The sequence below is a fragment of the Pseudomonas gingeri genome (assembly GCF_013386115.1).
Taxonomy (GTDB): Bacteria; Pseudomonadota; Gammaproteobacteria; order Pseudomonadales; family Pseudomonadaceae; genus Aquipseudomonas; species Aquipseudomonas gingeri.
This window is the reverse complement of the sequence record NZ_JACAOR010000008.1, coordinates 314,740-430,082: the sequence shown is the minus strand read 5'-3', so window position 1 is coordinate 430,082 and position 115,343 is coordinate 314,740. Positions and strand designations below refer to the sequence as shown.

Here is a 115,343-nt window from a genome sequence, read left to right as displayed (position 1 = left end):
CACCAGGGAGCATGACCCGCATGTGGCAGAGTTATGTGAACGGCCTGCTGGTCGCGGCCGGACTGATCATGGCCATCGGTACGCAGAATGCCTTTGTCCTGGCCCAGAGCCTGCGCCGTGAACACCACGTGCCGGTCGCGGCCCTGTGTGTGGCCTGCGATGCGCTGCTGGTGGCAGCGGGTGTGTTCGGCCTCGCCACGGTGCTGGCCCACAACCCGACGCTGCTGGCGATCGCCCGCTGGGGCGGTGCCGCCTTCCTGCTCTGGTACGGCAGCCTGGCCCTGCGCCGCGCCTGCTCGCGGCAAAGCCTGCAACAGGGCCAGGGCCAGACCGCGCGCTCGTTGCGTGCCGTGCTGCTCAGCGCCCTGGCGGTGACCTTGCTCAACCCCCACGTCTACCTCGACACCGTGCTGCTGATCGGCTCCCTCGGCGCCCAGCAGACCGAACCCGGAGCCTATGTGGTCGGTGCCGCCAGTGCGTCGCTGCTGTGGTTTTTCACCCTGGCCCTGGGCGCGGCCTGGCTGGCTCCATGGCTGGCGCGCCCGGCGACCTGGCGCATCCTCGACCTGCTGGTGGCGGTGATGATGTTCAGCGTGGCGGGCCAACTGATCGGCAGCGCCTGATATCGCCAGGGGCTTTTATTCCAAAAGGCTCTGGAACCTCTATCCCACACAGTTGTTGCGTGGTTAAGCCGCAACCCCGGTGCTATGATCGGAAACCTGCGCCGCAAGGGGTACAAACTCCACGGCGCATAGTTTGGCCGCCCGTGATCGGCCTTGCGCTCACCGCAACTGACCTGATTAGGAGAATAACCATGGCTTTCGAATTGCCACCGCTGCCCTACGCACACGATGCCCTGCAGCCGCACATCTCCAAGGAAACCCTGGAGTTCCACCACGACAAGCACCACAACACCTATGTCGTGAACCTGAACAACCTGGTGCCAGGCACTGAGTTCGAAGGCAAGACCCTGGAAGAAATCGTCAAGTCTTCCTCGGGTGGCATCTTCAATAACGCCGCTCAAGTCTGGAACCACACTTTCTACTGGAACTGCCTGGCGCCAAACGCCGGCGGCCAACCTACCGGCGCACTGGCCGAAGCGATCAACGCTGCGTTCGGTTCGTTCGACAAGTTCAAGGAAGAATTCACCAAGACTTCCGTCGGCACCTTCGGTTCCGGCTGGGGCTGGCTGGTGAAGAAGGCTGACGGTTCCCTGGCCCTGGCCAGCACCATCGGCGCCGGCAACCCGCTGACCAGCGGCGACACCCCGCTGCTGACCTGCGACGTCTGGGAACACGCCTACTACATCGACTACCGCAACGTGCGTCCGAAGTATGTCGAAGCGTTCTGGAACCTGGTGAACTGGAAATTCGTCGCCGAGCAGTTCGAAGGCAAGACCTTCACCGCTTGAGACTGAATCACGCTTGAGAAAGAACCCGGCCTGGCCGGGTTTTTTTATGCCCCGCGGACGCCCCCGTGACCACGGGCGCCCACGACCGATTGTCCCTTGCCGCAACGCCGCCAGGGACTACGCTGAATAATCCGCTAAATTGAATGACACCGCCTCAAGTTACACGGCGCTGCTACGACACAGTACCTATGGCCTGAAAAGGTTCGAGAAGCACATTTCGGCCAAGCCCTAGCATGGATCATCCCCGGTCGCATTGTCCCTTTGACTGCCGGGGCCGGATTGCCAATACTCATGGCAACTTGATGCTACCCGCACGGAACAAGGAATAGCCCTTTGAAGCTGGAACTCAAGAACAGCTTGTCGGTGAAGTTGCTCCGGGTCGTGCTGCTGTCGGCACTGATTGTCGGCGTGGTACTGAGCTGTGCGCAGATCGTCTTCGACGCCTACAAGACCCGCCAGGCGGTCGCCGGTGACGCCCAGCGAATTCTCGACATGTTCCGCGACCCCTCGACCCAGGCCGTCTACAGCCTCGACCGGGAGATGGGCATGCAGGTGATCGAAGGCCTGTTCCAGGACCGCTCCGTGCGCATGGCCTCCATCGGCCACCCCAACGAAGCCATGCTCGCGGAAAAATCCCGCGACCTGCAGACCTCCTCCAGCCGCTGGCTCACCGACCTGATCCTCGGCCAGGAACGCACCTTTACCACGCAACTGGTCGGTCGCGGCCCCTACAGCGAGTATTACGGCGACCTGAGCATCACCCTCGACACCGCCACCTACGGCCAGGGCTTTATCATCAGTTCGGTGATCATCTTCATCTCCGGCGTGCTCCGGGCCCTGCTCATGGGCCTGGTGCTGTACCTGGTCTATCACTGGTTGTTGACCAAGCCGCTGTCGCGAATCATCGAGCACCTGACCAATATCAACCCGGATCGTCCGGCCGCGCACCAGTTGCCCTTGCTCAAGGGCCACGAAAAGAACGAACTGGGTATCTGGATCAACACCGCCAACCAGTTGCTGGCCTCGATCGAACGCAATACCCATTTGCGCCATGAAGCGGAAAACAGCCTGCTGCGCATGGCCCAGTACGACTTTCTCACCGGCCTGCCCAACCGCCAGCAGTTGCAGCAGCAACTGGACAAGATCCTCACCGACGGCGGGCGCCTGCAACGCCGGGTCGCGGTGCTGGTGGTCGGCCTCGATGACTTCAAGGGCATCAACGAACAATTCAGCTACCAGGCCGGCGATCAACTGCTGCTGGCCCTGGCCGATCGCCTGCGCGCCCACAGCGGTCGCCTCGGCGCCCTGGCGCGCCTGGGTGGCGATCAGTTCGCCCTGGTCCAGGCGGATATCGAACAGCCCTACGAGGCCGCCGAACTGGCGCAAAGCATCCTCGATGACCTGGAGGCGCCGTTCGCCCTCGACCACCAGGAAATCCGCCTGCGCGCCACCATCGGCATCACCCTGTTCCCGGAAGATGGCGACAGCACCGAAAAGCTGCTGCAGAAAGCCGAACAGACCATGACCCTGGCCAAGACCCGCTCGCGCAACCGCTACCAGTTCTATATCGCCAGCGTCGACAGCGAAATGCGCCGCCGCCGGGAACTGGAAAAGGACCTGCGCGACGCCCTCAACCGCAACCAGTTCTACCTGGTCTACCAGCCGCAGATCAGCTACCGCGACCACCGCGTGGTCGGCGTCGAGGCATTGATCCGCTGGCAGCACCCGGAACACGGCCTGGTGCCGCCGGACCTGTTCATCCCGCTGGCCGAGCAGAACGGCACCATCATCGCCATCGGCGAGTGGGTGCTGGACCAGGCCTGCCGGCAATTGCGCGAATGGCACGACCAGGGCTTCAGCGACCTGCGCATGGCGGTCAACCTGTCCACCGTGCAGTTGCACCACGCCGAGCTGCCGCGGGTGGTCAACAACCTGCTGCAGATGTACCGCCTGCCGCCGCGCAGCCTGGAACTGGAGGTCACCGAGACCGGCCTGATGGAAGACATCAGCACCGCCGCCCAGCATCTGCTGAGCCTGCGTCGTTCCGGCGCGCTGATCGCCATCGATGACTTCGGCACCGGTTATTCGTCGCTGAGCTATCTCAAGAGCCTGCCGCTGGACAAGATCAAGATCGACAAGAGCTTCGTCCAGGACCTGCTGGACGACGATGACGACGCGACCATCGTGCGGGCGATCATCCAGCTGGGCAAAAGCCTGGGCATGCAGGTCATCGCCGAAGGGGTGGAAACCGTCGAGCAGGAGGCCTACATCATTTCCGAGGGTTGCCATGAAGGCCAGGGCTATCACTACAGCAAGCCGCTGCCGGCGCGCGAGCTGAGTGCCTATCTCAAGCAGGCACAACGCAGCAACGCGGCGATCCTGTGATCCGGATCGTTCCCACGCTCTGCGTGGGAATACCTGACTGGACGCTCTGCGTCCGCTTCAGATCTGTGACGCAGAGCGTCACGGGCTGCATTCCCACGCCGGGCGTGGGAACGATCAGTAAACATTACTAAATATTTCAATAACTAAATCTTTACTCAAATGCAACTCTTTCGCATCATGTGCCGGTTTTGCGTGTCCCCGCGCGCGCCCGTCCAACCTCTCGAAGCAGGATATTCGCCATGATTCGTATGCCTCTGGCCACCGCCAGTCTGTTGGCCATTGCCATTGCCCTCGCCGGCTGCGGCGACAAGGACAAGGAAAAAACCGCCGCCGCCACGCCGACACCCGCCACCACCACCGCCGCGGCCACACCGGCCAGCGACGCCGCCGGCAAGGTTGACGAAGCCGCCGGCAAGGCCGTGGTCGCGCATTACGCCGACATGGTCTTCGCCGTCTACAGCGATGCCGAATCCACCGCGAAAACCCTGCAGAGCGCTGTCGACGCGTTCCTCGCCAAGCCGGACGCCGACACCTTGAAGGCCGCCAAGGCCGCCTGGGTCGCCGCTCGCGTGCCGTACCTGCAGAGCGAAGTGTTCCGCTTCGGCAACACCATCATCGACGACTGGGAAGGCCAGGTGAACGCCTGGCCACTGGACGAAGGCCTGATCGACTACGTCGACGCCTCGTACGAGCACGCGCTGGGCAATCCGGGGGCCACCGCCAATATCATCGCCAACAAGCAGATCCAGATCGGCGAAGACAAGGTCGATGTGAGCGAGATCACCCCGGAAAAACTCGCCGGCCTGAACGAACTGGGCGGTTCCGAAGCCAACGTCGCCACCGGCTACCACGCCATCGAATTCCTGCTCTGGGGCCAGGACCTGAACGGCACCGGCCCGGGCGCCGGCAACCGTCCGGCGTCGGACTACCTGGAAGGCGCCGGTGCCACCGGTGGCCATAACGATCGCCGTCGGGCCTACCTCAAGGCCGTGACCCAGCTGCTGGTCAACGACCTGGAAGAAATGGTCGGCAACTGGAAGCCGAACGTGGCCGACAACTACCGCGCCAGCCTGGAAGCCGAGCCGGCGGAAAGTGGCCTGCGCAAGATGCTGTTCGGCATGGGCAGCCTGTCCCTCGGCGAACTGGCGGGCGAGCGCATGAAGGTATCCCTGGAAGCCAACTCGCCGGAAGACGAGCAGGACTGCTTCAGCGACAACACCCATAACTCGCACTTCTACGACGCCAAGGGCATCCGCAACGTCTACCTGGGCGAATACACCCGCACCGACGGCACCAAGCTGACCGGCCCGAGCCTGTCGTCGCTGGTGGCAAAAGCCGATCCGGCCGCCGATACAGCGCTCAAGGGCGACCTGGAAGCGACCGAAGCGAAGATCCAGATCATGGTCGACCACGCCAACAAGGGTGAGCATTACGACCAGTTGATCGCCGCCGGCAACGACGCGGGCAACAAGATCGTCCGCGACGCCATCGCCGCGCTGGTCAAGCAGACCGGTTCGATCGAACAGGCCGCCGCCAAGCTGGGCATCAGCGACCTGAACCCGGACAACGCCGATCACGAGTTCTGATCTGCACTCGGCGCAAGACTTGTGGGAGCCGGCTTGCCGGCGATGAGGCCGGCAAGTCTTGCATAGATCTTGCGGACGCCATCGCCGGCAAGCCGGCTCCCACAGGGGTCGGTTTGCAACGAAGAACCTGCTGCAGATCAGGCAAATGCCGATTGCGCTGATTCCATACACCCTGGCCTGATAAACTTCGCGCCCTGTCTTGAAGCCTGCTCCGGATGCCGATGCCCTCGCTGCCCCTCCGCCTGTCGTCGTTGCTCCTGGTCCTGGGCCTGAGCGCCTGCGATGACGCGCCGCGCTTTACCAAGCCCGAGCCCGGCGAGGCACGTTCAGGTGGCAGCACCACCGTGCGCAAGACCGATCGCAATGCCTTTTCCCTGCCGGCGGCCAACCTGTCGCCAACCCGCCGCCTGGAATTCAGTGTCGGCAACAGTTTCTTCCGCAGCCCCTGGGTGATCGCCCCTTCGACCACCACCGCACGCGACGGCCTGGGCCCGCTGTTCAACACCAACGCTTGCCAGAACTGCCATATCAAGGACGGCCGCGGCCACCCGCCGGAACCCGGCTCGGACAATGCCGTGTCGATGCTGGTACGCCTGTCGATCCCCGATACACCGGCCTATGCGCGCCTGATCGAGCAACAGGGCGTGGTCCCCGAACCGGTCTATGGAGGCCAGTTGCAGGACATGGCGATTCCCGGCGTCACCCCGGAAGGCAAGGTGCGGGTCGAATACGATCCCGTGCCGGTACGGTTCAAGGACGGCAGCGAAGTCGAACTGCGCAAGCCGCGCCTGCTGATCACCCAGCTGGGCTACGGCCCGATGCATCCGGACACGCGTTTTTCCGCCCGTGTCGCCCCACCGATGATCGGCCTGGGCTTGCTGGAAGCCATTCCCGAGGAAGCCATCCTCGCCAATGCCAGGGAGCAGCAAGGCTACGGCGTCGCCGGGCGGCCGAACCGGGTCTGGGACGATGCCCTGCAAAAGACCGTGCTGGGACGTTTTGGCTGGAAAGCCGGGCAACCGAACCTCAATCAACAGAATGTTCACGCGTTTTCTGGTGATATGGGCCTGACCACGACCCTGAGACCCTTCGATGACTGTACTGCGAGCCAGACCGCCTGCCGCACAGCTCCTAATGGCAACGGCGCGGACGGCGAACAGGAAGTCAGCGACAATATCCTGCGCCTGGTGCTGTTCTACACCCGCAACCTGGCGGTGCCGGCCCGACGGGACGTCGGTGCGCCGCAAGTGCTGGCCGGCAAGAACCTGTTCTACCAGGCCGGCTGCCAGGCCTGTCATACGCCCCAGTTCACCACGGCGACCACGGCGGTCGAGCCCGAGCTGGCCGGCCAGGTGATCCGCCCCTACAGCGATCTGCTGCTGCATGACATGGGCCCTGGGTTGGCGGACAACCGCAGCGAGTTCCAGGCCGGTGGCCGCGACTGGCGCACCCCGCCGTTGTGGGGGATCGGCCTGACCGCCACCGTCAGCGGCCATACCCAGTTCCTGCATGACGGCCGCGCCCGCAACCTCATGGAAGCGGTGCTCTGGCATGGCGGCGAAGCCTTGCCGGCCCAGCAACGCGTGTTGTCGTTCAATGCCGAGCAGCGTGCCGCGCTGCTGGCTTTCCTGAATTCCTTATAAGATTTCTCTAAAAGAGAGGACACGGACATGTTCCGCCCCAAACTGTTGTTCACCAGCCTCGCCGCCCTCGCCCTCGGTGCCTGTTCGCCGCAGGACCCACAGGCCGTGACCTCGGCCGCCATCGCCAAGCAGGTGATCCTGCCGACCTACAGCCGCTGGGTCGAGGCCGACCGCCAACTGGCGATCAGCGCCCTGGCCTTCTGCCAGGGCAAGGAGAGCCTGGACACCGCCCGCGCCGATTTCCTCCATGCGCAGAAAGCCTGGGCCGAGTTGCAGCCCCTGCTGATCGGCCCGCTGGCCGAAGGCAATCGTTCCTGGCAGGTGCAGTTCTGGCCGGACAAGAAAAACCTCGTGGGACGCCAGGTCGAGCAACTGGTCACCGCCCAGCCGCAGGTCGATGCCGCCGCCCTGGCCAAATCCAGCGTGGTGGTCCAGGGCCTGTCGGCCTATGAATACATCCTGTTCGACAGCAAGATCGACATGGCCGACAGCGCCCAGAAAGCCCGTTACTGCCCATTGCTGACAGCCATCGGCGAGCGCCAGAAAACCCTCGCCGAAGAGATCCTGTCGAGCTGGAACAGCAACGACGGCATGCTCGCGCAGATGAGCAAGTTCCCGAACCAGCGCTATGCCGATTCCCACGAAGCCATCGCCGATCTGCTGCGGGTCCAGGTGACCGCGCTGGATACCCTGAAGAAGAAGCTCGGCACACCGATGGGCCGCCAGACCAAGGGCATTCCGCAGCCGTTCCAGGCCGACGCCTGGCGCAGCCAGTCGTCGCTGCAAGGCCTGGAGGCCAGCCTGGCCGCTGCCCGCACCGTCTGGGTCGGGGTCGACAACAAGGGCCTGCGCGGCCTGCTGCCGGCCGAGCAGAAGCCGCTGGCCGACAAGATCGACGCCGCCTATGCCGCGTCCCTGAAGCTGTTCGCCAGCAACCAGCGCTCGCTGACCGACATGCTCGGCGACGACGCCGGGCGCCAGCAGCTCAACGACCTCTATGACAGCCTCAACGTCGTCCACCGCCTGCACGAAGGCGAACTGGCCAAGGCGCTGGGCATCCAACTGGGCTTCAATGCCAACGACGGTGACTGATGATGTTGCGACGCCAGGCCCTGACCCTCGGTAGCCTCCTGCTCAGCGCGATCACCCTGGGTGGCTGGACGCTGTTCCGACAAAAAGGCAAAAGCCCGCTGCTGCTTTCCGCCCGCGATGACAGCGAGGGCGGGCACTACGCCGTGGGCTATCGACTGGATGGCAAGCAGGTCTTCGCGACCCGGGTCGGCCAGCGTTGCCACGACATCATCAATCATCCGACCCTGCCCCTGGCGCTGTTCGTCGCGCGTCGCCCCGGTACCGAGAGCTACCTGGTCGACCTGCGCGACGGGCGCCTGCTGCAGACGATCGTCTCGCAGCCTAACCGGCACTTCTACGGCCATGCGGTGATCCACAAGAGTGGCGACTGGCTGTATGCGACCGAGAACGACACCCGCGATCCGGGCCGTGGCCTGCTCGGCGTGTACAGGTTCGAAGGTGAGCGGCTGGTGCACAGCGGGGAAATCTCCACCCATGGCATCGGTCCGCACCAGGTGTCGTGGATGCCCGACGGCGAGACCCTGATCGTCGCCAACGGCGGCATCCGCACCGAGGCCGAAAGCCGGGTCGAGATGAACCTCGACGCCATGGAGCCGAGCCTGGTGCTGATGCAGCGCGACGGCACCCTGCTGAGCAAGGAAACCCTGGCCCAGCAGATGAACAGCGTGCGCCATCTCGGCGTGGCCAGCGACGGCACCATCGTCGCCGGCCAGCAATTCATGGGACCGTCCCACGAATCGTCGGAACTGCTGGCGATCAAGCGCCCCGGCCAGCCCTTTGTCGCTTTTCCGGTGGCCGAGCAGCAGTTGCAGGCCATGGGGCACTACACCGCCAGCGTCGCCGTGCACAGCGAGCTGCGCCTGGTGGCGCTGACCGCGCCGCGGGGCAACCGGTTCTTTATCTGGGACCTGGACAGCGCCGCGCTGCGCCTGGATGCGCCGCTGCCGGATTGTGCCGGGGTCGGCGCGGTCGCCGATGGTTTTGTCGTCACGTCAGGACAGGGTCGCTGCCGTTTCTACGATTGCCGCCGACAAGAACTGAGTGCGCAACCGCTGGATCTGCCCGCGGGGCTCTGGGACAACCATCTGCACCTGGCGTAGACCTCACGGGCCTCTTCGTCGCAACGCCGCCCAGGCCAAACCCACTCCCACAAGTGTCATGTCGTACGCAAAGTGTGCATACGACGCTACCCCTGTGGGAGTGGGCTTGCCCACGAAGACGTCGGCACAGCCCCCCTTCTCAAGCCACGGTATTGGCGTAATATCTGACGGTATAGTTGCATGGCGACGCCTGGGTGCGGGCAGTATCGTGCTGGGCGGTTGTTCGACCTCCCTCTAGCCTCGTCTTCCAAGGAACCGGAATATGCTGCGTCGCCGCATGCTGATCATGTTGGGTATCGTCCTCCTGGTCGTACTGGCACTCGCCGGTTACAAGGCCTTCTCGATCTACAGGCAGATCCAGGTATTCGCCGCGCCCAAGCCACCGATCAATGTCGCGGCCGTCACCGCGAGCGCGCAGCCCTGGCAGAACCGCCTGCCCTCGGTGGGCACGCTCAAGGCCCTGCAAGGGGTCAACCTCAGCCTGGAGATCGCCGGGACGGTCAAGGCCGTGCAGTTCGAGTCGGGGCAGAAGGTCAAGGCCGGGCAACCCATCGTCCAGCTCGACAGCGATGTCGAAAGCGCCCTGCTGGAAACCGCCCAGGCCGACCTCGGGCTGGCGCAACTGGACTACGGCCGCGGCGCCCAGCTGGTCGGCAGCCAGGCAATTTCCCGGGGCGAGTTCGACCGGCTCTCGGCGGTGCTGCAAAAGAACAAGGCCACGGTCAATCAGCTCAAGGCGGCCCTGGCGAAGAAAAAGATCGTCGCGCCCTTCAGCGGCACCATCGGTATCCGCCAGGTGGATGTCGGCGACTACCTCGCCAGCGGCACGGTGATCGCCACGCTGCAGGACCTGAGCAGCCTGTATGTCGATTTCTATGTCCCCGAGCAGTTCGTGCCCAAGCTGGCGGTCGGCCAGCCACTGCAATTGAGCGTGGGCGCCTACGCCGGGGAAAACTTCCCCGGCAGCCTCAGCGCCATCAATCCCAAGGTCGATGAAACCACCCGCAACGTGCTGGTGCGCGCCACCCTGGCCAACCCCGACGGCAAGCTGTTGCCCGGCATGTTCGCCAATCTCCAGGTGCTGCTGCCCGACCCGCAGTCCTATGTGGTGATCCCGGAAAGCGCGGTCGCCTACACGCTCTACGGCAACTCGGTGTATGTCGTGACACAGAAGAAGGCCGAGGACGGCAGCCTCGAAAAAGCCTCCGACGGCCAGCCGGTGCTGATTGCCGAGCGGCGCTTCATCGAAACCGCCGAACGCCGTGACGGCCTGGTGAAAGTCATCAAGGGGCTCAAGGACGGTGAGCAGGTGGTCAGCGGCGGCCAGCTGAAACTGGACAATGGCGCGCACATCGCCATCAGCGCGGACAAGACGGCACCGGCGGCGAACCCGCCCGCTCCGGCGAACTGATCAGGGAGTCGAGCATGGCCTTTACCGATCCGTTCATTCGTCGCCCGGTGCTTGCCAGTGTGGTCAGCCTGCTGATCATCCTGCTGGGGTTCCAGGCCTACAGCAAACTGCCGCTGCGCCAGTACCCGCAGATGGAAAACGCCCTGATCACGGTGACCACCGCCTACCCCGGGGCCAATGCCGAGACCATCCAGGGCTATATCACCCAGCCGTTGCAACAGAGCCTGGCGAGTGCCGAGGGCATCGACTACATGACGTCGGTCAGTCGGCAGAACTTCTCGGTGATCTCGATCTACGCCCGGATCGGCTCCAACAGCGACCGGCTATTCACCGAGTTGCTGGCCAAGGCCAACGAGGTCAAGAACCAGTTGCCGCAGGACGCCGAGGACCCGGTGCTGAGCAAGGAAGCCGCCGATGCCTCGGCGCTGATGTACATCAGTTTCTTCAGCGACCAGTTGAGCAATCCGCAGATCACCGACTACCTGTCGCGGGTGATCCAGCCCAAGCTGGCGACCCTGCCGGGCATGGCCGAGGCGGAAATTCTCGGCAACCAGGTGTTCGCCATGCGCCTGTGGCTGGACCCGGTGAAGCTGGCCGGGTTCGGCCTGAGCGCCGCGGACGTGACCAACGCCGTGCGCCGGTACAACTTCCTGTCCGCCGCCGGCGAGGTCAAGGGCGAGTACGTGGTGACCAGCATCAACGCCAGCACCGAGCTGAAATCCGCCGAGGCCTTCGCGGCGATTCCACTCAAGACTTCCGGTGACAGCCGGGTCCTGCTCAGCGACGTGGCGCGGGTGGAGATGGGCGCGGAAAACTACGACACCGTCAGTTCCTTCGGCGGCACGCCATCGGTGTATATCGGCATCAAGGCCACCCCCGGCGCCAACCCGCTGGATGTGATCAAGGAAGTGCGCAAGATCATGCCGGAGCTGGAAGCGCAGCTACCGACCAACCTCAAGGCGGAAATCGCCTATGACGCCACCCTGTTCATCCAGGCGTCGATCAACGAAGTGGTGAAGACCCTCTTCGAAGCCGTGCTGATCGTGATAGTGGTGGTGTTCCTGTTCCTCGGCGCCCTGCGCTCGGTGGTGATCCCGGTGATCACCATTCCGCTGTCGATGGTCGGCGTGCTGTTCTTCATGCAACTGATGGGCTATTCGATCAACCTGCTGACCCTGCTGGCGATGGTGCTGGCCATCGGCCTGGTGGTGGACGATGCGATCGTCGTGGTGGAGAACATCCACCGCCATATCGAGGAAGGCAAGACACCGCTGGACGCCGCCCTCGAAGGCGCGCGGGAGATCGCAGTGCCGGTGGTGTCGATGACCATCACCCTGGCGGCGGTCTACGCCCCCATCGGCTTCCTGCAGGGCCTGACAGGGGCGCTGTTCAAGGAGTTCGCCCTGACCCTGGCGGGGGCGGTGGTGATCTCCGGGGTGGTCGCCCTGACGCTGTCGCCGATGATGTGCGCCCTGCTGCTGCGCCACGATGAAAACCCGTCGGGCCTGTCGCACCGCCTCGACCAGTTGTTCGAGCGCCTGAAGCGGCGCTACCAGAAGATCCTCCACGGCACCCTCAACACGCGGCCGGTGGTGGTGGTCTTCGCGGTCATCATCCTGTGCCTGATTCCGCTGTTGTTGAAGTTCACCCAATCGGAACTGGCGCCCAACGAGGACCAGGGCATCATCTTCATGATGGCCACCGCACCGCAGCCGACCAACCTGAACTACCTGAACACCTACACCGACGAGTTCATCACGATCTTCAAGGAGTTCCCGGAGTACTACTCATCGTTCCAGATCAATGGTTTCAACGGCGTGCAGTCGGGGATCGGCGGCTTCCTGCTCAAGCCCTGGAACGAGCGCAAACGCACGCAGATGCAGATCCTCCCCGAGGTCCAGGGCAAGCTGGCGGGCATCACCGGGCTGCAGATCTTCGGCTTCAACCTGCCGTCGCTGCCGGGTACCGGCGAGGGCCTGCCCTTCCAGTATGTGCTCAATACACCGAACGACTACAGCGCCCTGCTGGACGTCGCCGGCCGGATCAAGAAACGCGCGCTGGAGTCCGGCAAGTTCGCCTTTCTCGATATCGACCTGGCCTTCGACAAGCCGGAAGTCGTGGTCGATATCGACCGGGCCAAGGCGGCGCAGATGGGCGTCTCGATGCAGGACCTGGGCGGCACCCTGGCGACCCTGCTCGGTGAGGCGGAGATCAACCGCTTTACCCTGGAGGGTCGCAGCTACAAGGTGATCGCCCAGGTCGAACGCGCCTATCGGGACAATCCCGACTGGCTGAACAACTATTACGTGAAGAACAGCGAAGGCAAGCTGCTGCCGCTGTCGACCCTGATCAAGGTCTCGGACCGCGCCCGTCCCCGCCAGCTGAACCAGTTCCAGCAACTGAACTCGGCGATTATCTCCGGGGTGCCCATCGTCAGCATGGGCGAAGCCATCGCAACCATTCGCCAGATCGCCGCCGAAGAGGCACCCGTGGGGTTTGCCAGCGACTATGCCGGCGCCACGCGTCAGTTCGTCCAGGAAGGCAGCGCCCTGTGGGTCACCTTCGGCCTGGCCCTGGCGATCATCTTCCTGGTGCTGGCCGCGCAGTTCGAGAGTTTCCGCGACCCGCTGGTGATCCTGGTGACGGTGCCCCTGTCGATCTGCGGCGCACTGATCCCGCTGTTCCTCGGCTGGTCGAGCATGAACATCTACACCCAGGTGGGCCTGGTGACCCTGATCGGGCTGATCAGCAAGCACGGGATCCTGATCGTCGAGTTCGCCAACCAGTTGCGCAAGGACAAGGGGTTGTCAGCCCGCGAAGCCGTCGAGGAGGCCGCGGCGATCCGCCTGCGTCCGGTGCTGATGACCACGGCGGCGATGGTGTTCGGGATGGTGCCACTGATCCTCGCCAGCGGCGCCGGGGCAGTCAGTCGCTTTGATATCGGCACGGTGATCGCCACCGGGATGTCGGTGGGGACGTTGTTCACGCTGTTCGTGCTGCCATGCGTGTACAGCCTGCTGGCGAAGAAGGACTTGTAGGAAGCCGGCTTGCTGGCGATGGCGTCCGGATGGACGCAGCAAGCCCCAAGGGCCTCATCGCCGGCAAGCCGGCTCCCACAGTTTTTTGGGCAAGGCGATATTTTGCCGTGAGGCACCTATTGTAGGAGCCGGCTTGCTGACGATGGCGTCCGGATGGACGCAGCAAGGCTCAAGAGCCCTATCGCCGGCAAGCCGGCTCCCACAGTTTTTTGGCAGGACGATATTTTGCCGTGAGGCACCTATTGTAGGAGCCGGCTTGCTGGCGATGGCGTCCGGGTGGACGCAGCAAGGCTCAAGGGCCTCATCGCCGGCAAGCCGGCTCCCACAGTTTTTTGGGCAAGGCGATATTTTGCCGTGAGGCACCTATTGTAGGAGCCGGCTTGCTGGCGATGGCGCCCGGATGGACGCAGCAAGGCTCAAGGGCCTCATCGCCGGCAAGCCGGCTCCCACAAGGTCCGTGCAGGTATTGGTCGCCGCTCCGTTACTGGAACAACGACTCGCTGGACAGGCCGTTCTTCTCGAGGATCTCGCGCAGGCGCTTGAGACCTTCGACCTGGATCTGCCGCACCCGCTCACGGGTCAGGCCGATCTCCAGGCCAACGTCCTCCAGCGTGCTGCTCTCGTGGCCGCGCAGGCCGAAGCGGCGTACCACCACCTCACGCTGCTTGTCGGTCAGCTCGGACAGCCACTGGTCGATACTCTGGGACAGGTCGTCGTCCTGCAACAGCTCGCAGGGATCGGTCGGCCGGTCATCCGTCAGGGTATCGAGCAACGTCTTGTCCGAGTCCGGGCCGAGGGAGACGTCCACCGAGGAGACCCGCTCGTTCAGGCCCAGCATGCGCTTGACCTCCCCGACCGGTTTTTCCAGCAGGTTGGCGATCTCTTCGGGGGACGGTTCGTGATCGAGCTTCTGGGTCAGCTCGCGGGCCGCCCGCAGATAGACGTTGAGTTCCTTGACCACATGAATCGGCAGGCGGATGGTCCGGGTCTGATTCATGATCGCCCGTTCAATCGTCTGTCGGATCCACCAGGTGGCATAGGTTGAAAAGCGGAAGCCGCGTTCCGGGTCGAATTTCTCGACCGCCCGGATCAGTCCGAGGTTGCCCTCTTCGATCAGATCCAGCAGGGAAAGCCCACGATTGACATAACGTCGGGCGATTTTCACCACCAGGCGCAGGTTGCTTTCGATCATGCGCTTGCGTCCGGCCGGATCGCCGCTTTGCGACAGACGCGCAAAATGGACTTCTTCTTCCGGGGACAACAAAGGGGAGAAACCGATTTCATTGAGGTACAACTGGGTCGCGTCCAGGGCCCGGGTGTAGTCAATGTACTTGTGCTGTTTGAGCGCAGCAGCGTTTTTGGTCTTGGCACGAACTGGGGGTGGAGAACTGTCGTCCTCCGGCATCATATCCATGACAATGTCGGAGTCCATAAGGAGCACCTCATCGTCGATGTCAAACCCCGGCGCTTCTTTACTGAGAGCCATTGTTATAGTCCTTTGGTGAGTTCGACCTCAAGCTCAAGCGGCGCCTTTATCCTTGGCAACGCTGGAGCCTGTTCCCTCTACGTCATGAGAACAGGCTGGTAAACGGATCAACGACGCGGCAGGAATTGCAATGGATCTACGGGCTTGCCCTGGCGGCGAATCTCAAAGTGCAGTTTCACCCGGTCTGTACCAGTTGATCCCATCTCGGCAATTGTCTGTCCGACTTTGACCTGCTGCCCCTCCCGAACCAACAGCCGACGGTTGTGACCGTAGGCACTGACGTAAGTATCGCTGTGTTTGATGATGACCAGCTCGCCGTAGCCCCGCAACCCACTCCCGGCGTAAACCACTGACCCATCAGACGCAGCTAAAACAGGCTGTCCCAAATCCCCGGCGATATCAATACCTTTATTCAAACTACCGTTTGAAGAGAATTTTCCAATCAAAACGCCGTTCGAAGGCCATGCCCAGCCCTTCGGCGCGGGCCCTGGCGGTGGTGTCGGCGTGGCCGCGGCGGTCGGTGCCGGGGCCGCCGCGGGCGTCCCGGCAGCCGTCGCCGGACGCCGGGTAACCGTGGTTTTGCTGAAGGATGAACTCGACGATGTGGTGGTCGTCGACGTCGCCACCGCCGGCGTTGAATTTGAACGGCTGTCGAAGCGAATCGCCTGACCGACGTGAATGGTGTAGGGCTCGGGAATATTGTTGCGCGCGGCCAGGGCTTTCCAGTCCCAGCCGTAGCGAAAGGCGATCGAGAACAAGGTATCGCCCCGAACCACCACGTGCTGGCCGGTGGTGGTCATCGGTCGTTGCGGTGCGGCACTGGCAGGGCTGCTCGCGTTGCCATTGCGATCCACGACGCGCACGCCGTTCTTCGAAGCACTGGAGCAACCAGCCAGTAAAGCACTGAGGGCAAGACCGATCATCAGGCGCTGAACGCTTGTTTTACCCATACGCTGCCGAATGACTGTGAGACTCACCCGCCGCTCCCTTTGTGTTGGCTGAAATGAATATAGAGTGCCCGTACAGGCGGTCGTGTGCGCAAGTATAACTGGCCGTTGGAATTTTACGGACAGCAAAGCCCGATAAGCGACTCTCTTGTACGGTTCGACAGTGAAACTCGACACACTTTTAAACACATACTGTCTGCAAGGTCCGGCCCTATGACCGACAACGTTCAACAGAATTCAGCGTGCCGCTTAAACAAATGCAACAAATGCAATCAATGCTCAGGCCAGGGGCCCGTTGAGCAACGGCACGAAACGTACCGCCCCCAGTACATGCCGGGAAAATCCATGTTCCTCGCGCACGATCAGCATCAGTTGCTGGACTTCACCCGCCCCGACCGGAATCACCAGGCGCCCGCCCGGAGCCAGCTGATCGAGCAGCGCCTGGGGAACATCGGTGGCCACGGCGGTGACGATGATGCCGTTGTACGGAGCCAATGCCGGCCAGCCTTCCCAGCCGTCGCCCCAGCGGAATACCACGTTGCGCAGGTTGAGTTCGACCAGGCGCTCTTTGGCACGGTCCTGCAGGACCTTGATCCGCTCGACCGAAAATACCCGCTCGACCAGTTGCGAAAGGACGGCGGTCTGGTAGCCGGAGCCGGTGCCGATCTCCAGCACCTTGTCCAGCGGCCCCGCCTCCAGCAGCAGCTCGCTCATGCGCGCCACCATGTAAGGCTGGGAGATGGTCTGGTTGTGGCCGATCGGTAGCGCGGTGTCTTCGTACGCACGGTGGGCCAGCGCTTCGTCGACGAACAGATGGCGCGGGGTCCGGCGGATCACTTCCAGCACCTGGGCGTTGGACAGGCCTTCTTCGTAAAGCCGCTGGATCAGGCGCTCGCGGGTTCTCTGCGACGTCATGCCGATTCCGCCGCGCAGCAAATCGTTTTCACGCGCCATCAGGCAAGCCCCTCCAGCCAACCGTCGAGGCTACTGAAGGCATCGTTGAACGTGCGGTCCAGTTGCAGCGGTGTCACCGAAACGAAGCCTTGCATCAGCGCGTGGAAATCCGTGCCCGGACCACCGTCCTCCACATCGCCGGCCGCGGCGATCCAGTAGCCGGCCTTGCCCCGTGGGTTGACTTCGAGGATCGGCTTCGCCGCCCGGGCCCGGTGGCCCAGGCGGGTCAGCTGGATACCACGGATATGCTCCAGCGGCAGGTTCGGTACGTTGACGTTGAGCACCGTGCGCGGTGGCAGGCGCAATCCTTCATGAGCCTCTACCAGCAAGCGCGCGAAATGCGCGGCGGTCGCCAGGTTATCGAGCTGGCGCGAGGCCAGCGAGAAGGCAAACGAGGTCCGCGCGAGGAAACGCCCTTCGAGCGCCGCGGCGACCGTGCCGGAGTACAGCACGTCATCGCCCAGGTTGGCGCCCAGGTTGATACCCGATACCACCATGTCCGGCTCCTGCTCCAGCAGGCCGTTGAGCCCCAGGTGCACGCAGTCGGTAGGCGTCCCGTTGAGGCTGATGAAGCCATTGGGCAAGGTGTGTGGATGCAGCGGACGATCGAGGGTCAGCGAACTGCTGGCACCGCTTTTGTCCTGGTCCGGGGCAATCACCCGGCACTCGGCATAATCCGCCAGCGCAGCATGAAGCGCGGCGAGACCGGGTGCAAAAACCCCATCGTCGTTGGAAATCAGAATACGCATGAGCTGTCCGTCTGCCCTACCGGCACCAGATCAACGAGCTCGCGCACCAGAACAGTGGCGAAGCATCCGGCCGGCAGGACGAATTCCAGTTGCAGAATGTCAGGCTCGGGATAATGCCACGTCAGCCCGCCAATGGGCAGCCGCAGGATGCGACGTTCGTGCTCCATTCCCGCCTTCACCAGCCATTGGCACAGGTCGGCTTCACGGGCGGCGACGGCCTGCTCCAGTTCGAAGGTCGCGCCGGTCGCCGGCGACGGCCCTTCGCCCCACTGCGGACCGGTCGGGTGCAGGTCGAGAATCGCCAGGCGCGGATCGCCGCACTCGGCTTCGCCGGCCGGGAAAAAACTGCGGCTGTCGGTGAAGGCCAGCAGGTCGCCGACCTGGGCACGATTCCAGCTGCCATCGGCGACCCGCGCCGCCAGCACCTGGTTGAACAGGTAGCTGCGGGCGGTGGACAGCAGCCGCGAACGCACATTGCGTTGCTCGGGCAGAGCCTGGCGGGCGGCGTAGGTGCGCGCCTCGCCGAGGTTGCCGCCCTGGTGGCCGAAGCGCTGGGCGCCGAAATAGTTGGGGATACCCTGCCGGCTGATCTGCTCGAGACGTTGCTGCAGGCCGTCCTTGTCCGCCGCCAATTGGCTCAGGCGCAAGGTGAAACCGTTGGCCGCATGGGCTCCGCGGTGCAACTTGCGCTTGTGGCGCACGCTCTTGAGGATCTGCAGGGTATCGTTCTGCGCCGCGCCCATGTCCGGGTCGGCCTTGCCCGGCAGCTGGATGCTGAACCATTGCCGGGTGAGCGCCTGGCGGTCCTTCAGGCCCGCGTAGCTGACGGTACGCAAGGGGACGCCGGCCGCCTTGGCCAGGCGCCGGGCGGCTTCCTCGGTGTTCAGGCCCCGTTTTTCGACCCACAACCACAGGTGCTCGCCGTCGCCGGACAAGGGGATGTCGAGGACTTCATCAACCTGGAAATCCTCCGCGGTGGCCTTGAGCACCGCACGGCCCAGGGCATCACCATGGGCACGGGGGCCCAGCAGTTCCAGTTCCGTCATGCGCGCAGCAACAAGGCAACGGAATGCACCGCGATGCCTTCTTCCCGCCCGGTGAAGCCGAGCTTTTCAGTGGTGGTGGCTTTTACGTTCACTTGATCCAACTCAACTTCAAGATCCGCGGCGATCAGCGCGCGCATCGATTCAATATGCGGGGCCATTTTCGGCGCCTGGGCAACGATGGTGTTGTCGACATTGCCGACCTTCCAGCCCTTGGCCTTGAGCAGCGATACCACGTGGCGCAGCAGCACGCGGCTGTCGGCACCTTTATAGGTGGGATCGGTGTCCGGGAAATGTTTGCCGATGTCCCCCAGTGCCGCCGCACCCAGCAGCGCGTCACTCAGGGCATGCAGCAACACGTCGCCGTCGGAGTGAGCCAGCAATCCGTGGTGGTGTGCGATCCGCACGCCGCCCAGAGTGATGAAGTCGCCTTCGGCGAAACGGTGCACATCATAGCCGTGGCCAATACGCATAAAAAAACGCCCCGATTTAGTCAGGGCGTGATTCTACCTATTTTGTCCGACATTAGGTTCTCGTACGAGAATTAGCCTGAGCGAGCGCCGACAATTATCGTGCAGAACCTGCGCCAAGCGCTTCGCTGTGATGCACCAGATGGTCTTCGATGAAGCTGGCGATGAAGAAATAGCTGTGGTCGTAGCCCGGCTGCATGCGCAGGATCAGCGGATGCTGCGCCAGGCGGGCGGCCTGTTGCAGGGCTTCGGGCTTGAGCTGGTTGGCCAGGAAATCATCCCGGTCACCCTGATCCACCAGGATCGGCAGCTTTTCACCCGCCTCGCTGATCAGCGCACAGGCATCCCACTCACGCCAGCGCGAGCGCTCTTCTCCCAGGTAGCGCGAGAAGGCCTTCTGTCCCCACGGGCAATCCATCGGATTGCTGATCGGGGAGAATGCCGACAGCGACTGGTAACGCCCTGGATTGCGCAGCGCACAGACCAACGCCCCATGGCCGCCCATGGAATGACCGCTGATACCGCGCTTGTCGGAAGCCGGGAAATGCGCCTCGACCAGGGCTGGCAGCTCATGCACCACATAGTCGTGCATCCGGTAGTTGCGCGCCCAGGGCTCCTGCGTGGCATTGAGGTAGAAGCCGGCGCCGAGACCGAAGTCCCAGGCATTCTCGGGATCGCCCGGGACACCCGGGCCACGCGGGCTGGTGTCCGGCGCGACGATGATCAGCCCCAGTTGCGCGGCCATGCGCTGGGCGCCGGCCTTGTGCATGAAGTTTTCATCGGTGCAGGTCAGCCCGGACAACCAGTACAGCACCGGCAGCTTGACGCCCTGCTCCGCCTGCGGTGGCAGATAGACGGCGAATACCATGTCGCAACCGAGGACTTCGGAATGATGCTTGTAGCGTTTATGCCAGCCGCCGAAGCTTTTCTGGCAGGAAAGGTTTTCCAGGCTCATGAGCAACCTCAGAAATGGATGACGGTGCGGATGCTCTTGCCTTCATGCATCAGGTCGAATGCCTTGTTGATATCTTCCAGGCCCATGGTGTGGGTGATGAAGGTATCCAGCGGGATCTCGCCCTTCTGCGCCATCTCGACATAGCTCGGCAACTCGCTGCGCCCACGCACGCCGCCGAAGGCCGAACCGCGCCAGACGCGACCGGTCACCAGCTGGAACGGACGGGTGGCGATTTCCTGGCCCGCACCGGCCACGCCGATGATCACCGACTCGCCCCAGCCCTTGTGGCAGCACTCCAGTGCCGCGCGCATCAGTTGCACATTGCCGATGCACTCGAAGGAGAAATCCACGCCGCCGTCGGTCATGTCGACGATGACTTCCTGGATCGGCCGGTCGAAGTCCTTGGGATTCACGCAATCGGTAGCGCCCAGCTGCCGGGCGATCTCGAACTTGGCCGGGTTGATGTCGATGGCGATGATGCGTGCCGCCTTGGCCTTGACCGCGCCGATCACCGCCGACAGGCCGATGCCGCCGAGGCCGAAGATCGCCACGGTGTCACCCGGCTTGACCTTGGCGGTATTGATCACCGCGCCGATCCCGGTGGTGACGCCGCAACCCAGCAGGCAGACCTTTTCCAGCGGCGCTTCCTTGGCGATCTTGGCCACGGAGATTTCCGGCAGGACGGTGTACTCGGAGAAGGTCGAGGTGCCCATGTAGTGGAAAATGGTCTCGCCTTTGTAGGAGAAGCGCGAAGTGCCGTCCGGCATCAGGCCCTTGCCCTGGGTGGCACGAATCGCCTGGCAGAGGTTGGTCTTGCCCGACAGGCAGAATTTGCACTTGCCGCACTCCGGGGTGTACAGCGGAATGACGTGGTCGCCGACGGCCACCGAGGTCACGCCCTCGCCAATGGCTTCGACAATCGCCCCGCCTTCGTGGCCGAGGATCGCCGGGAAGATGCCTTCCGGGTCGGCACCGGACAGGGTGTAGGCGTCGGTGTGGCAGACGCCGGAGGCCACGACACGCAACAGCACCTCGCCGGCCTTGGGCAGGGCGACATCGACTTCGACGATTTCCAGAGGCTTTTTCGCCTCGAAGGCAACGGCAGCACGTGACTTGATCATCCAGCAACTCCTGAAAAGTGAATGCGAAAGACTGGAGTGTAAATCATCGTCCATTGATGAATAATCCGAGCAAAAGCAAAACATTATTGCCATACAGGGATAATCAGATGAGCGAGAACCGCTGGGAAGGCATCGACGAGTTTGTCGCCGTGGCCGAGTGCAGCCAGTTCACCGCCGCCGCGGAACGCCTGGGAGTGTCCTCGTCGCATATCAGCCGGCAGATCGCCCGGCTGGAGGAGCGCTTGCAGACCCGCCTGCTGTATCGCAGCACCCGCCGCGTGACGCTGACCGAAGCCGGCCAGACCTTCCTGCAACATTGCCAGCGCCTGCAGGACGGTCGCGAAGAAGCCCTGCGGGCGGTGGGCGACCTCAACAGCGAACCCAAGGGCATGTTGCGCATGACCTGTGCCGTGGCCTACGGCGAACGCTTTATCGTGCCGCTGGTGACCGCTTTCATGGGCCTGTATCCGCAGCTGCGAGTGGACATCGAGTTGAGCAACCGCACCCTGGACCTGGTCCATGAGGGGCTGGATCTGGCGATCCGCCTGGGTCGCCTGCAGGATTCGCGGCTGGTGGCGACCCGGCTGGCGCCACGACGGATGTACCTATGCGCATCGCCCTCCTACCTGGAGCGTTATGGTCGCCCCCACAGCCTCTCGGAACTGAGCCGGCACAACTGCCTGATCGGCAGTTCGGATATCTGGCAACTGGCCCAGGACGGGCGCGAGTTTTCCCAGCGGGTACAGGGCAACTGGCGCTGCAACAGCGGGCAGGCGGTGCTGGATGCGGCATTGCAGGGGGTCGGTCTGTGCCAGTTGCCCGACTATTACGTGCTCGAGCACTTGCAGAACGGTCACCTGGTTTCCCTGCTGGAGGCCCACCAGCCACCCAATACCGCGGTGTGGGCGCTGTACCCGCAACAACGGCACCTGTCACCGAAGGTGCGCAAGCTGGTGGATTATCTCAAGGAGGGGTTGGCCAAACGGCCCGAGTACGCCGTTTGATCGACGCCTGTAAATACCCTCTTGAGATCAACGCAGTCTCTGTAGGAGCTGGCTTGCTGGCGATGAGGGCAGAGCGTCTTGCATCGATCTTGCGGACGCCATCGCTGGCAAGCCAGCTCCTACAAGGTCCCAGGCCTGGCGATAGTCCGGGGTGAGACACCGTCCCGTGGGAGCCGGCTTGCCGATGATGAGGGCAGAGAGTCCTGCATCGATCTTCCGGACGCCATCGCCGGCAAGCCAGCTCCTACAAGGTCCCCAGCCTGGCGATAGTCCGGGGTGAGACGCCGTACTGTGGGAGCCGGCTTGCTGGCGATGAGGGCAGAGCGTCCTGCATCGGTCTTGCGGACGCCATCGCCGGCAAGCCAGCTCCTACAAGGTCCCAGCGATAGTCCAGGGTGAGACACCATCCTGTGGGAGCCGGCTTGCTGGCGATAGCGGCAGTGCGGCCTGGATTGTCAGCGCCGGTTGGCCCAGCGCAGGCGCAGCCACTCCAGGTCTTCGGGACGGGTGACCTTGATATTGTCCGAACGCCCCTCCACCAGACGCGGCGCCTGCCCCGCCCATTCCATCGCCGAGGCTTCGTCGGTGATGGTGACATCCGCCACCAGGCTGTCGGCCAGCGCCCGGTGCAAGGCACCGAGACGGAACATCTGTGGCGTGTAGGCCTGCCAGATCAGGCTGCGATCGACGGTTTCCACCACCCGGCCATGCTGGTCGACACGCTTGAGGGTGTCCCGGGCCGGCACGGACAGCAAGCCGCCCACCGGATCGTCGGCGAGCTCGGCCAACAGCTTGTCGAGATCGTCGCGGGACAGGTTCGGCCGCGCCGCATCATGAACCAGTACCCAATCCTCATCCGCCGCCCCCCGGGCATGCAGGTGCAGCAAGGCATTGAGGACCGAGTCGGCACGTTCGGCGCCACCGTCGACGCGCTGGATGCGCGGGTCGCCGGCACAGGCCAGGCCAGGCCAATAGGGATCGTCGGGCGCCAGGCTGAGCACCAGCCCCTTGAGTCCCGGATGATCGAGAAAACAGCCGAGGCTGTGTTCGAGAATGGTTCGTCCGCCCAGTTGCAGGTACTGCTTGGGACGGTCGGCCGCCATACGGGCACCCACGCCCGCGGCAGGAATCACGGCCCAGAAGGCCGGTAGCGATGAGTCAGTCATTGTGCCAACTGATAGAGGGTTTCGCCGTCCTTGACCATGCCCAGTTCATGGCGAGCACGTTCTTCAACGGTCTCCATGCCTTTCTTCAGCTCAAGAACTTCCGCATCGAGGACACGGTTACGCTCCAGCAGACGCTCGTTCTCGGCATGCTGGTCGGCAATCTGTTGTGTCAGGTCGGCTACCTGCGCCAGGCTCCCGTTACCCACCCAAAGGCGGTACTGCAGGCCAGCCAGCAGCAAGAGCAAGACAAGGAACAACCAATTGGGACTGCGCATCGAATTTCGTTTACCCAGTGAAAAAGACAGCCAAGCCGACTTCCGTATACCCAACAGCACGAAGCCTGGAAAGACCAGGCTTGTGCTTGTCAGCCATCAGATTAGTTGCGAAAAAGCCGCTATAGCGACTTTTCCGACACAATCCGGTGTCTTTTTACCATCTACTGCTTAACCGCGAAACTCGGAACGACCGTTGTACTTCGCCTTGGCGCCCAATTGCTCTTCGATACGCAGCAGTTGGTTGTACTTGGAAACGCGGTCGGAACGGCACAGCGAGCCGGTCTTGATCTGGCCGGCAGCGGTGCCCACGGCCAGGTCGGCAATGGTCGAATCTTCGGTTTCACCGGAACGGTGCGAGATCACCGCGGTGTAGCCGGCGGCCTTGGCCATCTGGATGGCTTCCAGGGTTTCGGTCAGGGTGCCGATCTGGTTGAACTTGATCAGGATGGAGTTGGCGATCTTCTTGTCGATGCCTTCCTTCAGGATCTTGGTGTTGGTCACGAACAGGTCGTCGCCCACCAGTTGGGTCTTCTCGCCGATCTTGTCGGTAAGAATTTTCCAGCCAGCCCAGTCGGACTCGTCCAGGCCATCTTCGATGGAGATGATCGGGTAGCGTTCGGTCAGGCCTTTCAGGTAGTCGGCGAAACCTTCGGCGGTGAACACCTGGCCTTCGCCGGACAGGTTGTACTTGCCGTCTTCGAAGAACTCGCTGGCCGCGCAGTCCAGGGCCAGGGTCACGTCGGTGCCCAGTTTGTAACCGGCATTGGCGACCGCTTCGGAGATGACTTTCAGGGCATCTTCGTTGGAGGCCAGGTTCGGCGCGAAACCACCTTCGTCACCGACAGCGGTGCTCAGGCCACGGGCTTTGAGCACGGCCTTGAGGTGATGGAAAATCTCGGTGCCCATGCGCAGGCCTTCGGAGAAGGACTTGGCGCCGACCGGCTGGACCATGAACTCCTGGATGTCGACGTTGTTGTCGGCATGCTCGCCGCCGTTGATGATGTTCATCATCGGTACCGGCATGGAGTAGACACCCGGGGTGCCGTTCAGGTTGGCAATGTGCGCGTACAGAGGCAGGTCCTGATCCTGCGCAGCCGCCTTGGCCGCAGCCAGGGACACGGCGAGGATGGCGTTGGCGCCCAGGGTCGCCTTGTTCTCGGTGCCATCCAGCGCGATCATCGCGTGGTCCAGGGCCTTCTGGTCGGAAGGATCCTTGCCCAGCAACAGTTCGCGGATCGGACCGTTGATGTTGCCGACAGCCTTCAGCACGCCCTTGCCCAGGTAACGGCTCTTGTCGCCATCACGCAGCTCAAGCGCCTCACGCGAGCCGGTGGAAGCACCGGACGGAGCGCAGGCGCTGCCGATGATGCCGTTGTCCAGAAGGACGTCCGCTTCCACGGTGGGGTTGCCACGGGAGTCGAGAACTTCACGACCTTTGATGTCGACGATTTTTGCCATTGTTGTAAACACTCCAAAGTTGACGAAAACCTTGCAGGAGCCGGCTTGCCGGCGATGGCGTCCGTAAGATCGCTATCGCCGGCAAGCCCGCTCCCACAAAAGTTGTACGGCCGGCAGGCCAGAGCGAAAATTGTGGGGCAGTCTACCGAATAAACGAGGATTACGCGGTTTCTATCGTCGGAAAACTCTTCACCAGTTCGTCCAACGCCTTGAGCTGGGCCAGGAACGGCTCCAGTTTGTCCAGGCGCAGGGCACAAGGACCGTCGCACTTGGCGTTGTCCGGATCCGGATGCGCCTCGAGGAACAACCCCGCCAGGCCCTGGCTCATGCCGGCCTTGGCCAGGTCGGTGACCTGGGCCCGACGACCGCCGGCGGAGTCCGAACGGCTGCCCGGCATCTGCAGGGCGTGGGTCACGTCGAAGAACACCGGGTATTCGAACTGCTTCATGATGCCGAAGCCGAGCATGTCGACCACCAGGTTGTTGTAGCCGAAGCTCGAACCGCGCTCGCAGAGGATCAACTGGTCGTTACCGGCTTCCACGCACTTGCTCAGGATGTGTTTCATTTCCTGGGGCGCGAGGAACTGGGCCTTCTTGATGTTGATCACCGCGCCGGTCCTGGCCATGGCGACCACCAGGTCGGTCTGGCGCGACAGGAAGGCCGGCAACTGGATGATGTCGCAGACCTCGACGGCCACGGCGGCCTGGGCCGGCTCGTGGACGTCGGTGATGATCGGCACGCCGAACGCTTGCTTGATGTCCTGGAAGATCCGCATGCCCTCTTCCAGGCCGGGGCCACGGTAGGAGGTCACGGAGGAACGGTTGGCCTTGTCGAAGCTGGCCTTGAACACGTAGGGGATACCGAGCTTTTCGGTGACCTTGACGTACTCTTCGCAGACCTGCATCGCCATGTCACGGCTTTCCAGCACGTTCATGCCACCGAACAGCACCATCGGCTTGTCGTTGGCGATCTCGATGTCGCCGACGCGAATGATCTTCTGGGCCATCAGCTTTACGCCTTCTTCTGGTGTTGGGCCAAAGCGGCTTTGACGAAACCGCTGAACAGCGGGTGGCCGTCACGCGGGGTCGAAGTGAACTCGGGGTGGAACTGGCAGGCGACGAACCATGGATGATCCGGGGCCTCGACCACTTCGACCAGCGCGCCGTCACCGGAACGACCGGAAATCTTCAGGCCGGCTTCCATGATCTGCGGCAGCAGGTTGTTGTTCACTTCGTAGCGGTGACGGTGACGCTCGACGATCACGTCCTTGGCGTAGCAATCGTGAACCAGCGAACCCGGCTCCAGCAGGCAGTCCTGGGCGCCCAGGCGCATGGTGCCGCCCAGGTCCGACGTCTCGGTGCGGGTTTCCACCGCGCCGGTGGCATCTTCCCACTCGGTGATCAGGCCGACGACCGGGTGAGCGCTGGTGCGGTCGAACTCGGTGGAGTTGGCGTCCTTCCAGCCCAGCACGTTACGGGCGAACTCGATCACGGCCACTTGCATGCCCAGGCAGATACCCAGGTACGGCACCTTGTTCTCGCGAGCGTATTGCACGGCGGTGATCTTGCCTTCCACTCCACGCAGGCCGAAACCGCCCGGTACGAGGATCGCATCGACGCCTTCGAGCAGGCCGGTGCCCTGGTTCTCGATGTCTTCGGAATCGATATAGCGCAGGTTGACCTTGGTGCGGTTGGTGATGCCGGCGTGACTCATCGCTTCGATCAGCGACTTGTAGGCATCCAGCAGCTCCATGTACTTGCCGACCATGGCGATGGTGACTTCGTGCTCGGGGTTGAGCTTGGCGTCGACCACTTTTTCCCACTCGGACAGGTCGGCACCATTGCATTGCAGACCGAAACGCTCGACGACGAAGTCATCCAGGCCCTGGGCGTGCAGGACGGCCGGGATCTTGTAGATGGTGTCGACGTCTTCCAGGGAAATCACCGCACGCTCTTCGACGTTGGTGAACAGCGCGATCTTGCGACGCGAGGACACGTCCACCGGGTGGTCGGAACGGCAGATCAGCACGTCCGGCTGCAGGCCGATGGAGCGCAGCTCCTTGACCGAGTGCTGGGTCGGCTTGGTCTTGGTCTCGCCGGCGGTGGCGATGTACGGGACCAGGGTCAGGTGCATCAGCATCGCGCGCTTGGAGCCGACTTCGACCCGCAACTGGCGGATGGCTTCGAGGAACGGTTGCGACTCGATGTCACCCACGGTGCCGCCGATCTCCACCAGGGCCACGTCGGCATCGCCGGCGCCCTTGATGATGCGACGCTTGATTTCGTCGGTGATGTGCGGAATCACCTGGATGGTCGCGCCCAGGTAATCACCACGGCGCTCCTTGCGCAGCACGTGCTCGTAGACACGGCCGGTGGTGAAGTTGTTGTTCTGGGTCATGGTCGTGCGGATGAACCGCTCGTAGTGGCCCAGGTCCAGGTCGGTCTCGGCGCCGTCGTGGGTGACGAACACTTCACCGTGCTGGAACGGGCTCATGGTGCCCGGGTCGACGTTGATGTACGGGTCCAGTTTGAGCATGGTGACTTTCAGTCCCCGCGCCTCCAGGATGGCCGCCAATGAAGCCGAGGCAATGCCTTTCCCCAATGAAGAAACAACACCGCCCGTGACGAATATGTAGCGCGTCATGAAAAACCCTAGAAGTCTGCGTTAAAGCGGTCCGAGCCGCCGGGGAAAGCGAAGGAAGGCCGAAGCCCCCGATCACCTGCATTAATCACAGTGCATCTTTCAAAAAAACCGCCGCGTTGGGACAGACCGGAAGTGACGACACCGGTACGTTGCTCGCTACACATTTTTTGGAATCGCCCAGCAAAGACTGCTTGGTAATCGGCAACTCCTGCAATTCAGGCGAATCCACAGAAGTTGTATCAAGAAGGGAGCGTAGTCTACCGGAAAGCGGCTTTCAGCTCAAACCTTGATCGCTCGAAGGTGGCTGCCATTGCAAATGCCAGTCTCCGAACGCGCTGCCATCGAGCCCCGCCAGGTTGGCCACGGCCAGTAATTGCTCGCCCCGGTAGACCAGCGGCAATCGGCCGCGGACAAACCAGGGCACCCCGCTTTCATTAAGCAGACGCTTCAGATCCCGATGCCCGCGGTCCGGCAGGTGCAACACCTCGCCGCCCTGACGATAGCGCACCCGCAACGGACCCGGCGGCGCATCGCCGATGATCAGCAGTTCGCCGTTGTCCGGCAATTCCAGGGTCTGCCCGGGTCTGGTCCACTCGATATCCGCCACCGGCTGGCGCAACCAGGAACCGCTCAGCCACCACAGGTGCTCATCGGCGCGGTGCAACTCGCCTTCGGCCAGGCGCCACTTGGGCCGGGCATCGTGCCCGGCGTCGCGCAGGTCATCCCAGCCGGCCCAGTGGTCGCTGTCCGGCAAGCGCGTCAGCGGTGCCAGCCAGTGACGCAGCAGGTTGCGCTGGCGAGCCGGCGACAGCTCGATCACCGCATCCAGCGCCAGGGACGGCATGCCCAGCCAGTCATAGCGGGAATGGGCCTGGGCCTCGTCGAGATCGACGTCGGCCAGCTCGTCCAGCAGTTCCTGGGCCTCGCGCAGGTGCGCGGCGCTGCGCACCATGCTGCTGACCGCCTGCGGCCAGCGCTCGGTGAGATCGGGGAAAACCCGATGACGCAGGTAGTTGCGGGAAAACTGCTGGTCGGCGTTGGACGGGTCTTCGATCCAGTTCAGGCCGTGCTCGCGGGCGTACTGCTCCAGTTCCGCACGCGAGACATCGAGCAGCGGCCGCACCAGGTAGCCGCCGCCCACCTCGCGTTCGCCCGGCATGGCCGCCAGGCCACGTACCCCGGCACCGCGCAACAGCCGGAACAACAGCGTCTCGGCCTGGTCATCGCGATGCTGGGCCGTCAGCAGGACTTCGTTCAACTGGGTCACCCCGGCAAAGGCCAGGTAGCGCGCATCCCGGGCGGCGCGCTCGAGACTGGCACCGAGCTGGACGCTGACCCGCACCACCTGCAAGGGCACGCCCAGGGTGTCGCAGAATGCCTGGCAATGTTCCGGCCAGCTATCGGCGGCAATCTGCAAGCCGTGATGGATATGCAGGGCCGTCAGTTCGGGCAGGGATTCGGTCTTGCCCAGGCGGGCGAGAAGATGCAGGAGGACGGTGGAGTCGAGGCCGCCCGAGAACGCTACGCGCCAGGCCGAGGCGTTACGCCAGGGGGCCAGGGCATGCAGCAGTCGGTCTGCCAGAGGAAGGGTACGCAGAGTCATGAGTTCGGTCGCTTTTCGCCTCAATGCGGTCAGCCTGACTGAAACACAAACCTGTAGGAGCCGGCTTGCCGGCGATGAGGCCGGCAAGTCTTGCATCGACGGCTCGAATCGCCGGCAAGCCGGCTCCTACAGGGGTGAGCGCCGCCTTGGAATTCAGGGGCGCTCCATCAGGTCACTTAGAGACCGTAGCTCATCAATCGCTCATAGCGACGGGCCAGCAGCGCATCGTTGTCGAATTTCTTCAACATCGCCAGCTGCGAGCTCAGTTCGGCACGGATCAGGGCCGCCGCGGCCACCGGATCACGGTGGGCACCGCCCAGGGGCTCGGCGATCACCTTGTCGACGATGCCCAGGCCTTTCAGGCGCTCGGCGGTAATACCCATGGCTTCCGCGGCATCCGGAGCCTTCTCGGCGGTTTTCCAGAGGATCGACGCGCAACCTTCCGGAGAAATCACCGCGTAGGTCGAGTACTGCAGCATGTTCAACTGGTCGCAGACACCAATCGCCAGTGCACCGCCGGAACCACCCTCACCGATAACGGTGGCGATGATCGGCGTCTTCAGGCGCGCCATGACCCGCAGGTTCCAGGCGATGGCCTCGCTCTGGTTGCGCTCCTCGGCATCGATTCCCGGGTAGGCGCCCGGCGTGTCGATGAAGGTCAGGATCGGCATCTTGAAGCGTTCGGCCATTTCCATCAGGCGGCAGGCCTTGCGATAGCCTTCCGGACGCGGCATGCCGAAGTTGCGGCGAACCTTCTCGCGCACTTCACGGCCTTTCTGGTGACCGATCACCATCACTGGCTGGTCTTCCAGGCGGGCAATACCGCCGACGATCGCGGCATCGTCGGAGAAATGACGGTCGCCGTGCAGCTCATCGAACTCGGTGAAGATGTGCTCGATGTAGTCCAGGGTGTACGGACGACGCGGATGACGCGCCAGGCGCGCGATCTGCCAGCTGGTCAGCTTGCCGAAAATGTCTTCGGTCAGCGTGCTGCTCTTGTCTTGCAGGCGAGAGATTTCATCGCCGATGTTCAGCGAATTGTCATTACCGACCAAGCGCAGTTCTTCGATCTTGGCTTGCAGGTCAGCGATCGGCTGTTCGAAATCAAGAAAATTCGGGTTCATAAGCATCCGTCTTGGGTCGAGCACAGTAGTTTTTACACAGCCTGGCCGGCCGATTGATCTGTATCGCGCCCTACCTTAAGGGATATGGCGCGCTCAGGTCGAGATTAAAAGTAAGTTCAAGGTCGGGGCGCATTCATGGCACCACCACCTCAACGGTATTGGAGAAAGACGTTGTCTCGCCCGAACTGGTCACGCAATGCCTGAATCAGACTGTCCGCCGGGTCGATCTTCCAGCCGTCACCGAGCTGCAGCAGGGCCTTGGCATCCTGGCCGGTGTACTCCATGGTGATCGGGCAGGCGCCCCGGTGCTTCTTGAACAACTCGCCCAGCCAGCGTAGCTCATCGCCCTTGAGCGCGGCGCTCTGCACCTTCAGGCGCAGGCTTTCGGCCAGGTTGGTCCGGGCATCTTCCATGCTCATCACCCGCTTGACCCGCAGGCGCAGGCCCCCGGAGAAGTCATCGTTGCTGACCTCGCCCTCGACCACCACCATCGCGTCGGTCTGCAACAGCGACTGGGCCGACATGAAGGCATCGGCGAACAATGACGCCTCGATTCGCGCCGAGCGGTCGTCGAGGGTTATAAAGCCCATTTTGTCGCCTTTTTTGTTTTTCATCACCCGCAGGTTGATGATCATCCCCGCCACGGTCTGGGTATCCCGGGCCGGCTTCAGGTCGATGATGCGCTGGCGGGCAAAACGACGGATCTCGCCTTCGTACTCGTCGATCGGGTGACCGGTCAGGTACAGGCCGAGGGTGTCCTTCTCGCCTTTCAGGCGCTCCTTGAGGGTCAGCTCCTTGGCCTTGCGGTGATTGCCGTAGACATCCGCGTCCTCCTCGACGAACAAGCCGCCAAACAGGTCGGCGTGGCCGCTGTCGTGGGTACGCGCGGTCTGTTCGGCGGCCTTGATCGCTTCTTCCATCGCCGCCAGCAGGACGGCGCGGTTACGGTCGATATTGGCCTGGTACGGCTTGGGTTCGTCGTAGAAATACGGTCCGAGACGATCCAGCGCACCGCTGCGGATCAGGCCGTCGAGGGTGCGCTTGTTGATGCGCTTGAGGTCGACCCGGGCGCAGAAATCGAACAGGTCCTCGAACGGTCCCGCCTGGCGCGCTTCGGTAATCGCTTCCACCGGGCCTTCGCCAACGCCCTTGATGGCGCCGAGGCCATAGATGATCCGGCCTTCGTCGTTCACCGTGAACTTGAACTCCGAGGTGTTCACGTCCGGTGCGTCGAGGCGCAGCTTCATGGTCCGCACTTCCTCGATCAAGGTCACGACCTTGTCGGTGTTGTGCATATCCGCCGAGAGTACCGCGGCCATGAACGGCGCCGGGTAATGGGCCTTCAGCCACGCGGTCTGGTACGACACCAGGCCGTAGGCGGCAGAGTGGGATTTGTTGAAGCCGTAACCGGCGAACTTCTCCACCAGATCGAAGATGTTACCGGCCAGGTCCGGGTCGATATTGTTGGTCGCGCAACCCTCGATGAAACCGCCGCGCTGCTTGGCCATTTCCTCGGGTTTCTTCTTGCCCATGGCTCGACGCAGCATGTCCGCGCCACCGAGGGTGTAGCCGGCCATGACCTGGGCAATCTGCATCACCTGTTCCTGGTACAGGATGATGCCGTAGGTCGGCGCCAGCACCGGCTTGAGGCCTTCGTACTGGTAGTCGGAGTGCGGATACGCCAGCTCGGCACGGCCGTGCTTGCGGTTGATGAAGTCGTCCACCATGCCGGACTGCAACGGGCCCGGACGGAACAGGGCCACCAGGGCGATAAGGTCTTCCAGGCAGTCGGGCTTGAGCTTCTTGATCAGTTCCTTCATGCCGCGGGATTCAAGCTGGAATACCGCGGTGGTCTCGGCCTTCTGCAACAGGCTGTAGGTCGGCTTGTCATCCAGCGGGATGAAGGCGATATCCAGCGGCGGCTCGTTGACCTTGGCGCGGTCGCGGTTGATGGTCTTCAGCGCCCAGTCGATGATCGTCAGGGTCCGCAGGCCGAGGAAGTCGAACTTCACCAGGCCGGCGGCCTCGACGTCGTCCTTGTCGAACTGGGTTACCAGGCCATCGCCTTCTTCGTCGCAATAGATCGGCGAGAAGTCGGTCAGCTTGGTCGGCGCGATCACCACACCACCGGCGTGCTTACCGACGTTACGCACCACGCCTTCGAGCTTGCGCGCCATCTCCCAGATTTCCGCCGCTTCTTCATCGACCTTGATGAAGTCGCGCAGGATTTCTTCCTGCTCGTAGGCTTTTTCCAGGGTCATGCCGACTTCGAAGGGGATCATCTTCGACAGGCGGTCCGCCAGGCCATAGGACTTGCCCTGTACCCGCGCCACGTCACGCACCACCGCCTTGGCGGCCATGGAACCGAAGGTGATGATCTGGCTCACCGCGTTGCGGCCGTATTTCTCGGCCACATAGTCGATCACCCGGTCGCGACCGTCCATGCAGAAGTCGACGTCGAAGTCGGGCATGGAAACCCGTTCCGGGTTGAGGAAACGTTCGAACAGCAGGTCATATTCCAGCGGGTCGAGGTCGGTGATCTTCTGCACGTAGGCCACCAGGGAACCGGCACCCGACCCCCGGCCGGGACCGACCGGCACGCCGTTGTTCTTGGCCCACTGGATAAAGTCCATAACGATCAGGAAGTAACCGGGGAACCCCATCTGGATGATGATATCCAGCTCGAAATTCAGCCGGTCGACATAGACCTGGCGCCTGGCCTCGTAGTCTTCGGTGGTCTCCCTGGGCAGCAGGACCGCCAGGCGCTCTTCGAGACCGTCGAACGACACCTTGCGGAAATACTCGTCGATGGTCATGCCATCGGGAATCGGGAAGTTGGGCAGGAAGTGCTTGCCCAGCTTCACTTCGATATTGCAGCGCTTGGCGATCTCGACGGTGTTTTCCAGGGCGTCGGGCAGATCGCTGAACAGCTCGGCCATTTCCTCGGCGCTTTTCAGGTACTGCTGGTCGCTGTAGTTCTTCGAGCGACGCGGATCGTCGAGGGCCCGGCCCTCACCGATACAGACGCGGGTTTCGTGGGCCTCGAAGTCTTCCTGCTTGATGAAACGCACATCGTTGGTCGCCACCAGCGGCGCGCCCAGCTTCTCGGCCAGGGCCACGGCACCGTGCAGTTGTTCTTCGTCGTTGGGGCGATTGGTCCGCTGGATCTCCAGGTAGAAGCGGTCCGGGAACACCGCCATCCACTCACGCGCCAGGGTTTCGGCTTCCGCGGCGTTATCGCCGAGCAGGGCCATGCCGATCTCGCCCTCCTTCGCCGCCGACAGCATGATCAGGCCTTCATTGGCCTCGGCGACCCATTCGCGCTCGATGATGATCATGCCGTTGCGCTGACCGTCGATGAAACCACGGGAGATCAGCTCGGTCAGGTTGCGATAACCCAGGGGGTTCATCGCCAGCAGGCTGATGCGGCTCAACGGCGCATCGGGGTCCTTGTTCGACAGCCACAGGTCCGCGCCGCAGATCGGCTTGATCCCGGCGCCCATGGCGGTCTTGTAGAACTTGACCAGGGAACACATGTTGTTCTGGTCGGTCACCGCCACGGCGGGCATGTTCAGGCCGGCCAGGGCCTTGACCAGCGGCTTGATCCGCACCAGGCCGTCGACCAGGGAGTATTCAGTGTGCAGGCGCAGGTGAACGAATGAAGCCGGCATAGTGATCCTGTAGAAGCATGAAAAACGACAAGGCCCGGATTGTACCGGGCCTTGGCTAAAACATCAGCAGACTAAAGCTCGACAAGCCCCTCACGGGCTTCCCAGGCCAGCCGCACGGGCGCGAACGAGCGCCGGTGAATCGGGGTCGGCCCCAGGCGGTTCAGGGCTTCCAGGTGCACCGGCGTCGGATAGCCCTTGTGGCCGCCGATGCCGTAACCGGGATAGATCGATTCGAAAACCGCCATTTCACGATCTCGGCTGACCTTGGCCAGGATCGACGCCGCGGCAATCGCCGGCACCTTGCTGTCGCCCTTGACCACCGCTTCCGCCGGCATCGGCAGTTTCGGGCAGCGGTTGCCGTCGATCATTGCCAGCCTGGGCTGGATATGCAGGCCCGCGACCGCCCGTTGCATCGCGAGCATGGTCGCATGGAGGATATTCAGTTCATCGATTTCCTCGACCTCGGCCCGGGCGATACACCAGCTCAGGGCTTTTTCGCGGATTTCGTCGTACAGCTTTTCGCGGCGGGCCTCGGTCAGCTTCTTCGAGTCGTTCAGCCCGAGAATCGGCCGCTTGGGATCGAGGATCACCGCCGCCGTGACCACCGCACCGCAAAGCGGGCCGCGACCGACTTCGTCGACGCCGGCCACCAGTTCCCCGGCATCGGCCACCAGGCTGAAGTCCAGCCCCATCTGCATCTTCACATTACTCATACGGACTTTCCGATCAACGTCAGGACCGCGTCGGCGGCCTGGTTCGAGGCATCCAGGCGCAGGGTCCGGTGGATCTCGTCGAAACTGCGGGTCTGTTCCCGGCCATCCTCGATCAATGGCGACAGGGTCCTGGCCAGCGCTTCGGGCGTGGCGTCATCCTGCAACAACTCGGGCACCAGCAAACGCTGGGCCAGCAGGTTGGGCAGGGAGATATAGGGGCTCTTCACCAGGCGCTTGAGAATCCAGAAGGTCAGCGGTGCCAGGCGGTAGGCGACCACCATCGGGCGCTTGTAGAGCAAGGCCTCGAGGGTGGCCGTACCGGAGGCGATCAGCACCGCGTCACAGGCCGCCAGGGCCTTGTGGGACTGCCCGTCGAGCAGGGTCAGCGGCAGATCGCGCCCCACCAGCAAGGCCTCGATCTGGCTGCGGCGCTGCGGACTGGCGCAAGGCATGACAAAACGGATGCCGGGATGCATCGCCTGCAGACGCTGCGCCGTATCCAGGAACAGGCCGCCCAGGCGTCCGACTTCGCCGCCGCGACTGCCCGGCATCAAGGCCACCAACGGGCCGTCCGGCAGGCCCAGTTCGGCACGCGCGGCCGCCCGATCAGCCTGCAGCGGAATGGTATCGGCCAGGGTGTGCCCGACAAACCGCACCGGTACGCCTTTCTCTTCGTAGAAACGCGCCTCGAACGGCAACAGCGTCAGCATCAGATCACAGCCCTCACGAATCTTCAGTACCCGCTTCTGGCGCCAGGCCCAGACCGACGGGCTGACGTAGTGCACGGTCTTGATCCCGGCACGCCGCAGCTTGAGTTCGATATTGAGGGTGAAGTCCGGGGCGTCGATACCGATAAAGACGTCCGGCTTCTCGGCAATCAGCGTCTGGATCAGATGCTTGCGCCGCTTGAGCAGCTCAGGCAGGCGGCCGAGCACCTCGACCAGCCCCATGACCGAAAGGCGTTCCATGGGGAAATAGGAAACCAGCCCCTGCGCCTCCATCAGCGGCCCACCCACGCCGATAAATTCGACAGCGGGATACCGGGCCTTGAGGGCACGCATCAGACCGGAGCCGAGAATATCGCCGGACGCTTCACCGGCGACCAGCGCAATACGCAGGCTGGCCATGATCAGCGGGTGATGCCGCGGGTCGAGGACTGGATCGATTCGAGAAACACTGCCACTTCAGGGTACTGCGCGGCAGGCTCGGCCAGTTCGGCAATCGCCTGGTCCACGGTCAGGCCCTGGCGATACACCACCTTGTAGGCCCGGCGCAGCGCATGGATCACTTCCTCGCTGAAGCCCCGGCGACGCATGCCTTCGAAGTTCATGCTGCGGGCTTCGGCGGGGTTGCCGAACACCGTGACGTAGGCCGGAACGTCCTTGCCGATGGCGGTGCCCATGCCGGAGAAGCTGTGGGCACCGATATGGCAGAACTGGTGTACCAGGGTATAGCCGGACAGGATCGCCCAGTCATCCACGTGCACATGGCCGGCCAGCGCGGTGTTGTTGACCAGGATGCAATGGTTGCCGATCACGCTGTCATGGCCGATATGGGCATAGGCCATGATCAGGTTGTGGTCGCCCAGCGTGGTCTCCGAGCGATCCTGGACCGTGCCACGGTGGATCGTCACGCCTTCGCGGATGATGTTGTGATCACCGATCACCAGGCGGGTGTCCTCGCCCTTGTACTTGAGATCAGGGGTATCCTCACCTACCGAGGAAAACTGGTAGATGTGATTGTGCTTGCCGATCCGGGTCGAGCCCTTGAGGATCACATGCGGCCCGATCACTGTTCCCTCGCCGATTTCCACACCTGCGCCGACGATCGACCAGGGGCCGACCTCAACGCCGTCGGCCAGCACGGCCGTCGGATCGATGATTGCGCGAGGGTCAATCAAACTCATACCGCCTGTTCCGCACAGATGATCTCGGCCGAGCACACCGGCTTGCCGTCAACCGAAGCCTGGCACTCGAACTTCCAGATCTTGCGCTTGCAGCTGATGAAGGTGGCTTCGAGGATCAACTGATCACCCGGCTTGACCGGCTGGCGGAAGCGCAGCTTGTCGGAACCGACGAAATAGTAAAGGGTGCCATCGGCAGGCTTCACGTCCAGGATCTTGAAACCAAGGATGCCGGCAGCCTGGGCCATGGCTTCAATGATCAGGACACCCGGCATGATCGGATGCGCCGGGAAGTGACCGTTGAAGAAAGGCTCGTTGATGCTGACATTCTTGTAGGCACGAATGCGCTTGGCCTCGACATCCAGTTCCACCACCCGGTCCACCAGCAGGAACGGGTAACGGTGAGGCAGGTATTCGCGAATCTCGTTGATGTCCATCATTTCGTGGGGAAGCCTGTAGTAAAGATGGGGAGCACGCTGCGGGCGCGCTCCTCTAGCAAATCAAGAAGGCAGCTTTCGTACAGACTCTGGCGACTACTTGATATGGAAATGGTATCAGCCTTCAGATGAAGCGTCCGCGTCCGGGGTCACGTCCCCGACACGTTTTTCCAGCTGTCGCAGTCGCCGCGCGATGTCGTCGAGCTGGCGAATACGCGCCGCGCTCTTGCGCCATTCGGCTGCCGGCTGCATGGCCGTACCGGAAGAATAGGAGCCCGGCTCGGTGATCGAGTGGGTCACCATGGTCATTCCGGTCAGGAAAACGTTATCGCAAATCTCGATATGCCCCACGAGGCCGACGCCACCGGCGAGCATGCAGTGCTTGCCGATCTTGGTGCTGCCGGAAATGCCGCAGCAGGCCGCCATTGCGGTGTGATCACCCACCTGGACGTTATGGGCGATCTGGATCTGGTTGTCGAGCTTGACCCCGTTACCGATGATCGTATCGGCCAGGGCCCCACGGTCGATGGCGGTATTCACGCCGATTTCCACATCGTCACCGACCAGCACGCCGCCGATCTGGGCGATCTTGTGCCAGACGCCTTTCTGGTTGGCGAAGCCGAAACCTTCCCCGCCCAGCACGGCACCGGACTGGATCACCACGCGTTTGCCGATACGTACATCGTGGTAGAGCGTCACGCGTGGCGCGAGCCAGCCACCCTCACCGATCTCGCAACGAGCGCCGATAAAGCACTGCGCGCCGATGGTGACACCCGCACCAATGCGCGCGCCGCTTTCGATAACCACGAAGGCACCGATACTCGCCCTCGGATCGACGAACGCATCCGCCGCCACCACAGCGCTGGGGTGGATTCCCGCTGGCGCCTTGGGCTTTGGATCAAACTGGTGCGAAATGCGCGCATACGCCATGTACGGATCAGGCACCACCAGCGAATCCCCGGCATACGCCTCGGCATCGGCAGCCTTGAGCAACACGGCACCGGCCTGGCAATCTGTCAGGTATTTACGGTATTGGGGATTTGCCAGAAAGCTCAACTGAGCTGGGCCAGCCTCCTGCAAGGTGGCCAGCCCAGTGATTTCCTTCTCCGGGTCGCCACGCAGGGTGGCGCCGAGGATCTCGGCCAATTGGCCGAGCTTGATAGTCGCGGTCATGGATTACTTCAGCTGGTTCATGCGCTCGATAACCTGGCGAGTGATGTCGTACTGAGGTTTGACATCGATCACTGCACCACGCTCGAACACCAGGTCAAAGGCACCTTTCTTGATGACTTCTTCTACCGCGCTGTCCAGTTTCGGCTTCAACTGCTTGAGCATTTCACGGTCGGCAACAGCCTTGGCTTCGTTCAGCTCCTTGGACTGGAACTGGAAGTCACGGGCTTTCTGCTTGAATTCCAGCTCAAGACGTTCACGCTCGCCTTGCTGCATCTTGTCGCCACCGCTGACCAGACGGTCCTGGATGCCCTTGGCACTGCTTTCCAGGGTTTTCAGCTTGGTCAGTTGCGGGCCGAACTTCTTCTCGGCATCCACGGCGTATTTCTTCGCCGCGTCGGATTCCAGCAGGGCCATCTGGTAGTTCAGGACCGCGATCTTCATTTCGGCAAATGCCGGGGTCGCTACCAGAACAGTCGCCAGCAGCACCAGTTGAGTCAACTTACGCACGATAAACTCCTACAAAATCCATTGTCGTTATCTTGGGCCTGACCGTTAGAACGTCTGGCCGAGGGAGAATTGGAACACCTGAGTTTCGGCGTTATCCGGTTTCTTGATTGGCATGGCCAAGGCAAAACTCAACGGACCGAGCGCGGTAACCCAGGTCACACCCACGCCCACGGAGCTGGCGAGGTTGGTCAGGCTGATATCGTTGCACTGCGTCTGCGAAGACGTGCCGTTGGTGTTCTTGACCTGATCGCACTTGGAGTCGAACACGTTACCCACGTCCCAGAATACCGAGGTGCGCAGGGAACGCTGGTCCTTCACGAACGGCAGCGGGAACAGCAGTTCGGCACCACCCTGGATCAGCACGTTACCACCGAACGGCAGCGGATCGTTGTCCGAGTCGGCAATGGTACCGACGTTGCCGGTCACGCCGACACCACGGCTAGGCGTGCCACGAGGCCCCAGAGTACTGTCCTTGAAGCCGCGAACCGAGTTGAAACCACCTGCATAGTAGTTCTCGTAGAACGGCAGACCGTTCGTCGAACCGTAGCCGTCGCCATAACCCAGTTCGGTATGGAAACGCATGGTGTAGTTGTCGGTCAGCGGTGTGAACACCTGGCCGCGGTAGTCGAGCTTGAAGAACGACAGGTCGCTGCCCGGCGTAGTGGCTTCCAGGGTCAGGCTCTGGGAATGACCACGGGTCGCCAGGACGCCCTTGTTCAGGGTCGATTCCGACCAGCCAGCCGATGCCTTGAAGTTCAGGTAGCTGTCGCCTTCGCGGTTCACGAAGTCGAAGATCTCGTCCACGGTGTACAGGCCGGTCTTGATCTTGTCCTGCTGGGCAGTCAGACCGAAGGTCAGGCGCGAAGTCTCGCTGATCGGGTAGCCCACGCTGACGCCGGCACCCAGGCTGTCTACCGCGTAGCTGGCTACATCGACGTCGAGGTCCTTGTAGTCGGTGGTGCGGTAGAACACGTTGTAACCCAGGCTGACGCCGTCGGCGGTCCAGTAGGGGTCGACGTAGCCGAAGTTGTAGCGGCTCTGGTATTCGCTGCGGGTCAGGCCGATGCTGACCTTGTTACCGGTACCGAGGAAGTTGTTCTGGGTGATCGAACCACCCAGGATCAGACCGGCGCTCTGGGCAAAGCCGACGCTGGCGGTGATCGAGCCCGAAGCCTGTTCTTCCACGGCGTAGTTCACGTCGACCTGGTCGTCGACACCCGGAACAGCCGGGGTCTCGACGTTGACTTCCTTGAAGAAGCCCAGGCGCTCGAGACGGGTCTTGGACTGGTCGATCAGGTAGGTGGAAGCCCAACCGCCTTCCATCTGGCGCATTTCACGACGCAGAACTTCGTCCGCGGACTTGGTGTTGCCACGGAAGTTGATACGGTTGACGTAGGCACGCTTGCCCGGATCGACCACGAAGGTGATATCGACGGTGTGGTCGTCATCATGCGGCGTCGGTACGCCGTTGACGTTGGCGAAGGTATAGCCATCGTTACCCAGGCGACGGGTGATCAGTTCCGACGTGGTGGTCATCAGCTTGCGCGAGAACACCTGGCCCTTCTCGACCAGCAACAGCGACTTGACCTGGTCTTCAGGCACTTTCAGGTCGCCGCTGAGCTTCACGTCGCGAACCTTGTACTTCTGGCCTTCGGTGACGTTGACGGTGATATAGACGTTTTTCTTGTCCGGCGTGATCGAAACCTGGGTCGAGGCAATATCCATGTTGATATAGCCGCGGTCCAGGTAGTAGGAACGCAGACGCTCCAGGTCACCGGAAAGTTTTTCACGGGCATACTTGTCGTCGTTCTTGAAGAACGACAACCAGTTGGTGGTCTTGAGTTCGAACAGGTCGATCAGGTCGTCGTCGGGGAATACCGTGTTACCCACCACGTTGATGTGCTGGATGGCGGCAACGGTGCCTTCGTTGATCTTGATCTTCAGGCCGACGCGGTTGCGTGGCTGCGGTACCACTTCGGTCTCGACCTCGGCGGAGTAGCGGCCCTGGGCCACGTACTGGCGTTGGAGTTCGTTACGGACACCCTCGAGGGTCGCGCGCTGGAAGATCTCGCCTTCGGCCAGGCCGGATTGCTTCAGACCCTTCATAAGGTCATCAGTCGAAATTGCCTTGTTGCCTTCGATATCGATGCTGGCCACCGAAGGCCGCTCGACGACCGTGATGACCAGGACGTTGCCGTCGCGGCCCAGCTGGATATCCTGGAAGAAACCGGTTTTGAACAACGCACGAGTGGATTCCACCAGGCGACGGTCATCCGCTTGCTCCCCGACGTTCAACGGTAACGCGCCAAACACGCTACCAGCGGATACCCGCTGGAGGCCGTTGACACGAATATCGGAGATAGTGAAGGACTCGGCGTGAACTTCGGCGATCATCAATACGGTGAGAACCGCAGTTAGCAGCAGACGTTTCATGAAGTCCTTTCTTATTCCAACTGGCAATAAACAAACTGCCGCAAAATGCGGCAGATTCGCAATTTTCGCGACGCGTTACAGTCGACCCAGATCGTTGACCAGGGCAAGTAGCATCACCCCGACCACCAAACTGATACCGATCTGTATCCCCCAACCTTGTACTCGCTCCGACAAGGGGCGACCACGTGCCCACTCGATCAGATAAAACAGCAAATGCCCCCCATCCAGTACCGGGATGGGCAACAAATTCAGAACCCCCAGGCTGATACTCAGATAAGCCAGGAAATTCAGGAAATCAGCGACGCCCGACTGGGCCGAAGCGCCCGCCACTTTAGCAATGGTTATCGGTCCACTCAAGTTTTTTACCGAGAGCTCGCCGAACAACATTTTCTTCAGCGAATCCAGGGTCAGGACACTCATGGTCCAGGTACGCCTGGCCCCCTCGCCGATCGCCGCCAAAGGCCCGAAGCTGACCTCGCGAACCATCTCCGGCGGCCAATCCACGGCCTTGACGCCGGCCCCCAGGTAACCGGTGGCGGACTTGCCTTCACCACGGGAAGCCAGGGTCAGCGGGACGTCGATTTGAGCACCATCACGCTCGACATGCAGCACAATTTTGGTATCAGGTCGCACACGGACCCAGTCCACCACTTGCTGCCAGTCATCGACCGCATCGCCATTCAACGACAGCAGGCGATCACCGGTCTTCAGGCCGGCGGCCTGGGCCGGGCCTTTCGGGTCGAGCTCGGCCAGCAGCGGCGGCAGCGCCGGGCGCCAGGGACGAATCCCCAGGGATTTGATCGGGTCCGGCTCGTCGGCGCCCTGCAGCCAGCGATCGAGGATCAGCTCACGCGGCGAGTCGCTGGTCGAGCCCTGCTCACGCACCTGCAACCGCAGCGTGCCGCTCTCTCCCAGGCGACGGACCAACTGCAGATTGACGGCGGACCAGCCGGTGGTCGGCTCGCCATCGATGGCGACGATTTCCTGACCGACGCTCAAACCGGCCTTGGCGGCGATACTGCCGCTCTCCACCGCGCCGATGATCGGACGCACCTGCTGGCTGCCGAGCATCGCCAGCACCCAGAAGAACGCCATCGCCAACAGGAAGTTGGCGATCGGCCCGGCAGCGACAATGGCGATGCGCTGGCGCACGGTCTTGCGATTGAAGGCCTGGTCGAGCTCTTCCGGCGCAACCGGCGCCTCGCGCTCGTCGAGCATTTTCACGTAGCCGCCGAGGGGAATCGCCGCCAGCACGAACTCGGTGCCACGACGATCATGCCAACGCAGCAGCGGCGTGCCGAACCCCACGGAGAAGCGCAGCACCTTGACGCCGCAGCGGCGCGCCACCCAGAAATGGCCGAATTCATGGAAAGTAACCAGCACACCCAAGGCGACCAGGGTGCCGACAATCATATAGAGCGCGCTCATCTGCTTTCTCCGCAATCCTATCTAGTGCCGCATCGCTCGTACGCTACACCGGGCTCAACGCCCGTTGCGACTCAGCCACTGTTCGGTCAATGCCCGTGCCTTGGCATCTGCTGCGAATACCGCGTCGAGTTCATCGACCGCAACAACAGGTTCCAGATTCAAAACTCCCTCGATGATACTCGCGATCTCGGGATAACGGATGCGCCGTTCGAGAAACGCGGCGACAGCCACTTCATTGGCCGCATTCAGCATCGCCGGCGCGCTGCCACCGGCTTCGGCGGCCGCCCGCGCCAGGCGCAGGCAGGGGAAACGCTGCTCGTCCGGCGCCTGGAAGTCCAGCCGGGCCACGGAAAACAGGTCCAGCGGGGCGACGCCGGAATCGATACGCTCCGGCCAGGCCAGGGCATTGGCGATCGGCGTGCGCATATCCGGATTGCCCAACTGGGCGAGTACCGAGCCATCAACGTAATCGACCAGCGAATGGATCACGCTCTGCGGGTGAATCACCACTTCGACCTGGCTCGGCCGGGCATCGAACAGCCAGCAGGCCTCGATCAGCTCCAGCCCCTTGTTCATCATGCTCGCGGAGTCGACGGAAATCTTGCGTCCCATGGACCAGTTCGGGTGCGCGCAGGCCTGATCGGGCGTGACATGCTCCAGCTCGGCCAACGGCGTTTGCCGGAACGGGCCGCCGGAAGCGGTCAGCAGGATACGCCGCACGCCCACCGCGCCGAGACCACGGGCGAAATCGCCCGGCAGGCACTGGAAAATCGCATTGTGCTCGCTGTCGATCGGCAACAGTACCGAACCACTCTTGCGCACCGCCTGCATGAACAGCGCGCCGGTCATCACCAGCGCTTCTTTATTGGCCAGCAGGATCTTCTTGCCGACCTCGACCGCGGCCAGGGTAGGACGCAGGCCCGCCGCCCCGACGATGGCCGCCATCACGGTGTCGACTTCGGGGTCGGCCGCAACCTGGCATAGCCCCTCTTCGCCCACCAGCACCTCGGTAGACAAGCCGGCAGCGCGCAATTGCTCCTGCAGACCGCGAGCAGCGGCAACTTCCGGCACCACCGCAAAACGCGGCCGGTGGCGGACGCACAGCGCGAACAGTTCGGTCAGGCGCGTGAAGCCGCTCAGGGCAAATACCTGGTAGCGCTCCGGGTGCCGGGCAATCACATCCAGGGTGCTCAGGCCAATGGAGCCGGTAGCCCCCAGTACGGTGATCTGTTGTGGGCGGCTCACGATGCGGCGATCCACAGCAGTACCGCGAACATCGGGATCGCCGCGGTCAGGCTGTCGATACGATCGAGCACGCCACCATGGCCGGGCAGCAGGTTACTGCTGTCCTTGATCCCGGATTGACGCTTGAACATGCTTTCGGTCAAGTCGCCGACCACCGAGATGAACACGATGATCGCCGCGCCCAGCAGGCTCGCCAGGATCTGGCCGAAGCCCCAGCCGTATACCAGGCCGACCACGGCGGTGATCACCAGGCTCAGCAGCAGGCCGCCATAGACGCCCTCCCAGCTCTTGCCCGGACTGACCGAAGGCGCCAGCTTGCGCTTGCCAAAGGCCCTGCCGGAAAAATAGGCACCGATATCGGCGCCCCAGACCAGGATCATCACCGCCATGATCAGCAGGTTGCCCTGACCGGAAGCGTGCTGCTTGATTTCGATCAGCCCCTGCCAGGCCGGCAGCAGGATCAGGAAGCCGATCACCAGCTTGCTCGCCGTGCTCGACCAGTGCCCGCTGGACTGCGGATAGGTCAGCACCAGGTAGGTCGCCAGCCCCCACCACAACACCGCTGCCCCCAACACCCAGGGCGCCAGGTTCGGCAGGATGTACATGAAGAACAGCAGGACCGCGACCAGCGCGGCGTACGCCACGCGGGCCGGCTGCGCTTCAAAGCCCGCCAGGCGCGCCCATTCCCACGCGCCGAGGGTCACGACCACGCCGATGAACAGCGCGAAACCGGATCCCGAGAGCAGGAAAAAACCGCACAGGGCGATGGGCAGGAGGATAAGTGCCGTGATGATGCGTTGCTTGAGCATTAAACCCGGGCTCCAGCTTCGACCTGCTCGCTCGTTTTACCGAAGCGACGCTGGCGGGAAGCGAAATCAGCCAGCGCATTGCGCATGGCATCGTGTTTGAAGTCCGGCCAGAACAGGTCGGAGAAATACAGCTCGGCGTATGCCAGCTGCCACAACAGGAAGTTGCTGATGCGATGCTCGCCACCGGTACGGATGCACAGGTCCGGCAGCGGCAGGTCGCCGGTTGCCAGGCAGGTCTGCAGCAACTCCGGGGTGATGTCGTCCGGACGCAGATGTCCGGCCTGCACTTCGCGGGCGAGACGCTGGGCCGCCTGGGCGATATCCCACTGTCCACCGTAGTTGGCCGCGATCTGCAGAATGAAACGATTGCTGCCCGCCGTCGCTGCTTCCGCCTCGCGCATCGCCGCCTGGAGTTCAGGGTGGAAGCGCGAGCGGTCGCCAATGATCCGCAGGCTGATGTTGTTGTCGTCGAGGCGCTTGGCCTCGCGCCGCAACGCCTTGAAAAACAGGTCCATCAAGGCGCTGACTTCATCGGCGGGGCGCTGCCAGTTCTCACTGGAGAAGGCGAACAGGGTCAATACCTCGACCTTGGCCTCGGCACACACCTCGATCACCGCCCGCACCGCGTCGACGCCGGCCTTGTGGCCGGCGACACCCGGCAAGAAGCGCTTCTTCGCCCAGCGATTATTACCATCCATGATGATCGCGACATGGCGCGGTACCGAGGACAGCCCAGCCTGCTTGGTCTTTTCCATGAAAACGTCCTGACCCTTATACGGCCATCAGGTCCGCTTCTTTTTGCTTCACGGCCACTTCGATTTTAGCCACGAAGCTGTCGGTCAGCTTCTGGATCTCGTCGGCGGCACGACGCTCTTCGTCTTCGCTGATTTCCTTTTCCTTGACCAGGTCCTTCAGGTCGCCCAGCACGTCACGGCGAATGTTGCGCACGGCAACACGGGCGTTTTCCGCCTCTTCCCGGGCCTGCTTGGTGAAACCACGGCGGGTTTCCTCGGTCAGTGCCGGCATGGAAATCAGCAGCAGCTCGCCCAGGTTGGTCGGGTTCAGGTTCAGGCCGGCGCTGCCGATCGCCTTGTCCACGGCACCGAGCATATTGCGCTCGAACGCCACGACCTGCAGGGTACGGGCATCCTTGACGGTGATGTTGGCGACCTGCTTGATCGGGGTGTCCGCGCCATAGTAAGGCACCATCACGCCTTCCAGGATGCTCGGGTGAGCCTGCCCTGTACGGATCCGGCCGAAGTTGTGAGCCAGGGACTCCAGGGATTTCTGCATGCGCTCTTGAGCGTCTTTCTTGAGTTCGTTGATCATTGTTGGCCTTCCTCGATCAGGGTTCCTTCAGCGCCACCATGCACGATGTTCAGCAGGGCGCCAGGCTTGTTCATGTTAAATACGCGCAGCGGCATCTTGTGATCGCGGCACAGGCAGATAGCGGTCAGGTCCATGACACCCAGCTTGCGATCCAGTACTTCATCGTAGGTCAGATGATCGAACTTCTCGGCATGCGGGTCCTTGAACGGATCTGCGGTATAGACGCCATCGACCTTGGTCGCCTTGAGCACCACGTCGGCATCGATTTCGATCGCACGCAGGCAAGCCGCCGAATCCGTGGTAAAGAACGGATTGCCGGTACCCGCGGCGAAAATCACCACTTCCTTGGAGTTGAGGTGACGCATCGCCTTGCGACGATCGTAATGATCGGTCACGCCGACCATGGAAATGGCCGACATCACGATGGCCGAGATATTCGCACGTTCCAGCGCATCGCGCATCGCCAGCGCGTTCATCACGGTAGCCAGCATGCCCATGTGGTCACCGGTGACACGGTCCATGCCGGCAGCGCTCAGGGCGGCACCGCGGAACAGGTTGCCGCCGCCGATCACCAGGCCGACCTGCACACCGATACCGACCAGTTGCCCCACTTCCAGCGCCATGCGATCCAGGACTTTCGGGTCAATCCCGAACTCTTCCGAGCCCATCAGGGCCTCGCCGCTAAGCTTGAGTAGAATGCGTTTATAGCGAGCTTGATAACCACTGCCCTGCTGAGCCATTGCGAATCTCTCCTGCGGCGTTTAAAAAATCTTGCGAGCTGTTTGCAGCCTGCGCTAACTCTAGCTTGGCGCTGCTACAGCGCCATCAGAACACGGCTTTGTAAGCCGGTTCCGAAAGGAAAAAGAGAAACCTTCCTCCCATTTGAAAAGAGGCTGCGCGCGTAAGCGGGCAGCCTCTTGGGTCGACAGTTGAAAACCGTCTTATTGCTTGCTGGCAGCCACTTGAGCAGCAACTTCTTCAGCGAAGTTGTCCACTGGCTTCTCGATGCCATCACCTACTTTGAAGTAAGTGAAGGAAACGATTTCAGCGCCAGCTTTCTTGACCAGGGCACCGACGGTGACTTCCGGGTTCTTGACGAAAGCTTGCTCAACCAGGCTGGCTTCGGCCAGGAACTTGCTGATACGGCCTTTGACCATGTTTTCAACGATGTTCTCAGGCTTGCCCTTGATCTTTTCTTCGTTGAGGGTCAGGAAAACGCCTTTTTCGCGCTCGATGGCCTCAGGAGAAACCTGCGATGGCAGCAGGAACTCAGGGTTGGTTGCCGCCGCGTGCATGGCAACATCCTTGGCCAGCTCTTCGTTGCCGCCCTTGAGAGCCACGACCACACCGATCTTGTTGCCGTGCAGGTAGGCGCCGACCACATCACCTTCGATACGAGCCAGGCGACGGATGTTGACGTTTTCGCCAACCTTGGCAACCAGGGCTTCGCGAGCAGTTTCCTGAGCGGCGATCAGCGGGGCTGCGTCGGTCAGTTTGTCAGCGAAGGCTTTTTCGACGCTGGCAGCGACGAAGTTCTTGAAGTCGTCTTGCAGGGCCAGGAAGTCGGTCTGCGAGTTCACTTCCAGAATCACGGCAGATTTGCCGTCGCACTTGATAGCGATAGCGCCTTCGGCAGCAACGTTGCCTGCTTTCTTGGCGGCTTTGATGGCGCCCGATGCACGCATGTCATCGATGGCTTTTTCGATGTCGCCGCCGGCCTTGGTCAAGGCCTTCTTGCAGTCCATCATGCCTTCGCCGGTACGCTCGCGCAGTTCTTTGACCAACGCTGCAGTAATCTCTGCCATTTCAAAATTCCTCTTGGATAGGTTATCAACCATTCCACCCGATCGAACGGGCGTTCAATTCTTCCCGAACCACCCTTGTTAGCAACTGCACGTTACAGACGCTGTAGCGGCGCGCCAGACAAATGGTTTTCGAGGTGGCAAAAAGGGGGCCTAGCCCCCTTTTTACTTACTGAGCCAACGCCAGGCCCTGTCCAAAACTGCCTGCGCGACGATCATGCTGCGTTAAAAGCAGGCTCGGAATGCTCATTTAGTGGACTAAAGTCGCGCGCGACCTCGGTCGTTCCTCGCCTGTTTTGCCTTGCCTGATCGCCGCTCGGCGAATTTTCTTAAAGACCTGGGGCGTCAATTACTCAGCTGCAGCGACCGGTGCTTCTTCGGTGAACTCAACGGTGCCGCCGGCAACGTTGTTGCGACCGCGGATCACGGCGTCAGCCATCGAACCCATGTACAGCTGGATAGCGCGAATGGCGTCATCGTTGCCTGGGATGATGTAGTCAACGCCTTCCGGGCTGCTGTTGGTATCGACAACGCCGATGACCGGGATGCCCAGCTTGTTGGCTTCGGTGATCGCGATGCGCTCGTGGTCAACGTCGATCACGAACAGAGCGTCTGGCAGACCGCCCATGTCCTTGATACCACCCAGGCTACGATCCAGCTTTTCCAGGTCGCGAGTGCGCATCAGCGCCTCTTTCTTGGTCAGCTTGGCGAAAGTGCCGTCTTCGGCTTGCACTTCAAGGTCACGCAGACGCTTGATGGAAGCACGGATGGTCTTGAAGTTGGTCAGCATGCCGCCCAACCAGCGGTGGTCGACGTACGGCGAACCGCAACGTGCTGCTTCTTCGGCAACGATCTTGCCAGCGGAACGCTTGGTGCCGACGAACAGAATCTTGTTTTTGCCCTGGGCCAGACGCTCTACGAAAGTCAGAGCTTCGTTGAACATTGGCAGGGTTTTTTCAAGGTTGATGATGTGGATCTTGTTACGCGCGCCGAAAATGTACTTACCCATTTTCGGGTTCCAGTAACGGGTCTGGTGACCGAAGTGCACACCGGCCTTCAGCATATCGCGCATGTTGACTTGGGACATGATAGTTCCTTAATAAGTCGGGTTTGGCCTCCACGTATCCCAATGACCAACCAAGCAGCATCAAGCTGAAGGCACCCAGGTCATCGTGTCGACACGTGTGTGGATTTAAGCCTTTCGGGGTATCCCCGGAAAGCGGCGCATTTTATACCACAAGGAGGACAAAAACGGAACCCGGATTCGCATTTCCCGCCACGGGCTTTTGCGCGACCCTTGGTTTCGCGCCAGAATGCCCCATCCTTTATAGAGAGAAGCGATGCCCGGACGTCATGATTTACCCCGTCCGTCTGTTAGAATCGCATTTTTCAAGGTTTCGAAACGCACCACTCCGTGACCGGATGTTGCCGTCTTCGACCTTTTTCCGTGTTTATCAGCGCCACCGAGCGCATAGAGAGCCTGTATGACCGTCACCCTCAAAACTCCCGAGGACATCGCAAAAATGCGCGTCGCCGGCAAGCTGGCCGCCGATGTACTGGAAATGATCGGTGAATACGTCAAGCCCGGCGTCACCACCGAGGAGCTGGACCGCATCTGCCACGACTATATCGTCAACGTGCAGCAGGCCATTCCCGCGCCCCTCAACTACAAGGGCTTTCCGAAGTCGATCTGCACCTCGGTCAACCACGTGGTCTGCCATGGCATCCCCGGCGACAAGCCGCTCAAGGATGGCGACACCGTGAACATCGACGTGACCGTGATCAAGGACGGCTACCACGGCGATACCAGCAAGATGTTCCATGTCGGCAACGTGCCGGTCTGGGCCGAGCGCCTGTCCCAGGTCACCCAGGAATGCATGTACAAGGCGATCGAGATCGTCAAGCCCGGCTGCCGCCTGGGCGATATCGGCGAAATCATCCAGAAGCACGCCGAGAAGAACGGTTTCTCCGTGGTGCGCGAGTTCTGCGGCCACGGCATCGGCAAGGTGTTCCACGAAGAGCCGCAGATCCTGCACTACGGCCGTGCCGGTACCGGCATGGAACTGAAGGCCGGCATGACCTTCACCATCGAGCCGATGATCAACCAGGGCAAGGCCGACACCAAGGTGCTGGGCGACGGCTGGACCGCCATCACCAAGGACCGCAAGCTCTCGGCCCAGTGGGAGCACACCCTGCTGGTCACCGAAACCGGCTACGAGATCTTCACCCTGCGCAGCGATGACACCATCCCACGCGTCTCAGCCTGATTCCCGAAGGAAAACCAATCGATGCCGCAGGTGGATCCCGAACTCTTCGACCGCGGCCAGTTCCAGGCGGAACTGGCCCTGAAGGCCAGCCCCATAGCGGCATTCAAGAAAGCCATCCGTCAGGCCCACGAAGTCCTCGACGCGCGCTTTCGCAGTGGCCGCGACATCCGTCGGTTGATCGAAGACCGCGCCTGGTTCGTCGACAACATCCTGCAAAAAGCCTGGGACCAGTTCGACTGGAGCGAAGACGCCGATATCGCCCTGGTGGCGGTCGGCGGCTACGGTCGCGGTGAACTGCACCCCTACTCGGACATCGACCTGCTGATCCTGCTGGACAGCGCCGACCACGAGATCTTTCGCGATTCCATCGAGCGTTTCCTGACCCTGCTCTGGGATATCGGCCTGGAAGTCGGCCAGAGCGTTCGCTCGATCGACGAATGTGCCGAAGAGGCCCGCGCCGACCTGACCGTCATCACCAACCTGATGGAAAGCCGTACCATCGCCGGGCCCGAGCGCCTGCGCCTGCGCATGCTCGACGTCACCAGCACCGCCCACATGTGGCCGAGCAAGGACTTCTTCCTGGCCAAGCGCGCCGAGCAGAAGGCCCGTCACCACAAGTACAACGACACCGAATACAACCTGGAACCCAACGTCAAGGGCTCGCCCGGCGGCCTGCGGGATATCCAGACGATTCTCTGGGTCGCCCGCCGCCAGTACGGCACCCTGAACCTGCGCGCCCTGGCCGGTGAAGGCTTCCTGGTGGAAAGCGAAAACGCCCTGCTGGCCTCGTCCCAGGAGTTTCTCTGGAAGGTCCGCTACGCCCTGCACATGCTCGCCGGGCGCGCCGAGGACCGCCTGCTGTTCGACCACCAGCGCACCATCGCCGGGCTGCTGGGGTTCCAGGGCGACGACGCCAAGCAGGCCATCGAAAACTTCATGCAGCAGTACTACCGGGTGGTCATGAGCATTGCCCAGCTCAGCGACCTGATCATCCAGCACTTCGAAGAGGTCATCCTCGCCCCGGAAGACGAAGCGCCGCCGCAACCGCTGAACTCGCGCTTCCAACTGCACGACGGTTACATCGAGGCGACCCACCCGAACGTCTTCAAGCGGACGCCGTTCGCCATGCTGGAAATCTTCGTGCTGATGGCCCAGCAGCCGGAAATCAAGGGCGTGCGCGCCGACACCATCCGCCTGCTGCGCGAACACCGGCACCTGATCGACGACGACTTCCGCAACGATATCCGCAACACCAGCCTGTTCATCGAGCTGTTCAAGTGCAAGATCGGTATCCACCGCAACCTGCGCCGGATGAACCGCTACGGCATCCTCGGCCGCTACCTGCCGGAGTTCGGCGATATCGTCGGGCAGATGCAACACGACCTGTTCCACATCTATACGGTCGATGCGCACACCCTGAACCTGATCAAGCACCTGCGAAAACTGCAGTACACCCAGGTCTCCGAGAAATTCCCGCTGGCCGCCAAGCTGATGGCCAAGCTGCCCAAGCCCGAGCTGATCTACATGGCCGGGCTCTATCACGACATCGGCAAGGGCCGCCATGGCGACCACTCGGAACTCGGCGCGGTCGACGCCGAGGCCTTCTGCAAGCGCCATCAACTGCCGGCCTGGGACAGCCGCCTGATCGTCTGGCTGGTGCAGAACCATCTGGTGATGTCCACCACGGCCCAGCGCAAGGATCTCTCCGACCCGCAGGTGATCCACGACTTCGCGCAGATCGTCGGCGACCACGTGTACCTGGACTATCTCTATGTCCTGACCGTGGCCGATATCAACGCGACCAACCCGAGCCTCTGGAACTCCTGGCGTGCCAGCCTGCTGCGCCAGCTCTACACCGAGACCAAGCGCGCGTTGCGTCGTGGCCTGGAAAACCCGGTGGACCGCGAAGAACAGATTCGCCAGACCCAGAGCGCCGCCCTGGATATCCTGGTGCGCGCCGGCACCGACCCGGACGATGTCGAGCAGCTCTGGTCGCAACTGGGCGATGACTATTTCCTGCGCCACACCGCTGGCGACGTGGCCTGGCACAGCGACGCGATCCTCCAGCAACCGGCCGATGGCGGCCCGCTGGTACTGATCAAGGAAACCACCCAGCGCGAATTCGAAGGCGGCACGCAGATCTTCATCTATGCCCCGGACCAGCATGATTTCTTTGCGGTGACCGTGGCCGCGATGGACCAGCTCAACCTGAACATCCACGATGCCCGGGTCATCACGTCCAGCAGCCAGTTCACCCTCGACACCTACATCGTGCTGGACAACGACGGTGGTGCCATCGGCGACAATCCGAAGCGGGTCAAGCAGATCCGCGACGGCCTGACCGACGCCCTGCGCAACCCCGACGACTACCCGACGATCATCCAGCGCCGGGTACCGCGCCAGCTCAAGCACTTCGCCTTTGCCCCGCAGGTGACCATCCATAACGATGCCCAGCGCCCGGTGACCGTGCTCGAACTCAGCGCCCCGGACCGCCCCGGCCTGCTGGCGCGGATCGGCAAGATCTTCCTGGAATTCGACCTGTCGCTGCAGAACGCCAAGATCGCCACCCTTGGTGAACGGGTGGAGGACGTGTTCTTCATCACCGATGCGCACAACCAGCCCCTGTCCGACCCGCAACTGTGCAGCCGTCTGCAGGACGCCATCGTCGAACAACTGAGCGTCAACTCCGAACCGAGTATCGAGCGCCTGAGTATTTGAATGAATGCTTCCCGTGGGAGCGGGCTTGCCCGCGAAGAACGCTGACGCGCCAGACCTGAAAAAACGCGGTGCTCCCTTCGCGGGCAAGCCCGCTCCCGCAACAACCGAATTGAACGAGATGTCCATGAACAACGCGTTGAACCAGTTGCAGCCCTACCCGTTCGAGAAACTCCGCGCCCTGCTGGGCAGCGTCAAGCCCGATGCGGACAAGCGCCCGATCGCGCTGTCCATCGGCGAGCCGAAACACCGTTCGCCGAGCTTTGTCGCCGAAGCCCTGGCGGCCAACCTGGAACAAATGGCGGTGTACCCGACCACCCTGGGCATTCCCGCCCTGCGCGAGGCGATCGCGGCCTGGTGCGAGCGGCGCTTCAACGTGCCCGGTGGCTGGCTCGACCCGGCGCGCAACGTCCTGCCGGTCAATGGCACCCGCGAAGCCCTGTTCGCCTTTACCCAGACCGTCGTCAACCGTGGCGCCGACGCCCTGGTGGTCAGCCCGAACCCGTTCTACCAGATCTACGAAGGCGCGGCCTTCCTCGCCGGTGCCCAGCCGCACTACCTGCCGTGCCTCGACGAAAATGGCTTCAACCCGGATTTCGACGCCGTACCGGCCGAAATCTGGCAACGCTGCCAGATTCTGTTCCTCTGCTCGCCGGGCAACCCGACCGGCGCGCTGATCCCCGTGGACACCCTGAAAAAGCTGATCGCCCTGGCCGACGAACACGACTTCGTGATTGCCGCCGACGAGTGCTACAGCGAGCTGTACTTCGATGAACAGACCCCGCCGCCCGGCCTGCTCAGCGCCTGCGTCGAACTGGGCCGCAAGGACTTCAAGCGCTGCGTGGTGTTCCACAGCCTGTCCAAGCGCTCGAACCTGCCAGGCCTGCGTTCGGGCTTCGTGGCCGGCGATGCGGAGATCCTCAAGGGCTTCCTGCTGTACCGCACCTACCACGGTTGCGCGATGCCGGTGCAGACCCAACTGGCCAGCGTGGCCGCCTGGAACGATGAAGTGCATGTGCGCGCCAACCGTGCGCTGTACCGGGAGAAATTCGACGCGGTGCTGGAAATCCTCGCACCGGTGCTGGACGTCCAGCGTCCGGACGGCGGCTTCTACCTGTGGCCGAATGTGCAGGGTGACGACGCCGAGTTCTGCCGCGACCTGTTCGCCGAGGAACATGTGACCGTGGTGCCGGGCTCCTACCTGTCCCGCGAGGTCGATGGCGTCAATCCGGGTGCCGGCCGCGTGCGCATGGCACTGGTGGCGCCGCTCGCCGAATGCGTCGAAGCCGCCGAGCGGATCCGGGCGTTTATCCAGCGTCGCAAGTAACCCTGCAGGAGTCGGCTCGCCAGTGATGGCGAGCCGGGGCCGATGGCCCGATACGCTCCTGATCGATCGAGAAGCCGCCTTATGCAAACCGCCTACACCGTCCTCATTCTATTGATGCTGGTGGGCGTTTCGCGTTTGCTGGCACGGGTGATCCCACTCCCCCTGCCACTGGTGCAGATCGCCGCGGGTGCCGTGCTGGCCTGGCCGACGCTGGGCCTGCACGTAGCCCTGGACCCGGAATTGTTTCTCTTCCTGTTCCTGCCACCGCTGCTGTTCTCCGACGGCTGGCGCATGCCCAAGCGCGAGTTCTGGCGCCTGAAGGGACCGATCCTGACCCTGGCCGTGGGGCTGGTGCTGTTCACCGTGGTGGGCGCCGGCTACTTCATCCATTGGCTGTTGCCGGCTATCCCGCTGCCGGTGGCCTTCGCCCTGGCCGCGGTGTTGTCGCCGACGGATGCCGTGGCGGTCTCCGCGATCTCCCAGAACCGCCTGCCCACGCCCTTGATGCATATGCTGCAAGGCGAGGCGTTGATGAATGACGCGTCGGGCCTGGTGACGTTCAAGTTTGCCCTGGCAGCGGCCGTGACCGGGGTGTTCTCCCTGACCAATGCCAGCCTGACGTTCCTGCTGGTAGCCGTGGGCGGCTTGGCGATCGGCGTGGTCCTGAGCTGGCTGGTGGGACGGCTGCGGGCCTGGATGATCGCCCGGGGCTGGGACGATCCGGCGACCCACGTGGTGTTCATGCTGCTGTTGCCGTTTGCCGCCTATGTCCTGGCCGAACGCCTCGGTGTCTCGGGCATCCTCTCAGCAGTCGCGGCGGGGATGATGCAGAGCTGGCTCGACCTGCTGCCGCGCCAGACCAGTACCCGCCTGCTCAATCGCAGTGTCTGGTCGCTGCTGGAGTTCGCCTTCAACGGTCTGATCTTCCTGCTGCTGGGCCTGCAACTGCCGGATATCGTCAAGGCGGTCGCCAGCCATGAAGCCTCGTTGTGGCCAACCCTCCTGTATCGCTGCCTGGATGTGCTGGCGATTTTCCTGGTGTTGCTGGTGCTGCGCTTTGTCTGGGTGCAGAGCATCTGGCGCCTGTCGGTACTGGTACGGCGCTGGCGCGGCAAGAGTGAGCTGACCTCGATGCCCAAGGCGCGATCCTGCTGGCTCCTGACGGTGGGGGGCGTACGCGGGGCAGTGACGCTGGCGGGCGTGATGTCGGTGCCGTTGCTGATGGCGCCGGGGACGGATTTTCCCGAACGGGACCTGCTGATCTTCATCGCTGCCGGGGTGATCCTGCTGTCGTTGGTGGCGGCGTGTGTCGCCTTGCCGATTCTGCTCCGGGATATTGCGAAAAGCCCCGACGATGCGCGGCGCCATGAAGTTCGCGAAGCCTGGCGGCGCACCGCCGAGGCGGCGATCCGCGCGCTGGAAGTCGAGGATGCGGTCGAGGCGGCCGGCTCCCAGGATGCGGCCCAGGCCTCGCTGGCGGCCGAGTTGAAAGCACGGATCATGTCCGAGTACCGGCATCAGTTGGAGGTCTTCAATGATTCCGATGAGGCCCAGGCACTGGCGTTCCAGATGGATCTGCTGGAGCGGCGCCTGCGCCTGAAGGCATTGCGCGCGCAAAGGCTGGAGCTGTACAGCCTGAGGCGTCATCACCAGATTGGTGATGACGCCTTGCGCGAGGTGCTGGGCGAACTGGATTTGAGCGAGGCGAATCTGGGGCAGGTGAAGTAGGGCCAGGAAGCATTGGCTTGGAGGCTCCTGCAAGTCTGTGCAGGCCTGCTTCACCCACCTTGGCAGCGGTTCTTCATTTCCCCGATGCCTTGAGGTTCTTGTCGAGAAAGTGCTCGACCAGTGTCGCAATCTCCCCGGGCTGTTCATCCAGGGCGAAGTGCCCGGCTTCCAGCACATGCACTTCGGCTCCGGGCAGGTCACGACGATAGGCCTCGGCTTCGGCGACATCGAAAGAAGGGTCGTATTTGCCCCATGCCACCAGCGTCGGCGGCTGATGCGCCCTGAGCCAGGCCTGCCACTTCGGATAGCTGGCCACGTTGGTACGGTAGTCGTAGAACAGGTCGCTCTGGATGTCAGCCTGACCGGGCTGGTTGAGGAAGTTGAACTCATCCGTCCACAGATCCGGATTGAAACCCTCGACACGCGGATTGGCGCCGACATGCCGTTGCCGGGTCGTCGCCAGCGAGAAAAAACTGGCCCGCAACCCTGCTTCATTCTTGCTCCGGTCGGCCCAGAACTCGCGACGCTTCTGCCACAACGGCCCCAGGCCGTCCTCATGGGACACCGCGTTCTGAACGATCAGGGCCTGGAGGCGTTCGGGGTGGGCGACGGCCATCCTCATGCCGACAGGACCACCGTAATCCTGCACATACAGGGCGTAGTGATTCAGGCCCAGGGCCTCGGTGAAATGCTGCATCACACTGGCGAGGTGATCGAAGGTGTAGGCAAACGCCTTGGGATCGGGGGCGTCGCTATGGCCGAACCCCGGGTAATCCGGCGCCACCAGATGGTAATGCTGCGCCAACCGCGACAGCAAAGGCTCATACATGCGCGAAGAACTGGGGAAGCCGTGAAGCAGCAACAGCGTCGGCGCATCTGGCCGACCGGCCTCACGATAGAAAATGCTCAGGCCATCGACCTGGATACTGCGGTAGGCCACAGACAGCTGTTGCGTCGGCTGACCCGCCGGTTCGGCGGCCTGGGCCGCCACGCTATCGGCCATGCCCAATGCACAGGCCAATACACAGGCCAGGGGTAATCTGATCATCGGAGTACTCCACTCAGGAAAACAAGAAGGCTTGGCTGTCGGCGCATGACATCGACGAGCATCCTGAGCGTTCAGGCTGACTTTCTCCGATTGGCAGGGCTCATACGCCAGTCGCATCACCTTACTTATGTGGCCTTTCGCGATAAATGCACAGCCAAGCACTTGAATTGATACCTGACGTAATAAATACAGATACCCATTCCTTTAAAACGTATCGAGGGCAGGAACTTGCCGTCGAAGTGCCACATTAGCCACTTAAGCTGCCGCCCGGACGCCGCGCCAGCATCGCCGGCCGCAGGGGAAGATGTAACCGCACACGACTAGGGCGCCTAAGCGGCCCGGTCATGGCATAATCTTCAACCTTTCATCCCTGGCATCTCCAAAGGGGAGGCAATTGCTGTGACCGCTTCGAGCAAAACGTTGCACCTTTTCGGAATCAAGGCCTGTGACACCATGAAGAAAGCCCGCACGTGGCTGGAAGAGCACGCGGTGCCCTATGATTTCCATGATTACAAGACCGCCGGCATCGACCGTGAACACCTGACCCAGTGGTGCGACGAGCACGGCTGGGAAGTGGTGCTGAACCGCGCCGGAACCACCTTTCGCAAACTCGACGACGAACGCAAAGCCGATCTCGACCAGGCGAAAGCGATCGAGCTGATGCTCGCTCAACCCTCGATGATCAAGCGCCCGGTGCTCGATCTCGGCAACCGAACCCTGATTGGCTTCAAGCCAGAAAGCTATGCGGCGGCCCTCAACTGAGCCAGAGCGCTCAAGGCCCCCACTCATTTTGCAAGAGGTAACTGCATGTCCACTACTCTGTTCAGCCTGGGCTTCGGTGTTGGTACCCAGAATCGTCAAGGTGCCTGGCTGGAAGTGTTCTACGCACAGCCACTGATCCAGCCATCCGCCGAACTGGTCGCCGCCATCGCGCCCGTACTGGGCTACACCGGCGGCAACCAGGCCATCGGCTTCACCACAGCCCAGGCCTCGCAACTGGCCGAAGCCCTCAAGGGTGTCGACGCCGCCCAGGCCGCCCTGCTGACCCGCCTGGCCGAAAGCCACAAGCCGTTGGTCGCCACCCTGCTGGCCGAAGACGCACAACTGAGCTCCACCCCCGAGGCCTACCTCAAGCTGCACCTGCTGTCCCACCGCCTGGTCAAGCCACACGGCCTGAGCCTGGCCGGCGTGTTCCCGCTGCTGCCGAACGTGGCCTGGACCAGCCAGGGCGCAATCGACCTGTCGGAGCTGGCCGAGCACCAGCTGGAAGCCCGCCTGCGTGGCGAGTTGCTGGAAGTGTTCTCGGTGGACAAATTCCCGAAAATGACCGACTACGTGGTGCCCAACGGCGTGCGTATCGCTGATGCCTCGCGTATCCGCCTGGGCGCCTATATCGGCGAAGGCACGACCGTGATGCACGAAGGTTTCGTCAACTTCAACGCCGGCACCGAAGGCCCGGGCATGATCGAAGGCCGCGTATCGGCGGGCGTGTTCGTCGGCAAGGGCTCGGACCTGGGCGGTGGTTGCTCGACCATGGGCACCCTGTCCGGTGGCGGCAATATCGTGATCAAGGTCGGCGAAGGCTGCCTGATCGGCGCCAACGCCGGTATCGGCATCCCCTTGGGCGACCGCAATACTGTGGAGTCGGGCCTGTACGTCACCGCTGGCACCAAGGTCGCGCTGCTCGACGAGAACAACCAACTGGTCAAGGTGGTCAAGGCCCGCGACCTGGCCGGCCAGCCGGACCTGCTGTTCCGTCGCAACTCGGAAACCGGCGCGGTGGAATGCAAGACCCACAAGTCGGCCATCGAGCTGAACGAAGCCTTGCACGCGCACAACTGATTGCAGGCCGTGGGAGCCGGCTTGCCGGCTCCCACGGTTCGTGTGCCCCCCGCCCATGCTCACCAGGGCCGAACACCATGTTGATTCCCTCTCCCTGGCGTGCCGATTTCCCGGCCATCGCCGCCCTGCAACGGCAGGACCAGACCTATCTGGACAGCGCCGCCACCACCCAGAAGCCCCAGGCCCTGCTCGATGCCCTGACGCACTACTACGCCAATGGCGCAGCCAACGTGCACCGGGCCCAGCACCTGCCCGGCGCCCATGCGACCCAGGCCTTCGAAGACAGCCGGATCAAGGTCGGCCAATGGCTGAACATCGGCGACAGCGGGCAAGTGATCTTCACCCACGGCGCCACTTCGGCGCTGAACCTCCTCGCCTATGGCCTGGAACACCTTTTTCAAGCGGGCGACGAGCTGGTTGTCAGCGCCCTGGAACACCACGCCAACCTGCTGCCCTGGCAGCAACTGGCACAACGCCGCGGCCTCAAGCTGATCATCCTGCCGATCAACGAGGCCGGCCTGATCGATATCGACAAGGCGCTCGGCCTGATCGGAGAACGCACCCGGCTGCTGGCCGTCAGCCAGCTGTCCAATGTGCTTGGTGCCTGGCAACCATTGCCGCCGTTGTTGGCGCGGGCCAAGGCCTGTGGCGCCCTGACGGTGGTCGACGGCGCCCAGGGCGTCGTGCACGGCCGCCATGACATGCAGGTGCTGGGTTGCGACTTCTACGTGTTCTCCAGTCACAAGCTGTACGGTCCTGATGGATTGGGCGTGCTCTACGGCCGCGATGAGGCACTGCATCAGCTGCGCCACTGGCAGTTCGGCGGCGAGATGGTCCAGGATGCCGACTACCAGCACGCCAGCTTCCGCTCCGCGCCGCTGGGTTTCGAGGCCGGGACGCCACCGATTGCCAGTGTGATCGGACTGGGAGCGAGCCTCGACTACCTCGCGGGCCTGGACCAGGCCGCCGTGCTCGCCCACGAAGCGGCGCTGCACGCCCATCTGCTGCAAGGCCTGAACGTGCGCAAGGGCATTCGCCTGCTCGGCGAGCCGCAACTGGCACTGGTCAGCTTTGTCGTCGACGGCGTGCATAACGCCGACCTTGCCCATCTGCTGACCGAACAGGGCATTGCCGTCCGGGCCGGCCATCACTGTGCGATGCCCTTGATGAAACAGCTCGGCCTGGCCGGGGCGATCCGCGTATCCCTGGCGCTGTACAACGACTCCGACGATCTCGAGCGCTTTTTCGAAGCGCTGGACCAGGCCCTGGACCTGTTGCGATGAGTTTGCCGAACGAAGCACAGGGCGCCCTCGAGAGCTTCCAGGGAGCGGCGGGCTGGGAGCAGCGCGCGCGCCTGTTGATGCAATGGGGCGAACGCCTGCCACCGCTGGGCGAAGCCGAGAAGATCGAGGCCAATCGCGTACACGGCTGTGAAAGCCAGGTCTGGTTGACCGGCCTGTTGCAGGACGGCTGCTGGCGGTTTGTCGCCGGCAGCGACGCGCGGATGATCCGCGGCCTGGTGGCATTGCTGCTGGTGCGGGTCAACGGCTTGACCGCCGAAGAGCTGCAAGGCGTCGACCTGCCGGACTGGTTCAACCAGTTGGGGCTTTCCCGGCAACTGTCGCCGTCGCGCAGCAACGGCCTGAACGCCGTGCTGCAGCGGATGCGCGAATTGACCCGCGCCTGAACCACCGATCGTCCCCACGCTCGGTGTCACGACAGCGGACGCAGAGCGTCCAGAGAGGCGTTCCCACGCAAGGCGTGGGAACGATCATCAGGTGGTCTTTACCCGGTCCGACGGCCGCCGCATTCCCGCCACGATCTTGTCCACCGCCTTGGTGGCCGCCACCATGCCGAAGGTCGCGGTGACCATCATCACCGCGCCGAAACCGCCGGCGCAGTCCAGCTTCACGCCGTCGCCGACAAAACTCTTCTGCAGGCAGATACTGCCGTCCGGCTTCGGATAACGCAGCTGCTCGGTGGAAAACACGCAGGGCACGCTGTAATGGCGGGTCACCGTACGGGAGAAGCCGTAGTCGCGGCGCAGGGTCGAGCGCACCTTGGACGCCAGCGGATCGTTGAAGGTGCGGTTCAGGTCGCAGACCTGGATCAGCGTCGGATCGATCTGCCCACCGGCGCCGCCGGTGGTGATGATCTGGATCTTGCGTCGCTTGCACCAGGCAATCAAAGCCGCCTTGGCATTGACGCTGTCGATGCAGTCGATCACGCAGTCGATATCCGGCGTGATGTACTCGGCCATGGTCTCGCGGGTGACGAAATCCGTCACCGCATGCACACGGCAATCCGGGTTGATGCCCTTGAGACGCTCGGCCATGACCTCGACCTTGGCCCGGCCCACGGTGCTGTCCAGGGCGTGCAACTGGCGATTGCTGTTGCTGACGCAGACATCGTCCAGGTCGAACAGGGAAATCTCGCCCACGCCGCAACGGGCAATCGCTTCCGCCGCCCAGGAGCCGACCCCGCCCACGCCGACGATGGCCACATGCGCGGCCTTCAGCCGCTCCAGCCCTTCAATGCCATACAACCGGGCAACGCCGGCAAACCGTGGATCTTCTGCACTCATGACCAATAACCCGAAAAATCGGCGCGCATTATAGGGCCGTTCGAAGGTTACAGGCACCTTCAGGCTACGAATGGCGGCAGCCTGAGTGAAAATGACAACATCTTCACAAGAAACGAGCTACAAAGACTCAAGAAAGAACTTAAACGAACTGCCATTGCCAAAGCTCAGCCGCCCTCCACTTTGCTGTGCGTTCAGCGAACTGCACGTGTAGGATGCGCGCCGCGCTGTTTACCGTTCCAGTACAAGCCCCTAGCCCCTTTGGGAACCCGAAATATCTATGTCATCGCGTAAATTTGGACTCAATCTGGTGGTGGTGCTGGCAATCGCCGCGCTGTTCACCGGTTTCTGGGCGTTGATCAACCGTCCGGTATCGGCCCCCGACTGGCCTGAACACATTTCCGGCTTCTCCTACTCGCCTTTCCAGCAGGGCCAGTTCCCGCAGAAAGACCAGTTCCCGACCGACGATGATATGCGTCGCGACCTGGAGATCATCAGCAAGCTGACCGACAACATCCGTATCTACTCGGTCGACGGCACGCTGCAGGATATTCCCAAGCTGGCCGAGGAATTCGGCCTGCGGGTAACCCTGGGTATCTGGATCAGTCCGGATCAGGAGCGCAACGAACGGGAAATCACCCGCGCCATCGAACTGGCCAATACCTCACGCAGCGTGGTTCGCGTGGTGGTGGGCAACGAGGCGATCTTCCGCAAGGAGATCACCGCCAAGGAACTGGGTGTGCTGCTCGACCGCGTACGCGCCGCCGTCAAGGTGCCGGTCACCACCTCCGAGCAGTGGCACATCTGGGAACACAACCCGGAACTGGCCAAGCATGTCGACCTGATCGCCGCGCACATCCTGCCGTACTGGGAATTCATCCCGATGGAGAAGTCGGGCCAGTACGTGCTGGACCGGGCCCGCGAACTCAAGCGCATGTTCCCGAAAAAGCCCCTGCTGCTGTCGGAAGTCGGCTGGCCGAGCAACGGCCGCATGCGCGGCGGTGCCGATGCCACCCAGGCTGACCAGGCGATCTACCTGCGCACGCTGGTGAACAAACTCAACCGCCAGGGCTTCAACTACTTCGTGATCGAGGCCTTCGACCAGCCGTGGAAGGCCAGCGACGAAGGTTCCGTGGGCGCCTACTGGGGCGTGTACAACGCGGCCCGCCAGCAGAAATTCAACTTCGAGGGCCCGGTCGTCGCCATTCCGCAATGGCGGGTACTGGCCATCGGCTCGGTGGTCCTGGCGATGCTGTCCCTGGCCATGCTGCTGATCGACGGCTCGGCCCTGCGCCAGCGCGGCCGGACCTTCCTGACCTTTATCGCCTTCCTTTGCGGTTCGGTGCTGGTATGGATCGGCTACGACTACAGCCAGCAATACAGCACCTGGTTCAGCCTGACGGTGGGCTTCCTGCTCGCCCTCGGCGCGCTGGGGGTATTCATCGTCCTGCTGACCGAGGCCCACGAACTGGCCGAGGCGGTCTGGACCCACAAGCGCCGGCGTGAATTCCTCCCGGTGGAAGGCGATTCGCACTACCGCCCGAAAGTCTCGATCCATGTGCCGTGCTACAACGAGCCGCCGGAAATGGTCAAGCAGACCCTCGACGCCCTGGCAGCCCTCGACTATCCGGACTATGAAGTCCTGATCATCGACAACAACACCAAGGACCCGGCGGTCTGGGAACCGGTGCAGGCCTACTGCGAAACCCTCGGCCCGCGCTTCCGCTTCTTCCACGTCGCACCGCTGGCCGGCTTCAAGGGTGGCGCACTGAACTACCTGATCCCGCACACCGCCAAGGATGCCGAAGTGATCGCGGTGATCGACTCGGACTACTGCGTCGACCGCAACTGGCTCAAGCACATGGTGCCGCACTTCGCCGATCCGAAGATCGCCATCGTGCAATCGCCACAGGACTACCGCGACCAGAACGAGAGCACCTTCAAAAAGCTCTGCTACTCGGAATACAAGGGCTTCTTCCATATCGGCATGGTCACGCGCAACGACCGTGACGCGATCATCCAGCACGGCACCATGACCATGACCCGGCGCTCGGTGCTGGAAGAGCTGGGCTGGGCCGACTGGTGCATCTGCGAAGATGCCGAGCTGGGCCTGCGGGTATTCGAGAAAGGCCTGTCGGCGGCTTACCACCACCACAGCTACGGCAAGGGGCTGATGCCGGATACCTTCATCGACTTCAAGAAGCAGCGTTTCCGCTGGGCCTACGGAGCGATCCAGATCATCAAGCGGCACACCGCCAGCCTGCTGCGCGGCAAGGACACCGAGCTGACCCGTGGCCAGCGCTATCACTTCCTCGCGGGCTGGTTGCCGTGGGTCGCCGATGGCATGAACATCTTCTTCACCTTCGGTGCCCTGCTCTGGTCCTCGGCGATGATCATCGTGCCGCAGCGGGTCGACCCGCCGCTGCTGATTTTCGCGATCCCGCCGCTGGCGCTGTTCGTGTTCAAGGTCGGCAAGATCCTGTTCCTCTACCGTCGCGCGGTCGGGGTCAACATGAAGGATGCCTTCGCCGCGGCGCTGGCCGGCCTGGCGTTGTCGCACACCATTGCCAAGGCGGTGCTGTACGGCTTCTTCACCAGCAGCATCCCGTTCTTCCGCACGCCGAAGAACGCCGACAACCACGGCTTGTGGGTAGCGATCTCGGAAGCCCGGGAAGAGCTGTTCATCATGCTGCTGTTGTGGGGCGCGGCGCTGGGAATCTTCCTGGTGCAAGGCCTGCCGAGCAACGACATGCGTTTCTGGGTGACCATGCTGCTGGTGCAGTCGCTGCCGTACCTGGCCGCACTGGTCATGGCGTTTGTCTCTTCGCTGCCCAAACCGGTGGAAGCGCCGGAACAGGTACCGGCCGCATAAACGCGATGCAATGCACTAAACGGCGGCCTCTGGTCGCCGTTTTGCTTTAAGATATCCGCCATTTTCCGCGCCTTGGTCGAGCACGATTCCACGGCCAGACCCGATGACTGTAGGAGCATGGCTTGCCAGCGAAGCTTTTGGCGCCCTCAAGGACGCTTTCGCGGGCAAGCCACGCTCCTACAAGTATTACCCGACCTTGCCCCAGCATCCGGAGTTTCCCATGACGGCCCACGCCGACCTTTCGCCGACCCTGCAACTTGCCTGTGATCTGATCCGCCGTCCGTCGGTGACGCCGATCGACGCCGACTGCCAGAAGCTGATGATGCAGCGCCTGGGCGATGCCGGTTTCAAGCTGGAGCCGATGCGGATCGAAGATGTGGATAACTTCTGGGCCACCCATGGCCGTCACGAAGGCCCGGTGCTGTGTTTCGCCGGTCACACCGACGTGGTCCCCACCGGCCCGCTCCAGGCCTGGCAGAACGATCCCTTCGATGCACTGATCGACGAACACGGCATGCTCTGCGGGCGCGGCGCCGCCGACATGAAGGGCAGCCTCGCGGCGATGCTGGTGGCAGCCGAGCGCTTTGTCACCGACTACCCGGACCACAAGGGGTCCGTGGCGTTCCTGATCACCAGCGATGAAGAAGGTCCGGCCCATCACGGCACCAAGGCCGTGGTCGAACGCCTGGCCGCCCGCCAGGAGCGCCTGGACTGGTGCATCGTCGGCGAGCCGTCGAGCACCTCGCTGGTCGGCGACGTGGTGAAGAACGGCCGCCGTGGTTCCCTCGGCGCCAAGCTCACCGTACGCGGCGTGCAAGGCCATGTGGCCTACCCGCACCTGGCCAAGAACCCGATCCACCTGGCCGCCGCGGCCCTGGCCGAACTGGCCGCCGAGCACTGGGACAACGGCAACGCGTTTTTCCCGCCGACCAGCTTCCAGATCTCCAACGTCAACTCGGGCACCGGCGCGACCAACGTCATCCCCGGCGAACTGACCGCACTGTTCAACTTCCGCTTCTCCACCGAGTCGACCGTCGAAGGCCTGCAGCAGCGGGTCGCGGCGATCCTCGACAAGCACGAACTGGACTGGCACGTGGACTGGGCGTTGTCCGGCCTGCCGTTCCTGACCGAACCGGGTGCACTGCTCGACGCGGTATCGGCCAGCATCAAGGCCATCACCGGCCGCGAGACCCAGACCTCCACCAGCGGCGGCACCTCCGACGGACGCTTCATCGCTACCCTCGGTACCCAGGTGGTGGAACTGGGCCCGGTCAACGCGACCATTCACCAGGTCAACGAGCGGGTCCTGGCCAGCGACCTCGATGTGCTGACCGAAATCTACTACCAGACCCTGATCAAGTTGCTCGCCTGATGCTCATCTGCCCTCTCTGCAGCGCCCCGCTGAGCGCGGTCGACAACGGCGTGGCCTGCCCGGTCGGGCACCGTTTCGACCGCGCCCGCCAGGGTTACCTGAACCTGCTGCCGGTGCAGCACAAGAACAGCCGTGACCCGGGCGACAACCAGGCGATGGTCGAGGCCCGGCGTGACTTCCTCAATGCCGGGCACTACGCCCCGGTGGCCAGGCGCCTGGCCGAACTGGCAGCCGAACGGGCGCCGCGGCGCTGGGTCGATATCGGCTGTGGCGAGGGTTACTACACCGCGCAGATCGCCGAGGCGCTGCCCGCCGCCGACGGTTATGCCCTGGACATTTCCCGCGAGGCCGTCAAGCGTGCCTGCCGACGCAATCCACGGCTGACCTGGTTGATCGCCAGCATGGCGCGGATTCCGCTGGCGGATGCCAGTTGCCAGTTCCTCGCCAGTGTCTTCAGCCCGCTGGACTGGCAGGAAGCCCGGCGCCTGCTCAGCCCCGGTGGCGGCCTGATGAAAGTCGGACCGACCAGCGGTCACCTGATGGAACTGCGCGAGCGGCTCTATGACGAAGTGCGTGAATACACCGACGACAAGCACCTGGCACTGGTGCCGCTGGGCATGACACTGCAACACAGCGAAGTGCTGGAGTTCAAGCTGAGCCTGGCCAGTCCCCTGGACCGTGCCAACCTGCTGGCCATGACCCCGCACGGCTGGCGTGCCAGCGCCGAACGCCGCGCCCTGGTGATCGAACAGGCCGAGCCGTTCGAGGTCAGCGTGTCGATGCGCTACGATTACTTCGTTCTGCAATAACCCCTACAACACACTTCGCCAACCCGGGTTGGCGAGCGACCGAATCCGCGAATGGATTTTTCAGCAGCCGCAGCGAGGACATCCATGCGCCAGCCCGATATCGAGATTTACCTGAAAGACGCTGACGTCGACCACAAAGCCATTGCCGCCTGGCTCGGCGCAGCGCTCGGCCCCTGCACCGAATGGAGCCAGAAGGGCCAGACCTGGAAATGCAAGGCGGGCGGCGTGCCGGTGACCTGGCTGCCCAAGGCCGTGGGCAAGTGGAACAGCCTGTACCTGGAAAGCGACCAGACGCCGTGGGACGACGACATCGCCTGCGCCCGCGCCGCCTTTGCCGCGCTGGACGTCGAAGTGCGCTGCGCGCCGGGGAGCTGGGTCGAGGAAGAAGGCGAGGAAAGCGCCGACCGCTGGATCCGCATCAGCGCCGATGGCGAAGAAGAGATCACCTGGCGTACGGCGTGACACTCACCGGGAACTTGCCCGGGCCAGCATCACAACCGGGGCCTGACGGCACTTGCGGCGAAACACCGAACTTGTGGGAGCTGGCTTGCCAGCGAAGGCGCCCGGGCAGGCGATGCCGAGCTCAAGGGCCTCTTCGTGGCGGTGCGGCGTCCCGACAAGCCCACTCCCACAATGACCTCGCGCCAGGCGCACATCTTGTGCATGCCGCCATCCTTGTGGGAGATCCCGCCCCGTCTTCGACGCCGCGCTGGCCGTCACTGCACGCAGGTATTACAGGCCGACCACATCCTCGGCCTGCAAGCCCTTCTGGCCTTCCACCACCGCGTACTCGACCTGCTGCCCCTCAGCCAGGGAGCGGTGGCCTTCACCACGAATCGCGCGGTAGTGCACGAACACATCCGCCCCGTCTTCGCGCTGGATGAAGCCGTAGCCCTTGGCATCGTTGAACCACTTCACATTGCCTGTCTCGCGAGTTGCCATGAATCCGTACTCCGTCTTTTTATTATCGAATGAACCCCGCTCGTAGGGTTCTCCAAGCCTGATCGCCAGAACTTCACGTGACGCGCATGGGTCATACCGCTCATGGCGAACATCCGAGTATAAGACAGCCCGGAAAACTCTCAATCAATATTACCGGGTCGCCTTTTTGCCGATTTTCGGCAGATGCGGCACACTACCAGCCCCGAGCAAACGCTCGGTCCAATTCACCTGGTTCAGCCACCTGAAGCAGCCACCTTAAGCAGAAGCCGTATGACCCGCTCCCCGTTCCGCCGTCTTGTGTTTGGCACCCTGCGCCGCCTCCTGTACCTGTGGGTGCGCTCGGAGACGATCAACCAGTCGTCCCTGACCCTCAACCTCGACCGCAGCCGCCCGGTGTTCTACGTCCTGCAATCGCCGTCGCTGACCGACCTGGCCGTGGTCGACCGCGAATGCACCAAGGCCGGCCTGCCGCGCCCGGTACTGCCGGTGTCCGTGGGCCCCCTGATGGAGCCGGCGGCCTTTTTCTACCTGACCCCGGAGCCGGACTGGCTGGGCCGCCAGGACAAACGTGGCGCGCCACCGACCTTGACCCGCCTGGTCGACACCCTGAGCCGGGACGCCGTCGAAGATGCCCAGATCATCCCGGTCAGCGTGTTCTGGGGGCAGTCGCCGGACAGCGAGTCGAGCCCGTGGAAACTGCTGTTCGCCGATAGCTGGGCGGTCACCGGTCGCCTGCGCCGGCTGCTGAGCATCCTGATTCTCGGCCGCAAGACCCGCGTGCAGTTCTCCGCGCCGATCCGCCTGCGCGAACTGGTGGAGCACAACAAGGGCCACGAGCGTACCGTGCGCATGGCCCAGCGCATCCTGCGGGTACACTTTCGCAACCTCAAGACCGCGGTCATCGGGCCCGACCTGTCCCACCGGCGCAACCTGGTCAAGGGCCTGGTCAACGAGCCACTGGTGCGCCAGGCGATCCTCGAAGAAGCCGAACGCGAGAACATCTCCGCGGAAAAGGCCAAGGAACAGGCCCTGCGCTACGGCAACGAAATCGCCTCGGACTACACCTACACCGCGATCCGCTTCCTCGAAGTGGTGCTGAGCTGGTTCTGGAACAAGATCTACGACGGCATCAGGGTCAACCATATCGAAGGCGTGCAGGCCGTGGCCCAGGGTCACGAAGTGATCTACGTACCCTGCCACCGCAGCCACATCGACTACCTGCTGCTGTCCTACCTGCTGTTTCGCAACGGCCTGACCCCGCCGCACATCGCCGCCGGGATCAACCTCAACATGCCGGTGATCGGCAGCCTGCTGCGCCGTGGCGGCGCGTTCTTCATGCGCCGCACGTTCAAGGGCAACCCGCTCTACACCTCGGTGTTCAACGAATACCTGCATACCCTGTTCACCAAGGGTTTCCCGGTGGAGTACTTCGTCGAAGGCGGACGCTCGCGGACCGGGCGCATGCTGCAACCGAAGACCGGGATGCTGGCGATCACCCTGCGCAGCTTCCTGCGCTCCTCGCGCATGCCGATCGTCTTCGTCCCGGTCTACATCGGCTACGAGCGAGTGCTGGAAGGTCGTACCTATCTCGGTGAGTTGCGCGGGGCGAGCAAGAAAAAGGAATCGATCTTCGACATCTTCAAGGTCATCGGCGCCCTCAAGCAGCGCTTCGGCCAGGTGGCGGTCAACTTCGGCGAACCGATCAAGCTCGCCGAATTCCTCGACCAGGAACAACCGGACTGGCGCACCCAGGAACTGGGCCCGCAGTTCAAGCCGGCATGGCTGAACGCGACCACCAACCGCCTCGGCGAGCGCGTGGCCCGCCACCTCAACGAAGCCGCCGCGATCAACCCGGTGAACCTGGTCGCCCTGGCCCTGCTGTCCACCAGCCGCCTGGCCCTGGACGACCGCGCCATGGCCCGGGTCCTCGATCTCTACCTGGCCTTGCTGCGCCGCGTGCCCTATTCGCCGCACACCACCCTGCCGCAAGGTGACGGTCGCGCGCTGATCCAGCACGTCAAGGATATGGACCTGCTGTCGGAACAGAGCGATGCCCTGGGCAAGATCCTCTACCTGGACGAGCAGAACGCCGTCCTGATGACCTACTACCGCAACAACGTCCTGCATATCTTCGCCCTGCCGGCCCTGCTGGCGAGTTTCTTCCAGAGCTCGTCACGCATGAGCCGCGAGCTGATCCTGCGTTATACCCGGGCGTTGTACCCGTACCTGCAATCGGAACTGTTCATTCGCTGGTCCCTCGACGAACTCGACGCCGTGATCGACCAGTGGCTCGAAGCCTTTGTCGAACAGGGCCTGCTGCGTTTCGAGAACGAGGTCTACCTGCGTCCGGCGCCCAGCTCGCGGCATTTCGTCCTGCTGACGCTGCTGTCGAAAAGCATTGCCCAGACCCTGCAACGCTTCTACATGGCGATCTCGCTGCTGCTCAACAGCGGCCAGAACAGCATCAGCGCCGAAGAACTGGAAGACCTGTGCACGGTCATGGCCCAGCGCCTGTCGATCCTGCACGGGCTCAACGCCCCGGAGTTCTTCGACAAGAGCCTGTTCCGACACTTTATCCAGACCCTGCTCGACCTCGGCGTCCTGCGCCGGGACGAAGCCGGCAAGCTGGGCCATCACGAACTGCTCGGCGAACTGGCGGAAGGCGCGGCCAAGCGGGTGTTGCCCGCGGAGATCCGCCTGTCGATCCGCCAGGTAGCGCTGCACCGCAACGAGGACGCCGCCGATCAGCCGGCCAGCGTCGGAGAATAGGCGACCTCATGACAGACGGTTCGGCAAAGAAGCACGGATGCTTCCTTGCCGGATTTACCCCGCCGATGCTCGTATAGACTGAACCTTGCGTTGCTTTTGACGCGTTCGATAAGGATATCGAAATGACTGCAAAAAATGTCGTGACCGCTGTTTTCCACTTCCCGCCGGACTACTCGATCCCGGCCCAGGCCGAGACCCGGATCATCCTGCGCAACCGTTGCACCGGCACGGTCCTGGGCACCTGGACCGCCGCCCGGCTGCCCACCCAGTCGCCATGGCGCTTCACTTTCGAACTGCCCCAGGATCTCAGGTACAACTGCAAGATCGAGATCGAGTTCGACATGAGCGTGGCCGGCGTCTCGCAGCTGGCCGATCTCAAGTACAGCTTCCGCTGGCGCAAGGACAACCAGGAAGAAAGCTTCCACCTGAGCCCGCCCGGCTACCTCTACCTGAGCGCCGCGCTGGTGCCGCTGATCGGCACGGAGGAAAACACCCTGGCGACCCTGAGGCTGGTGGCCCTGACGGAGCCCGGCCTCCCGCCTTACGTGCTCAGCGAGGAAATCACCCTGCTCAAGGGCTCGATCCCCCGCTACCTGCGGTATGACCCGCTCAAGGTCAAGCCCGGCCAGGCCTACGAGACCCGCGGCACCTTCGGCAGCCGGCGCAAATTCACCCTGAAACCCATCCCCAGGACCGTCGTGCTGCTGAAGGAAAAACCCCAGCCGCTGACGCTGAGCGCCTGATTCGAAGAGACAGGAGCCGTCGGGCGCTGGCGTTTGGCGGCAAATCCGTTAGATTCTCCTGAGTACCGGGTTGCATCTGCACAGCCCTCGCGGATCCGTGTCGATGCCGCCCGGTCATTTCTTCACTTCTCGAATAAGGAAGCTTTCCATGCTCCGTCCTTCCCTACGCCTGGCAGGCCTCTGCGCCGGCCTGCTGATTTCCGCCAACGCCCTGGCCCTGTCCCTGGGCAGCCTTTCCCAGGGCGAAGCCTCGGGCGGCCTCAAGGACGCCCTGGCCCAGGGGGCCGTCGCAGCCGTCACGACGCTCGGCAAACCTGGCGGCTTCAGCAACAACCCGGAAGTGAAGATCGAACTGCCGGGCAAGCTGGGCAAGGTCGCCAGCAAGATGAAACAGTTCGGCATGGGTGAACAGGTCGACCAGCTGGAAACCAGCATGAACAAGGCGGCGGAGGCAGCCATGCCGCAGGCCCAGGCCCTGCTGGTGGACGCGGTGAAAAAGATGACCGTGACCGATGCCAAGGGCATTCTCACCGGCGGCAAGGACTCGGCCACCCAGTACCTGGACAAGACCAGCCGCGAACAGATCCGCGCCAAGTTCCTGCCGATCGTCAAGCAGGCCACCGACCAGGTCGGCCTGGCCAAGCAGTACAACTCGTTCGCCGGGCAGGCCGCGACCCTTGGCGTGCTCGATGCCAAGAGTGCCAACATTGAAAGCTACGTGACGGAAAAGGCCCTGGACGGCCTGTTCAAGATGATCGCCCAGAAGGAAGAAGGCATCCGCGCCAACCCGGCGGAAGCGGCCACCAGCCTGGCGAAAAAGGTGTTCGGCGCGCTCTGATCCCAGCGATCGCTCCCACCCAGTGGGAGCGGGCTTGCCCGCGAAGCTTTGATCTGATCGTTCCCACGCTCCGCGTGGGAATGCAGCCCGTGACGCTCCGCGTCACAACCGGACGCAGAGCATCCAGCAAGGCGTTCCCACGCAGAGCGTGGGAACGATCTTCAACCCCGCGCAGCGGCTTATTCCGCGGTCTTCTTCACCCTGAACCAGCCGGCATACAGCGCCGGCAGGAACAGCAGGGTCAAGGCCGTCGCCACGATCAGGCCGCCCATGATCGCGACCGCCATCGGCCCGTAGAACACGCTGCGCGACAGCGGGATCATCGCCAGCACCGCCGCCAGGGCAGTCAGCACGATCGGCCGGAAGCGCCGTACCGTCGCCTCGATGATCGCCTGCCATTGAGACATGCCGGCACGGATATCCTGCTCGATCTGGTCCACCAGGATCACCGAGTTACGCATGATCATCCCCGACAAGGCGATAGTCCCGAGCATCGCCACGAAACCGAACGGCTGGCGGAACACCAGCAGGAACAGCGTCACGCCAATCAGCCCCAGCGGTGCGGTGAGGAACACCAGCGCCACCCGCGAAAAACTGCGCAATTGCAGCATCAGCAGGGTCAGCACCACCACGATGAACAAGGGTACCCCGGCGTTCACCGAGGCCTGACCACGCTCCGAGTCCTCCACCGTACCGCCCACGTCCAGCAGGTAGCCATCCGGCAATTCGGCACGGATCGGATCCAGGGTCGGCATGATCTGCTTGACCAGGCTCACCGGCTGTTCCTGGCCGTAGATGTCGGCGCGGATGGTCACGTTCGGCAGGCGATTGCGGTGCCAGATGATGCCTTCCTCGAAGCCGTACTCCAGCGTCGCGATCTGCGACAACGCCACACTGGCGCCGTTGTCGGTCGGCACCGCCAGGCTCGGCAGGGCCGACAGCTCGTTGCGCTCGTGCACGGTGCCGCGCAGCAGGATCTCGATCAACTCGTTGTCTTCGCGGTACTGGCTGACGGTCGATCCGGTCAGGGAGCTCTGCAGGAAGCGTGACAGGTTCGCCGTGCTCACGCCCAGGGCGCGGGCACGATCCTGGTCGACATTCAGGTAGACCACCTTGCTCGGCTCTTCCCAGTCCAGGTGCACGTTGACCACATGGGGGTTCTCCCGCACCTTGGCCGCCACCTTGCGGGCCAGGGCGCGCACCACTTCGATATGTTCACCGGTGACCCGGAACTGCACCGGATAACCGACCGGCGGACCGTTCTCCAGACGCGTGACCCGCGAGCGCAGATCCGGGAACTGCTCGTTGAGCGTGGCGATCAACCAGGTCCGCAGGCTTTCACGGTCCTCGATGGTTTTCGCCAGCACGACAAACTGGGCAAAGCTGGCCGCCGGCAATTGCTGGTCCAACGGCAGGTAGAAACGCGGCGAACCGGTGCCGACATAGGCCACGTAGTTGTCGATGCCCGCATGCCCCTTGAGCAGGCCTTCCAGGCGCTTGACCTGATCGGCGGTGTTGCTCAGCGACGCGCCTTCGGCCAGCTTCAGGTCGACCATCAGTTCCAGCCGCCCGGAGGCCGGGAAGAACTGCTGGGGGACGAAGCGGAACAACGCCACCGAACCCACGAACAGCAGGACGGTCAGGACAATCACCGTCTTGCGCCGGCGCACGCACCAGCCCACCAGGCGGCGTACCCGCTGGTAGAACGGTGTGGCGTAGGGGTCCGGTTGTCCCGCGCCATGCTTGGCGGCATGGATCTTCGCCAGGTCCGGCAGCAGTTTTTCCCCCAGGTAGGGCACAAACACCACGGCGGCGATCCATGACGCCAGCAGCGCGATGGTCACCACCTGGAAGATCGAACGGGTGTACTCGCCGGTCCCCGACTGCGCGGTCGCGATCGGCAGGAAGCCGGCGGCGGTGATCAGCGTCCCGGTGAGCATCGGGAACGCCGTGCTGGTCCAGGCGAAACTCGCCGCCTTGAGCCGGTCGAAACCCTGCTCCATCTTGATCGCCATCATTTCCACGGCAATGATCGCGTCGTCCACCAGCAGGCCCAGCGCCAGCACCAGCGCGCCGAGGGAAATCTTGTGCAGGCCGATGCCGAGGTAATACATGGTGGCGAAGGTCATCGCCAGCACCAGCGGAATCGCCAGGGCCACCACCATGCCGGTGCGCACGCCGAGGGAGAAGAAACTCACCAGCAGGACAATCGCCAGGGCCTCCACCAGCACCTGGACGAACTCGCCGACACCGGTCTTGACCGCCGCCGGCTGGTCGGAAACCTTGCTCAACTGCATGCCCGCCGGCAGGCTTTTCTGGATCCGCGCGAACTCGACCTCCAGTGCCTTGCCCAGCACCAGGATATCGCCGCCGTCGTTCATCGCCACGGCCAGGCCGATGGCATCTTCCCCCATGAAGCGCATGCGCGGAGCCGGTGGATCATTGAAGCCGCGATGAATCTCGGCGATGTCGCCGATGCGGAAGGTGCGATCGCCGACCCGGATCGGGAAGTTGCGTATCTCGTCGACGCTCTTGAAATTGCCGCTGACGCGCAGTTGCACACGTTCCGTCGGCGTTTCGAAGAAGCCCGCCGTGGATACCGTGTTCTGCTCCTGCAACGCCTGCTGGACCGCCGCCAGCGGCAAGCCGAGGGTCGCCAGCTTGACGTTCGACAGCTCGATCCAGATCTTCTCGTCCTGCAGTCCCAGCAGGTCGACCTTGCCCACGTCCTTGACCCGTTGCAGCTGGATCTGGATACGGTCGGCGTAGTCCTTGAGCACCGCGTAGTCGAAGCCGTCGCCGGTCAGCGCATAGATGTTGCCGAAGGTGGTGCCGAACTCGTCGTTGAAGAACGGCCCCTGGATATCCGGTGGCAGGGTCTGGCGGATATCGCCGATTTTCTTCCGGACCTGGTACCACAACTCGGGAATCTGCGCCGAGTGCAGCGAGTCCCGGGCCATGAAGGTCACCTGGGATTCGCCCGGACGGGAGAACGACATGATCCGCTCGTACTCACCGGTTTCCATCAGTTTCTTTTCAATGCGCTCGGTGACCTGCCGCGAGACTTCCTGGGCCGTCGCCCCTGGCCAGTTGGTGCGGATCACCATGGCCTTGAAAGTGAACGGCGGATCTTCGCTCTGGCCAAGCTTGGTGTAGGACAGAGCCCCCACCAGCGCCAGCAATATCATCAGGAACAGCACGATCTGGCGGTTACGCAACGCCCATTCGGAAAGGTTGAAACCCATCGGGGACTACTCCTTGGCCGCCAGGTTGACCACGCGGTTGGAGCGATCCACCGGGCGAATCAGTTCGCCCTCATGGAGCACATGCACACCGGCCGCCACCACCCAGTCATTGGCCCCGAGGCCTTCGAGCACCGGCACGCTCTTCTCGCCGAAGGCGCCGACACGCACCGGGGTGCGCTTGAGGGTGTTGTCCGCCTGGACTTTCCAGACGTAGGTCGCGCCATTCTCGGCGGTCAGCGAAGACAACGGCACCGACAGCGGCACGACACTCGCCGCCTGGACGAACACCCGCGCGCTCTGGCCCAGCTCGGCGGGAGTTTTCCCGGCACTGAAGGCGATGCGCGCGGCGAAGGTCCGCGATTTCGGATCGGCTGCCGGCGACAGCTCGCGGATATGTCCGTTGAAGCGCTGGTCCGGCTGGGACCAGAGTTCGACCGAGACCTCCTGGCCGACCTTGAACCGTCCGAAGGCCTGCTCCGGAAAACTGATCAGCACTTCGCGCTCGCCGTCAGCGGCCAGGGTGAAGACCGTCTGTCCGGCCGCCACCACTTGGCCGACCTCGACCTGGCGCTTGGCGACCACCCCGTCCTGGGGTGCGCGCAACACGGCGTAGCCGGCCTGGTTGCTGGAGACGTCGAACTCGGCCTTGATCTGCCTGAGTCGCGCTTCGCCGGCACGGTAGGTGTTTTCCGCATTGTCATACTGCGAACGGCTGACCATCTGCCGGTCCAGCAGGGTCTTGTAGCGATCCCGCTCGGAACGCACCAGGCTCAGGTTGGCCTCGGCTGCCGCGACCTGGGCGCGGGTCGCTTCCAGTTGCAGGCGCACATCCTGGGGATCAAGCTCCGCCAGCGGTTGGTTGGCCTTGACCCGCTCGCCCTCCTCGACCAATCGCCGGGTGACCTTGCCGCCGATACGGAACGCCAGCTCGGGTTCGAAACGTGCACGGACCTCACCGGGATAACTGTCCATGGCCTGGGCCGAGAGTTGCGGTTGAACCACCATTGCGGGACGTACAGTGACTTGGGCGGACTCTTCGTGACCACAGCCCGCCAGGAAAAAGGCTAAACTGACCGGCAACGCAAGGGGCAGGACATAGCGGAACATGGTGTAGGACCTTTCGCTAGGAATGCTCAGAATAATTATACTGGCTAGTATGGTATTAATACCAAACTGACCAGTCCAGTATTAAAGTGGAAAATGTCCGACAATCTTTCTGTGCCCAGCGGCCCCGGCCGCCCCAAGGACCTGGCAAAACGCCAGGCCATTCTTGACGCGGCGAAAGATCTGTTCCTGAGTAATGGATACGCCAGCACCAGCATGGACGCGGTAGCAGCAGCGGCAGGTGTTTCAAAACTGACGGTCTACAGCCATTTCAACGACAAGGAGACACTGTTCTCCGCCGCCGTGGTGGCCAAATGCGAGGAGCAGTTGCCCGAACTGTTCTTCGCCCTGCCCGTGGGCGTGCCGGTGGAATCGGTGCTGCTCAATATCGCCCGGGGCTTTCATATCCTGATCAACAGCGACGAGTCGGTGAACCTGCATCGGCTGATCATGGCGCTGGGCAGCCAGGACCCGAAGCTGTCGCAGATCTTCTTCGAGGCGGGCCCGCAGCGGATGCTCACGGAGATGGAGCGGCTGCTGAGCAAGATCCACCAGAGCGGCGCCCTGGACATCGACAAACCGCACAATGCCGCCGAGCATTTTTTCTGCCTGCTCAAGGGCGCGGCGAATTTCCGTCTGCTCTATGGCTGCGGCGCGCCTCTGAACGCCGAGGATAGCGAGGCGCATGTGCGCGAGGTGGTGGCACTGTTCATGCGCGCCTACAAGCCCTGAGCACAGGGCGACGGGACAACTGTCTTCGCGGCGGTCCGCAGGCCCTCAGGGCTTCAGCGCTTTCTTCGGATAGATATCGTAGCGGCTCGACTTGCCATCCAGGGCATGGCTCGGTTTCGGCCCGGCAATGCACGGCGCCTTGCGCGGACGCTTGACCACCACCCGGTGCGTGGCCAGCGCCAGCGCGGCTTCGAGCAACGCCGGGGCATCCGGGTCATCACCGACCAATGGCCGGAACAGGCGCATTTCCTTCTTCACCAGGGCGGTTTTCTCCCGATGGGGGAACATCGGGTCCAGGTAGATCACCTGCGGCGGCTCGCCCTCCCAGTCGCGCATCACCTCGATCGAGTTGCCCTTGAGCAGGTGCATGCGCGCAACGATCGGCGCCACATCGAAATCATCGAGGCCACGGGCCAGGCCATCTTCCAGCAACGCACCGATCAGCGGCTGACGCTCGATCAGGCTCATCTCGCAGCCCAGGCTGGCGAGCACAAACGCATCCTTGCCCAAGCCGGCCGTGGCATCCAGCACCCGCGGGCGCACACCCTGCTGGACACCGACCGCCTTGGCGATCATCTGCCCGCTGCCACCACCGTACAGCCGACGGTGCGCCGCACCGCCCTCGACGAAATCCACCCGCACCGGGCCCGGCGCATCCGCCCCGAGCTGTTGCAACTGCAAGCCCTGCGCGCCGACCTGCAAGGCGAACTCCGCCCCGGGCTCCTGCAATGGCAGCCCCAGCCGTTCGGCCCACTGCTCTGCCTGGGGCTGAAACCCTTCGGCCAAGGCCTCGACTCTGATCCGTACGGCCGCTTGCTGCTCACTCATGAAAAACACGCTCAAAAATTTAATGATCGGCAAAAACTGCCGATAACAGAATGATCCAGCATTTTGCCAGAGCTGAGCGTCGACCGAGAGCTATGTCAGACATTCAACGCACATCCATAGGTTATCTATCGCCCGTCGGCGATTACGGCCTGCGAAATTCTCAAGCACTGAGCGGCGTCAGCCATCTGTGGCAGGATTTCTTTGCCCGGGCCATGGCCGAGCAGGTGGGTGATGCACCGAAGCAAGCCAGTGTCGAGCTGCCGGTCGATGGCCCGGTCGAACCGACCGCCGGCGCGCAAATGCTCGCGCAGATCGTCGATCAGCGGCAATGCGATGTCACCGACACTCCCGTTCGTCCGCCTGAGCCGCTGTTCCTGCCTATCGCCGAGTTCGAGCTGGACCTGCTGAAAAAGCCCGCCCCGCCCTATCCGGACGACGAACTCATCGCACAACAGCAACAACAGGATTTCGACAGCGGTTGGGTTCGCCCGATCGTACTCACCGCCGGCCAGCCACTGCCCGATCCTGGCGCGGCACCACAGCCGCGCCCGCTGCATCTGCCGATCGCCGAGTTCGAACTCGACCTGCTGGAAAAACCGGCCGTGCCGTTCGACGAACAGACACTGGCCCGGCAGCAGAAAGAAATGGACTACGACCTGCGCTGGGCCCGCCCGCTGGTCGCCCACAACCTGCGCCTGGCGGCCTGAGTCGCCACTCCCCGTTTCAGCGCCGCCCTCAGTCCTTGAACATCTTGTTGATCTTGCCGAACGGTATCGCCCGTTCGGCGAAAGCGAAGGTCCCCTGCCCGCGAATCTCTTCGGCAGCCTGATAAAACGCCCCGTACGCCGCCCGCGCCAACGCCGAGCCGACGCTGATGCGCTTGACCCCCAGCGCACTCAAGTCCGCCACCGACAACGACACGCCGCCGGACATCAGGACATTCACCGGCTTGGGTGCCACCGCCTTGACGATCGCGCGAATCTCTTGCGGCGTGCTCAAGGCCGGCGCATACAACACATCGGCGCCGGCCTCGGCGAAAGCCTGCAGGCGGCGGATGGTGTCATCCAGATCCCGTCGGCCGACCAGGAAGTTTTCCGCCCGCGCCGTCAGCGTGAAGGCAAAAGGCAGGCTACGTGCAGCCGCCACCGCCGCTTCGACCCGTTCGACCGCCAGGGCGAAGGGATAGATCGGCTCCCCGGCATTGCCCGTGGCATCCTCGATGGAACCACCCACCAGGCCGACTTCGGCGGCCATCAGGATGGTCTCGGCACAACCGGCGGGACTGTCGGCAAAACCGTTCTCCAGGTCCGCCGCCACCGGCAGCGCCGTGGCCCGGACAATCGCCTGGGCGTTGTCCAGGTTATCGGCGCGGCTGATCGCGCCCTCGGCATCCGGGCGCCCCAGGGAGAACGCCAGGCCGGCGCTGGTGGTCGCCAGGGCCTCGAAGCCCAGGGCGGCGAGCATTTTCGCCGAGCCGGCATCCCAAGGATTGGGGATCACAAAGGCCCCGGCACGCTCGTGCAGGGCCTTGAAGGCCTGCGCTCGAATACTCTGGTGTTGAGAAGGTTGCGCGTCCATTGGTCGACTCCCGGCAGAAGAAACAGGTCGCCGTCAGAGCAAGCCCAGTTGCTCCACGGCGGGCTCTCTGTATAGCTCAGGCAGTGCCGGCAAGCCAGGCAAACGTACCATCAGGCGCTGGTGAAAACGCCGGGCCAGTTCCGGCGCCAGGCGATTGTCCGAAGTGTGCAGGAAGATATAAGGCGTCCGCCCTTCCTCGATCCAGCCGGCGATTTTCTCGATCCAGGGCGTGAGGAAGCTTTCATTGGCCGCCAGTTCCGGATGGCCGATGAAGCGCACCTGGGGAAATGCGGTGAAGGCCGCCGGACGTGGTGGCACCTTGGGTTTTTTCGACTGGGCGTGCAGTACCGAGGGTTCGGTCGAGGTACAGCTGAACAGCGCCCGGGGATCGAGGCAGATGCGCTCCACCCCGCGGTCCAGCAGCAATCGATTGAGCATCCGCTCGGCATCGCCCTTGGCGAAGAACTCCGGATGCCGGACCTCGATGGCCAGCGGTCGCTCCAGGCTGTCGATAAACCCGGCCAGCTCGCTCAGGCGATGAGGCGCGAAACTCGCCGGTAACTGCAGCCACAGCGGCGACACCCGCTCGCCCAACGGCTTGAGTAGTTGCAGGAAATCCTCGGCCGCCTGCGCCTGCTCGCGCAGGTCGCCACCGTGGCTGATATCCCGGGGAAACTTGGCAGTGAAGCGGAAATGCCCGGGCATGGTCTGCGCCCAGCGCTCCACGGTGCCGGGTGCCGGCCGCGCATAGAAGGTGGTGTTGCCCTCGACGGCGTTGAAGACCTGCGAGTAGAGATCGAGGAAATCCGTCGGGCGAGCGTTTTCCGGGTACAGGAATTCGCGCCAGGCGTTTTCGCTCCAGGAGGGACAACCAAGGTAGTAAGGCAGGATGGAACCGGTCATGACGCCGATTAGATCAGATATGCAGGTCGAGCCCCAGCACTTCCATATCCCATTCGACAAAACCGGCCGTGGTCAGGTAGCTGGCCAGGGCGGTCGCGACACTCTTGCTCATGGAACGCGGGAAGATCATGTCCTGCGGGCGTGCCGGCAGGTTGGCCAGGCGACTGCCGGCGGCCTGGGCACGAGCGGCGACTTCCGACAGGTCGTCATTCTCGTTGTCCAGCAGCTCCTCGTCGCCATCGAGCACCACGCCAGCCTTGCGGGGCTTGCGCTTGATGGGGTAGGACTGTGATGAAACGCCGTCTATACGCATTGTGGCATGCTCGGTGTCGATGATGGCAATTTAGCAGTACGCGCCGTACATAGCTATTGCCCTAGTGATAACCAGACCACAGAACGTGGAAAAGGTTTTCACACAACGACATCAACCGGTGCAAAACATGACGGACGGCACATTTTTGACTGGTCGGCGTAGTTTTCAGGGTGATCGGCTTAACATCCAGTTTAGCCTGAAATTTAGGTAGCGCCGCCGGCTCCTACAGGGGAACGCGCTCGACCTCAACGGGCCTTCGGCGTGGCGACCTTGTCCCGCAGGTAGACCGGCTGCGCCTCATCGGCAACGATGGCTTCGCCACGGGCCCAGGCGAATCGCGCCAGGGTCAGCAGGTCTTCGGCATGGGGCAGCATGCCAGCATCCTGGCCGGTCAAGGCAACGTTGATCCGCTCGCCATAACCCCAGCCGGTGCCCGCACCGAACCACGGGCCGCTGGCAGCGTCCGGCAGGGCCGCGACTTCCGGCGGCAGGACCGCTTCGGCACCGACCAGGCGCATTTCCCCAGCCACCTCGCGGTAGCAGCCCCAATACACCTCATCCATCCGCGCGTCGATGGCCGCGGCGACCTGGCTGGCACCATGCTCGCGAAACGCCCGCTGCGCCAACACCGCCAGGTTGGACACCGGCAATACTGGCCGCTCCAGCGCGAATGCCAGGCCCTGGACCACACCGATGGCGATCCGCACGCCAGTGAAGGCTCCCGGTCCGCGGCCAAAGGCAATGGCGTCGACAGCCGACAGGGCGATGCCCGCATCGGCCAGCAACTGCTGGATCATCGGCAGCAGCTTCTGCGCATGCAGGCGCGGGATCACCTCGTAGTGGCTCGTGACCTTGCCGTCATGCAGCAAGGCAACGGAGCAAGCTTCAGTCGCGGTGTCCAGGGCCAGCAAGGTGCTCATCGATGTTTCCGTCAGGTCAGAATGAAAAAAGTGCGACAGTATAAACAACAACAGCCCGCAAGCGGGCTGTTGGAGAGGCCGGCGGCAATCAGCTCAGCGCTTCGAGCACCTTGCCGGTGATCGCTTCGACCGAACCGACGCCAGCGATGTGGCTGTACTTCGGCTTGCCCTGGGCAGCCGACAGCTTCTGGTAGAAATCCACCAGCGGCTTGGTCTGGGAGTGGTAGACCGACAGGCGATGACGAACGGTTTCTTCGGTGTCGTCCTTGCGCTGGATCAGCTCTTCGCCGGTCAGGTCATCCTTGCCTTCAACCTTTGGCGGGTTGTAGACGGTGTGATAGACGCGACCGGAAGCTTCGTGGACACGGCGACCGGCGATACGCTGGACGATTTCTTCATCGTCGACGGCGATCTCGACCACGTTGTCCAGCTCGACACCGGCATCCACCAGGGCTTCGGCCTGGGGAATGGTGCGTGGGAAACCGTCGAACAGGAAACCCTTGGCACAATCGGCCTGGGCGATACGGTCCTTGACCAGCGCGATGATCAGGTCATCGGAAACCAGGCCACCGGCATCCATGATGCCCTTGGCCTTGATGCCCAGCTCGGTGCCGGCCTTGACCGCGGCACGCAGCATGTCGCCGGTGGAGATTTGCGGGATGCCGAATTTTTCGGTGATGAACTTAGCCTGAGTGCCTTTACCGGCACCGGGAGCTCCCAGCAGAATGACGCGCATCGATGTGCTCCTCAATTTTTTATTTAGAAACGCTCGGATTCGCCTCGTGGGGCCAATCTCAACAATAGGGTGATGGCCGCCCAAACGGCCAAAGGCTGATCAAGATACACAGCCGACCGACCCCACACAAGCCGCCGAAAGTCGCAGTAACCGCTGCCATCATGACACCTGAAACCCGGTATCCCGAGTCGCAACCCGGCAACAAAGTGTCGCCACACAAAAACGACCGCCCGTGACCGGGCGGTCGTTCCTGTCCTGCCATCGGCAGGCGATGATTCACAACACCTTAGCCGGTATTGCGCAACCCGGCGGCGATCCCCGCCACAGACACCAGTAAAGCCTGTTCCAGAGGGCTGTCCTGGGCGCTTTCCTGGCGGCGCGAACGGGCCAGCAACTCGGCCTGCAGCAGGTGCAGCGGATCCAGGTAGGTGTTGCGCAGGCGAATGAATTCAAGGGTCTCGGGACTGTGGGCGAGCAGTTGCGACTGGCCGGTCAGACCCAGCACCACCGTGCACGCCTGCGACAATAGGTCGCGTAAGTGCACACCCAACGGCAACAGTTCGGCCTCCACCAGACGTTCGTCATAGGACCGCGCAATATCGCTGTCGGCCTTGGCCAGGACCATTTCCAGCATGTCGATGCGCGTGCGGAAAAACGGCCACTGTTCGCGCATCTGCCCCAGCAGTTCGCCTTCGCCACGCTCCAGCGCCTTGCGCAGGGCCGCCTCCCAGCCGAGCCAGGCCGGCAGCATCAGGCGTGTCTGGGTCCAGCCGAAAATCCACGGGATCGCCCGCAGGCTCTCGATCCCACCGGCCCGACGCTTGGCCGGGCGGCTGCCCAGTGGCAGACGGCCGAGTTCCTGTTCCGGGGTCGACTGGCGGAAATACTCGACGAACTGCGGATTGTCCCGTACTTCGGCGCGGTAGGCATTGACGCCGTCCGCGGCCAGTTCGTCCATCAGGCTGCGCCAGGCCGGTTCCGGCGGTGGCGGCGGCAGCAGGGTGGCTTCGAGCACGGCGGCCAGGTAGAGGTTGAGGTTCTGTTCGGCGATGTCCGGCAGGCCGAACTTGAAGCGGATCATCTCGCCCTGTTCGGTGGTGCGGAAACGCCCTGCCACCGAGCCCGGCGGCTGCGACAGGATCGCCGCATGGGCCGGACCGCCGCCACGCCCGACGGTACCGCCGCGACCATGGAACAACAGCAGTTCGACCTGCTGTTCCCGACAGATCTCCACCAGCCGCTCCTGGGCCCGGTACTGTGCCCAGGCCGCCGCCGTGGTGCCGGCGTCCTTGGCCGAGTCGGAGTAGCCGATCATCACTTCCTGCGGTCCTTGCAGGCGCGAACGATAACCGGGCAGCAGCAACAGCCGTTCCATGACCGGACCGGCATTGTCCAGGTCGGCCAGGGTCTCGAACAACGGCACCACGCGCATCGGCCGCAGGACCCCGGACTCCTTGAGCAACAGTTGCACCGCGAGCACATCGGAAGCCGCGCCCGCCATGGAGATCACATAGGAACCCAGGGAAGCCGCCGGTGCCGCCGCGATCTCCTTGCAGGTCGCCAGCACTTCGGCGGTGTCCGCCGAGGGCTTGAAGTACGCGGGCAGCAGTGGCCGACGATTGGCCAGTTCGCGCATGAGGAAGGTCAGGCGCGCGTCTTCGTCCCAGTCTTCGTAGCGACCCAGGCCCAGGTAGTCGGTGATCTCACTCATGGCGGCGGCATGCCGCGACGAGTCCTGGCGCACATCCAGGCGCACCAGGAACAGGCCGAAGGTCACCGCCCGCCGCAGGCAGTCGAGCAAGGGTCCATCGGCGATGACGCCCATGCCGCATTCGTGCAGGGACTGATAGCACAGCTGCAGCGGCTCCAGCAGCTCGCGGTTGTTCTGCAGGACCTCGTCCGGAGCCGGCTGCGTCACCGCCAGCGAAGCATGGGCCCACTGGCGGGTCGCCCTTAGCCGTTCGCGCAGTTGCTTGAGCACCGCGCGATAGGGTTCGGCGCTGTCGCCGGCCTGGGCGCGCAAGGCCTCGCTGGCCTGCTGCATCGACAGATCGGCGGCCAGCTGGTCGACATCGCGCAGATACAGGTCGGCGGCCATCCAGCGTGCCAGCAACAGGACTTCGCGGGTGACCTTGGCGGTGACATTCGGGTTGCCGTCGCGGTCGCCGCCCATCCAGGACGCGAAGCGAATCGGCGCCGCCTCCAGTGGCAGATGCAGGCCGGTGGCGGCGTGCAGGGCCTGGTCGGCCTTGCGCAGGTAGTTGGGGATCGCCTGCCAGAGGGAATGCTCGATCACCGCGAAACCCCACTTGGCTTCATCCACCGGCGTCGGCCGGGTCCGGCGGATTTCCTCGGTGTGCCAGGCCTCGGCGATCAACCGTTGCAGGCGCTGGCGGATCTGTTCGCGCTCGGCAGCGGTCAGGTCACGGTGGTCCTGCAACGCCAGTTGCGCGGCAATGGCATCGTATTTCTGGATCAACGTGCGCCGGGCCACCTCGGTGGGATGCGCGGTGAGCACCAGTTCGATGTCCAGGCGCCCCAGTTGTCGCGCCAGGGCCTCGGCGCCATGGCCTTCGGCGCGCAGACGGGCGAGCAGCTCCGGCAGCACCCGCGACTCGAACGGTGCCGGTTGCGACTCGTCACGCCGGTGGATCAACTGATACTGCTCGGCGATATTCGCCAGGTTGAGGAACTGGTTGAACGCCCGGGCCACCGGCAGCAATTCGTCGTCACCAAGGTCACCGAGGCTGGCGCTCAACTCGGCACTGGCCGAATCGCTGCGATCGGCCTTGGCGCTCTTGCGAATCCGCTCGATCTTGTCGAGAAACTCATCGCCGTGCTGGTCTCGGATGGTATTGCCCAACAGTTCACCCAGCAGGTGAACGTCCTCACGCAAACGCACATCAATATCGGACATCGGCAGGCTCTCCGGCGGACTCTGAGACGGTTCCAGAGCCCAAGAGTGCACCACAGCGACGAAGCCTTACAAGCCGGGCGATCGATTGCCCGGCGACAAAAAATTCCCCGCTGAACCTGGCCGCCTGCAGCTAGTCTGATAATTAGGCCCTACCCGGGCTTACCGCCGGCCCTGCCTTGACGCCAGTCCGGCCACTCATCAATACCCGCCACCAGCGGGTGCGAATTGAGGTCGCCATGAAAATCCGCGAGCTAGCCCAGCACTGGGAAGAGAATGCCAAGGGTCGCCTGACCGACAGCGGCTACGCCGTTCACCTCGACGTGGAAGCCGCCGCCCGCCTCGCCGCGATTACCGAGATGTACCCCAAGCGCAGCCCCGAAGAGTTGCTGGGGGAATTGATCGGTGCCGCCCTGGAGGAACTCGAAGCGAGCTTCCCCTATGTCCAGGGCCAGCATGTGGTCGCCACCGACGAAGAGGGTGACCCCCTTTATGAGGACGTCGGCGCAACCCCGCGTTTTCTCACGCTATCGCGTCGCTACCTGCACGATATGGCCTCCCGGGCCGATGAGCCAAAGCACTGACACCTCACCGCTGCCTCCCCTGAAAGCCCCGGTATTCCTGACTCCAGCACGAGTCGGGGATACCGCTGCGCGTCGCCAAAGTTCAGTTTTTCTGCATTGACCGATCGATCAGTATTTTTTTCGGGCGATTAGCCATCCCTGCTGAACTATTCAAAAAAGCCTCGGGTCACAGCCAGTAGCCATCACCGGAACAGCTGCTGTAAAACGCCCCGGCCGAGACGGCGGGATCGATGCTGAAGGCCTTCGGGACCGTGATGGGTATTGATGTTTTTCAGGAGTTATCCAATGGAGTTGAAGACCATGAAGACCAGTACTGCCACATCCACGTTTAACCACCTGCGCGGGCTGAAACTGGCCGCGCTGGCCCTCGGCACCAGCTTCATCCTGGCCGGTTGCGCCGGGAACCCGCCGAGCGAGCAGTACGCGGTGACGCAATCTGCCGTCAACAGCGCGGTCAGCGCCGGAGGCACCGAATACGCCGCCGTGGAAATGAAATCGGCCCAGGACAAGCTCAAGCAAGCCGAACTGGCCATGCACGACAAGAAATACGACGACGCCCGACGCCTGGCCGAACAGGCCGAATGGGATGCCCGTGTCGCCGAACGCAAGGCCCAGGCCGCCAAGGCCGAACTTGCGCTGAAGGATTCCCAGAAAGGGGTTCAGGAACTGCGTCAGGAAAGCCAACGCCCCGTGCAACCGGCGCAATAAGCCCGGCACCGCTTCGCGCACCCTGAAGTTTCAACGGATAGAAAAGGACCAGCCATTATGCGTAAACAATTGATGATCCCAGCCCTTCTGGCTCTGAGCGTAGGTCTTGCGGCCTGCTCATCGCAGCCGAACGCCAACCTGGAACAGGCCCGCACCAACTTCTCCGGCCTCCAGGCCAACCCACAGGCAAGCAAGGTCGCGGCCCTGGAAACCAAGGACGCCAGCGACTACCTGGACAAGGCCGACAAGGCCTACCAGAACCGTGAAAACGAACAGACCGTCGACCAGTTGGCCTACCTGACCAACCAGCGGGTGGAAGTGGCCAAGCAGACCATCGCCCTGCGCACCGCCGAGGCCAACCTGAAAAATGCCGCGGCACAACGGGCCCAGGCCCGCCTCGATGCCCGTGACGCGCAGATCAAGCAGTTGCAGGACAGCCTCAACGCCAAGCAGACCGACCGCGGCACGCTGGTGACCTTCGGTGACGTGCTGTTCGCCACCAACAAGGCCGACCTGAAGTCCAACGGCCTGGTCAACATCAACAAGCTGGCGCAGTTCCTCCAGGAAAACCCGGACCGCAAGGTGATCATTGAAGGTTACACCGACAGCACCGGCGCGGCGTCCTATAACCAGAGCCTGTCCGAGCGTCGTGCGACTTCGGTCCAGGTGGCCCTGATCAAGATGGGCGTGGATCCTTCGCGCATCGTCACCCAGGGTTATGGCAAGGAGTATCCGGTGGCGGATAACGGCAGCGTCTCGGGCCGGGCCATGAACCGTCGCGTGGAGGTGACCATCTCCAACGACAACCAGCCGGTGGCACCGCGCTCTTCGGTCAGCAGCGCCTACTGACCGGTTGCACCGCCCATGAAAAAGCCCCGCCNNGGCGGGGCTTTTTCATGGGCGGATGACGATCGAGATCGTTCCGAGGCTCTGCGGGGGAATGCAGCCCGTGATGCTATGCGTCACAAAGCGGACGCGGAGCGTCCAGGGAGGCGTTCCCACGCAGAGCGTGGGAACGATCAACGATCAGTTACTGCGCAAGCTTCGGCGTTTCCTGGCCCATGCAGCGCACCGCCTGTTTCCGGTCGTTGACCAGCACACCGGTCAGGCCCTTCTGCTCGGTGTCGAACAGGACCAGCACGCCATCGATGCACTGCGCGACTTCGTTCGCCGGGGTCAGGGAGACTTTGTAGTCTTCGCCCGGCACGGTCTTAAGCATGGTGAACTGATTGAGCAGCAACGCATCCTCCGGCTTGGCGAAATGCAGGTAGCCGTAGTACCACAGGCACGCCACCGTGCCGATGATGCTGCAGATACCGGTGATGATCAGGGGAATGGCGTTGCGTTCTTCAGTCATTGCGGATTCTCGGGTTCACTATTCGAATTCGGGACAGCGGGATAATTCGGGATCTCGCCCAACCGGCGCAAGCCGTTGAAATGCTGCGGATCCTCCAGATAGCGCAACATCACCTGGCGCCAGGTCGGGTCGGCGAAGGTCTGCACATGACCGCCACGGGTCAGTTGTAGCACCCGCGGCGGCGGCGCGGCCTGATACAGGACAATACCGTTGGTCAAGGGCACCAGCGGATCGTCGATACTCTGGAAGATCAGCTTAGGCACCCCGCCCAGGCGCGGCATGGCGTTGATCGCGCTGTCGCTGTCCGGCACCAGCCAGGACAACGGCACCTGGAAGGGCCAGGTCAGCCAGGAACCCGCCAGGGCGAAGCGTCCGACAGAGCGATAGCTGGCCGGCACGCCATCGAGCACCAGGGCCTTGAGGCGGGACTGGTAGGCCGGGTGTTCGACCAGATAATGCACCGCCATCGCGCCCCCCAGGCTCTGGCCCAGCACCACCAGCGGCCGGCCCTGTACCTCGGGAGCCGTCTGCAGCCACTGGAACGCCGCCTCGATATCCTGGTAGACCGCCGGCAGGCTCGGTTCGCCGGCGGACAGGCCGTAGCCGCGATAGTCGATCAGCAGCACCTGGTAGCCCTGCTCCGGCAACCACCAGCTACCGCCCAGGTGCATGGACAGGTTGCCGCCATTGCCGTGCAGGTGCAGCACCGTGCCCTTGACCGGCACCCCGGACTTGGCCGGCAGCCACCAACCGCGCAGGTGGGTGCCATCGGCGGTCGTCAGGGTGATATCGCGGTATTCGAGATGGGCCTTGTCCGGCGTGAACGGCAGGCCGGGCTCGGGATAGAACAGCAGCGAACTGCAACCGCCGAGGGTCAGTAGCAGGCAAAGGATGCCGAGGATTCTCATCCGTTTGAAACCTCGTGAGCTAGTCAACGCGGATAACTGCAGGAGCCGGCTTGCCGGCGATAGCGGTGTTTCAGCCCCGAAGCGGTCAACTGTAAGATCGCTATCGCTGGCAAGCCAGCTCCCACAAGGATTGATGTTGCCGTTGGATCGATGTTGCCGTTGGATCGATGAAACCTCACAGGATATTGGAGTAATCCGCCTCAATCCGGTCCAGGCTCAGGTGATTCAGGAAGTTGCTGAAGCACATCCAGGCCGACAACGCGTTCATGTCCCGGAACTGCTCCGGCAGGTACTTGGGCGGCACCACCAGGCCCTCGTCGACCAGCTGGCGCAAGGTGCGCATATCTTCCAGGGTGGTCTTGCCACAGAACAACAGCGGCACCTGCTCCAGCTTGCCTTTACGCACGGCCAACTGAATGTAGTTGTAAACCATGATAAAGCCCTTGAGGTAGGACAGGTCCTTGGTAAAGGGCAGCCCCGTCGGCGTCGATCCGCGGAAGACCCGACTGGCGTTGCCGTAGCTTTCGGCCATCTCGAAACCCTGCTCGCGGAAGAACTCGAACACCTGCAGGAAGTCGGCGCCCTGCTCCACCATGTCGATGGCCCGGGTGCGGTTGGTCAGCTTGCGCAGGCGGCTCGGATAGGAGGCGAAGGTGATGATTTCCATCAGGATCGCCAGGCCTTCCTGGGTCACCGTCGACGAGGGCGGGCCCTTGGACAGGAAGGTGCAGATCGGCTGGTTCAGGCCGTTGAGCGTGGTGCCGACATGCACCAGGCCTTCGTGGACCTCCAGCGCGCGGACATCCCGCGAGTTGAACAGCGCATCGGCGCGGATCTTGATGTAGTCGGCACCGGCCGCCGCGTCGGCGACGATCCCATCGGACTCGAACACCCGGATGGTTTCCTCGGCCTCGCCGAACACCTTGTTCAGGCGGCTCTGCAGCAGGCCGACGGCATCCTTGGCGGTCAGGGTCTTGGGTTCGTCCTTGAGGTCGCCACGGCCGTCGATATTGTTCAGGTAGTCGGAGAGCATCAGCCCCAGGTCGGCCAGGGTCGGATCGCCGGCATGGAAGGCATCGGAGGCGGCGCCGTAGAGTTCCTGCGAGATCAGCCCGAAGTCGGCGGTGCCCCGCGCTTCGAGCATCCGCACGACCATGCGGTACTCCTTGCACATGCGCCGCATGATCTGCCCGACCGGGTTGAACTGGCCGAGCTGGCGGGTGATGTCGCGCTCGATGTTCTGGAACTCCAGCTTCACCGCGCCGGAGTCGAACGACAATGGCCGCGAGGTGTAGTAATCGCGATCCACCGCGGGCATTTCCTTGCCCTTGGCCTTGAGAAAGCCCTTGCGGATGTTCTCGTCCCACTTCACCGCGTCGAGCACACGAATCGGTGTCTGTGCCAGCACTATGCGGTCGGACAGGCTGCGTATCGTCTGCTGGTAATCGTCCAAGGAAAACTCCTGATCATTGCTTCGGTGACTGCCTGTGCACTCGCTACAGCCTAGACGGACGCCAGCACCAGATGCATGTAACGGGTGAGGATCCCGAGCATGTCCTGTTCCGCCTCGGGGCCCGCCTCGCCGAGAAGGCCCTGATATTCCATCCGTCCGATAATCGCCGTCAACACTTTGGCATCCTGTTGTGGCTCCCTGGAACCCAGGACCTGGAAAAACTGGCAGGTGCCCTGCAGCAGAATCTGCTGGTGGGAACGCACCAGCACCGCCAGGCGCGGATTGAGCAGGGCCTCCTGGCGAAACGCCTGTTCGGCCATCAGGTGCTCGCGACGGTTGTGCAACTGGCGCTGGATATAGTCGGCGGTCATCCGCGCGATATCGTCGGCCAACTGGGCCCGCGACGCCGCACTGCCATCACCGTAGGCGACCATCTCGCGCAGCAGGCCTTCGTTGTTTTCCCACAGCTTGGCCATGAAAGCCGCGCTGCGCTCGACATACTGGGCGAAGGTGTCGGTCAGCAGGTCATCGATGTCCTTGAAATAGTAGGTGGTGGCCGACAACGGCACACAGGCCTCGGCCGCCACCGCGCGGTGACGCACACCCCGTACGCCATCACGCACGACGATGCGCATCGCTGCGTCGAGAATGTCCTGTCGCCGTTGCTCACTGCCCTGTCGGCTGGCCTTGCGTCCCTGGTACTGGACGCTTTCAGCTACCGCGGTGGCGATGCCAGCTGCGCCCTTTTGAGCCATTGCACGGTTCACGACAGGTATCCCTCACAGATCAAAGACAGGTGAAATCAGAATCAGTACGCCAGTGCCACACAGACAATAAAAAGCCGCCTGGTAAAGGCGGCTTCTTGTTCAGCATAGTCAGGCTTGGGGCCGCATATGCGGGAACAGGATCACGTCACGGATCGACGGGGCGTTGGTGAGCAACATCACCAGGCGGTCGATACCGATGCCTTCACCGGCCGTTGGCGGCATGCCGTATTCCAGCGCACGGACGAAGTCGGCGTCGTAGTGCATGGCTTCGTCGTCGCCCGCATCCTTCTCGGCCACCTGGGCCTGGAAGCGCTCGGCCTGGTCTTCCGCGTCGTTCAACTCGGAATAGGCGTTGGCGATTTCACGACCACCGATAAACAGCTCGAAACGGTCGGTGACGTTCGGGTTCTTGTCGTTGCGACGCGCCAGTGGCGAGACTTCGAACGGGTATTGGGTAATGAAGTGCGGCTGTTCCAGCTTGTGCTCGACCAGTTCTTCGAAAATCATCACCTGCAGCTTGCCCAGGCCTTCGAAGCCGAGCACCTTGGCCCCGGCCTTCTTGGCGATGGCGCGCGCCTTGTCGATGTCCAGCAGGTCGTCGGCGGTCAGTTCCGGGTTGTACTTGAGGATCGAATCGAACACCGACAGGCGGGCGAAAGGCTCGCCGAAGTGGAACACCTTGTCGCCGTACGGCACGTCGGTGCTGCCGAGGACGGCCTGGGCCAGCTCACGGAACAGCTCTTCGGTCAGGTCCATGTTGTCTTCGTAGTCGGCGTACGCCTGGTAGAACTCCAGCATGGTGAATTCAGGGTTGTGCCGGGTCGACACCCCTTCGTTACGGAAGTTGCGGTTGATCTCGAACACGCGCTCGAAGCCACCGACCACCAGGCGCTTGAGGTACAGCTCCGGCGCGATGCGCAGGTACATGCCCATGTCCAGCGCGTTGTGGTGGGTTTCGAACGGCTTGGCCGCGGCACCGCCAGGGATGGTCTGCAGCATCGGCGTTTCCACTTCCATGAAGTCGCGCTTCATCATGAAGTTACGGATATGGGCGATGACTTGCGAACGCACGCGGAAGGTCTGGCGGACTTCTTCGTTGACGATCAGGTCGACGTAGCGCTGGCGATAACGGGTCTCGGTATCGGTCAGGCCATGGTGCTTGTCCGGCAGCGGACGCAGCGACTTGGTCAGCAGGCGCACATCGGTCATTTCGACGTACAGGTCGCCCTTGCCGGAACGGGCCAGGGTGCCTTCGGCGGAAATGATGTCGCCCAGGTCCCAGGTTTTCACCGCGGCCAGGGTTTCTTCCGACAGGGTCTTGCGGTTGACGTAGACCTGGATGCGCCCGGACATGTCCTGGATCACCATGAACGAGCCACGGTTGAGCATGATGCGACCGGCAACCTTGACCGGGATCGCTGCCTCTGCCAGCTCTTCCTTGGTCTTGTCCGCGTACTGCTTCTGCAAGTCTTCGCAGTAGGCGTCGCGGCGGAAGTCGTTCGGGAAGGCGTTGCCCTTGGCACGCTCGGCGGCAAGCTTTTCCTTGCGCAGGGCGATCAGGGCGTTTTCTTCCTGTTGCAGGGCTTGCGGGTCGAGTTGTTGGTCGCTCATGTCTTCAGATTTTCCATCACAGGTTCGTTGCCCCCGGCCTGCGGCCGGGGATCGCCAGCAAGCCGGCTACCACAGTAGTGTCTTACAGCCCTTGCTTGAGGCTGGCCACCAGGTATTCGTCGATGTCGCCGTCCAGCACCTTGTCGCAATCGCTGCGCTCGATGTTGGTCCGCAGATCCTTGATCCGCGAGGCATCGAGTACGTAGGAGCGGATCTGGTGACCCCAGCCGATATCCGACTTGGTCTCTTCCAGGGCCTGGGAAGCGGCGTTGCGCTTCTGTACTTCCTGTTCGTACAAGCGTGCCCGCAACATCTTCATCGCGGTGTCCTTGTTCGCATGCTGGGAACGTTCGTTCTGGCAGCTGACCACGGTGTTGGTCGGGACGTGGGTGATCCGTACCGCCGAGTCGGTGGTGTTGACGTGCTGGCCACCGGCACCGGAGGAACGATAGGTATCGATCCGCAGGTCGGCCGGGTTGATGTCGATTTCGATGTTGTCATCGATTTCCGGCGACACGAAGACCGCCGAGAACGACGTGTGGCGACGGTTGCCGGAGTCGAACGGGCTCTTGCGCACCAGGCGGTGCACGCCGATCTCGGTGCGCAACCAGCCAAAGGCGTATTCGCCCTTGATATGCACGGTCGCGCCCTTGATCCCGGCGACTTCGCCGGCGGACAGTTCCATGATGGTCGCGTCGAAACCGCGCTTGTCGGCCCAGCGCAGGTACATGCGCAGCAGGATGTTGGCCCAGTCCTGGGCTTCGGTGCCACCGGAGCCGGCCTGGATATCCAGGTAGGCGTGGTTCTGGTCCATTTCGCCGCTGAACATGCGACGGAACTCCAGTTTTTCCAGGGCCTCGCGCAGGCGCTCCACTTCGGCGGCGACGTCGTCCACGGCGCCCTGGTCTTCCTCGGCGGCAGCCATTTCCAGCAGGTCGCGGGCATCGGCCAGACCGCTGGACATTTCATCCAGGGTCTCGACGATCTGGGCCAGCGCAGAGCGCTCGCGTCCCAGGTTCTGTGCGTATTCGGGGTTGCTCCAGACAGCCGGATCTTCAAGCTCGCGATTGACTTCGGTCAGGCGCTCATGCTTTTGATCGTAGTCAAAGATACCCCCGAATAGTTTCGGAGCGCTCGGACAGGTCCTTGATACTGTTAAGGATCGGGTTGATTTCCATGGCGGGCAGCACTCGTCGGTGAACTTTTGAAAGCCGACGAGTATAACCGAATTGTAACCATCCAGGCAGCCCGCTTGGCGGGGTGGAGGCCGCCACGGGATCAATTTTTTCTCCGGCCGCTCATTCCCCCTGGCCGATCCCCACCTGATTGCGCCCGTTGTTCTTCGCCGAATACAGCCCCTTGTCCGCCGTCGAGATCAGTTCGCGGCAGTTGCTGCCCTGTTGCGGCGTCATGGTCGACAGACCGATGCTGATGGTCAGCACGGAGCCCTCGCCCGGCATATTGTGCGGAATCTTCAGGCCCGCCACGGTCTGGCGCAGTTTTTCCGCCACCAGCCGCGCCCCGCCCTGGGACGTATTGGGCAGCACCAGCGAGAACTCCTCGCCGCCGTAACGCGCCGGCAGGTCCGACGGTCGGCTGCTGGCCTCGCGAATCGCTTCCGCCACCTTGCGCAAGGCCTCATCGCCTTCCAGGTGACCAAAGCTGTCGTTATAGGACTTGAAGTAATCCACGTCGATCATCAGCAACGACAGTTGCGTCTGCTCGCGCTGCGCCCTTCTCCATTCCAGCTCCAGGTACTCGTCGAAGTGCCGGCGGTTAGACAGCCCGGTCAGGCCGTCCGAGTTCATCAGGCGCTGCAGGACCAGGTTGGTGTCGAGCAACTGCTGCTGGCTGACCCGCAGGGCACGATAGGCCGCATCGCGCTGCAACAGCATCATGTAGGAGCGCGAGTGGTAGCGGATACGTGCCACCAGCTCGATGTTGTCCGGCAGCTTGACCAGGTAGTCGTTGGCCCCGGCGGAAAACGCCGCGCTCTTGATCAGCGGATCTTCCTTGGTGGACAGCACGATGATCGGGATGTCCTTGGTCGCCGGGTGATTACGGTATTCACGCACCAGGGTCAGGCCGTCGAGCCCCGGCATCACCAGGTCCTGGAGAATCACCGTCGGCTTGATCCGGATCGCCTGGGCGATGGCTTGATGAGGATCGGCGCAGAAATGGAAATCGATATTGGTTTCCGAGGCCAGGCCGCGCCGTACCGCTTCGCCGATCATGGCCTGGTCGTCGACCAACAGCACCATCGCGGCGTTCTCGTCCGTGGGTTTGAAACCATCCAGTTGTAAATCATTCATGCGCGGTCACCTGCATTACTGCGTTCAAGCCAGGCGGGCTGGTTGCAAGGTTCATGTGGGGAAGATCTCCAGCAAACGTGGCGAGATCCTGTTCAGTGAGCGAATTTCCACGGCGGCGTCGATGGCGGCAGCTGCCTTGGGCATGCCATACACCGCACTGCTCGCCTGGTCCTGGGCAATCGTCAGATAGCCTCGCTCACGCATCAATTTCAGTCCCTGGGCACCATCGCGGCCCATGCCGGTGAGCAGCACGCCCACCGCGTCGCCCTTCCAGTAGCTGGCGACACTTTCGAAAAACACATCGATGGAGGGACGATAGATTTCATTCACCGGCTCGGCGGTATAGGCCAGGGTGCCGTCCTGCAACAGCCGGATATGGTGATTGGTGCCGGCGAGCAGCACAGTACCACTTTGCGGCGCCTCGCCCTCGCGGGCCAGCCGGACGGGCAGTCCGCAGGCCGTGCTGAGCCATTCGGCCATGCCGGCGGCGAATACCTGGTCCACGTGCTGGACCAGCACGATCGCCGCCGGAAAGTTGACCGGCAACCCTTTGAGCAAGGTTTCCAGGGCCGCCGGACCACCGGCCGAAGAACCGATGGCCACCAGTTTCTGCCGTGAGCCATTGTCCCGGCCGGGAGTCGCAGCGCTGCGCACCCGGCTGCCACGCTGGCCGATCAGCCAGCCGATATTGAGGATCTTGCGCAACAGCGGCGCGGCGGCCTCCTTCGGGTTGGCCCCGCCGATGGCCGGTGTGTCGACCACATCCAGCGCGCCATGGCCCATGGCCTCGAAGACGCGGTGGACGTTCTGCTGGCGGTCGACGGTGACGATGACGATCGCGCACGGTGACTCGGCCATGATCCGGCGCGTGGCCTCGACACCGTCCATGACCGGCATGATCAGGTCCATCAGGATCAGGTCCGGAGTGTCTTCGGCGCAGAGCTTCACCGCCTCGGCGCCATTGCTAGCCACCCAGACCAACTGGTGCGCCGGCTCGAACGCCAGGGCGCGGCGCAGGGCCTCGACCGCCATGGGCATGTCATTGACGATTGCGATCCTCATCCCTGGGCGCCTCCAATCAGCTCTACCACCGCGTCGAGCAACGCGTCGTCATGGAAGCTGGCCTTGGCAAGATAATAGTCGGCCCCGGCGTCCAGTCCACGCCGACGGTCTTCTTCACGATCCTTGTAGGACACCACCATCACCGGCAGCGATTGCAGGCGATTGTCTCGACGCAACAGTGTGACCAATTCAATCCCGTCCATGCGCGGCATATCGATATCGGTAATCAGCAGGTCGAAGTCTTCGGCACGCAGGGCGTTCCAGCCGTCCATGCCATCCACCGCGACCGCCACCTCGTAACCCCGGTTGAGCAGCAGCTTGCGTTGCAGTTCGCGTACGGTCAGGGAATCGTCGACCACCAGGATGCGCTTGCGCGCGGCCTCGCTGGTCTGGCGATTACGCCGGTCGATACGTTCCAGGCGCCCGGTATTGAGCAGTTTTTCCACCGAGCGCAGCATGTCCTCGACATCGACGATCAGCACCGCCGAACCGTCGTCGAGCAAGGCGCCGGCGGAGATGTCCTGGACCTTGCCCAGGCGTGGGTCGAGTGGCAGCACCACCAGGGTACGTTCGCCGATAAAACGCTCGACCGCCACCCCATAGACCGCATCGCGCTCGCGGATCACCACCACCTTGAGGCTCTCGCCCACGTGTTCGCTGGCCGGCCGCTGCAACAACTGGCTGGCCGCCACCAGGCCGACATGCCGGCCTTCGTGCCAGAAGTGCTGGCGACCTTCCAGTTGCACGATTTCCTCCGGTTCGAGGTCGCGCATCCGCTCGATATGCGCCAGCGGGAAGGCGTAGGCTTCGCCGCCGACCTCCACCACCAGGCTGCGCACCACCGACAGGGTCAACGGCACTTCCAGATGGAAACGACTGCCCTGCCCGGTCGTCTGCTCCAGCACCACCGCACCGTGCAGTTGCCGGACCATATGCTGCACGGCATCCAGGCCGACGCCGCGCCCGGAGACTTCGGTCACCTTGTCCCGCAGGCTGAAGCCCGGCAGGAACAGGAAGGTCAGCAGTTCCTCCTCGCTGAGCTGCGCGGCGGTCTCGGCCGGCGACAGCTGGCGTTCGACGATATTGCGGCGCAGGCGTTCCAGGTCCACTCCACCGCCGTCGTCGCTCAGTTGCAGTACCAGGAGACCGGCCTGGTGCGAGGCACGCAAGCGGATCAGGCCTTCGGCGGGCTTGCCGGCCAGCAACCGCTGATCCGGACTTTCGATACCGTGATCGACCGCGTTGCGCAGCAGGTGGGTCAGCGGCGCCTCGAGCTTTTCCAGGACATCGCGGTCGACCTGGGTCTTCTCGCCCTCGATCTCCAGCCGCACCTGTTTACCCAGGCTGCGCCCGAGGTCGCGGACCATGCGTACCTGTCCATTGAGCACATCGGCGAAGGGCCGCATGCGACAGGCCAGGGCGGTGTCATAGAGCACCTGGGCACGCTGGCTGGCCTGCCAGCCGAACTCGTCGAGTTCGACGGTCTGGGCGGTGAGCATCTGTTGCGATTCGGCGAGCAGGCGCCGGGCATCGGCCAGGGCTTCCTCGGCTTCCAGGCTCAGGCCCACGCTCTTCAGGTGGTCGTTGAGCGTGTCCAGGGCCCGCAGGCCGTTGCTCTGCATGCGCCGCAAGCGTTGCAGGGTGGCCAGGTACGGCTTGAGCCGCTGGGTTTCCACCAGGGATTTGCTCGACAGGTCGAGCAGGCTGTTCAAGCGTTCGGCGGTGACCCGCAACACCCGCTCGCCCCCCTCGGTGGTGACGCGCCGGCCTGGCACGACGGCTTCGGGCTCGACCGTGGTCGGCAACGGTTCGGGTTCCGGCATCGACACCACGACCGGCGCAGGCGGCGGCTCGACCGCGGCGGGCGCAACGGTCGGCGCGACGCGGGCACCCGGGGCCGCCGGGTCGAGCAAGGCGTTCATCAACTGGACATAGGCCTCGACATCCAGCGGCCCGACATTGGCGCTGCCCGGCGTGGCGATGCGCATGAGCATGTCGGTGCCCTGCAGCAAGGCATCGATATGTTCCGGCTGCAGGTACAAGCGCCCTTCCTGGGCGCTGACCAGGCAATCCTCCATCACATGGGACACGCTCACCCCGGCGTCGACCCCGACAATCCGCGCCGCGCCCTTGAGCGAGTGGGCGGCGCGCATGCAGGCTTCAAGCTGGTCGGCCTGGGTCGGGTTACGCTCCAGCGCCAGCAGGCCGGCGCTGAGGACCTGGGTCTGGGCCTCGGCCTCCAGGCTGAACAGCTCCATCAATGAGGAGTCACGCATTTGATCGGGGGTCATGTGAGGCTCCGGGTCACGGCCGACAGCAATTGCTCTTCATCCAGCCAGCGCAGGCTGCGCCCCCTGAACGGCAGGACGCCCCGGGTATACCTGGCGCTGGCCTGGGGCCCGGCGGCGGACGCATTGTCGAGCAGGCGCTGGTCGATGGCATGAATCCCGTCGACTTCATCCACCGGCACCACCACCGGCCCGCCCTGGGCACCGATGATCAGCATGCGCGGCATGACCCGGCCGCTGGAAGTGACCGGGACATTCGCTTCCAGCCCCAGCAGCTCCACCAGCGACAGGCAGGCCACCAGCGCCCCGCGCACATTGGCAACGCCGAGCAGGGCCCGCGAACGCTGGTGCGGCAGGGAATGGATCGGCTGCAAGGGTGCCACCTCGACCAGGCAGCGCGTGGCCAGGCCCAGCCATTCTTCCCCGAGGCGGAACATCAGCAGCGAACGGGTGGCGATCTCTTCGCCCGCGGCCACCGTCGCCTGTTGGTGATGTTCCTGCTGCAGGGCATAACGGTCCAGCAGACGCGTGGCGGCGGCGGAATACACCGAGCAGTTGCGGCAATGGATATGGTCCGCCAGCAGCGGACAGGACTTGTCGCCGTGGATACCGATGCGGTTCCAGCAATCGTCGATGACTTCGGCGTCTTCATGGGTCAGGTTCAGGGCTGTCAGACCGCTCATCGTTCACGCTCACTGTCAGGGGCACGCCCACTACGGGCGGCGCGGTCCTGCAATCGCCGGGCACCGGCCACATCGCCCCGGGACGCCAGCAAGGCGGCCAGGTGGGCCAGGGCCTCGGGATGTTGCGGTTCAAGGTACAACGCCTTGCGGTAGAAGCCCTGTGCCTCCAGCACGCTGCCGGCGACATCGCTGAGCAGGCCGAGCCAGTAGAACACCTGGGCCACCGGTTCATGTTGCTTCAGATAGCTTTCGCAAGCCTCACGAGCCTCGTTGCTGCGGCCTTCATTGGCCAGGTCGGCAATTCGCGCGAGCAGGGCCGTGGCGTCGTTCGAGGGTGCAGCCGCGGGGGCTGGCATGGCCGGCGCGGCGACCATGAAGGGTCGAGGACGCACCTTCGCCACGGCAGCGATGCCTGGCGGCGCACGGACTGGTAGCGGCGGCGGTGGCACAAAAGACGGTGCTGGCGCGGGCTCGATCGCCTCCTGCCGCCGGAATGCAAACGACTGCGGGATACCGATGGAGCGCATGCCCATGCGGCCCAGCAGATTGCCCTCGGCCGGACCGATGAACAGCACGCCGTCGGCATGGGTCAGGCGCTTGAGGATCTCGAACACCTGTTTCTGGGTGTCCAGGTCGAAATAGATCAGCAGGTTGCGGCAGAACACGAAGTCATACACTTCGCCGACCAACAGGCCCGGATCCAGCAGGTTGCCGGCGCGCAAGCGCACCTGTTCGCGCACCCGCTCGCTGATCAGGTAGCCGTCGTTCTGCGCGGTGAAGTGCTGCTCGCGAAACCCGATATCCTGCCCACGAAACGAGTTCTTGCCATACACCCCCCGCCGGGCGCGCTCCACCGACAACGGGCTGACATCCATGCCGTCCACCTTGAACTGATGCGGCGCCAGGCCGGCATCGAGCAAGGCCATGGCAATCGAATAGGGTTCTTCGCCGGTGGAGCACGGCAGGCTGAGGATCTTCAGCGCGCGCATGCCGCGACGTTGCGCCAGCAGTTCATGGGCCAAGCGGGCCAGGGTCGAGAAAGATTCCGGGTAACGGAAAAACCAGGTTTCCGGAACGATCACCGCCTCGATCAGCGCCTGCTGCTCATCGGCGGAGCCTTGCAGGCGGCTCCAGTACTCATCGGCGGTGGCCGCCTGCAACTGGCTGCAACGCTGGCGTACGGCCCGTTCGATAATGGCCGGGCCGACCGAGGCGACATCCAGGCCGATACGCTCCTTGAGAAAATCGAAGAAGCGCTGGTCACTGCTCATTGCAGACCCTCGGCAGCTTCGGGAAACAGCAGTTGGCGAACTTCGCCACTGAGCAGCTCATTGACGCGGATGCGTTGTACCAGGCCCTGTTCGTCTTCGCGCACCGGCCCCAGGTAGGGAGCCTGGCGATTGTCCAGGCCATAGGGCTGGAAGTCCGCCGGATTGCAGCGCAGGGTATCGGTCGCCTGTTCGAGCACCAGGCCGAGCAGGTGTCCGTCCACCTCGGGCCGAGGCCGGTAATGCACCAGCACCAGCCGCGTGCTGGTGCGGGCGGCGGCGGGTTGGCCGAAGGTCATGGCACTGACGTCGATCACCGGGACCATCAGCCCGCGGTGGGCAAACACCCCCGCGACCCAGGCCGGCGCATGGGCGATCGCCTTGAGTTGCAGGCGCGGCAACACCTCCGACACCTCGACAGCCTCCAGCGCATAGCGCTCGCCGCCAATGCGAAAGACCAGGAACAGGCTGTTCCTGGACGGCGCGCTGGCGACGCGCTTAGCCACCAACTCGCTCATCAGACTTTGAAACGCGAAACGCCGCTGCGCAGCCCCACCGCGACCTGGCTCAATTCATCGATGGCGAAGCTGGCCTGGCGCAGGGATTCGACGGTCTGGCTGCTGGCATCGCCCAGTTGCACCAGCGCGTGGTTGATCTGCTCGGCGCCGGTGGCCTGGGCCTGCATGCCCTCGTTGACCATCAGCACGCGCGGCGCCAGGGCCTGGACCTGGTGAATGATCTGCGACAACTGCTCGCCGACCTGCTGTACCTCGAACATGCCACGGCGCACTTCTTCGGAGAACTTGTCCATGCCCATGACCCCGGCGGATACCGCCGACTGGATTTCCCGGACCATCTGCTCGATGTCGTAGGTGGCCACGGCGGTCTGATCGGCGAGGCGCCGCACTTCGGTGGCGACCACGGCGAAACCGCGCCCGTACTCCCCGGCCTTCTCGGCCTCGATCGCGGCATTGAGGGACAACAGGTTGGTCTGGTCGGCGACCTTGACGATGGTCACCACCACCTGGTTGATATTGCCCGCCTTCTCGTTGAGGATCGCCAGCTTGGAGTTCACCAGGTCGGCGGCGCCCATCACCGAATGCATGGTTTCTTCCATCCGCGCCAGGCCTTGCTGGCCGGAACCGGCAAGCACCGACGCCTGGTCGGCGGCGGAGGACACTTCGGTCATGGTGCGCACCAGATCGCGGGAAGTCGCGGCGATCTCCCGCGACGTCGCACCGATCTCGGTGGTGGTGGCCGCGGTTTCGGTCGCCGTGGCCTGCTGCTGCTTGGAGGTGGCGGCGATCTCGGTGACCGACGTGGTGACCTGGACCGACGAGCGCTGGGCCTGGGACACCAGGGCGGTGAGTTCGGTCATCATGTCGTTGAAGCCGGTTTCCACCGCGCCGAATTCATCCTTGCGCGCCAGGTTCAAGCGGCTGCTGAGATCGCCGGTGCGCATGATCTCGAGGATATCGACGATGCGCTGCATTGGCGCCATGATCGCGCGCATCAGCAGCAAACCACAGAAACCGGCAGCCAGCACCGCGATCAGCAGGGAAACGCCCATGCTGATCTTCGCCGCCGAGACCGCCTCGGTAATCGAATCGGTGGCGTGATCGGCCACATCCTTGTTCTGGGTGATGATGTCATTGAGCTGTTTGCGCCCGTCCATCCAGGCCGGACTCATCTGCGTGTTGAACTGGCGGATCGCCTCGTCGTTCTGCTTGTGCTGGTAGAGATCGAGCACAGTGGCCAGGGTCTTGTTGTAGACCTCGTGTTCACGCTTGAAGACATCGAACGCCGCCTGGTCTTCGCTGGTATTGATGGTCTTCTGATAGGCGTCGATCTGTGCCAGCAAACGGTTGGCGAAGTTCTTGTACTGCTCCTGGTCAGCCGGACTGATCACGCCGTCGGCACTGAACCCCAGCAACTGCTGGGTCAGCACATAGCTGTCGACCCAGGCACTGCGAATCATGGTGCTGTAGTAGACGCCGGGAATCGCGTCGGTTCGCACGCTCTCTTCACTGGACTCGATCGACAACAACCGGGAATAAGAAGCGACAACCATCAACAACATGATCGCGATGATTACCGCAAAACTCGCCAGTATTCGTTGGCGCAAAGTCCAGTTCTTCACAGTCAGTCCTCAAGAGCCATTCAAATGGAAGGCAGTATAGCCGAGGGTGTGCCATCATTTATGCACGGGTTACGGCTTGGATTACAAACAAAGGGAATATAGCCGACAGTCTACGTCTACCCTGACTAAGGTACTTGCCGATACTACATACAGAAGCTGCCAGTCTTAGTTAGAAGCAAATTGCCACTAGTCATGGCAATCATCATATAACCCTTACGGCCCAGGAACCTAGTTCATGCCCGTTCTGTCCAGCCTGCGCAGCCGTTTTGCGCTACTCATCGCGTTGTTGGTCGGTCTGCTGAGCTGGTTGCTGGGTTCTTTCATCAGTCACGACTCCAGCGTGCGGATGCGTGGCGAGATCGGCCAGGACCTGGCTGAAGTCTCCTACCAGATGTCCGACCGGCTGGACCGGGCCATGGCCAACCGCATTCATCTGCTGAGTGTCATCAGTCGCCTGAATGTCCTGCAGCAGCCCCGCGACCTGACACAAGTCCGCCAGTTACTCGAACACCTGCAACAGGAATTCCCGGACATTGCCTGGCTGGGCATGCTCGATACCCAGGGCCGGGTACGGGCCGCGACCGGCGGCATTCTCCAGGACAGCAACATCAGCGAGCGCCCGGTGTTCAGCCAGGGCCGCGACCACCTGTTCGTCGGCGACGTCCACGACGCCGTGCTGCTCTCCAGGCTGCTGCCCAATCCCAGCGGCGAAACGCTGAAATTCGTCGATATCAGCCTGCCGATCTTCAATGGCGAAAGTGGCGAGGCCCGACAGAACATCGGCGTGCTGGCCGCGCATCTTTCCTGGACCTGGGCCGAAGGCATGCGCCAATCGGCGATGGCGCCCATCAAGGCACGGCGCAATGTCGAGTTTTTTCTCGTGGCGTCCGACCACCGGGTATTGCTCGGGCCGCGCGACAGCATCGGCCAGCCACTGGAACTGCCGCTGCTGAAAGGCCTCGACAGACAGCTGCCGCGTTGGGGCGTGCAACGCTGGCCGGATGGCAACGACTACCTGACCGGCGTGGCCCTGAGTCGCGGCCATGACCACTACGACGGCCTGGGCTGGACCGTGATCACCCGCCAGACACTCGAGGAAGCCTATGCCCCGGCCAAGGAGCTGCAGCGTGACATCCTGGTCTGGGGCGTTGCCCTGGCGGTGATCATCGCCTTTGTCGGCTGGCTGCTGGCGACCTGGTTCACCCGGCCGCTGCAGGCCATCGCCAAGGCCGCGGACCGCCTGAGTGTCGGCGAATCGATGGAGATCCCGGAGATCAGGGGCACCCGGGAAATCGCCCAGTTGAGCCAGTCGATCCGGCATCTGGTGGACAGCCTGAGCAACCAGCAGACCGCCCTGGGGATGATGGAAAGCCTGGCGCACCACGATGCGCTGACAGGGCTGCCCAACCGCGCGGCCCTGGAGAAGTACCTGCCACGGGCGCAGCAACGCAGCCAGTCACAAAACAACTGCCTGGCACTGCTGTATCTGGACCTGGACGGGTTCAAGCCGATCAACGACCAGTTCGGTCATGCCGGCGGCGACGAGTTGTTGAGAGAAGTCGCCGGCCGCCTGCGCGCCTGCCTGCGCGAGGGCGACATGGTCGCGCGCCTCGGCGGCGACGAGTTCCTGATGGTGCTGCAAGTGCCGCGCAGCGATGCGCTGAACCAGGCCCGGGCCATTGCCAACCGCGTGCTCGTCAGCCTCGGTCAGTCGATCATGCTGCACAAGGTTGCGGCGCGGATCGGTTGCAGCATCGGCGGGGCTGTCTGGCCCCTCGACAACCCGGACCTGAGCGATGTGCTCGGGTTGGCCGACCAGGCCCTGTACCGGGCCAAGCATGCGGGCAAGGGACAGGCGCACTTTCACCAGTCGGAAGAGGTGTCGCCGGGCCTCTAGCGCCCGGCTCCCGGACCGCTTCGCGGGCAAGCCCGCTCCCACAAGTTCCGAGCCCTACGCGAGCCCTCGTTTCAACTCGATCACTGTGGGAGTGGGCTTACCCGCCCCAACAAGTTCCGAGCCCTACGCGGGCCCTCGTTTCGACTCGATCACTGTGGGAGCGGGCTTGCCCGCGAAGAGGCCGGCAGCCCTCCCACTCTGTCAGAGCGAAGCCTGGCGCACCTGCCGCTCCAGTTCCAGTTTCAGCCCCGGCTCCAGCCGCAACTGCCGCGACAGCTCATCCAGATACGCCTTTTCCATGAAGTTCTCTTCGTCCACCAGCAGCACGCTGGCGATATACATTTCCGCGGCCATCTCCGGTGTGCTCGCGGCCCGGGCGACATCGGCCGGATCCAGTGGCTTGTTCAACTCGGCGTGCAACCACTGTTGCAACTCCCGGTCGTTGCCCAGCTTGCTGAACTCGCCTTCGATCAACTCCCGCTCACGGGCATCGACATGCCCATCGGCCTTGGCCGCCGCCACCAGCGCCTTGAGAATTGCCTGGCTGTGCTGTTCGACCTGCGCCGGCGGCAGGCGGTCGAGGGTCTGCGGCTCGCCCCGGGGCGCACTCGCCTGCTGCGCCTGCCAGTTGCCATAGGCCTTGTAGGCCAGCACGCCCAGTGCCGCCAGGCCGCCGTAGGTCAGCGCCTTGCCGCCGAACTGGCGGGCCTTCTTGTTACCGAGCAGCAGGCCCATGGCGCCCGCCGCCAACGCCCCGCCACCGGCCCCGGAAAGCAGGCTGCCCAGGCCGCCGGAACCACCGCCGAGCAGACTGCCGAGCGCCCCCTTGTCAGCGGACTTGTCCTGTTTGCCCCCGGCCTGATTCTGCAACAGGTCCTGGCCGGACTTGAGTAACTGGTCGAGCAACCCACGGGTATTCATCGGCAGACTCCGTAAATGGCGAATAGACCCACAGAGTAAAACGACCCGTCATACGGTGGTCGGCGAGAGTGCTTCCAGATGTTGCGCGGCTTTTGCCTGAATCCTGACTCACCGATCAAGCCATCGATTAAAAAGATATACACTGGTGTGCATCCATAAAAACAACTCGCCGAAATAACCGGCAAGGGTATTTCTCCCATGATGACCCTGCGTCAGATCCGACACTTTATCGCCGTGGCCGAGACCGGCTCGATCTCGGCCGCCGCCCAGGCGGTGTTCATTTCCCAGTCGACCCTGACCCTGGCGATCCAGCAGCTTGAGCAGGAAATCGGCGTCAGCCTGTTCAACCGTCACGCCAAGGGCATGACCCTGACCCACCAGGGCCACCAGTTCCTGCGCCAGGCGCACCTGATCCTGGCCACGGTCGACAATGCCAAGCGCAGCCTGCAACAGAGCACCGACCAGGTCGCCGGGCAATTGACCGTCGGCGTGACCAGCCTGGTGGCCGGTTACTACCTGGCCGACCTGCTGACCCGCTTCCAGCGTGCCTACCCCAATGTGGAAATCCGCGTGATGGAAGACGAGCGGCCGTATATCGAGCACTTGCTGGTCAGCGGTGAAATCGACGTCGGCGTGCTGATCCTCTCCAACCTGGAAGACCGCCATGCCCTGCAGACCGAGGTTCTCACCCATTCGCCGCACCGTCTCTGGCTGCCGGCCCAGCATCCCTTGCTGGAACACGACAGCATCAACCTCGCCGATGTCGCCCGCGAACCGCTGATCCAGCTCAACGTCGACGAGATGGACCGCAATGCCCAGCGCATGTGGCGCGGTGCCGGCCTGCAGCCACGGATCAGCCTGCGCACCGCTTCCACCGAAGCGGTGCGCAGTCTGGTGGCCGCCGGCCTGGGCCTGTCGATCCAGCCGGACATGACCTACCGACCCTGGTCCCTGGAGGGCGACATCATCGAAGCCCGCTCCCTCGCCGACCTGAGCCAGACCCTGGACGTCGGCCTGGCCTGGCGCCGCGGCACCGCGCGACCGACCCTGGTGGACCCGTTCCTGACCGTCGCCCGTGAACAACCCCATGGCGGGCGCAAGCCATCTATTTAATCGAACGCTGCTTTCAGTATTTAGTATTTGTCGACCTCTCGTCCGGCCTCTAGTCTCTTGCCATCCATATAGAGAAAGGCCGGACTCCAGCTGCAAGGGAAGCTCCAATGGCCACACAAGAAAAGAGAACTCGCAAAATGGCTGGCGCGCACCCGACCCCGCTGTTCACCTCGCTGCTGATCGACGGTGAACTCGTTGCCGGCCTTGGTTTCGTGGAACCGATCCTCAACCCGGCCACCGGCGAGGTGCTCACGCATATCGCCGAAGCCAGCACCGAACAGGTCGAAAGCGCCATCCTCGCCGCCCACCGGGCCTTTGCCGGCTGGTCGCGCACCACGCCGCAGCAACGCTCGAACATCCTCCTGGCCATCGCCGACGCGGTGGAGAAAAACGCCGACCTGCTGGCTCGCCTGGAATCGCTGAACTGCGGCAAGCCGCTGCACCTGGCCCGCCAGGATGACCTCAGCGCGACCGTCGACGTGTTCCGCTTCTTCGCCGGGGCCGTGCGCTGCCAGACCGGGCAACTGTCCGGCGAGTACCTGCCGGGCTATACCAGCATGGTCCGCCGCGACCCGATTGGCGTGGTCGCCTCCATCGCGCCGTGGAACTACCCGATCATGATGGCCGCATGGAAAATCGCCCCGGCCCTGGCCGCCGGCAACACCCTGGTATTCAAGCCCTCAGAACACACGCCGCTGTCGATCCTGGCCCTCGCCCCGGCGCTGGCCGAGTTGTTGCCGGCGGGCGTGATCAATATCGTCTGCGGTGGCGGCGAAGGGGTCGGCAGCCATCTGGTCAGCCATCCGAAGGTGCGCATGGTGTCGCTGACCGGCGATATCGTCACCGGCCAGAAGATCCTCCAGGCCGCCGCGAAAAGCGTGAAGCGCACCCACCTGGAACTGGGCGGCAAGGCCCCGGTGATCGTCTGCGACGACGCGGATATCCAGGCGGTGGTCGAAGGCGTGCGCAACTACGGTTACTACAACGCCGGCCAGGACTGCACCGCCGCCTGCCGGATCTACGCCCAGGCCGGGATCCACGACAAATTGGTGGCCGAACTCGGCGCTGCCGTCAGCAGCCTGCGCTTTGCCGGTAAACGCGACGCCGACAACGAGATCGGCCCGCTGATCAGTACCCGCCAGCGCGACCGCGTCGCCAGTTTCGTCGAGCGGGCCCTGGGCCAGCCGCACATCGAGCGCGTCACCGGTGCCGCCGTGCACTCCGGCGCCGGCTTCTATTACCAGCCCACCCTGCTCGCCGGCTGCCGGCAGAGCGACGAGATCGTCCAGCGCGAAGTCTTCGGACCGGTGGTCACCGTGACCCGCTTCGACGAACTGAGCCAGGCGGTGGACTGGGCCAACGATTCGGAATACGGCCTGGCCTCGTCGGTCTGGACCCAGAACCTGGATAAAGCGATGCAGGTCGCCTCGCGCCTGCAGTACGGCTGCACCTGGATCAACAGCCATTTCATGCTGGTCAGCGAAATGCCCCACGGCGGCCTGAAACGCTCCGGCTACGGCAAGGACCTGTCCAGCGATTCGCTCCAGGACTACAGCGTGGTGCGCCATATCATGGCGCGCCACGGCCAGCATCTGTAACACGCACTACGCTAACAAGAAGCCACAACCGGCATGTAGTACCCGTTCGACTGCCCCGACCATAATTAAAGTAGAGGGAAACCCCATGTTCGCGCACAAGACCGCACTGCTCAGTGCACTCACCACCGCCTTGCTGGCCAGCGCCAGTCTCCAGGCCGCCGAACCGCTGAAAGCTGTCGGTGCCGGCGAAGGCCAACTCGATATCGTCGCCTGGCCGGGCTATATCGAACGGGGTGAAAGCGACAAGGCCTATGACTGGGTCACCGGTTTCGAAAAGGAAACCGGCTGCAAGGTCAGTGTGAAGACCGCCGCCACCTCCGATGAGATGGTCAGCCTGATGGCCAAGGGCGGCTACGACCTGGTCACCGCTTCGGGCGACGCGTCGCTGCGCCTGATCGTCGGCAAGCGGGTGCAGCCGATCAACCCCGAGTTGATCCCGAACTGGAAGAACCTCGACCCGCGCCTCAAGGATGCGCCGTGGTACGTGGTCAACAAGCAGACCTACGGCACTCCCTACCAGTGGGGCCCGAACGTGCTGATGTACAACACCAGCGTGTTCAAGCAGGCACCGACCAGCTGGGCGGTGATCTTCGACGCGCAGAACCTGCCGGACGGCAAGCCGAACAAGGGCCGCGTACAGGCCTATGACGGCCCGATCTATATCGCCGACGCGGCGCTGTACCTCAAGTCCGCCAAGCCGGAACTGGGGATCCAGAACCCCTATGAACTGACCGAGACCCAGTACAAGGCGGTCCTCGACCTGTTGCGCGCGCAGCAGCCGCTGATCCATCGCTACTGGCACGACGCGACCGTACAGATGAGTGACTTCAAGAACGAAGGCGTCGCCGCCTCCAGCTCCTGGGGCTACATGGTCAACGGCCTGCAGGCCGACAAGCAGCCAGTGGCCTCGACCATTCCGAAGGAAGGCGTCACCGGTTGGGCCGACACCACCATGTTGCATGCCGATGCCAAGCACCCCAACTGCGCCTACAAGTGGATGGACTGGTCGCTGCAACCCAAGGTCCAGGGTGACGTAGCGGCCTGGTTCGGTTCCCTGCCGGCGGTTCCCGCGGCGTGCAAGGGTAGCGAGTTGCTCGGCGCCGAAGGCTGCAAGACCAACGGCTTCGACTCCTTCGACAAGATCGCCTTCTGGAAAACCCCGCAGGCCGAGGGCGGCAAGTTCGTGCCGTACAGCCGCTGGACCCAGGACTACATTGCGATCATGGGCGGTCGCTAAACCCCTGGGAGCTGGCTTGCCAGCGATGAGGCCCATGAGCCTTGCAGCGTCCATCCGGACGCCATCGCCAGCAAGCCGGCTCCTACAAGGGATCTGTGTCGAATACCGGGTTTGAGTACGACACAACCCCTGTAGGAGCTGGCTTGCCAGCGATGAGGCCCGTGAGCCTTGCAGCGTCCATCCGGACGCCATCGCCGGCAAGCCGGCTCCTACAAGGGATCTGTGTCGCACAACGAGCTTGCGTACGACACAACCCCTGTAGGAGCTGGCTTGCCAGCGATGAGGCCCATCAGCCTTGCAGCGTCCATCCGGACGCCATCGCCGGCAAGCCGGCTCCTACAAGGGATCTGTGTCGCACAACGAACTTGCGTACGACACAACCCCTGTAGGAGCTGGCTTGCCAGCGATGAGGCCCATGAGCCTTGCATCGCCCATCCGGACGCCATCGCCAGCAAGCCGGCTCCTACAAGGAGTCCGTGTCGCACAACGAGCTTGCGTACGACACAACCCCTGTAGGAGCTGGCTTGCCAGCGATGAGGCCCGTGAGCCTTGCCGCGTCCGAACAGACAGCGCAATGCCAGCCAGATCGCTGTTCACCGTTTCAGATTTTTCAGAAGTCCAGGCCAGGCCGCTGCAACGGCCCTCGCCTTTTTGGAGCACCGCATCATGACGCTTGCAGTCCAGTTCACCCACGTTTCCCGTCAGTTCGGCGAAGTGAAAGCCGTTGACCGGGTTTCCATCGATATCCAGGACGGCGAGTTCTTTTCCATGCTCGGCCCTTCCGGCTCGGGCAAGACCACCTGCCTGCGCCTGATCGCCGGCTTCGAACAACCCAGCGCCGGTTCGATCCGCATCCACGGCGAAGAAGCCGCCGGGCTGCCGCCCTACCAGCGTGACGTGAACACCGTGTTCCAGGATTACGCGCTGTTCCCCCATATGAACGTGCGCGACAACGTCGCCTACGGCCTGAAAGTCAAGGGCGTCGGCAAGAACGAACGCCTGGCGCGCGCCGAGGAAGCCCTGGGCATGGTCGCCCTCGGCGGCTATGGCGAGCGCAAGCCGGTGCAGTTGTCCGGCGGCCAGCGCCAGCGCGTGGCCCTGGCCCGTGCCCTGGTCAATCGCCCACGGGTGCTGCTGCTCGACGAGCCCCTCGGCGCCCTGGACCTCAAGCTGCGCGAGCAGATGCAGGGCGAACTGAAGAAGTTGCAACGCCAGTTGGGCATCACCTTTATCTTCGTCACCCATGACCAGACCGAAGCGCTGTCGATGTCCGACCGCGTCGCGGTGTTCAACAAGGGCCGCATCGAGCAGGTCGACACCCCACGCAACCTCTACATGAAACCGGCCACCACCTTCGTCGCCGAATTCGTCGGCACCTCCAACGTGATTCGCGGCGAGTTGGCCAGGCAGTTGAGCGGCAGCGACCTGCCCTTCTCGATCCGCCCGGAACATGTGCGTTTCGCCGAAGGCCCGGCACAAGGCCACGAAGTCGAAGTCAGCGGCCTGCTGCACGATATCCAGTACCAGGGCAGCGCCACCCGCTATGAGCTGAAGCTGGAGAACGGCCAGACCCTGAATATCAGCCAGGCCAACACCCAGTGGCTGGACACCAGCGCCCAGCACCAGACCGGCCAGCGCATCACCGCGCGCTGGGCGCGGGAAGCCATGACTGTGCTGGCGAGCGAGGTGTGACATGAGCACTCTGGCCCTGACACCCACGACGGCAAGCCCGTCGCTGATGCGACGGTTCTCCAACCTGCTCTACCGCCGTCCCAACTTCTATCTGGCGTTGCTGCTGGTGCCGCCACTGATCTGGTTCGGCGCGATCTATCTCGGCTCGCTGCTGACCCTGCTCTGGCAAGGCTTCTACACCTTCGACGATTTCACCATGGCGGTCACTCCGGACCTGACCCTGGCGAACTTCGCCGCGCTGTTCAACCCGTCGAACTTCGACATCATCGTGCGCACCCTGAGCATGGCGGTGGTGGTGTCGATCGCCTCCGGGATCGTCGCCTTTCCCATCGCCTACTACATGGCGCGCTACACCACCGGCAAGACCAAGGCGTTCTTCTACATCGCGGTGATGATGCCGATGTGGGCCAGCTACATCGTCAAGGCCTATGCCTGGACCCTGCTGCTGGCCAAGGGCGGCGTCGCCCAGTGGTTCGTCCAGCACCTGGGACTGGAACCGCTGCTGCAATTCGTCCTGGGTATCCCCGGGATCGGCGGCAGCACCCTGTCGACCTCGCACCTGGGCCGCTTCATGGTGTTCGTCTATATCTGGTTGCCGTTCATGATCCTGCCGATCCAGGCGTCCCTGGAGCGCCTGCCGCCGTCCCTGCTGCAAGCCTCCGCCGACCTCGGGGCGAAGCCGCGCCAGACCTTCATGCAGGTGATCCTGCCGCTGTCGATCCCGGGCATTGCCGCCGGCTCCATCTTCACCTTCTCGCTGACCCTGGGCGACTTTATCGTGCCGCAGCTGATCGGTCCGCCCGGCTACTTCGTCGGCAGCATGGTCTACGCCCAGCAGGGGGCCATCGGCAACATGCCGATGGCGGCCGCCTTCACCCTGGTGCCGATCGTGCTGATCGCCGTCTACCTGTCCATCGTCAAACGCCTGGGGGCCTTCGATGCACTCTGACTCTTCATCCCAAGGGCGGGCTTCCCTGGGCCTGCGTATCGCCGCATGGGGCGGGCTGGTGTTCCTGCACTTCCCGATCCTGATCATCTTCATGTACGCCTTCAACACCGAGGACGCGGCCTTCAGCTTCCCGCCCCAGGGCTTCACCCTGAAGTGGTTCAGCGTGGCCTTCGCCCGTCCGGACGTGCTGGAAGCGATCAAGCTGTCGCTGCAGATCGCCGCCATCGCCACCCTGATCGCCATGGTCCTCGGCACCCTGGCCTCGGCCGCGCTGTATCGCCGCGACTTCTTCGGCAAGCAGGGCATTTCGCTGATGCTGATCCTGCCGATTGCCCTGCCGGGGATCATCACCGGGATCGCCTTGCTGGCGACCTTCAAGACGCTGGGGATCGAGCCGGGGATGTTCACCATCATCGTCGGCCACGCGACCTTCTGCGTGGTGATCGTCTACAACAACGTCATCGCCCGGCTGCGGCGCACCTCCCACAGCCTGATCGAAGCCTCGATGGACCTCGGTGCCGATGGCTGGCAGACCTTCCGCTACATCGTCCTGCCGAACCTCGGCTCGGCGCTGCTGGCCGGCGGCATGCTGGCGTTCGCCCTGTCGTTCGACGAGATCATTGTCACCACCTTTACCGCCGGGCATGAACGCACCCTGCCGATCTGGCTGCTCAACCAGCTCAGCCGACCGCGGGACGTACCGGTCACCAACGTGGTCGCCATGCTGGTGATGATGGTCACCATGCTGCCGATCCTCGGCGCCTACTACCTGACCCGCGGCGGTGAAAGCGTGGCCGGCAGTGGCGGTAAATAACCCTTTCAACAAGTGGCCGCCCGAGCCCGCTCCCACAAGGGACAGGCGGCCGCCGGACAACCCGATTGAGTCATGAGGACATAACCATGCAAACCAAACTGCTGATCAACGGTCAACTCGTCGCTGGCGAAGGCCCTGCGCAACCCGTGTTCAATCCGGCCCTGGGCCGTGTGCTGGTGGAAATCAACGAAGCCAGCGAAGCCCAGGTCGATGCCGCCGTGCGCGCCGCCGATGCCGCTTTCGACAGCTGGTCGCAGACCGCGCCGAAAGACCGCTCGCTGTTGCTGCTCAAGCTCGCCGATGCCATCGAGGCCCACGGCGCGGAACTGGCCAGGCTGGAGTCAGACAACTGCGGCAAGCCGCTGAGCGCGGCGCTCAACGATGAAATCCCGGCGATTGCCGATGTGTTCCGTTTCTTCGCCGGCGCCAGCCGCTGCATGAACGGTTCGGCCGGCGGCGAATACCTGCCGGGCCACACCTCGATGATCCGCCGCGACCCGGTGGGCGTGATCGCCTCCATCGCGCCGTGGAACTATCCGCTGATGATGGTCGCCTGGAAAATCGCCCCAGCCCTGGCCGCCGGCAACACCGTGGTGCTCAAGCCGTCGGAGCAGACCCCGCTGACCGCGTTGCGCCTGGCCGAACTGGCGGCGGAGATATTCCCCGCCGGCGTGCTCAACCTGGTGTTCGGGCGCGGCCCGACCGTCGGCAGCCCGCTGGTGACCCATCCGAAAGTGCGCATGGTGTCGCTGACCGGCTCCATTGCCACCGGCTCGAACATCATTTCCAGCACCGCCGACAGCGTCAAGCGCATGCACATGGAACTGGGCGGCAAGGCCCCGGTGATCATCTTCGACGACGCCGATATCGACGCCGCCGTGGAAGGCATCCGCACCTTCGGCTTCTACAACGCCGGCCAGGATTGCACCGCGGCCTGCCGCGTATACGCCCAGGCCGGTATCTACGAGAAGTTCGTCGAGAAACTCGGCGCGGCCGTGAGCACCATCAAGTACGGCCTGCAGGATGATCCTTCCACCGAGCTGGGCCCGCTGATCACCGCCCAGCACCGTGATCGTGTCGCCGGTTTTGTCGAGCGCGCCGTGGCGCAGTCGCATATCCGCCTGGTGACCGGCGGCAAGGCCGTGGAAGGCAACGGTTTCTTCTTCGAACCGACGGTGCTGGCCGATGCCCAGCAGGACGACGAGATCGTCCGCCGCGAAGTGTTCGGCCCGGTGGTTTCGGTGACTCGCTTCAACGACGAGGCCCAGGTACTGGGCTGGGCCAACGATTCGGACTATGGCCTGGCATCGTCGGTGTGGACCGCCGATGTCGGTCGCGCCCACCGCCTGGCGGCCCGCCTGCAATACGGCTGCACCTGGGTCAACACCCACTTCATGCTGGTCAGCGAGATGCCCCACGGCGGTCAGAAGCTGTCCGGCTATGGCAAGGACATGTCCATGTACGGCCTGGAGGACTACACCACCGTACGCCATGTGATGTTCAAGCACTAAGCACAACTCCACCACAAAAATACCGAACCGGGACGGGCCGTCATGGCCCGGCCACGGTTTCGGACATCCGAAATCTGCCGATTTTCTGGAGCCACACCGCCATGAGTGCACAACCCCACCTCGGCGCAGATGCCGACAGCGATGCCGAACAGCTGCGCAAACTGGGCTATACCTCGAACTTCAACCGCAGCATGAGCCTGTGGGAAAACTTCGCCCTGGGCTTTACCTACCTTTCGCCGGTGGTCGGCGTCTACACCCTGTTCGGCCTGTGCCTGGCCGCCGGCGGCCCGCCGATGTTCTGGGCCTACCTGCTGGTCGGCTGCGGGCAACTGCTGGTCTGCCTGATCTTCGGCGAAGTGGTCTCGCAGTTCCCGATCTCCGGGGGTGTCTATCCCTGGGCCCGGCGCCTGGTGGGTAAACGCTGGGCGTGGATGGTCGGCTGGATCTACTCCATCGCCCTGTGCGTGACCATCGCCGCCGTCGCGGTCGGTGCCGGTCCTTACCTCGCGGCCATGCTCGGCTTCGAGCCGAGCAACAACACCAATATCGTCATCGCCCTGGTCCTGACGCTGTTCGCCACCCTGGTCAACCTCAGCGGCACCAAGGTCCTGGCACGCATCGCCATGTTCGGTTTTCTCTGCGAACTGGTCGGCGCGGTGATCGTCGGCGTGTACCTGCTGGTGTTCGAACGCCACCAGCCCATCAGCGTACTGTTCAATACGTTCGATATCCGGGTCGACGGCTCCTACCTGCCGGCATTCCTCACCGCATCGCTGGCGGGCATGTTCCTCTACTACGGCTTCGAAGCCTGCGGCGACGTGGCCGAGGAAACCCCGAACCCGAGCAAGCAGATCCCGGTGGCGATGCGCATGACCATCTACATCGGCGGTATCGCGGCGATGTTCGCCTGCCTGGCGCTGATCCTCGCCGTGCCGGACATGCAGGCGGTGATCAACGGCACCGACAAGGACCCGGTCACCACCATCCTCAACAATGCCTTCGGCAGCGTCGGCTCGAAAGTGGTGATGGGCGTGGTGATGATTTCCTTCATCTCCTGCGTCATCAGCCTGCAGGCCGCCGCCAGCCGCCTGCTGTACTCCTATGCCCGCGATGAAATGGTCATCGGCAGCAACCTGCTGAAGCGAATTTCACCGACCACCCAGGTGCCCGTGGCGGCCTTGTTCGTCTCCGGGGTCCTGCCGGCGCTGATCATCGCCCTCGGCTTCTTCC

Annotated in this window: 97 protein-coding genes (2 of these 97 only partly in view); 40 read left to right on the top strand and 57 right to left on the bottom strand. The window is 63.2% G+C overall.

Annotated elements, in window-relative coordinates; all coding sequences use genetic code 11:
• The 10 genes from HX881_RS17880 to HX881_RS17835 form a co-directional block, all read left to right on the top strand.
• On the top strand, positions 1–15 hold the 3' portion of the coding sequence (locus tag HX881_RS17880; RefSeq protein ID WP_017125972.1) for an ACT domain-containing protein. 387 nt of this gene lie to the left of the window's left edge; the window shows 15 of its 402 coding nt (coding positions 388–402); its start codon lies off the left edge, out of view; the stop codon is at positions 13–15.
• Positions 16–20: 5 nt separating this feature from the next.
• Positions 21–623 carry a LysE/ArgO family amino acid transporter gene (locus tag HX881_RS17875; protein WP_017125973.1) on the top strand — a complete coding sequence of 201 codons (603 nt, stop codon included), beginning with the start codon at positions 21–23 and terminating at the stop codon, positions 621–623.
• A gap of 191 nt (positions 624–814) precedes the next feature.
• A complete protein-coding gene (locus HX881_RS17870) occupies positions 815–1,411 on the top strand; it encodes a superoxide dismutase (RefSeq protein ID WP_017125974.1) in 597 nt (198 codons plus the stop codon).
• A gap of 333 nt (positions 1,412–1,744) precedes the next feature.
• Positions 1,745–3,796, top strand: a complete 2,052-nt coding sequence (locus HX881_RS17865) for a putative bifunctional diguanylate cyclase/phosphodiesterase (RefSeq protein WP_017125975.1) — start codon at positions 1,745–1,747, stop codon at positions 3,794–3,796.
• A gap of 239 nt (positions 3,797–4,035) precedes the next feature.
• Positions 4,036–5,382 carry an imelysin family protein gene (locus HX881_RS17860; protein WP_177085745.1) on the top strand — a complete coding sequence of 449 codons (1,347 nt, stop codon included), beginning with the start codon at positions 4,036–4,038 and terminating at the stop codon, positions 5,380–5,382.
• 221 nt (positions 5,383–5,603) lie between these two features.
• Positions 5,604–7,025, top strand: a complete 1,422-nt coding sequence (locus HX881_RS17855; RefSeq protein ID WP_177085743.1) for a di-heme oxidoreductase family protein — start codon at positions 5,604–5,606, stop codon at positions 7,023–7,025.
• A gap of 27 nt (positions 7,026–7,052) precedes the next feature.
• Positions 7,053–8,117 carry an imelysin family protein gene (locus HX881_RS17850; RefSeq protein WP_017125977.1) on the top strand — a complete coding sequence of 355 codons (1,065 nt, stop codon included), beginning with the start codon at positions 7,053–7,055 and terminating at the stop codon, positions 8,115–8,117.
• Between the two features lie 2 nt (positions 8,118–8,119).
• A complete protein-coding gene (locus HX881_RS17845) occupies positions 8,120–9,217 on the top strand; it encodes a DUF1513 domain-containing protein (RefSeq protein ID WP_042935350.1) in 1,098 nt (365 codons plus the stop codon).
• 262 nt (positions 9,218–9,479) lie between these two features.
• A complete protein-coding gene (locus HX881_RS17840; RefSeq protein ID WP_177085741.1) occupies positions 9,480–10,628 on the top strand; it encodes an efflux RND transporter periplasmic adaptor subunit in 1,149 nt (382 codons plus the stop codon).
• 14 nt (positions 10,629–10,642) lie between these two features.
• The gene (locus tag HX881_RS17835; RefSeq protein WP_177085739.1) at positions 10,643–13,666 is read left to right on the top strand and encodes a multidrug efflux RND transporter permease subunit; all 3,024 of its coding nucleotides are present in this window, start codon (positions 10,643–10,645) and stop codon (positions 13,664–13,666) included.
• Between the two features lie 481 nt (positions 13,667–14,147).
• On the opposite strand, the gene rpoS is transcribed toward HX881_RS17835, so the two are convergent.
• The 8 genes from rpoS to HX881_RS17795 all read right to left on the bottom strand — a co-directional run bounded on the left by rpoS (position 14,148) and on the right by HX881_RS17795 (position 21,391).
• Entirely contained in the window at positions 14,148–15,152 is a 1,005-nt protein-coding gene (gene rpoS / locus HX881_RS17830; protein ID WP_017127149.1) for an RNA polymerase sigma factor RpoS, read from the bottom strand.
• 107 nt (positions 15,153–15,259) lie between these two features.
• On the bottom strand, positions 15,260–16,129 hold the full coding sequence (locus tag HX881_RS17825) for a peptidoglycan DD-metalloendopeptidase family protein (RefSeq protein WP_177085737.1): 870 nt from the start codon (positions 16,127–16,129) through the stop codon (positions 15,260–15,262).
• A 249-nt stretch (positions 16,130–16,378) separates the two neighbouring features.
• Complete coding sequence (locus tag HX881_RS17820; RefSeq protein WP_161796107.1) at positions 16,379–17,014, bottom strand: protein-L-isoaspartate(D-aspartate) O-methyltransferase; 636 nt, start codon at positions 17,012–17,014, stop codon at positions 16,379–16,381.
• A 38-nt stretch (positions 17,015–17,052) separates the two neighbouring features.
• Positions 17,053–17,802 carry a 5'/3'-nucleotidase SurE gene (gene surE / locus HX881_RS17815; protein WP_017127145.1) on the bottom strand — a complete coding sequence of 250 codons (750 nt, stop codon included), beginning with the start codon at positions 17,800–17,802 and terminating at the stop codon, positions 17,053–17,055.
• Positions 17,790–18,848, bottom strand: coding sequence for a tRNA pseudouridine(13) synthase TruD (gene truD / locus HX881_RS17810; RefSeq protein ID WP_177085735.1), 1,059 nt, complete (start codon positions 18,846–18,848; stop codon positions 17,790–17,792). Before truD ends, surE begins: the two co-directional genes overlap by 13 nt.
• Positions 18,845–19,318, bottom strand: a complete 474-nt coding sequence (gene ispF / locus HX881_RS17805) for a 2-C-methyl-D-erythritol 2,4-cyclodiphosphate synthase (RefSeq protein WP_177063321.1) — start codon at positions 19,316–19,318, stop codon at positions 18,845–18,847. The genes truD and ispF overlap by 4 nt, the downstream gene beginning before the upstream one ends.
• A 94-nt stretch (positions 19,319–19,412) precedes the next feature.
• Positions 19,413–20,276 carry an S-formylglutathione hydrolase gene (gene fghA / locus HX881_RS17800; RefSeq protein ID WP_177085733.1) on the bottom strand — a complete coding sequence of 288 codons (864 nt, stop codon included), beginning with the start codon at positions 20,274–20,276 and terminating at the stop codon, positions 19,413–19,415.
• Positions 20,277–20,278: 2 nt separating this feature from the next.
• Positions 20,279–21,391 carry an S-(hydroxymethyl)glutathione dehydrogenase/class III alcohol dehydrogenase gene (locus tag HX881_RS17795; protein ID WP_017127141.1) on the bottom strand — a complete coding sequence of 371 codons (1,113 nt, stop codon included), beginning with the start codon at positions 21,389–21,391 and terminating at the stop codon, positions 20,279–20,281.
• Positions 21,392–21,498: 107 nt separating this feature from the next.
• Here HX881_RS17795 and HX881_RS17790 point away from each other — a divergent pair, with 107 nt between their 5' ends.
• Complete coding sequence (locus HX881_RS17790; protein WP_177085731.1) at positions 21,499–22,395, top strand: LysR substrate-binding domain-containing protein; 897 nt, start codon at positions 21,499–21,501, stop codon at positions 22,393–22,395.
• Between the two features lie 455 nt (positions 22,396–22,850).
• Here HX881_RS17790 and ispD read toward each other — a convergent pair whose 3' ends face one another.
• The 23 genes from ispD to rpsB form a co-directional block, all read right to left on the bottom strand.
• Entirely contained in the window at positions 22,851–23,561 is a 711-nt protein-coding gene (gene ispD, locus HX881_RS17785) for a 2-C-methyl-D-erythritol 4-phosphate cytidylyltransferase (RefSeq protein ID WP_017127139.1), read from the bottom strand.
• Positions 23,558–23,836, bottom strand: a complete 279-nt coding sequence (ftsB, locus tag HX881_RS17780; protein ID WP_017127138.1) for a cell division protein FtsB — start codon at positions 23,834–23,836, stop codon at positions 23,558–23,560. Before ftsB ends, ispD begins: the two co-directional genes overlap by 4 nt.
• Positions 23,837–24,004: 168 nt before the next feature.
• A complete protein-coding gene (gene eno, locus HX881_RS17775) occupies positions 24,005–25,294 on the bottom strand; it encodes a phosphopyruvate hydratase (RefSeq protein WP_017127137.1) in 1,290 nt (429 codons plus the stop codon).
• 160 nt (positions 25,295–25,454) lie between these two features.
• Positions 25,455–26,300, bottom strand: a complete 846-nt coding sequence (gene kdsA / locus HX881_RS17770; protein ID WP_177085729.1) for a 3-deoxy-8-phosphooctulonate synthase — start codon at positions 26,298–26,300, stop codon at positions 25,455–25,457.
• A gap of 5 nt (positions 26,301–26,305) precedes the next feature.
• Positions 26,306–27,937, bottom strand: a complete 1,632-nt coding sequence (gene pyrG, locus HX881_RS17765) for a CTP synthase (RefSeq protein WP_042935727.1) — start codon at positions 27,935–27,937, stop codon at positions 26,306–26,308.
• 274 nt (positions 27,938–28,211) lie between these two features.
• Positions 28,212–29,540: a tRNA lysidine(34) synthetase TilS gene (gene tilS, locus HX881_RS17760; RefSeq protein WP_017127134.1), complete on the bottom strand. Its 1,329-nt coding sequence runs from the start codon at positions 29,538–29,540 to the stop codon at positions 28,212–28,214.
• A 176-nt stretch (positions 29,541–29,716) separates the two neighbouring features.
• Positions 29,717–30,664, bottom strand: a complete 948-nt coding sequence (locus HX881_RS17755) for an acetyl-CoA carboxylase carboxyltransferase subunit alpha (RefSeq protein WP_017127133.1) — start codon at positions 30,662–30,664, stop codon at positions 29,717–29,719.
• 149 nt (positions 30,665–30,813) lie between these two features.
• A complete protein-coding gene (gene dnaE / locus HX881_RS17750) occupies positions 30,814–34,335 on the bottom strand; it encodes a DNA polymerase III subunit alpha (RefSeq protein ID WP_017127132.1) in 3,522 nt (1,173 codons plus the stop codon).
• 71 nt (positions 34,336–34,406) lie between these two features.
• Positions 34,407–35,033 carry a ribonuclease HII gene (gene rnhB, locus HX881_RS17745; protein WP_104009863.1) on the bottom strand — a complete coding sequence of 209 codons (627 nt, stop codon included), beginning with the start codon at positions 35,031–35,033 and terminating at the stop codon, positions 34,407–34,409.
• Positions 35,034–35,044: 11 nt separating this feature from the next.
• Positions 35,045–36,175 (bottom strand): lipid-A-disaccharide synthase, encoded by a 1,131-nt coding sequence (gene lpxB / locus HX881_RS17740; RefSeq protein WP_218171713.1) that lies wholly within the window; start codon positions 36,173–36,175, stop codon positions 35,045–35,047.
• 2 nt (positions 36,176–36,177) lie between these two features.
• On the bottom strand, positions 36,178–36,954 hold the full coding sequence (gene lpxA, locus HX881_RS17735) for an acyl-ACP--UDP-N-acetylglucosamine O-acyltransferase (RefSeq protein ID WP_017127130.1): 777 nt from the start codon (positions 36,952–36,954) through the stop codon (positions 36,178–36,180).
• On the bottom strand, positions 36,951–37,391 hold the full coding sequence (fabZ, locus tag HX881_RS17730) for a 3-hydroxyacyl-ACP dehydratase FabZ (RefSeq protein ID WP_017127129.1): 441 nt from the start codon (positions 37,389–37,391) through the stop codon (positions 36,951–36,953). The genes lpxA and fabZ overlap by 4 nt, the downstream gene beginning before the upstream one ends.
• A 114-nt stretch (positions 37,392–37,505) precedes the next feature.
• On the bottom strand, positions 37,506–38,561 hold the full coding sequence (lpxD, locus tag HX881_RS17725; RefSeq protein ID WP_177085727.1) for a UDP-3-O-(3-hydroxymyristoyl)glucosamine N-acyltransferase: 1,056 nt from the start codon (positions 38,559–38,561) through the stop codon (positions 37,506–37,508).
• Between the two features lie 3 nt (positions 38,562–38,564).
• Positions 38,565–39,068: an OmpH/Skp family outer membrane protein gene (locus HX881_RS17720; protein ID WP_017127127.1), complete on the bottom strand. Its 504-nt coding sequence runs from the start codon at positions 39,066–39,068 to the stop codon at positions 38,565–38,567.
• Positions 39,069–39,113: 45 nt separating this feature from the next.
• The gene (gene bamA / locus HX881_RS17715) at positions 39,114–41,501 is read right to left on the bottom strand and encodes an outer membrane protein assembly factor BamA (protein ID WP_042935724.1); all 2,388 of its coding nucleotides are present in this window, start codon (positions 41,499–41,501) and stop codon (positions 39,114–39,116) included.
• Positions 41,502–41,576: 75 nt separating this feature from the next.
• Positions 41,577–42,929: a sigma E protease regulator RseP gene (rseP, locus tag HX881_RS17710; RefSeq protein WP_017127125.1), complete on the bottom strand. Its 1,353-nt coding sequence runs from the start codon at positions 42,927–42,929 to the stop codon at positions 41,577–41,579.
• Positions 42,930–42,983: 54 nt separating this feature from the next.
• Positions 42,984–44,174 (bottom strand): 1-deoxy-D-xylulose-5-phosphate reductoisomerase, encoded by a 1,191-nt coding sequence (gene ispC / locus HX881_RS17705; protein WP_177085725.1) that lies wholly within the window; start codon positions 44,172–44,174, stop codon positions 42,984–42,986.
• Positions 44,171–44,983 carry a phosphatidate cytidylyltransferase gene (locus HX881_RS17700; RefSeq protein ID WP_177085723.1) on the bottom strand — a complete coding sequence of 271 codons (813 nt, stop codon included), beginning with the start codon at positions 44,981–44,983 and terminating at the stop codon, positions 44,171–44,173. The genes ispC and HX881_RS17700 overlap by 4 nt, the downstream gene beginning before the upstream one ends.
• A complete protein-coding gene (gene uppS, locus HX881_RS17695; protein WP_017127122.1) occupies positions 44,983–45,738 on the bottom strand; it encodes a polyprenyl diphosphate synthase in 756 nt (251 codons plus the stop codon). The genes HX881_RS17700 and uppS overlap by 1 nt, the downstream gene beginning before the upstream one ends.
• Positions 45,739–45,754: 16 nt before the next feature.
• The gene (gene frr, locus HX881_RS17690; RefSeq protein WP_017127121.1) at positions 45,755–46,312 is read right to left on the bottom strand and encodes a ribosome recycling factor; all 558 of its coding nucleotides are present in this window, start codon (positions 46,310–46,312) and stop codon (positions 45,755–45,757) included.
• Positions 46,309–47,052 (bottom strand): UMP kinase, encoded by a 744-nt coding sequence (pyrH, locus tag HX881_RS17685; protein WP_003189161.1) that lies wholly within the window; start codon positions 47,050–47,052, stop codon positions 46,309–46,311. Before pyrH ends, frr begins: the two co-directional genes overlap by 4 nt.
• A 201-nt stretch (positions 47,053–47,253) precedes the next feature.
• Entirely contained in the window at positions 47,254–48,117 is an 864-nt protein-coding gene (gene tsf / locus HX881_RS17680; RefSeq protein ID WP_017127120.1) for a translation elongation factor Ts, read from the bottom strand.
• Between the two features lie 346 nt (positions 48,118–48,463).
• Entirely contained in the window at positions 48,464–49,201 is a 738-nt protein-coding gene (gene rpsB, locus HX881_RS17675) for a 30S ribosomal protein S2 (RefSeq protein WP_177063306.1), read from the bottom strand.
• Positions 49,202–49,598: 397 nt separating this feature from the next.
• Here rpsB and map point away from each other — a divergent pair, with 397 nt between their 5' ends.
• The 4 genes from map to HX881_RS17655 all read left to right on the top strand — a co-directional run bounded on the left by map (position 49,599) and on the right by HX881_RS17655 (position 56,151).
• Positions 49,599–50,381 carry a type I methionyl aminopeptidase gene (map, locus tag HX881_RS17670; RefSeq protein ID WP_017127118.1) on the top strand — a complete coding sequence of 261 codons (783 nt, stop codon included), beginning with the start codon at positions 49,599–49,601 and terminating at the stop codon, positions 50,379–50,381.
• A gap of 21 nt (positions 50,382–50,402) precedes the next feature.
• A complete protein-coding gene (locus HX881_RS17665) occupies positions 50,403–53,099 on the top strand; it encodes a [protein-PII] uridylyltransferase (protein WP_017127117.1) in 2,697 nt (898 codons plus the stop codon).
• Between the two features lie 124 nt (positions 53,100–53,223).
• Positions 53,224–54,423 carry a succinyldiaminopimelate transaminase gene (gene dapC, locus HX881_RS17660; RefSeq protein ID WP_177085721.1) on the top strand — a complete coding sequence of 400 codons (1,200 nt, stop codon included), beginning with the start codon at positions 53,224–53,226 and terminating at the stop codon, positions 54,421–54,423.
• An 81-nt stretch (positions 54,424–54,504) separates the two neighbouring features.
• Positions 54,505–56,151, top strand: coding sequence for a Na+/H+ antiporter (locus HX881_RS17655; protein ID WP_177085719.1), 1,647 nt, complete (start codon positions 54,505–54,507; stop codon positions 56,149–56,151).
• Between the two features lie 73 nt (positions 56,152–56,224).
• On the opposite strand, the gene HX881_RS17650 is transcribed toward HX881_RS17655, so the two are convergent.
• Entirely contained in the window at positions 56,225–57,199 is a 975-nt protein-coding gene (locus tag HX881_RS17650; RefSeq protein WP_177085717.1) for an alpha/beta fold hydrolase, read from the bottom strand.
• Positions 57,200–57,652: 453 nt separating this feature from the next.
• On the opposite strand from HX881_RS17650, the gene HX881_RS17645 reads away from it, so the two are divergent.
• The 4 genes from HX881_RS17645 (at position 57,653) to HX881_RS17630 (ending at position 60,728) form a co-directional block, all read left to right on the top strand.
• Positions 57,653–57,961: an arsenate reductase gene (locus HX881_RS17645; protein WP_218169588.1), complete on the top strand. Its 309-nt coding sequence runs from the start codon at positions 57,653–57,655 to the stop codon at positions 57,959–57,961.
• Between the two features lie 45 nt (positions 57,962–58,006).
• Positions 58,007–59,041 carry a 2,3,4,5-tetrahydropyridine-2,6-dicarboxylate N-succinyltransferase gene (dapD, locus tag HX881_RS17640; protein WP_017127113.1) on the top strand — a complete coding sequence of 345 codons (1,035 nt, stop codon included), beginning with the start codon at positions 58,007–58,009 and terminating at the stop codon, positions 59,039–59,041.
• A gap of 77 nt (positions 59,042–59,118) precedes the next feature.
• Positions 59,119–60,324, top strand: a complete 1,206-nt coding sequence (locus HX881_RS17635) for an aminotransferase class V-fold PLP-dependent enzyme (protein ID WP_177085715.1) — start codon at positions 59,119–59,121, stop codon at positions 60,322–60,324.
• Entirely contained in the window at positions 60,321–60,728 is a 408-nt protein-coding gene (locus tag HX881_RS17630; protein ID WP_177085713.1) for a SufE family protein, read from the top strand. Before HX881_RS17635 ends, HX881_RS17630 begins: the two co-directional genes overlap by 4 nt.
• Positions 60,729–60,815: 87 nt before the next feature.
• Here HX881_RS17630 and tcdA read toward each other — a convergent pair whose 3' ends face one another.
• On the bottom strand, positions 60,816–61,625 hold the full coding sequence (tcdA, locus tag HX881_RS17625) for a tRNA cyclic N6-threonylcarbamoyladenosine(37) synthase TcdA (RefSeq protein ID WP_177085711.1): 810 nt from the start codon (positions 61,623–61,625) through the stop codon (positions 60,816–60,818).
• 277 nt (positions 61,626–61,902) lie between these two features.
• Here tcdA and HX881_RS17620 point away from each other — a divergent pair, with 277 nt between their 5' ends.
• The 4 genes from HX881_RS17620 to HX881_RS17605 all read left to right on the top strand — a co-directional run bounded on the left by HX881_RS17620 (position 61,903) and on the right by HX881_RS17605 (position 67,137).
• The gene (locus tag HX881_RS17620) at positions 61,903–64,494 is read left to right on the top strand and encodes a glycosyltransferase (RefSeq protein WP_017127109.1); all 2,592 of its coding nucleotides are present in this window, start codon (positions 61,903–61,905) and stop codon (positions 64,492–64,494) included.
• Positions 64,495–64,714: 220 nt separating this feature from the next.
• Positions 64,715–65,866, top strand: coding sequence for a succinyl-diaminopimelate desuccinylase (gene dapE, locus HX881_RS17615; protein ID WP_177085873.1), 1,152 nt, complete (start codon positions 64,715–64,717; stop codon positions 65,864–65,866).
• Complete coding sequence (locus HX881_RS17610; protein WP_177085709.1) at positions 65,866–66,675, top strand: putative RNA methyltransferase; 810 nt, start codon at positions 65,866–65,868, stop codon at positions 66,673–66,675. Before dapE ends, HX881_RS17610 begins: the two co-directional genes overlap by 1 nt.
• 84 nt (positions 66,676–66,759) lie before the next feature.
• The gene (locus HX881_RS17605) at positions 66,760–67,137 is read left to right on the top strand and encodes a hypothetical protein (protein WP_017127106.1); all 378 of its coding nucleotides are present in this window, start codon (positions 66,760–66,762) and stop codon (positions 67,135–67,137) included.
• Between the two features lie 270 nt (positions 67,138–67,407).
• On the opposite strand, the gene HX881_RS17600 is transcribed toward HX881_RS17605, so the two are convergent.
• Complete coding sequence (locus HX881_RS17600) at positions 67,408–67,617, bottom strand: cold shock domain-containing protein (protein WP_017127105.1); 210 nt, start codon at positions 67,615–67,617, stop codon at positions 67,408–67,410.
• Between the two features lie 270 nt (positions 67,618–67,887).
• On the opposite strand from HX881_RS17600, the gene plsB reads away from it, so the two are divergent.
• From plsB to HX881_RS17585, 3 genes are all read left to right on the top strand, one after another.
• A complete protein-coding gene (gene plsB, locus HX881_RS17595) occupies positions 67,888–70,386 on the top strand; it encodes a glycerol-3-phosphate 1-O-acyltransferase PlsB (protein ID WP_177085707.1) in 2,499 nt (832 codons plus the stop codon).
• Between the two features lie 122 nt (positions 70,387–70,508).
• Positions 70,509–71,129 (top strand): hypothetical protein, encoded by a 621-nt coding sequence (locus tag HX881_RS17590; RefSeq protein ID WP_017127103.1) that lies wholly within the window; start codon positions 70,509–70,511, stop codon positions 71,127–71,129.
• A 148-nt stretch (positions 71,130–71,277) separates the two neighbouring features.
• On the top strand, positions 71,278–71,967 hold the full coding sequence (locus HX881_RS17585; RefSeq protein WP_177085706.1) for a DUF4197 domain-containing protein: 690 nt from the start codon (positions 71,278–71,280) through the stop codon (positions 71,965–71,967).
• Positions 71,968–72,146: 179 nt separating this feature from the next.
• Here HX881_RS17585 and HX881_RS17580 read toward each other — a convergent pair whose 3' ends face one another.
• Both HX881_RS17580 and HX881_RS17575 read right to left on the bottom strand, forming a co-directional pair.
• Positions 72,147–75,212 carry an efflux RND transporter permease subunit gene (locus HX881_RS17580; RefSeq protein ID WP_017127101.1) on the bottom strand — a complete coding sequence of 1,022 codons (3,066 nt, stop codon included), beginning with the start codon at positions 75,210–75,212 and terminating at the stop codon, positions 72,147–72,149.
• A 6-nt stretch (positions 75,213–75,218) separates the two neighbouring features.
• Positions 75,219–76,319: an efflux RND transporter periplasmic adaptor subunit gene (locus HX881_RS17575; protein ID WP_177085704.1), complete on the bottom strand. Its 1,101-nt coding sequence runs from the start codon at positions 76,317–76,319 to the stop codon at positions 75,219–75,221.
• A gap of 93 nt (positions 76,320–76,412) precedes the next feature.
• Between HX881_RS17575 and HX881_RS17570 the strand changes: the two genes are divergently transcribed.
• Positions 76,413–77,048 (top strand): TetR/AcrR family transcriptional regulator, encoded by a 636-nt coding sequence (locus HX881_RS17570; protein ID WP_017127099.1) that lies wholly within the window; start codon positions 76,413–76,415, stop codon positions 77,046–77,048.
• A gap of 45 nt (positions 77,049–77,093) precedes the next feature.
• Here HX881_RS17570 and HX881_RS17565 read toward each other — a convergent pair whose 3' ends face one another.
• The gene (locus tag HX881_RS17565; RefSeq protein WP_177085702.1) at positions 77,094–77,876 is read right to left on the bottom strand and encodes a class I SAM-dependent methyltransferase; all 783 of its coding nucleotides are present in this window, start codon (positions 77,874–77,876) and stop codon (positions 77,094–77,096) included.
• 92 nt (positions 77,877–77,968) lie between these two features.
• Here HX881_RS17565 and HX881_RS17560 point away from each other — a divergent pair, with 92 nt between their 5' ends.
• A complete protein-coding gene (locus HX881_RS17560; RefSeq protein ID WP_177085700.1) occupies positions 77,969–78,583 on the top strand; it encodes an energy transducer TonB in 615 nt (204 codons plus the stop codon).
• A 28-nt stretch (positions 78,584–78,611) separates the two neighbouring features.
• Here the strand turns inward: HX881_RS17560 and HX881_RS17555 are convergent, their stop codons facing one another.
• The 6 genes from HX881_RS17555 to ppc form a co-directional block, all read right to left on the bottom strand.
• Positions 78,612–79,454, bottom strand: a complete 843-nt coding sequence (locus HX881_RS17555; RefSeq protein ID WP_177085698.1) for an isocitrate lyase/PEP mutase family protein — start codon at positions 79,452–79,454, stop codon at positions 78,612–78,614.
• 33 nt (positions 79,455–79,487) lie between these two features.
• Positions 79,488–80,357, bottom strand: a complete 870-nt coding sequence (locus tag HX881_RS17550; protein WP_017127095.1) for a DUF72 domain-containing protein — start codon at positions 80,355–80,357, stop codon at positions 79,488–79,490.
• A 13-nt stretch (positions 80,358–80,370) separates the two neighbouring features.
• Entirely contained in the window at positions 80,371–80,670 is a 300-nt protein-coding gene (locus HX881_RS17545; RefSeq protein WP_017127094.1) for a hypothetical protein, read from the bottom strand.
• 245 nt (positions 80,671–80,915) lie between these two features.
• Positions 80,916–81,590, bottom strand: a complete 675-nt coding sequence (tsaB, locus tag HX881_RS17540) for a tRNA (adenosine(37)-N6)-threonylcarbamoyltransferase complex dimerization subunit type 1 TsaB (RefSeq protein WP_017127093.1) — start codon at positions 81,588–81,590, stop codon at positions 80,916–80,918.
• 88 nt (positions 81,591–81,678) lie between these two features.
• Positions 81,679–82,326: an adenylate kinase gene (gene adk, locus HX881_RS17535; RefSeq protein WP_017127092.1), complete on the bottom strand. Its 648-nt coding sequence runs from the start codon at positions 82,324–82,326 to the stop codon at positions 81,679–81,681.
• A gap of 286 nt (positions 82,327–82,612) precedes the next feature.
• Entirely contained in the window at positions 82,613–85,243 is a 2,631-nt protein-coding gene (ppc, locus tag HX881_RS17530; RefSeq protein ID WP_103033047.1) for a phosphoenolpyruvate carboxylase, read from the bottom strand.
• Positions 85,244–85,479: 236 nt separating this feature from the next.
• Between ppc and HX881_RS17525 the strand changes: the two genes are divergently transcribed.
• The 3 genes from HX881_RS17525 to lptF all read left to right on the top strand — a co-directional run bounded on the left by HX881_RS17525 (position 85,480) and on the right by lptF (position 87,381).
• A complete protein-coding gene (locus HX881_RS17525) occupies positions 85,480–85,824 on the top strand; it encodes a hypothetical protein (RefSeq protein WP_017127091.1) in 345 nt (114 codons plus the stop codon).
• A gap of 285 nt (positions 85,825–86,109) precedes the next feature.
• Positions 86,110–86,532: a DUF4398 domain-containing protein gene (locus HX881_RS17520; RefSeq protein WP_017127090.1), complete on the top strand. Its 423-nt coding sequence runs from the start codon at positions 86,110–86,112 to the stop codon at positions 86,530–86,532.
• Between the two features lie 57 nt (positions 86,533–86,589).
• The gene (gene lptF / locus HX881_RS17515) at positions 86,590–87,381 is read left to right on the top strand and encodes a lipotoxin F family OmpA-related lipoprotein LptF (RefSeq protein ID WP_177059290.1); all 792 of its coding nucleotides are present in this window, start codon (positions 86,590–86,592) and stop codon (positions 87,379–87,381) included.
• Between the two features lie 181 nt (positions 87,382–87,562).
• Here lptF and HX881_RS17510 read toward each other — a convergent pair whose 3' ends face one another.
• The 13 genes from HX881_RS17510 to HX881_RS17450 all read right to left on the bottom strand — a co-directional run bounded on the left by HX881_RS17510 (position 87,563) and on the right by HX881_RS17450 (position 102,381).
• Positions 87,563–87,889 carry a PA3694 family proteiin gene (locus tag HX881_RS17510; protein ID WP_017127088.1) on the bottom strand — a complete coding sequence of 109 codons (327 nt, stop codon included), beginning with the start codon at positions 87,887–87,889 and terminating at the stop codon, positions 87,563–87,565.
• Positions 87,886–88,797 carry an alpha/beta hydrolase gene (locus HX881_RS17505; protein WP_177085696.1) on the bottom strand — a complete coding sequence of 304 codons (912 nt, stop codon included), beginning with the start codon at positions 88,795–88,797 and terminating at the stop codon, positions 87,886–87,888. The genes HX881_RS17510 and HX881_RS17505 overlap by 4 nt, the downstream gene beginning before the upstream one ends.
• A 175-nt stretch (positions 88,798–88,972) precedes the next feature.
• Positions 88,973–90,250, bottom strand: a complete 1,278-nt coding sequence (locus tag HX881_RS17500; protein WP_177085694.1) for a flavohemoglobin expression-modulating QEGLA motif protein — start codon at positions 90,248–90,250, stop codon at positions 88,973–88,975.
• Between the two features lie 50 nt (positions 90,251–90,300).
• Positions 90,301–91,017, bottom strand: coding sequence for a TetR/AcrR family transcriptional regulator (locus HX881_RS17495; RefSeq protein WP_177085692.1), 717 nt, complete (start codon positions 91,015–91,017; stop codon positions 90,301–90,303).
• Between the two features lie 108 nt (positions 91,018–91,125).
• Positions 91,126–92,628, bottom strand: coding sequence for a lysine--tRNA ligase (gene lysS, locus HX881_RS17490; RefSeq protein WP_017127084.1), 1,503 nt, complete (start codon positions 92,626–92,628; stop codon positions 91,126–91,128).
• Positions 92,629–92,710: 82 nt separating this feature from the next.
• Positions 92,711–93,806, bottom strand: a protein-coding gene (prfB, locus tag HX881_RS17485; RefSeq protein WP_100221073.1) for a peptide chain release factor 2 whose coding sequence is annotated in 2 segments (ribosomal slippage) — positions 92,711–93,733 and positions 93,735–93,806 — 1,095 coding nt in all. Because the reading frame shifts where the segments join, the coding sequence is not laid out codon by codon here.
• A gap of 120 nt (positions 93,807–93,926) precedes the next feature.
• A complete protein-coding gene (locus HX881_RS17480) occupies positions 93,927–94,940 on the bottom strand; it encodes a response regulator (RefSeq protein ID WP_017127082.1) in 1,014 nt (337 codons plus the stop codon).
• 51 nt (positions 94,941–94,991) lie between these two features.
• Entirely contained in the window at positions 94,992–96,002 is a 1,011-nt protein-coding gene (gene cheB, locus HX881_RS17475; RefSeq protein ID WP_042935710.1) for a chemotaxis response regulator protein-glutamate methylesterase, read from the bottom strand.
• The gene (locus HX881_RS17470; RefSeq protein WP_177085690.1) at positions 95,999–98,293 is read right to left on the bottom strand and encodes a hybrid sensor histidine kinase/response regulator; all 2,295 of its coding nucleotides are present in this window, start codon (positions 98,291–98,293) and stop codon (positions 95,999–96,001) included. The genes cheB and HX881_RS17470 overlap by 4 nt, the downstream gene beginning before the upstream one ends.
• Positions 98,290–98,973 carry a chemotaxis protein CheW gene (locus HX881_RS17465; RefSeq protein WP_017127080.1) on the bottom strand — a complete coding sequence of 228 codons (684 nt, stop codon included), beginning with the start codon at positions 98,971–98,973 and terminating at the stop codon, positions 98,290–98,292. Before HX881_RS17465 ends, HX881_RS17470 begins: the two co-directional genes overlap by 4 nt.
• The gene (locus HX881_RS17460; RefSeq protein ID WP_177085688.1) at positions 98,970–100,244 is read right to left on the bottom strand and encodes a CheR family methyltransferase; all 1,275 of its coding nucleotides are present in this window, start codon (positions 100,242–100,244) and stop codon (positions 98,970–98,972) included. Before HX881_RS17460 ends, HX881_RS17465 begins: the two co-directional genes overlap by 4 nt.
• The gene (locus HX881_RS17455; protein ID WP_177085686.1) at positions 100,241–100,759 is read right to left on the bottom strand and encodes a chemotaxis protein CheW; all 519 of its coding nucleotides are present in this window, start codon (positions 100,757–100,759) and stop codon (positions 100,241–100,243) included. The genes HX881_RS17460 and HX881_RS17455 overlap by 4 nt, the downstream gene beginning before the upstream one ends.
• The gene (locus HX881_RS17450; RefSeq protein WP_177085684.1) at positions 100,759–102,381 is read right to left on the bottom strand and encodes a methyl-accepting chemotaxis protein; all 1,623 of its coding nucleotides are present in this window, start codon (positions 102,379–102,381) and stop codon (positions 100,759–100,761) included. Before HX881_RS17450 ends, HX881_RS17455 begins: the two co-directional genes overlap by 1 nt.
• 235 nt (positions 102,382–102,616) lie before the next feature.
• Here HX881_RS17450 and HX881_RS17445 point away from each other — a divergent pair, with 235 nt between their 5' ends.
• A complete protein-coding gene (locus tag HX881_RS17445; RefSeq protein ID WP_177085682.1) occupies positions 102,617–104,278 on the top strand; it encodes a diguanylate cyclase domain-containing protein in 1,662 nt (553 codons plus the stop codon).
• 201 nt (positions 104,279–104,479) lie between these two features.
• On the opposite strand, the gene HX881_RS17440 is transcribed toward HX881_RS17445, so the two are convergent.
• Positions 104,480–105,199, bottom strand: coding sequence for a tellurite resistance TerB family protein (locus HX881_RS17440; RefSeq protein WP_177085672.1), 720 nt, complete (start codon positions 105,197–105,199; stop codon positions 104,480–104,482).
• A 198-nt stretch (positions 105,200–105,397) separates the two neighbouring features.
• Between HX881_RS17440 and HX881_RS17435 the strand changes: the two genes are divergently transcribed.
• The 8 genes from HX881_RS17435 to HX881_RS17400 form a co-directional block, all read left to right on the top strand.
• Positions 105,398–106,312, top strand: coding sequence for a LysR family transcriptional regulator (locus tag HX881_RS17435; protein ID WP_017127074.1), 915 nt, complete (start codon positions 105,398–105,400; stop codon positions 106,310–106,312).
• 107 nt (positions 106,313–106,419) lie between these two features.
• Entirely contained in the window at positions 106,420–107,910 is a 1,491-nt protein-coding gene (locus tag HX881_RS17430) for a gamma-aminobutyraldehyde dehydrogenase (protein WP_177085670.1), read from the top strand.
• 85 nt (positions 107,911–107,995) lie between these two features.
• On the top strand, positions 107,996–109,147 hold the full coding sequence (gene ydcS, locus HX881_RS17425; protein ID WP_017127072.1) for a putative ABC transporter substrate-binding protein YdcS: 1,152 nt from the start codon (positions 107,996–107,998) through the stop codon (positions 109,145–109,147).
• A 666-nt stretch (positions 109,148–109,813) separates the two neighbouring features.
• Positions 109,814–110,839, top strand: a complete 1,026-nt coding sequence (locus tag HX881_RS17420) for an ABC transporter ATP-binding protein (RefSeq protein WP_177085668.1) — start codon at positions 109,814–109,816, stop codon at positions 110,837–110,839.
• Position 110,840: 1 nt separating this feature from the next.
• The gene (locus HX881_RS17415) at positions 110,841–111,788 is read left to right on the top strand and encodes an ABC transporter permease (protein WP_177085666.1); all 948 of its coding nucleotides are present in this window, start codon (positions 110,841–110,843) and stop codon (positions 111,786–111,788) included.
• Positions 111,778–112,602 carry an ABC transporter permease gene (locus tag HX881_RS17410; RefSeq protein WP_017124037.1) on the top strand — a complete coding sequence of 275 codons (825 nt, stop codon included), beginning with the start codon at positions 111,778–111,780 and terminating at the stop codon, positions 112,600–112,602. Before HX881_RS17415 ends, HX881_RS17410 begins: the two co-directional genes overlap by 11 nt.
• Positions 112,603–112,688: 86 nt before the next feature.
• Positions 112,689–114,113: a gamma-aminobutyraldehyde dehydrogenase gene (locus HX881_RS17405; protein ID WP_017124038.1), complete on the top strand. Its 1,425-nt coding sequence runs from the start codon at positions 112,689–112,691 to the stop codon at positions 114,111–114,113.
• Positions 114,114–114,214: 101 nt separating this feature from the next.
• Positions 114,215–115,343: the 5' portion of an APC family permease gene (locus HX881_RS17400; protein WP_017124039.1), read on the top strand. It continues 353 nt past the right edge of the window; only the first 1,129 of its 1,482 coding nucleotides appear in the window; it begins with the start codon at positions 114,215–114,217; its stop codon lies off the right edge, out of view.

What these genes read in the sequence shown, in the direction of transcription:
- HX881_RS17875 (WP_017125973.1), top strand. Translation starts at nt 21, where the DNA reads ATGTGGCAGAGTTATGTGAACGGCCTGCTGGTCGCGGCCGGACTGATC.
- HX881_RS17870 (WP_017125974.1), top strand. Translation starts at nt 815, where the DNA reads ATGGCTTTCGAATTGCCACCGCTGCCCTACGCACACGATGCCCTGCAG.
- HX881_RS17860 (WP_177085745.1), top strand. Translation starts at nt 4,036, where the DNA reads ATGATTCGTATGCCTCTGGCCACCGCCAGTCTGTTGGCCATTGCCATT.
- HX881_RS17855 (WP_177085743.1), top strand. Translation starts at nt 5,604, where the DNA reads ATGCCCTCGCTGCCCCTCCGCCTGTCGTCGTTGCTCCTGGTCCTGGGC.
- HX881_RS17850 (WP_017125977.1), top strand. Translation starts at nt 7,053, where the DNA reads ATGTTCCGCCCCAAACTGTTGTTCACCAGCCTCGCCGCCCTCGCCCTC.
- HX881_RS17845 (WP_042935350.1), top strand. Translation starts at nt 8,120, where the DNA reads ATGTTGCGACGCCAGGCCCTGACCCTCGGTAGCCTCCTGCTCAGCGCG.
- HX881_RS17840 (WP_177085741.1), top strand. Translation starts at nt 9,480, where the DNA reads ATGCTGCGTCGCCGCATGCTGATCATGTTGGGTATCGTCCTCCTGGTC.
- HX881_RS17835 (WP_177085739.1), top strand. Translation starts at nt 10,643, where the DNA reads ATGGCCTTTACCGATCCGTTCATTCGTCGCCCGGTGCTTGCCAGTGTG.
- rpoS (WP_017127149.1), bottom strand. Translation starts at nt 15,152, where the DNA reads ATGGCTCTCAGTAAAGAAGCGCCGGGGTTTGACATCGACGATGAGGTG.
- HX881_RS17820 (WP_161796107.1), bottom strand. Translation starts at nt 17,014, where the DNA reads ATGACGTCGCAGAGAACCCGCGAGCGCCTGATCCAGCGGCTTTACGAA.
- surE (WP_017127145.1), bottom strand. Translation starts at nt 17,802, where the DNA reads ATGCGTATTCTGATTTCCAACGACGATGGGGTTTTTGCACCCGGTCTC.
- truD (WP_177085735.1), bottom strand. Translation starts at nt 18,848, where the DNA reads ATGACGGAACTGGAACTGCTGGGCCCCCGTGCCCATGGTGATGCCCTG.
- ispF (WP_177063321.1), bottom strand. Translation starts at nt 19,318, where the DNA reads ATGCGTATTGGCCACGGCTATGATGTGCACCGTTTCGCCGAAGGCGAC.
- HX881_RS17795 (WP_017127141.1), bottom strand. Translation starts at nt 21,391, where the DNA reads ATGATCAAGTCACGTGCTGCCGTTGCCTTCGAGGCGAAAAAGCCTCTG.
- HX881_RS17790 (WP_177085731.1), top strand. Translation starts at nt 21,499, where the DNA reads ATGAGCGAGAACCGCTGGGAAGGCATCGACGAGTTTGTCGCCGTGGCC.
- ispD (WP_017127139.1), bottom strand. Translation starts at nt 23,561, where the DNA reads ATGACTGACTCATCGCTACCGGCCTTCTGGGCCGTGATTCCTGCCGCG.
- ftsB (WP_017127138.1), bottom strand. Translation starts at nt 23,836, where the DNA reads ATGCGCAGTCCCAATTGGTTGTTCCTTGTCTTGCTCTTGCTGCTGGCT.
- eno (WP_017127137.1), bottom strand. Translation starts at nt 25,294, where the DNA reads ATGGCAAAAATCGTCGACATCAAAGGTCGTGAAGTTCTCGACTCCCGT.
- kdsA (WP_177085729.1), bottom strand. Translation starts at nt 26,300, where the DNA reads ATGGCCCAGAAGATCATTCGCGTCGGCGACATCGAGATCGCCAACGAC.
- pyrG (WP_042935727.1), bottom strand. Translation starts at nt 27,937, where the DNA reads ATGACGCGCTACATATTCGTCACGGGCGGTGTTGTTTCTTCATTGGGG.
- tilS (WP_017127134.1), bottom strand. Translation starts at nt 29,540, where the DNA reads ATGACTCTGCGTACCCTTCCTCTGGCAGACCGACTGCTGCATGCCCTG.
- HX881_RS17755 (WP_017127133.1), bottom strand. Translation starts at nt 30,664, where the DNA reads ATGAACCCGAATTTTCTTGATTTCGAACAGCCGATCGCTGACCTGCAA.
- dnaE (WP_017127132.1), bottom strand. Translation starts at nt 34,335, where the DNA reads ATGCCGGCTTCATTCGTTCACCTGCGCCTGCACACTGAATACTCCCTG.
- rnhB (WP_104009863.1), bottom strand. Translation starts at nt 35,033, where the DNA reads ATGCAGATGGGGCTGGACTTCAGCCTGGTGGCCGATGCCGGGGAACTG.
- lpxB (WP_218171713.1), bottom strand. Translation starts at nt 36,175, where the DNA reads ATGGCCAGCCTGCGTATTGCGCTGGTCGCCGGTGAAGCGTCCGGCGAT.
- lpxA (WP_017127130.1), bottom strand. Translation starts at nt 36,954, where the DNA reads ATGAGTTTGATTGACCCTCGCGCAATCATCGATCCGACGGCCGTGCTG.
- fabZ (WP_017127129.1), bottom strand. Translation starts at nt 37,391, where the DNA reads ATGATGGACATCAACGAGATTCGCGAATACCTGCCTCACCGTTACCCG.
- lpxD (WP_177085727.1), bottom strand. Translation starts at nt 38,561, where the DNA reads ATGACCGCGACTATCAAGCTCGGCCAATTGGCCGAGATCCTCGGCGCC.
- bamA (WP_042935724.1), bottom strand. Translation starts at nt 41,501, where the DNA reads ATGAAACGTCTGCTGCTAACTGCGGTTCTCACCGTATTGATGATCGCC.
- rseP (WP_017127125.1), bottom strand. Translation starts at nt 42,929, where the DNA reads ATGAGCGCGCTCTATATGATTGTCGGCACCCTGGTCGCCTTGGGTGTG.
- HX881_RS17700 (WP_177085723.1), bottom strand. Translation starts at nt 44,983, where the DNA reads ATGCTCAAGCAACGCATCATCACGGCACTTATCCTCCTGCCCATCGCC.
- uppS (WP_017127122.1), bottom strand. Translation starts at nt 45,738, where the DNA reads ATGGAAAAGACCAAGCAGGCTGGGCTGTCCTCGGTACCGCGCCATGTC.
- frr (WP_017127121.1), bottom strand. Translation starts at nt 46,312, where the DNA reads ATGATCAACGAACTCAAGAAAGACGCTCAAGAGCGCATGCAGAAATCC.
- pyrH (WP_003189161.1), bottom strand. Translation starts at nt 47,052, where the DNA reads ATGGCTCAGCAGGGCAGTGGTTATCAAGCTCGCTATAAACGCATTCTA.
- tsf (WP_017127120.1), bottom strand. Translation starts at nt 48,117, where the DNA reads ATGGCAGAGATTACTGCAGCGTTGGTCAAAGAACTGCGCGAGCGTACC.
- rpsB (WP_177063306.1), bottom strand. Translation starts at nt 49,201, where the DNA reads ATGTCCCAAGTCAACATGCGCGATATGCTGAAGGCCGGTGTGCACTTC.
- map (WP_017127118.1), top strand. Translation starts at nt 49,599, where the DNA reads ATGACCGTCACCCTCAAAACTCCCGAGGACATCGCAAAAATGCGCGTC.
- HX881_RS17665 (WP_017127117.1), top strand. Translation starts at nt 50,403, where the DNA reads ATGCCGCAGGTGGATCCCGAACTCTTCGACCGCGGCCAGTTCCAGGCG.
- dapC (WP_177085721.1), top strand. Translation starts at nt 53,224, where the DNA reads ATGAACAACGCGTTGAACCAGTTGCAGCCCTACCCGTTCGAGAAACTC.
- HX881_RS17655 (WP_177085719.1), top strand. Translation starts at nt 54,505, where the DNA reads ATGCAAACCGCCTACACCGTCCTCATTCTATTGATGCTGGTGGGCGTT.
- HX881_RS17650 (WP_177085717.1), bottom strand. Translation starts at nt 57,199, where the DNA reads ATGATCAGATTACCCCTGGCCTGTGTATTGGCCTGTGCATTGGGCATG.
- HX881_RS17645 (WP_218169588.1), top strand. Translation starts at nt 57,653, where the DNA reads ATGAAGAAAGCCCGCACGTGGCTGGAAGAGCACGCGGTGCCCTATGAT.
- dapD (WP_017127113.1), top strand. Translation starts at nt 58,007, where the DNA reads ATGTCCACTACTCTGTTCAGCCTGGGCTTCGGTGTTGGTACCCAGAAT.
- HX881_RS17635 (WP_177085715.1), top strand. Translation starts at nt 59,119, where the DNA reads ATGTTGATTCCCTCTCCCTGGCGTGCCGATTTCCCGGCCATCGCCGCC.
- HX881_RS17630 (WP_177085713.1), top strand. Translation starts at nt 60,321, where the DNA reads ATGAGTTTGCCGAACGAAGCACAGGGCGCCCTCGAGAGCTTCCAGGGA.
- tcdA (WP_177085711.1), bottom strand. Translation starts at nt 61,625, where the DNA reads ATGAGTGCAGAAGATCCACGGTTTGCCGGCGTTGCCCGGTTGTATGGC.
- HX881_RS17620 (WP_017127109.1), top strand. Translation starts at nt 61,903, where the DNA reads ATGTCATCGCGTAAATTTGGACTCAATCTGGTGGTGGTGCTGGCAATC.
- dapE (WP_177085873.1), top strand. Translation starts at nt 64,715, where the DNA reads ATGACGGCCCACGCCGACCTTTCGCCGACCCTGCAACTTGCCTGTGAT.
- HX881_RS17610 (WP_177085709.1), top strand. Translation starts at nt 65,866, where the DNA reads ATGCTCATCTGCCCTCTCTGCAGCGCCCCGCTGAGCGCGGTCGACAAC.
- HX881_RS17605 (WP_017127106.1), top strand. Translation starts at nt 66,760, where the DNA reads ATGCGCCAGCCCGATATCGAGATTTACCTGAAAGACGCTGACGTCGAC.
- HX881_RS17600 (WP_017127105.1), bottom strand. Translation starts at nt 67,617, where the DNA reads ATGGCAACTCGCGAGACAGGCAATGTGAAGTGGTTCAACGATGCCAAG.
- plsB (WP_177085707.1), top strand. Translation starts at nt 67,888, where the DNA reads ATGACCCGCTCCCCGTTCCGCCGTCTTGTGTTTGGCACCCTGCGCCGC.
- HX881_RS17590 (WP_017127103.1), top strand. Translation starts at nt 70,509, where the DNA reads ATGACTGCAAAAAATGTCGTGACCGCTGTTTTCCACTTCCCGCCGGAC.
- HX881_RS17585 (WP_177085706.1), top strand. Translation starts at nt 71,278, where the DNA reads ATGCTCCGTCCTTCCCTACGCCTGGCAGGCCTCTGCGCCGGCCTGCTG.
- HX881_RS17580 (WP_017127101.1), bottom strand. Translation starts at nt 75,212, where the DNA reads ATGGGTTTCAACCTTTCCGAATGGGCGTTGCGTAACCGCCAGATCGTG.
- HX881_RS17575 (WP_177085704.1), bottom strand. Translation starts at nt 76,319, where the DNA reads ATGTTCCGCTATGTCCTGCCCCTTGCGTTGCCGGTCAGTTTAGCCTTT.
- HX881_RS17570 (WP_017127099.1), top strand. Translation starts at nt 76,413, where the DNA reads ATGTCCGACAATCTTTCTGTGCCCAGCGGCCCCGGCCGCCCCAAGGAC.
- HX881_RS17565 (WP_177085702.1), bottom strand. Translation starts at nt 77,876, where the DNA reads ATGAGTGAGCAGCAAGCGGCCGTACGGATCAGAGTCGAGGCCTTGGCC.
- HX881_RS17560 (WP_177085700.1), top strand. Translation starts at nt 77,969, where the DNA reads ATGTCAGACATTCAACGCACATCCATAGGTTATCTATCGCCCGTCGGC.
- HX881_RS17555 (WP_177085698.1), bottom strand. Translation starts at nt 79,454, where the DNA reads ATGGACGCGCAACCTTCTCAACACCAGAGTATTCGAGCGCAGGCCTTC.
- HX881_RS17550 (WP_017127095.1), bottom strand. Translation starts at nt 80,357, where the DNA reads ATGACCGGTTCCATCCTGCCTTACTACCTTGGTTGTCCCTCCTGGAGC.
- HX881_RS17545 (WP_017127094.1), bottom strand. Translation starts at nt 80,670, where the DNA reads ATGCGTATAGACGGCGTTTCATCACAGTCCTACCCCATCAAGCGCAAG.
- tsaB (WP_017127093.1), bottom strand. Translation starts at nt 81,590, where the DNA reads ATGAGCACCTTGCTGGCCCTGGACACCGCGACTGAAGCTTGCTCCGTT.
- adk (WP_017127092.1), bottom strand. Translation starts at nt 82,326, where the DNA reads ATGCGCGTCATTCTGCTGGGAGCTCCCGGTGCCGGTAAAGGCACTCAG.
- ppc (WP_103033047.1), bottom strand. Translation starts at nt 85,243, where the DNA reads ATGTCCGATATTGATGTGCGTTTGCGTGAGGACGTTCACCTGCTGGGT.
- HX881_RS17525 (WP_017127091.1), top strand. Translation starts at nt 85,480, where the DNA reads ATGAAAATCCGCGAGCTAGCCCAGCACTGGGAAGAGAATGCCAAGGGT.
- HX881_RS17520 (WP_017127090.1), top strand. Translation starts at nt 86,110, where the DNA reads ATGGAGTTGAAGACCATGAAGACCAGTACTGCCACATCCACGTTTAAC.
- lptF (WP_177059290.1), top strand. Translation starts at nt 86,590, where the DNA reads ATGCGTAAACAATTGATGATCCCAGCCCTTCTGGCTCTGAGCGTAGGT.
- HX881_RS17510 (WP_017127088.1), bottom strand. Translation starts at nt 87,889, where the DNA reads ATGACTGAAGAACGCAACGCCATTCCCCTGATCATCACCGGTATCTGC.
- HX881_RS17505 (WP_177085696.1), bottom strand. Translation starts at nt 88,797, where the DNA reads ATGAGAATCCTCGGCATCCTTTGCCTGCTACTGACCCTCGGCGGTTGC.
- lysS (WP_017127084.1), bottom strand. Translation starts at nt 92,628, where the DNA reads ATGAGCGACCAACAACTCGACCCGCAAGCCCTGCAACAGGAAGAAAAC.
- HX881_RS17480 (WP_017127082.1), bottom strand. Translation starts at nt 94,940, where the DNA reads ATGAATGATTTACAACTGGATGGTTTCAAACCCACGGACGAGAACGCC.
- cheB (WP_042935710.1), bottom strand. Translation starts at nt 96,002, where the DNA reads ATGAGGATCGCAATCGTCAATGACATGCCCATGGCGGTCGAGGCCCTG.
- HX881_RS17470 (WP_177085690.1), bottom strand. Translation starts at nt 98,293, where the DNA reads ATGACCCCCGATCAAATGCGTGACTCCTCATTGATGGAGCTGTTCAGC.
- HX881_RS17465 (WP_017127080.1), bottom strand. Translation starts at nt 98,973, where the DNA reads ATGAGCGGTCTGACAGCCCTGAACCTGACCCATGAAGACGCCGAAGTC.
- HX881_RS17460 (WP_177085688.1), bottom strand. Translation starts at nt 100,244, where the DNA reads ATGAGCAGTGACCAGCGCTTCTTCGATTTTCTCAAGGAGCGTATCGGC.
- HX881_RS17455 (WP_177085686.1), bottom strand. Translation starts at nt 100,759, where the DNA reads ATGAGCGAGTTGGTGGCTAAGCGCGTCGCCAGCGCGCCGTCCAGGAAC.
- HX881_RS17445 (WP_177085682.1), top strand. Translation starts at nt 102,617, where the DNA reads ATGCCCGTTCTGTCCAGCCTGCGCAGCCGTTTTGCGCTACTCATCGCG.
- HX881_RS17440 (WP_177085672.1), bottom strand. Translation starts at nt 105,199, where the DNA reads ATGAATACCCGTGGGTTGCTCGACCAGTTACTCAAGTCCGGCCAGGAC.
- HX881_RS17435 (WP_017127074.1), top strand. Translation starts at nt 105,398, where the DNA reads ATGATGACCCTGCGTCAGATCCGACACTTTATCGCCGTGGCCGAGACC.
- HX881_RS17430 (WP_177085670.1), top strand. Translation starts at nt 106,420, where the DNA reads ATGGCCACACAAGAAAAGAGAACTCGCAAAATGGCTGGCGCGCACCCG.
- ydcS (WP_017127072.1), top strand. Translation starts at nt 107,996, where the DNA reads ATGTTCGCGCACAAGACCGCACTGCTCAGTGCACTCACCACCGCCTTG.
- HX881_RS17420 (WP_177085668.1), top strand. Translation starts at nt 109,814, where the DNA reads ATGACGCTTGCAGTCCAGTTCACCCACGTTTCCCGTCAGTTCGGCGAA.
- HX881_RS17415 (WP_177085666.1), top strand. Translation starts at nt 110,841, where the DNA reads ATGAGCACTCTGGCCCTGACACCCACGACGGCAAGCCCGTCGCTGATG.
- HX881_RS17410 (WP_017124037.1), top strand. Translation starts at nt 111,778, where the DNA reads ATGCACTCTGACTCTTCATCCCAAGGGCGGGCTTCCCTGGGCCTGCGT.
- HX881_RS17405 (WP_017124038.1), top strand. Translation starts at nt 112,689, where the DNA reads ATGCAAACCAAACTGCTGATCAACGGTCAACTCGTCGCTGGCGAAGGC.